Origin of the sequence: Chitinophaga skermanii, from assembly GCF_003259335.1 — a bacterium.
Classification (GTDB): domain Bacteria; phylum Bacteroidota; class Bacteroidia; order Chitinophagales; family Chitinophagaceae; genus Chitinophaga; species Chitinophaga skermanii.
In genome coordinates this window covers 534732-626297 of record NZ_QLLL01000004.1, presented here as the reverse complement: position 1 = coordinate 626297, position 91566 = coordinate 534732, and the positions used below count along the sequence as shown (strand labels likewise).

The 91566-nt window shown below is 41.4% G+C and carries 73 protein-coding genes, 1 tRNA gene, 1 pseudogene and 1 riboswitch (1 of these 76 cut by a window edge); of the genes and pseudogenes, 34 read left to right on the top strand and 41 right to left on the bottom strand.

Annotation, left to right across the window (positions count from 1 at the left end; all coding sequences use genetic code 11):
* On the bottom strand, positions 1-242 hold a 242-nt coding region (locus tag LX64_RS13275; RefSeq protein WP_158538614.1), incomplete at its 3' end, for a transposase.
* A gap of 165 nt (positions 243-407) precedes the next feature.
* Here LX64_RS13275 and LX64_RS13270 point away from each other — a divergent pair.
* The gene (locus tag LX64_RS13270; protein WP_111598126.1) at positions 408-539 is read left to right on the top strand and encodes an alanyl-tRNA synthetase; all 132 of its coding nucleotides are present in this window, start codon (positions 408-410) and stop codon (positions 537-539) included.
* A gap of 9 nt (positions 540-548) precedes the next feature.
* Here the strand turns inward: LX64_RS13270 and LX64_RS13265 are convergent, their stop codons facing one another.
* The 8 genes from LX64_RS13265 to LX64_RS13230 form a co-directional block, all read right to left on the bottom strand.
* On the bottom strand, positions 549-1457 hold the full coding sequence (locus LX64_RS13265) for a YheT family hydrolase (protein ID WP_211324807.1): 909 nt from the start codon (positions 1455-1457) through the stop codon (positions 549-551).
* A gap of 234 nt (positions 1458-1691) precedes the next feature.
* Positions 1692-3626 carry a heparinase II/III domain-containing protein gene (locus tag LX64_RS13260; protein ID WP_111598124.1) on the bottom strand — a complete coding sequence of 645 codons (1935 nt, stop codon included), beginning with the start codon at positions 3624-3626 and terminating at the stop codon, positions 1692-1694.
* Positions 3627-3858: 232 nt separating this feature from the next.
* Positions 3859-4257 carry a winged helix-turn-helix transcriptional regulator gene (locus LX64_RS13255; protein ID WP_111598123.1) on the bottom strand — a complete coding sequence of 133 codons (399 nt, stop codon included), beginning with the start codon at positions 4255-4257 and terminating at the stop codon, positions 3859-3861.
* Positions 4258-4602: 345 nt separating this feature from the next.
* The gene (locus LX64_RS13250) at positions 4603-5091 is read right to left on the bottom strand and encodes a nuclear transport factor 2 family protein (RefSeq protein WP_111598166.1); all 489 of its coding nucleotides are present in this window, start codon (positions 5089-5091) and stop codon (positions 4603-4605) included.
* 31 nt (positions 5092-5122) lie between these two features.
* On the bottom strand, positions 5123-5596 hold the full coding sequence (locus tag LX64_RS13245) for a cupin domain-containing protein (protein ID WP_245952647.1): 474 nt from the start codon (positions 5594-5596) through the stop codon (positions 5123-5125).
* A 16-nt stretch (positions 5597-5612) separates the two neighbouring features.
* Positions 5613-6677 carry an alpha/beta hydrolase gene (locus LX64_RS13240; RefSeq protein WP_111598121.1) on the bottom strand — a complete coding sequence of 355 codons (1065 nt, stop codon included), beginning with the start codon at positions 6675-6677 and terminating at the stop codon, positions 5613-5615.
* A gap of 20 nt (positions 6678-6697) precedes the next feature.
* Positions 6698-7774 (bottom strand): alpha/beta hydrolase, encoded by a 1077-nt coding sequence (locus LX64_RS13235; protein WP_111598120.1) that lies wholly within the window; start codon positions 7772-7774, stop codon positions 6698-6700.
* Between the two features lie 9 nt (positions 7775-7783).
* Positions 7784-8518, bottom strand: a complete 735-nt coding sequence (locus tag LX64_RS13230) for a carboxymuconolactone decarboxylase family protein (protein WP_211324806.1) — start codon at positions 8516-8518, stop codon at positions 7784-7786.
* Positions 8519-8687: 169 nt separating this feature from the next.
* Here LX64_RS13230 and LX64_RS13225 point away from each other — a divergent pair, with 169 nt between their 5' ends.
* Positions 8688-9584 (top strand): helix-turn-helix domain-containing protein, encoded by an 897-nt coding sequence (locus LX64_RS13225; RefSeq protein WP_111598164.1) that lies wholly within the window; start codon positions 8688-8690, stop codon positions 9582-9584.
* Positions 9585-9655: 71 nt separating this feature from the next.
* Here the strand turns inward: LX64_RS13225 and LX64_RS13220 are convergent, their stop codons facing one another.
* Both LX64_RS13220 and LX64_RS13215 read right to left on the bottom strand, forming a co-directional pair.
* Positions 9656-10984, bottom strand: coding sequence for a DEAD/DEAH box helicase (locus LX64_RS13220; RefSeq protein ID WP_111598119.1), 1329 nt, complete (start codon positions 10982-10984; stop codon positions 9656-9658).
* Positions 10985-11098: 114 nt separating this feature from the next.
* Positions 11099-12334, bottom strand: a complete 1236-nt coding sequence (locus tag LX64_RS13215; RefSeq protein ID WP_111598118.1) for a DEAD/DEAH box helicase — start codon at positions 12332-12334, stop codon at positions 11099-11101.
* Positions 12335-12663: 329 nt separating this feature from the next.
* Here LX64_RS13215 and LX64_RS13210 point away from each other — a divergent pair, with 329 nt between their 5' ends.
* From LX64_RS13210 to LX64_RS13200, 3 genes are all read left to right on the top strand, one after another.
* Complete coding sequence (locus tag LX64_RS13210; protein WP_111598117.1) at positions 12664-13371, top strand: RNA ligase family protein; 708 nt, start codon at positions 12664-12666, stop codon at positions 13369-13371.
* Positions 13359-14459 (top strand): AAA family ATPase, encoded by a 1101-nt coding sequence (locus tag LX64_RS13205; protein ID WP_111598116.1) that lies wholly within the window; start codon positions 13359-13361, stop codon positions 14457-14459. The genes LX64_RS13210 and LX64_RS13205 overlap by 13 nt, the downstream gene beginning before the upstream one ends.
* Before the next feature lie 93 nt (positions 14460-14552).
* Positions 14553-16982 (top strand): AsmA family protein, encoded by a 2430-nt coding sequence (locus LX64_RS13200; protein WP_158538613.1) that lies wholly within the window; start codon positions 14553-14555, stop codon positions 16980-16982.
* A gap of 91 nt (positions 16983-17073) precedes the next feature.
* Here the strand turns inward: LX64_RS13200 and LX64_RS13195 are convergent, their stop codons facing one another.
* Positions 17074-17610, bottom strand: coding sequence for a hypothetical protein (locus LX64_RS13195; RefSeq protein WP_111598114.1), 537 nt, complete (start codon positions 17608-17610; stop codon positions 17074-17076).
* Between the two features lie 87 nt (positions 17611-17697).
* On the bottom strand, positions 17698-18276 hold the full coding sequence (nudK, locus tag LX64_RS13190) for a GDP-mannose pyrophosphatase NudK (RefSeq protein WP_111598113.1): 579 nt from the start codon (positions 18274-18276) through the stop codon (positions 17698-17700).
* A 53-nt stretch (positions 18277-18329) separates the two neighbouring features.
* Between nudK and LX64_RS13185 the strand changes: the two genes are divergently transcribed.
* The 6 genes from LX64_RS13185 (at position 18330) to LX64_RS13160 (ending at position 23365) form a co-directional block, all read left to right on the top strand.
* Positions 18330-19088 carry a DeoR/GlpR family DNA-binding transcription regulator gene (locus LX64_RS13185; protein WP_111598112.1) on the top strand — a complete coding sequence of 253 codons (759 nt, stop codon included), beginning with the start codon at positions 18330-18332 and terminating at the stop codon, positions 19086-19088.
* 72 nt (positions 19089-19160) lie between these two features.
* A complete protein-coding gene (locus LX64_RS13180; protein ID WP_158538612.1) occupies positions 19161-19670 on the top strand; it encodes a DUF1877 family protein in 510 nt (169 codons plus the stop codon).
* A gap of 46 nt (positions 19671-19716) precedes the next feature.
* Positions 19717-20415, top strand: a complete 699-nt coding sequence (locus LX64_RS13175; RefSeq protein WP_111598163.1) for a DUF1826 domain-containing protein — start codon at positions 19717-19719, stop codon at positions 20413-20415.
* Between the two features lie 109 nt (positions 20416-20524).
* Positions 20525-21556 carry a S41 family peptidase gene (locus LX64_RS13170; protein WP_111598110.1) on the top strand — a complete coding sequence of 344 codons (1032 nt, stop codon included), beginning with the start codon at positions 20525-20527 and terminating at the stop codon, positions 21554-21556.
* On the top strand, positions 21553-22680 hold the full coding sequence (locus LX64_RS13165; protein ID WP_111598109.1) for a sensor histidine kinase: 1128 nt from the start codon (positions 21553-21555) through the stop codon (positions 22678-22680). The genes LX64_RS13170 and LX64_RS13165 overlap by 4 nt, the downstream gene beginning before the upstream one ends.
* On the top strand, positions 22670-23365 hold the full coding sequence (locus LX64_RS13160; protein ID WP_111598108.1) for a LytR/AlgR family response regulator transcription factor: 696 nt from the start codon (positions 22670-22672) through the stop codon (positions 23363-23365). The genes LX64_RS13165 and LX64_RS13160 overlap by 11 nt, the downstream gene beginning before the upstream one ends.
* Positions 23366-23528: 163 nt before the next feature.
* Here LX64_RS13160 and LX64_RS13155 read toward each other — a convergent pair whose 3' ends face one another.
* The 5 genes from LX64_RS13155 to LX64_RS13135 form a co-directional block, all read right to left on the bottom strand.
* Positions 23529-24422, bottom strand: a complete 894-nt coding sequence (locus LX64_RS13155; protein ID WP_111598107.1) for a hypothetical protein — start codon at positions 24420-24422, stop codon at positions 23529-23531.
* 494 nt (positions 24423-24916) lie between these two features.
* Entirely contained in the window at positions 24917-25897 is a 981-nt protein-coding gene (locus LX64_RS13150; RefSeq protein ID WP_158538611.1) for a lipase family protein, read from the bottom strand.
* A 294-nt stretch (positions 25898-26191) separates the two neighbouring features.
* Positions 26192-26950 carry a helix-turn-helix domain-containing protein gene (locus tag LX64_RS13145; protein ID WP_245952643.1) on the bottom strand — a complete coding sequence of 253 codons (759 nt, stop codon included), beginning with the start codon at positions 26948-26950 and terminating at the stop codon, positions 26192-26194.
* Between the two features lie 86 nt (positions 26951-27036).
* The gene (locus LX64_RS13140; protein WP_111598104.1) at positions 27037-28008 is read right to left on the bottom strand and encodes an aldo/keto reductase; all 972 of its coding nucleotides are present in this window, start codon (positions 28006-28008) and stop codon (positions 27037-27039) included.
* Positions 28009-28124: 116 nt separating this feature from the next.
* Positions 28125-28598, bottom strand: coding sequence for a GNAT family N-acetyltransferase (locus tag LX64_RS13135; RefSeq protein WP_111598103.1), 474 nt, complete (start codon positions 28596-28598; stop codon positions 28125-28127).
* 141 nt (positions 28599-28739) lie between these two features.
* On the opposite strand from LX64_RS13135, the gene LX64_RS13130 reads away from it, so the two are divergent.
* Complete coding sequence (locus tag LX64_RS13130; protein WP_111598102.1) at positions 28740-29135, top strand: ACT domain-containing protein; 396 nt, start codon at positions 28740-28742, stop codon at positions 29133-29135.
* Positions 29136-29212: 77 nt separating this feature from the next.
* Here the strand turns inward: LX64_RS13130 and LX64_RS13125 are convergent, their stop codons facing one another.
* The gene (locus LX64_RS13125) at positions 29213-30652 is read right to left on the bottom strand and encodes an SDR family oxidoreductase (protein ID WP_111598101.1); all 1440 of its coding nucleotides are present in this window, start codon (positions 30650-30652) and stop codon (positions 29213-29215) included.
* A 315-nt stretch (positions 30653-30967) separates the two neighbouring features.
* On the opposite strand from LX64_RS13125, the gene LX64_RS13120 reads away from it, so the two are divergent.
* On the top strand, positions 30968-32026 hold the full coding sequence (locus tag LX64_RS13120) for a ligand-binding sensor domain-containing protein (RefSeq protein WP_111598100.1): 1059 nt from the start codon (positions 30968-30970) through the stop codon (positions 32024-32026).
* Between the two features lie 493 nt (positions 32027-32519).
* Here LX64_RS13120 and LX64_RS13105 read toward each other — a convergent pair whose 3' ends face one another.
* The 9 genes from LX64_RS13105 to LX64_RS13060 form a co-directional block, all read right to left on the bottom strand.
* Complete coding sequence (locus LX64_RS13105; protein WP_111598097.1) at positions 32520-33011, bottom strand: hypothetical protein; 492 nt, start codon at positions 33009-33011, stop codon at positions 32520-32522.
* 643 nt (positions 33012-33654) lie between these two features.
* Positions 33655-34146 (bottom strand): hypothetical protein, encoded by a 492-nt coding sequence (locus LX64_RS13100; RefSeq protein ID WP_111598096.1) that lies wholly within the window; start codon positions 34144-34146, stop codon positions 33655-33657.
* Positions 34147-34400: 254 nt separating this feature from the next.
* Positions 34401-34694 (bottom strand): hypothetical protein, encoded by a 294-nt coding sequence (locus LX64_RS13095; protein WP_111598095.1) that lies wholly within the window; start codon positions 34692-34694, stop codon positions 34401-34403.
* 506 nt (positions 34695-35200) lie between these two features.
* Positions 35201-35512, bottom strand: a complete 312-nt coding sequence (locus LX64_RS13085) for a hypothetical protein (protein ID WP_111598093.1) — start codon at positions 35510-35512, stop codon at positions 35201-35203.
* Between the two features lie 212 nt (positions 35513-35724).
* On the bottom strand, positions 35725-36048 hold the full coding sequence (locus tag LX64_RS13080; protein ID WP_111598092.1) for a hypothetical protein: 324 nt from the start codon (positions 36046-36048) through the stop codon (positions 35725-35727).
* Between the two features lie 1189 nt (positions 36049-37237).
* Positions 37238-37654: a hypothetical protein gene (locus LX64_RS13075; protein ID WP_111598091.1), complete on the bottom strand. Its 417-nt coding sequence runs from the start codon at positions 37652-37654 to the stop codon at positions 37238-37240.
* A gap of 16 nt (positions 37655-37670) precedes the next feature.
* Positions 37671-38036, bottom strand: a complete 366-nt coding sequence (locus LX64_RS13070) for a hypothetical protein (RefSeq protein ID WP_111598090.1) — start codon at positions 38034-38036, stop codon at positions 37671-37673.
* Positions 38037-38041: 5 nt separating this feature from the next.
* A complete protein-coding gene (locus tag LX64_RS26040) occupies positions 38042-38215 on the bottom strand; it encodes a hypothetical protein (RefSeq protein ID WP_158538610.1) in 174 nt (57 codons plus the stop codon).
* Between the two features lie 424 nt (positions 38216-38639).
* Positions 38640-38713 (bottom strand) — tRNA-Pro (locus LX64_RS13060).
* An 808-nt stretch (positions 38714-39521) separates the two neighbouring features.
* Between LX64_RS13060 and LX64_RS13055 the strand changes: the two genes are divergently transcribed.
* The 3 genes from LX64_RS13055 to LX64_RS13045 all read left to right on the top strand — a co-directional run bounded on the left by LX64_RS13055 (position 39522) and on the right by LX64_RS13045 (position 41628).
* The gene (locus tag LX64_RS13055; RefSeq protein WP_111598088.1) at positions 39522-40640 is read left to right on the top strand and encodes a 5-(carboxyamino)imidazole ribonucleotide synthase; all 1119 of its coding nucleotides are present in this window, start codon (positions 39522-39524) and stop codon (positions 40638-40640) included.
* A 5-nt stretch (positions 40641-40645) separates the two neighbouring features.
* Positions 40646-41143: a 5-(carboxyamino)imidazole ribonucleotide mutase gene (purE, locus tag LX64_RS13050; RefSeq protein WP_111598087.1), complete on the top strand. Its 498-nt coding sequence runs from the start codon at positions 40646-40648 to the stop codon at positions 41141-41143.
* Positions 41144-41352: 209 nt separating this feature from the next.
* Positions 41353-41628, top strand: a complete 276-nt coding sequence (locus LX64_RS13045; RefSeq protein ID WP_262511793.1) for a hypothetical protein — start codon at positions 41353-41355, stop codon at positions 41626-41628.
* Positions 41629-41696: 68 nt separating this feature from the next.
* On the opposite strand, the gene LX64_RS13040 is transcribed toward LX64_RS13045, so the two are convergent.
* A complete protein-coding gene (locus LX64_RS13040; RefSeq protein ID WP_148707308.1) occupies positions 41697-42803 on the bottom strand; it encodes a cadherin repeat domain-containing protein in 1107 nt (368 codons plus the stop codon).
* Between the two features lie 248 nt (positions 42804-43051).
* Here LX64_RS13040 and LX64_RS13035 point away from each other — a divergent pair, with 248 nt between their 5' ends.
* Positions 43052-45466 carry a TonB-dependent receptor plug domain-containing protein gene (locus LX64_RS13035; RefSeq protein WP_111598084.1) on the top strand — a complete coding sequence of 805 codons (2415 nt, stop codon included), beginning with the start codon at positions 43052-43054 and terminating at the stop codon, positions 45464-45466.
* Between the two features lie 5 nt (positions 45467-45471).
* Here LX64_RS13035 and LX64_RS13030 read toward each other — a convergent pair whose 3' ends face one another.
* The gene (locus LX64_RS13030; protein ID WP_158538609.1) at positions 45472-46515 is read right to left on the bottom strand and encodes a DUF3626 domain-containing protein; all 1044 of its coding nucleotides are present in this window, start codon (positions 46513-46515) and stop codon (positions 45472-45474) included.
* A gap of 58 nt (positions 46516-46573) precedes the next feature.
* The gene (locus LX64_RS13025) at positions 46574-46906 is read right to left on the bottom strand and encodes a YegP family protein (RefSeq protein ID WP_111598082.1); all 333 of its coding nucleotides are present in this window, start codon (positions 46904-46906) and stop codon (positions 46574-46576) included.
* A gap of 313 nt (positions 46907-47219) precedes the next feature.
* Here LX64_RS13025 and LX64_RS13020 point away from each other — a divergent pair, with 313 nt between their 5' ends.
* Positions 47220-49634: an ABC transporter permease gene (locus LX64_RS13020; RefSeq protein WP_111598081.1), complete on the top strand. Its 2415-nt coding sequence runs from the start codon at positions 47220-47222 to the stop codon at positions 49632-49634.
* Positions 49635-49784: 150 nt separating this feature from the next.
* Here the strand turns inward: LX64_RS13020 and LX64_RS13015 are convergent, their stop codons facing one another.
* From LX64_RS13015 to LX64_RS13005, 3 genes are all read right to left on the bottom strand, one after another.
* Positions 49785-50696 (bottom strand): PorP/SprF family type IX secretion system membrane protein, encoded by a 912-nt coding sequence (locus tag LX64_RS13015; RefSeq protein ID WP_111598080.1) that lies wholly within the window; start codon positions 50694-50696, stop codon positions 49785-49787.
* Between the two features lie 5 nt (positions 50697-50701).
* Positions 50702-57427 carry a T9SS type B sorting domain-containing protein gene (locus tag LX64_RS13010; RefSeq protein WP_111598079.1) on the bottom strand — a complete coding sequence of 2242 codons (6726 nt, stop codon included), beginning with the start codon at positions 57425-57427 and terminating at the stop codon, positions 50702-50704.
* A gap of 824 nt (positions 57428-58251) precedes the next feature.
* The gene (locus tag LX64_RS13005; RefSeq protein WP_111598078.1) at positions 58252-59109 is read right to left on the bottom strand and encodes an AraC family transcriptional regulator; all 858 of its coding nucleotides are present in this window, start codon (positions 59107-59109) and stop codon (positions 58252-58254) included.
* A 100-nt stretch (positions 59110-59209) separates the two neighbouring features.
* Between LX64_RS13005 and LX64_RS13000 the strand changes: the two genes are divergently transcribed.
* The 4 genes from LX64_RS13000 (at position 59210) to metE (ending at position 63935) form a co-directional block, all read left to right on the top strand.
* Positions 59210-59935 carry a metallophosphoesterase family protein gene (locus tag LX64_RS13000; protein ID WP_111598162.1) on the top strand — a complete coding sequence of 242 codons (726 nt, stop codon included), beginning with the start codon at positions 59210-59212 and terminating at the stop codon, positions 59933-59935.
* A gap of 83 nt (positions 59936-60018) precedes the next feature.
* A complete protein-coding gene (locus LX64_RS12995) occupies positions 60019-60582 on the top strand; it encodes a Crp/Fnr family transcriptional regulator (protein ID WP_111598077.1) in 564 nt (187 codons plus the stop codon).
* 69 nt (positions 60583-60651) lie between these two features.
* Positions 60652-60978 (top strand): DMT family transporter, encoded by a 327-nt coding sequence (locus LX64_RS12990; protein ID WP_111598076.1) that lies wholly within the window; start codon positions 60652-60654, stop codon positions 60976-60978.
* A gap of 251 nt (positions 60979-61229) precedes the next feature.
* A riboswitch (cobalamin riboswitch) is annotated at positions 61230-61423 on the top strand.
* A 187-nt stretch (positions 61424-61610) separates the two neighbouring features.
* Entirely contained in the window at positions 61611-63935 is a 2325-nt protein-coding gene (metE, locus tag LX64_RS12985) for a 5-methyltetrahydropteroyltriglutamate--homocysteine S-methyltransferase (RefSeq protein ID WP_111598075.1), read from the top strand.
* 64 nt (positions 63936-63999) lie between these two features.
* Here metE and LX64_RS12980 read toward each other — a convergent pair whose 3' ends face one another.
* On the bottom strand, positions 64000-65079 hold the full coding sequence (locus LX64_RS12980) for an alkene reductase (protein WP_111598074.1): 1080 nt from the start codon (positions 65077-65079) through the stop codon (positions 64000-64002).
* Between the two features lie 120 nt (positions 65080-65199).
* On the opposite strand from LX64_RS12980, the gene LX64_RS12975 reads away from it, so the two are divergent.
* Together LX64_RS12975 and LX64_RS12970 are read left to right on the top strand one after the other, a co-directional pair.
* Complete coding sequence (locus LX64_RS12975) at positions 65200-65571, top strand: winged helix-turn-helix transcriptional regulator (protein WP_111598161.1); 372 nt, start codon at positions 65200-65202, stop codon at positions 65569-65571.
* Between the two features lie 210 nt (positions 65572-65781).
* Positions 65782-66237 (top strand): DsrE family protein, encoded by a 456-nt coding sequence (locus LX64_RS12970; protein WP_111598073.1) that lies wholly within the window; start codon positions 65782-65784, stop codon positions 66235-66237.
* A 53-nt stretch (positions 66238-66290) separates the two neighbouring features.
* On the opposite strand, the gene LX64_RS12965 is transcribed toward LX64_RS12970, so the two are convergent.
* On the bottom strand, positions 66291-67031 hold the full coding sequence (locus LX64_RS12965; protein WP_111598072.1) for a hypothetical protein: 741 nt from the start codon (positions 67029-67031) through the stop codon (positions 66291-66293).
* Between the two features lie 250 nt (positions 67032-67281).
* Between LX64_RS12965 and LX64_RS12960 the strand changes: the two genes are divergently transcribed.
* The 6 genes from LX64_RS12960 to LX64_RS12930 all read left to right on the top strand — a co-directional run bounded on the left by LX64_RS12960 (position 67282) and on the right by LX64_RS12930 (position 74378).
* Complete coding sequence (locus LX64_RS12960) at positions 67282-68961, top strand: CocE/NonD family hydrolase (protein ID WP_111598071.1); 1680 nt, start codon at positions 67282-67284, stop codon at positions 68959-68961.
* A gap of 197 nt (positions 68962-69158) precedes the next feature.
* A complete protein-coding gene (locus LX64_RS12955; RefSeq protein ID WP_111598070.1) occupies positions 69159-70892 on the top strand; it encodes a tetratricopeptide repeat protein in 1734 nt (577 codons plus the stop codon).
* Between the two features lie 255 nt (positions 70893-71147).
* Positions 71148-71894, top strand: a complete 747-nt coding sequence (locus tag LX64_RS12945) for a DUF6345 domain-containing protein (RefSeq protein ID WP_111598068.1) — start codon at positions 71148-71150, stop codon at positions 71892-71894.
* Between the two features lie 27 nt (positions 71895-71921).
* On the top strand, positions 71922-72911 hold the full coding sequence (locus LX64_RS12940; RefSeq protein WP_111598067.1) for a hypothetical protein: 990 nt from the start codon (positions 71922-71924) through the stop codon (positions 72909-72911).
* A gap of 147 nt (positions 72912-73058) precedes the next feature.
* Positions 73059-73997: a hypothetical protein gene (locus tag LX64_RS12935; RefSeq protein WP_148707307.1), complete on the top strand. Its 939-nt coding sequence runs from the start codon at positions 73059-73061 to the stop codon at positions 73995-73997.
* Positions 73998-74096: 99 nt separating this feature from the next.
* Positions 74097-74378, top strand: coding sequence for a hypothetical protein (locus LX64_RS12930; RefSeq protein WP_148707306.1), 282 nt, complete (start codon positions 74097-74099; stop codon positions 74376-74378).
* A 278-nt stretch (positions 74379-74656) separates the two neighbouring features.
* Here the strand turns inward: LX64_RS12930 and LX64_RS12925 are convergent, their stop codons facing one another.
* The 5 genes from LX64_RS12925 to LX64_RS12905 form a co-directional block, all read right to left on the bottom strand.
* Entirely contained in the window at positions 74657-75052 is a 396-nt protein-coding gene (locus LX64_RS12925; protein WP_111598064.1) for a putative quinol monooxygenase, read from the bottom strand.
* Positions 75053-75132: 80 nt separating this feature from the next.
* On the bottom strand, positions 75133-75999 hold the full coding sequence (locus LX64_RS12920; protein ID WP_111598063.1) for an SDR family oxidoreductase: 867 nt from the start codon (positions 75997-75999) through the stop codon (positions 75133-75135).
* A gap of 122 nt (positions 76000-76121) precedes the next feature.
* On the bottom strand, positions 76122-83765 hold the full coding sequence (locus LX64_RS12915) for a hypothetical protein (protein ID WP_111598062.1): 7644 nt from the start codon (positions 83763-83765) through the stop codon (positions 76122-76124).
* Positions 83766-83809: 44 nt separating this feature from the next.
* Positions 83810-85108 carry a hypothetical protein gene (locus LX64_RS12910; protein WP_111598061.1) on the bottom strand — a complete coding sequence of 433 codons (1299 nt, stop codon included), beginning with the start codon at positions 85106-85108 and terminating at the stop codon, positions 83810-83812.
* A 2-nt stretch (positions 85109-85110) separates the two neighbouring features.
* Positions 85111-86550 (bottom strand): ComEC/Rec2 family competence protein, encoded by a 1440-nt coding sequence (locus tag LX64_RS12905; protein WP_111598060.1) that lies wholly within the window; start codon positions 86548-86550, stop codon positions 85111-85113.
* 225 nt (positions 86551-86775) lie between these two features.
* On the opposite strand from LX64_RS12905, the pseudogene LX64_RS12900 reads away from it, so the two are divergent.
* The 4 genes and pseudogenes from LX64_RS12900 to LX64_RS12885 form a co-directional block, all read left to right on the top strand.
* Positions 86776-86943 (top strand): annotated as a pseudogene (locus LX64_RS12900) (helix-turn-helix domain-containing protein); the annotation flags it as partial.
* Positions 86944-87015: 72 nt separating this feature from the next.
* Positions 87016-87597, top strand: coding sequence for a DUF502 domain-containing protein (locus LX64_RS12895; protein ID WP_111598059.1), 582 nt, complete (start codon positions 87016-87018; stop codon positions 87595-87597).
* A 374-nt stretch (positions 87598-87971) separates the two neighbouring features.
* Entirely contained in the window at positions 87972-90140 is a 2169-nt protein-coding gene (locus LX64_RS12890; protein ID WP_111598058.1) for a hypothetical protein, read from the top strand.
* 37 nt (positions 90141-90177) lie between these two features.
* Positions 90178-91566 carry the 5' portion of a hypothetical protein gene (locus LX64_RS12885; protein ID WP_111598057.1) on the top strand. 147 nt of this gene lie beyond the right edge of the window, so only the first 1389 of its 1536 coding nucleotides appear in the window; the start codon lies at positions 90178-90180; the stop codon falls past the right edge of the window.

Genomic DNA, 91566 nt, shown 5'->3' with positions numbered 1-91566 from the left:
TCCTTTTGCTCTTCTGGTGTCATGGCTATTTCATTTATTGTGGTAATTACCGCAATATCGCCCCTAAACCGCTTTTTCCAATTTTTTACATCATGATTCTTTATGCCGTATTTAACGGCTAGCTGCGATACACTTAAATTACCAGTTTCGTAGTCACGCACCACCATGCGCCTAAATGAATCATCATAACTCGATTGACCACCCCCAAGACCTTTTAGTCCAAATAATTTGCTTCTTTTCATCATTTTTCATTTGTGGGTGTAAACTTTTTGTAGGACTAGACACTAGCATATGGCCAATCAAATTTGGAAGATAGGAACAGGTAGGCTGTTCTCTATTGGCCCTTAGTTTTTTTCTATATAGGTGGATGTATTTAATCGCTAATTTTGCTATTCAACAATTTTCGTATGGAAACAACAACACCTGCTACACCTAGCAAATTCAAAGTGTGGATGAAGCGTATCGGCTTTTGGGGATTTATCTTCTTCTTGCTGAAAGGCTTGGCTTGGTTAGCGGTGGGTTACTGGTTTGTTAAATAATTACCTGTTTTACAGTCCTTTATCAATAAAATCGAAAGCCCGTTTCTCCGTCCAGTAATAAGGATCACTGAATGTTACGAACCCAACATGGCCACCATTCCCCGGTGTTTCTAAGAAGAAGTGGGGATTCTCTTCGGCGGCATCAAATGGGAAGCATCCTTCCCCTAAAAAAGGGTCGTTTAAGGCATTTACCAGCAAGGTAGGAATACTTACCTGGTGCAAGAATTGTTTCGAACTGCTTTTCTCCCAATACTCCAACGCGTTATTAAAGCCATGAATAGGCGCCGTATACCGATCGTCGAACTGTCGGAAGGTTTTGATCTCCTTAAACCCCGTTAAGCTGATTTTACCGGGAAATAAGGCCGATTTTAAACGGAGCTTCTCTTCCAAATTGCGGATGAAGCGCGTCATGTATATCACATTATGCGGCTTCTCCAACTCTACCGAGCTATCCATTAAGTCACAAGGTACTGATATGGCAACGGCACTGCGAATGCGCGGGTCGATGTTTTTACCTTGTTCACCCACGTATTTAAGGGTTACGTTGCCACCAAGGGAGAACCCTACGATGTGGAGTTGTTCGTATTGTTGGAGTGAGAAGATGTAGTCGATCACCGTGGCAATGTCGCCGGTATCGCCGCTATGGTAGAAACGCATTGCGCGGTTGGGTTCGCCACTGCAACCACGGAAGTTCATTGAGATGGTATCGTAGCCACCTTTGTTGAACATATGTACCATGCCCATCACGTATTTACGGGTGGAATTACCTTCTAGGCCGTGCAAGATGAGTACGGCTTTTTTGTTGTTGCGGGAAGATAGATCCAAATCGAGGAAATCGCCATCCGGGGTATCTATCCTACGGCGCACGTAAGGGGCCGCATCGATACGACGGAACAAGGTGGGGTATATGGTTTGCAAATGCCGGTTGGTTAGAAAAATCGGCGGTTTATATGTTGATGTCGACAATACTGGCATACGCACTACAGCTTAAAATCTGCCTAAAATTAGGGGTAATTCCCCGGTTCACAAACTAAACTTCCAGGCGGGGCGCGGGTTTATATGGTTTTTTCGAATGATAATACACGAATTTATAATGCAAAAGCGCCGTTCCTATTTACTGGGAACGGCGCTTGTAAAAGGGATATAGCAAGGTTATTGATAAAAGGCGAAGCTATGTGCAGCTTTCAAGTTGTTGTTTTTCTTCGTCATGTTCACCCGGTACACTTGTTTGCCCCAGCTTTGTATAAAGCGTGGGTCTTCCAATGGGAACGGTTGCACGGAGGCTTCCAACTGTGTAGGGTCGTACTCCATGGTGAGCATGTTGCCATTGTCGCCCGTGAAAACGAGTTTGTTTTTTTGGATCGTTACCGGCACGGCGGAAATGAAGTGAATGGTAGTAGGTTGTTCGGTAGCTTGGAGTTCGTAGGCTTCTTTCAGCACGATGCGCTTCTTAGTACGATCGAATTGGAAGCTACGCACCCAGCTTTTTACAGCAGCATTGGTAGGATACGCGGCGGCGATATCTATTTGCAAATTGGTTTGCTTAGGTGTGGTCGTATACCCTAGCACTTTCGCAGCGTATTGGCGACCGGCTTTTTGTTGTTCGCCGTTCACGGTAGGACAATTATGCCATTGCGATTGCATGTTCCAAATATCGTAGCGTTTGCTGCTGAAAGTTTCTTTTGTATAGGTGCCTACGCCAATGTCGATAATCACGGGTTTACCGTCGGCATAGATAATGAAATTACCTACGTCGTTGTGGTTATGACTTTCATCGTTATGCCCACCTTTTACAGCGAGGAATAAACCTTTTGTGCTGCCGGCTTGTGAGCGGGTGGTAAGCACTTGTAAATTAGGCATCCACGATACTAATGGCAATACGGGTCTAGGTTCGTATGATTTCAGTACGGGTGCTACATCTACGTTTACGAGGAAATTCGTAAAGTTATCGTCGAGGATATTTTGTTTTTGTAGGCTGAAGATATAAGCGGCAAACTCTTTCATACCTTGGTCGTTGAACACTTCGCCGAATTGTAGTACGCTTTCTGCGTGCGGGTAATTCTTGGGAGAAGCATCGGCGAAATCGACCATGTAGTTTTGCGCGATGTGCATCTTGTATACGTAAGTACCCATGTTATGTAAAAGCGGGTATTGTTGGAACTTCAATGAATGTTGCGATACATCATCCAACAAATACATAAATCGAATCATTTTACCGGCGGCTTCGTTCCAATAGTTGGGTCCTTCATCACAACCGCCATCATCGCCATAAGCATTGATCCAGAAATCGGTGCTTTGCATGATTTTCGGCAAGAAGGTTTGGAAAGAAGCGGCATTATCCCAAGTTAGCAAAGCTACTTGCAATGTATTCGTATTAATCCAAGGATTCCAATTATTCACGATCTTACCGTTGAAACCCATCCACCACATATCTGTTCTTTCCATGTAAGGCGTTAAGGCGCGGCGTTTTAATTCATACAGCAAGCGTTTGGTTACCATTGGAGCATATTTTTCCAATTGTGGCGCTAGCATGTTGTAAATATCGGCTACCATGGCGGAAGAACGAGCGCTGTATAAATCGATGTACCCTTCTGTAACATCGGGTAAACCGCCACCTGCTTTCTGAGCACCGATATGCGCTGGGGCAACCCAGCTCGACTCTTCAAACATGGCCCATAAGCCATTCACGAGTTGCGGGATATAGGTGCCTTTATTGGTGAGTAGCTCCCCTACTGCTAGGCGGGTAATATTTGCGCGGCGTTCATTGTGTTTATCTTGCCAATTAGTTCTATTGCCATTCACTTGGTATTGGTTGTACAAAGTAGCCGTTAATGTAGGCCAAGTATACTTATTCGCTTCCTCGGCTTGTGCAATGGCTTTTGCCTTCACCTCTTCCGGCAAACTGTTGATCGCTGCTACCAGGTGTTGTTTCCTTTCAGCCCGCCAAGTGGGTAGGTAGTCGTATATTTCCTTTGCTGTATTGGGTTGTAAGCTGCGAGATAAGTAATTCCTAGCTTCTTGGGCTTGTACGGAACAACTTATCATTGTTGCCATAACGAGCATGCTACCCATTTTCAATAATTTCATTCGTGCTTGTAGTTTTTTTTACTTGCGTGGAAAAGTAATTCAAACGTTTGCATAAATATGCGCACTAAAGGTAAAACCTGGGGATAAGTATTGCAACTGTGAAAGAGATAAAAATGGGGGAATATTCCGAAATGCTAGATAAGCGGTTAACTACGATTATCAACGTTTCCCGGCGGAATGGGCGTTTTACATACACGCATAACCTTCTCTATACAACAGCATACAATAACGTTTATGCAAACGATCGGCAAATTGATGCTTCTTCAAATACTAATCCCTCCTTTACTTGTTGTTGATATTGTGCGCCCCAAGCATTGATCACCCGTAACATAGGGATCATCGATTGCCCAATTTCGGTGAGTTCATATTCCACCCGTGGTGGCACCTCGGGGTAAACGGTTCTTTCGATAATTTTCGCCTTTTCCAGTTCTTTCAACTGCAAGGCGAGCATGCGTTCCGATACTAAAGGCATTTTCTTTTTGATTTCGGAGAAACGGGATTTGCCTTCCAACAAGATCCAAAGGATATTCAATTTCCATCTGCCACCTATAAGAGCGAGGGTTACTGCTGTACCGCAAGTGGCGTTGATGATGGTTTCGTTGAGGGTATATGTGGAGTTCGATTTTCTCATTATTTATGTATTTCTACTTTAAAATTACGGGAAATGCAGGGTGTAAGTACGTTCTTGTGAAAGTATGCTAGTTGTATGACATTCGCGCTGTTTTCTTGCTATTGTAAATCCCAATGTGTTACTTTCTTTGCTTCTCCAAAGAAAGTAACCAAAGAAAGGAGGAAAAACGGCGAAAGACTGCGTCGCCGTTTTATCGGGATGTCGATGGGGCTTTGGTGCTACTGTGGTGAAGGGCATTGGGATTTCTTTTTGGGGGAGTTTGTTGGGAGTGGTGGGATGAGATGGTTAGATCGTTTACCCCTTTAGTGCACTACCTAAAAGGGGGGTAAGAGTCAATTATTGTAATTATTGTCCGAGGGTGCGGGTAAATGATAAGGAGCCTAGTTGCCAGGCGTTTTTATTGTTGATGTATACTTCGGTTACGATGAAGGGGTTGGTTACCTCATTGCCGCCGACTACTGCTAGTAGGCGAATTTGGGTGAGTACGATGGCGGTGTTGTCTATAATTTGCACACTTGTTTGTTGTATGTCGGCGTGTTTGTAATGGATACTACCGGTGCGGATTACTTCCAGTTCACGGTCTTTGCCCCAGCTGCCTCCCATGTGTACGAATACTGATTTAGTGTTGAATAGCATGTTGAGGGTGTCGACTTGCTTATCGGCCATCCAACGCCATTTTTCTTTTGATAGAGCGATGATACCATTTTCTGTATCAGCACTGGTGATGGTGTATCCTGCTGATGAGATTTTTTGTGCGTTTGTTGTTGTAGACAATAGCAATAATAGGGATACTGTGAGTATGGGTAATACTGCTAATAGTTTTTTGTTTTGCATACTTGTTGGAATTATTGGGTGATTGGGGTTTTTAGTGATTGTATTCATCGTCTGAAACTGGTTCCAACCACACTGTTTCACCTTTTTCTCGTCCAGTGATAGCGACTTGTACAAATGGGCTATCGGCACTTGCGCCATGCCAGTGGGCTATATTGGGAGGGCATTTAATGGCCTCACCTTTTTTGATGATTTTCTTTGGGCTGCCTTTTTCTTGGTAATAACCTACCCCATCGATCGCTAAGATGATTTGCCCCGCGGGGTGCGAATGCCAGTTCGTTCTTGCTCCCGGTGAAAAGGTAACACTTCCTACAGCATTGGGGTTACTGCTATCGGCTACTACTAAATTCTTCAACCACACATCCCCTTTAAAGTTATTATTAGTGATTTTATCACCTTTATCAAATACGTTTGCTGCGTTGTTAGAAGCAGGTTGCTTGGGTTCACCACAAGAAAGCAGTGCTATTCCTATTATTCCTACAAAAGCTAGCAGTGTAATTCTATTCATGACCATACCATTCATTTTAAAGATTTTCGAAAAAGAAGCTTTGTAATTTATCAACGGCTTTCGACACGTATACAGGCTTCCAATATGTTTCAATATGCGTGGCTCCTTCCAATAAGAATAGTTCTTTCTTCTTGGATTGAGTGGCTTTGCTGAAGGCTTCGTCGCTCATGTATTTTGTATCTGCTTCACTGCCAACAATCATCAATAGCGGTTGATCCAGCAATTCAATACTAGCGGTAGCATCCCAAGTCATTAAATCGAGCAAGCTACTTTTCGTGTATAGGAAGGTGGAGTTGGGATGTGCATGCGTTCTGTAATAGTATACGAAGCCTTCTTTATAGAGTCCTGCCGGTGTAGCAGCTATTTGTTCATCAGTAACACTCGATACACCCATGTATTCTATTTTACCGCCGGCTGCAGCTTGGGCACGGGCGGCCGACGCTTGCTGTAAACGTTCTTGAATGGTGGCTAGCTGTGTGTTTTTAAATCCATTCCGGCGTACTTCACCAGAATTGAACATACTTAAGGTGGCTATGGCTTTGAAGCGTTTATCCGATTGTGCCGCTTTCAAAGCGTAACCGCCTCCACCACATATACCTAAAACGCCCAAACGGTTGGCATCAACACCGGCATACTGGGCAATGTAATCCGCCATGCCATGAATATCTTCCGTGCGAGATGCAGGACGATCGGTATGGCGAGGTTCTCCTCCACTGGCGCCTTGGTAGGCGGCATCTGCAGCAATGGTGATATAGCCCAATTCGGCCAACTTTTGTGCGTATAAACCAGCTGTTTGTTCTTTTACACCACCGTTAGGGTGTGCCACTACTACTGCCGGGTATTTCTTACTAGCATAATACGATGCTGGTGTATATACGTTGGCGGCGATGGTTATGCCATTTAGCTGGTATGTTACGGGATGGATATTTACCTTTCCTTTTACATTTCCTGTTATAGCACCTTCGTATACGAGTGTGTATGGATTCTTTTTACCGTCTTTCTGTTGGCCTGTTTGTGCGGTCACTGTTTCTGTGACTGCCATCGACATGGAAAGCGCTATGATGGATGTTAATTTTTTCATGTTCTATGCGTTTAAATCGCTTATTTGTCGAGGCCTTTTGATTTGAGCCATTTCGATAATAAGTCGGCTATTTCAATATTGTTAAGATCTGAAAATGGGAAGTGAGTATTGCCTTTCACCCCTATTTCCGGTAAATGCACAACTGTTACATCGCCACCGTGCTTGTTAACTACATCTGCCCACAGTTTTGCCATGGCTAACCTAGCCCTCCAACCGTCGGCACCGGGATTGTTAGGATCGAGTTGTGTAGGTATGTTATCGCCGTAGTAAATGATAATGGGAATTTTGGTCAGCTTTAGGAATTCTTCTTTCGCTACTACTGTAGGTTCCAATGGACCGGCAGAACTAGCAATGGGTGCGGGTGCTTCGCCTGCTGGGAAAGGGAATCCTGATCCTGGTTCGTACGATGCAATGGCACGGATATGCGTATTTTTCATGGCTGTTATCCAACCAAAACCACCGGAGTGGGAATGGGTTACCAGTACGAGATCGCCGATTTTACCTGCTAATGCAGCTGTTGCGTCGGTTACCACCGTTGGATCGATAGCACCAAGGCTGGGCGTCATAGAGCGGAAATATTGATTGAGGGTGGCGGAGTCTTTGGAGAACTGTACACCCGGGAAGTAGTTCGGCCAAATGCCAACACGGAAGGTACCGAACCATGATTGCTCATCGGGTACCGGTTTAATTGTAGCCTCTACAGTGCTACGGCCTGCGTTTCCTCGGCGTGGTTGATCCATTAAGTATACACTAAATTGGCGTCGTAGGAAAATATTTTGAAACCCTTCGCGGCCATCAGGTGTTGTTTCCCAAGTTTTGGAGAACTGGCCGATACCATGCCAGAATACCAATGGCAGCTTTCTTGCTTTTACGGGTATTTGGTAAAATACGTAAGCGTGATCGCCATGGAAGGTTTGTCCATCTACACCGCGTTTTACAGGATCGTATACACCTGGTGCTGTTATTACAGACCCACCAACAGCAAAACTGCCTTGTTCTTCAATCATCAATGGCGCTTGCTTCTTTGTTTGTGCCGGTAGTGTTATTGTTGTGGTCACCAAACAAGTGGTTACTAAAAGAATGCCTAATATTTTCATTTGCCTGGGTTATTTTGTTTGTGGTGTGTTCGTCAATGCTGTTAATACTTCTTCTGTTGCCTTCGCGTCTTCTTCTCCAATCGTTCCTGCTATTACCTTCACGAAATCTTGTAACTGCATTGGCGTTAATCCAATATGCAGGCAAATGCCGAGGTGACTTTTTAACATCGGCTCTACGCCGCCAATACTACTTAGTACCGAGATCGTTACCAGTTCTCTTTCTGTATAATTTAGCACGTCGCGTTCGAATAAGTCGGCGAACAAATGTTCCTTTAGGAAGACTTCTATTTCTGGTGAAAATACAGCATAAGCGGCCTTGGGAGAGCTTGCAGAAGTGCCGGAGAGTTTTGCTAAGATATCTCTTCCCCTGTCGTATTTAGAGCGATTATCTGTAATAGGTGAAGCTGGGTTCCCCCATTTATCTGTTATTCCTTTTGCCTTTCTATCTTCCAACACCGTCATTAAAGTTTGTAACCCACGTATACTTCTTGGGAAACCGCAATAAGCGTATAAATGCACAATAGCCTCTTTCAGTTGGTTTACGGTAAGGCCTGCATCCAGTGCTTTGTTTAGTTGTACTGCAAGTTTCGGTAAATCACCTTTCGCTGTAGTGGCAGCTACAGATACGAGGTTTCTTTGCTGAGGCGTTAGTGTTGTGCTATCTGCTTGGGCCGTGGCACCTTGTACAAGTCCTGTTATCAGCATAAGCGTTAGTATTATTCTTTTCATATTATCTAATATCATGGGCCAGCCTGTTTTAGTAGTGCTTCCGTTAACAATGTAAAGTTCGGCCTTATTGGGGGCCTAGAAGTATACATTTCACTTCTTGTTCTACCAAAATAACAGTTTAACATTCCTAAAAGAAGGATCGTCATGGCTATTTGGTATCTTTAGTATCGAAAAATTTAGCACCATGGGTATAGTGAGATTCGATACAATTAGTCAATATAGCACCTTCAACAACCATGAAACATTGCATCCGTTGGTGAACGTAATAGACTTATCTAAAGCGGCACCACGGCAATTTTCGCGGATGAGTTATGGTTTTTATACTATTTTCCTCAAGCAAATAGTGTGTGGCGATCTTCGTTATGGTAAACAATACTACGATTACCAAGAAGGTACTTTGATTTTCCTGGCACCGGGGCAGCTCATTGGTGTAGAGAACAATGGCGAATATTACCAACCACAAGGGCATGCCTTGGTTTTTCATGCCGATCTGCTGCTAGGTACATCACTTGGTACGCATATCCAAGAATATTCATTCTTCAGTTATGCCGTAAACGAGGCTTTACATTTATCGGAGAAGGAACAACAGATCGTGTTCGATTGTTTCAATAAGATCAAGTATGAATTGGAGCACGCGGTAGATAATCATAGTAAGCAGCTCATTGTTGCGAATATCGAGTTGTTTTTAAAGTATTGCAAGCGTTTCTATGATCGCCAGTTTATTACCCGCGATGCTGTTAACCGGGGTGTTTTAGAGAAATTCGAGCAGTTATTGAACAACTATTTCCAATCGGAATTACCGCAAAAAATTGGGCTTCCAACGGTTGCCTATATGGCAGCAGCGCTGCATCTATCGAGTAATTATTTCGGTGATTTGATTAAAAAAGAATCGGGGCAATCGGCGCAAGAATACATCCAAGCGAAGATTATAGAAGCTGCCAAGCAAAGGCTTTATGATCCGTCTAAAACGGTGAATGAAATAGCGTACGAGTTAGGCTTTAAATACCCGCAACATTTCAGCCGTTTGTTCAAACAGCGGGTAGGTGCTACACCGCTTGAATTTAGGAATGCTGAGCATTAGGCGTATAAAATATTCACTATAAACAACAAAAGGGAACCAGTGGTTCCCTTTTGCCATATGTGTAATCGCTATTACTTCGCGATTTCGATTTTCACCTTTTTATTCTTGATTTTGTGGCCTTTGATAGCATGCAGCACGTGGCTGGCTTTGCTTTTACGGATGGCTACGAAAGAAGCGAAGTCTTTTACTTCGATGAGGCCGATATCTTCTTTGCGGAGGTCCCCTCTTTGGGAAAGGAACCCAACGATGTCGATTTTATTGACTTTATCTTTTTTACCGGCGGCGATGTAGAAGGTGGTCCATTTCGGCTTTTCTGGGATTTCCAGGTTAGCAGGGAGTTGGATTTCTTCGTCTACTTGGGTAATATAGGCAGGCAATTTCTCTTCTGGACCTAAGATTAAAACCGCTGTACCACTTGCTTCCATGCGGGCAGTACGACCATTACGGTGTGTGTACACATCTTCTGTTGTAGGAAGGTGGTAGTGGATGATGTAGCGGATGAACGGGATATCGAGGCCGCGTGCTGCAAGGTCGGTTGTTACTAAGAAATTCACCGTACCGTTACGGAATTTACACAGGGCGCTATCGCGTTCGTGTTGTTCCATAGCACCGTGGTAGTATTCGTTTACAATCCCTTGTTCCGCTAAGTATTCGCTGGTGCGTTCCACGCTTTCGCGGTGGTTACAGAAGATAATGCTTGGGCGGGCACCGAAGTAGCAGAGTAATTCGAAAAGGGTTTCGAGTTTGTCTTTATCGCCAGATTGTACGGTTTTAACTTCTAAGCGGATGGTTGGTGTGCCATCTGCGGGTAAGAAGTTCAATTCTGCAGGGTCTTTAAGGCCAAGGAATTCCGGGATTTCTACCGCTTCTGTAGCAGATGTGAGCATACGGTGTTGGATGTTTCTTAAGGCATCTACAATGAAAGATACTTCTTCTTGGAAGCCTAATTCCAACGATTTATCGAACTCGTCTAACACGAGGGTGTTGATGGTTTCGAGCGTAATATTTCCACGGCGGATATGATCTTTGATACGACCAGGCGTACCGATGATTAATGCCGGTGCTTGTACTAAGTTATTTTCTTCGATTTCGCGTTTATGGCCTCCATAGCAAAGGGTTACTTTAAAACCGGTTTGCATCGAGCGGAATACTTTATCGATTTGGATGGCTAATTCGCGGGAAGGTACGATGATCATAGCCTGGGTCGTTTTCACGGCAGGGTCTAATCTAAACAACAAAGGCAATAAGAATGCTAAGGTTTTACCGGAACCTGTGGCCGATAATAACACAACATTATCATGTTGCTCGTTGGCTTCGATGGAAGCCTTTTGCATCTCGTTTAATTCATCAATACCGATCGCCTCTAAAATGCGGGCGATTGTTTCATTTTTCTGTTGCATCGGGGCAAAGTTGAGATTTTTCGTGCGCACAGCCTAACTTCCGGGGGAAATTTTAAGTGGCGCTTTAACAAAACACCCGGCATGTTAGGCATACCGGGCGTTTCGTGAATATTTTTATTTCTTTTTTCTCCTGGCTTTCTGTAATTCCTTCTCGTGTTGATCGATTAGTAATTGCCAGTTGTCGTTTGGTGTTTCTTCAGAGAAAGCAATCGTTTCACGGTAGTCGTTCTTATCAATTTTCATTTCATTGATAGGCTTACCGATGAATTTCTCGATTTCTGCCAGCATTTTCTTTTCTTCCGTGCTTACGAAAGAAATGGCTTGTCCTTTTTGTACGCCCCTACCCGTTCTACCTACGCGGTGTACATAGTTTTCGGCTACGTCGGGTAAATCGTAGTTTACCACGTAATCTACGTTCGGGATATCGATACCGCGGGCGTTTACATCCGTGGTGATCAATATTTTCACATCGCCTTTACGGAATTCATCCATCACCGCTAGGCGGTTGTCTTGTTCTTTACCACCGTGCATGGTAAGGCTCGGAACACCTACGCGGTCCATCGCGGCAGCTACCCTTTCCGCGCGTACTTTCGTACGTACGAATACGAGTATTTTCTTTTCCGGGAACTCTTTCACCAATCTTTCCAAGAAGAAACGTTTATCGTCCATTTCGATATAAGCCAAGGCATGGCTTACATTCTTCGACACGGGATCATCTGGAGAGATTTGGATACGGATCGCGTTGCGTACAACGGAATACGCGAGTTCTTTAATGTCTTTATCGAGCGTTGCAGAGAAGAACAAGGTTTGATGATGACGTGGGATGTGTTTGAGTACATCGCGGATATCGCGGATGAAACCCAAATCGAGCATATGATCCGCTTCATCGAGGATCAAAATATCGACATAGCTAAGGTCGATATGGTTTTGATTGATCAAATCGAACATTCTACCCGGTGTAGCAATCAATACATCTACCCCGCGGTTTAATGATTTAATTTGGCTATCCATTTCAACACCGCCTACAAGGCCCAAGATGTTTAAACGGGTATATTTGGCCAAGGACTCGAATACGCCGGCAATTTGGATGGCTAATTCGCGGGTAGGCACCATCACTAGGCAGCGTACCTCTCCTTTGGATTTCTTAATGGGTTTTTGTTGTAACATATGCAGTACCGGGATGGCGAAAGCAGCTGTTTTACCTGTACCCGTTTGCGCAATAGCCATCACATCTTCCCCTTTTAAGATAGAAGGAATGGCTTTGAATTGAATGTCGGTCGGACGTTTAAAGCCCAACTCTTCTAAACTGCGCTTGATTTCGTGCGATATGTTGTACTGTTCGAATTTCATGTGTTAATACCATGGACGAATGGCGTCCAAGTATGCAAAGGTAGTTAAATGCGGCGAGAACGCCGCGAAAGGGAGGCTAGGCAGGTGAATTATTTAGTGAATAGCTTGTTAATTCCAAAAAATAGCAAGACCTTTGCAGCGCAATTTTAAACAAAACCTCGACAAACATTGGGTCATGTAATATCACTGGCATAAGATTTCTCACCATCCTGCTTCACACTTCGAAGCGGCCAGGGATTCTATTTTTTCACTTTCCGTACAATATTGGTTCGTAACTTGTATAACAGGTTAGCTAGGCTATTTGATTGTGCGCCTTTAATTACCCAAACATGACAAGCCAAGGAAAATACGGTAGAACGTACCATTACCCATTTTCGCCCGGCACTACCAGCGACGACCGTATTAACCACGGTTACTGGCAGGATGTGCAGCACATCCCCACCCTCGTACACACCGAGAAATTGGATGGCGAAAACAATTGCTTAAATAAATACGGCGTATTTGCGCGGTCGCATGCTGCGCCCACCACTTCGCCGTGGACAAGCACCTTGCGTACCTACTGGCAATTAATAAAACGAGAACTCGGCGACTTAGAGATTTTCCTCGAAAACCTGTATGCCGTGCATTCTTTACACTATACAAAACTGGACCATCATTTCTACGTATTTGCTGTACGCGAAAACGGGTTATGGCTGAGTTGGGAAGAAACGAAGTTTTACGCCGCCATGCTAGACTTACCTACCGTGCCGGAAATTAGCATCTTCCCCACCCCGTTACAGCAAACACACTTTGAAAGCGAAGTATTACAAATCGTGCAAGGCCCTGGTGCATTTGCCCCGGTGGATACTATTTCGCTGCAACCCAGCACGATGGAAGGTATTGTAACAAGAAATGCAGCTGCTTATAGTGTAGATGCTTTCGCCCAAAACGTATTCAAATACGTGCGCAAAGGGCATGTAAAAACTGATGAACATTGGACGCGCAATTGGAAACGTGCGCCCTTACAAAATGAAGGAGGTGCCATATGTGGCAATTAACAAATACACGATCGATGGATCAATTAGCGACCGAATTCGATTGGGTGGCCGATATGAAAGGGGTACCCCAAGATGCTATTCACCATGCCGAAGGCGATGTTTTCGTGCATACAGGCATGGTATGCGCTGAAATGGAGCAACTGATCCTTCAACACAATATCAACGAACAAGATGCGCATATACTTCGTGCTGCTGCGTTATTACACGATGTAGAAAAACGTTCTACCACCATCATAGAACCGGGTGGACGCATTACATCGGCCACGCATGCACGAAAAGGCGCCGCTACTGCTCGTCAACTTTTATACCGTAACATAGCCACCCCGTTCGCTATTCGCGAACAAATATGCGGGCTTGTGCGCTACCATAGCTTACCCTTATGGGCTATTGAAAAGCACGATCCGCAACGCAGTGTTGTAGAAGCGAGCTTTCATGTAAACACATGGCATTTATCCTTATTGGCACAGGCCGATGTATTGGGTAGAATAAGTGCAGATCGAGCCGAGTTGCTGTTAAAAATCCAATTATTCGAACAACTTTGCTTAGAAAATGAATGCCTAGGTCGGCAACGAGCCTTTACCCATGAAAACGCGCGCTTCCACTATTTCGATAAAGGGGGTGATATCAACTATGTGCCATTCGACGACTTTGGTTCGCAGGTAGTATTAACATCTGGCTTACCCGGCGCCGGTAAAGACACGCATGTGCGCAAACATTATGCTGATTGGCCCGTGATTAACTTGGACGATATTCGGAAAGCCCATAAGATTTCGCCGACTGATAAAAGCGGGAATGGCACCGTCATTCAACTAGCGAAAGAACAAGCCAAGCAATATTTGCGTAAGCAACAAAACTTCGTATGGAATGCCACGAATATTACCCAACAAATGCGCGCGCAACTAGTGAGCCTTTTTGTTACCTACAAAGCACATGTAACCATTGATTACATAGAGGTACCGTATAAAACGTTGCTAAAACAAAATAACAACCGCCCAACCGCCATACCTACGGCTGCATTGGAGCGATTGGTGAACAAATTAGAAGTACCTACCGTGTTTGAAGCACATACCGTACGCTACTTTGTATAATAGTACGCCTTCCGTTGCCGGAAGGCGTTTTTCGCAATATGGAATTGAACCGTGGGCATGGAAAATTTGTAATATGTTTAAATGTATTATGCTATGCGGAAATGGATGAGAATACTTGCCATCGTTGGAGGATCGTTACTGGGACTAATTGTACTGTTATGGTTGGGCTTTGCTTTGATTATACAACAGCAAAAAGCTTCCTTGTTGGCGCAGATAAATACAAAGATCAACGAAGAGTTGAATGCCACTGTTGTGATTGAAGATATGGAACCATCTTTGGTAAGAAGTTTCCCGAATATTTCTGTATCGTTGGAGAAAGTGAGTGTGAAAGATAGCTTATGGAGTGTACATCATAGGGCCTTGTTAGAAGTAGATCGCATTTTTGTGAAGGTGAATACATTTGCTTTGTTGAAGAAGAAAATAGATATCCGGCAAATTACCTTGGAAGATGGCACCATTTACATTTACACAGATACCAGCGGGTATAGCAACACGGATATTATTCGTTCTCATGAGCATAAGAACAAGCAACAAACCGGGCATACCGATGTATCAAAGTTTGAGCTAAACAATATCCAATTTGTAGTAGAGAACAAGCCCAAGCACAAGTTTTTCCAATTCGACATTCAGCACCTAGAGGGCAATACCGAGGAACGGGATACTATGTTAGATATACGCTTGAAGCATGATATTCTTATAAAGGAGATGCAGTTCAATACAGAAAAAGGGAGCTTCTTAAAGGATAAATTATTGGCCGGTAAATTATTGTTGCACTTCAACAAAAAACAACGGGCGCTTGTCATTCCCCACCAAGACATTCGTTTAAACAAACAAATTTACAGTATCGATGGGCAGTTCTCGATGGCGAAAGAAAATCGCCAGTGGGGCCTTAATATTGTTGCCAATGAATTGCGTTTTGAAGAAGCGATGAGTATTGTTTCTCCTAGTATTTCTAAGAAACTGGATAGTCTTTCATTTAAGAAACCTTTAGATATTAAGGCACAACTGGTGGGCATTATGCATTACCCCGATACACCGTTAATCAATATTCAATACCAAACCCAAAACAACGAAATTGAAGTAAAAGGTAATACGCTCACCAATTGCAGTTTTACAGGCACCTTCAATAATGACCTGCAACATGGTAAAGGTCATAACGATGAAAATACGCAACTACAAATACACGGTTTCAAAGCCGATTACGCTACCATTCCATTAGTGGCAGATACTTTGATTGTAACGAATTTGAAGCACCCTGTTTTGCAAGGCTGGTTTCGTTCCTTCTTCCCATTATCTAATTTGAATGAATTATTAGAAGGCACGTTTGCCTTTACGAGTGGCGAGGCGAAAGCTCAATTGTATTACAAAGGCGGTATTAAACGCGGCGATACCATTGTGCCCCATTTATCGGGAACGGTAGCGATACAAAAAGGTGCCTTGACGTACTTACCACGCAATGTACAATTCCACGATTGTTTTGCTACGCTTGATTTTACGGGTACCGACTTATACTTTAAAGAAGTGAAAGTAGCGAGCCAGAAAAGCCAGTTGCAATTGGATGGCTCGGTGGCGAATATCACCAATTTGTATTTCCATGATCCTGCTAAAATATTGCTGAATTGGAATATCCGTAGTCCTAAGTTAGACTTGAATGAATTCCGTTCATTTATTGGTATTCGTAGTGGTAGTAAGAAGCCGGTATCGACCAAACAGAAGCGCAAGAACATGTCGAAATTTGCGCACCAAATGGATATCATGTTGGCGGATTGTAGTGTTGCGATGAACGTGGCGGTTGATCAACTATTGTATGAAAGATTTACAGCGCAGCAGGTTCGTTCGGCCTTAACGCTCACCCAAACAGGCTTACATGTGCAACAATTGCAAGTACAGCATGCCGGCGGTTCGTTACAGGCAACGGCAGATATGGATTTCGCAGGGCAAGCCAATGCATTTAAAGTGAACGCGAACATTAACAATGTACATATCGACCAGCTATTCTATGCATTCAACAACTTCGGCTTAGATGGTTTATCATCTAAGAACCTACGGGGTATTTTACAAGCAAAGGCAAATGTGAGTGGTCGTGTTTTGGATGATGGAAAGATTGTACCGCGTTCGTTGTATGGCACCGTGGCATTTAACTTACGGAAAGGAGCCTTGGTAAACTTCCCTCCTTTGCAAGGCATTGCCGACTTAATGTTTGCGAAGCGGAATTTAGACAATATCCAGTTTGAGAACTTGCAGAATACGTTGCAGATTAAAGGCAACAAAATTGATATTCCGCCGATGAAGATTTCTTCTACGGCTATCAATATAGATTTACAAGGCACTTACGGGATGCCGGCGGGTACAGACATTTACATGGATGTACCCTTACGTAATCCGCAGAAAGATGCCGACATTACTGATAAAGCGGAGAAAGCGAAAAGGCGTCAAAAAGGGATCGTGTTGCATTTGCATGCAACCGATAATGGGAAAAGTGGGCCTGTGAAGATTAAATTGGGGAAGAAGAGGGATGGGTAAATAATCTTCAAAGGTGAATTACAATTGTAAAGACAAGAGGTTGTATCATGCTGTTGATACAACCTCTTAGTTATTTAGTACAGGAACTATATTAACGTCCCCATTTCACATTAATATCATGCTTTTCTGCATAGGCTTTCCCTTTCTCATAGAGTGAACCCATCAGTGCATCTACTTTAGGTAAATCATCTTTCTCCACTTTTGCCAGCAAAGCTTCTTTCCCCGGTGAAGTTGACTTCGCATCGCAAAGTTTAGCGTATTGCATGTATTCGTTTTTGTACACGGGCAATGCTGTTTCGAACAGCGCAATAGCATTTTCTTTGATGGCTTTTTGATCATCGTCGCCGGCATTGAGATCTTTAATTTTCTTCAAAGCGGCTTCTATTGATAGAATTTTGTTGTTTACGACTTGTTGCGCTTCGTCGCCTTTCGGGTTATTCTCTGGATGGTTGGGATATACAACCGTGTATTGTTCCAAAGATTTACCGAAATGGCGCGGTTCGAAATCGTGGATAAGGTTCGAGTTCAATACGGCTTGGTCGAAAAATTCTCCCGGGCTTGCGGACTGGCAGGAAACGGTTAACAAGAGTACGAATGCTACTACGAGTTGTTGCAATGGCTTCATCATAAATCGTCTTACAAATATGGTTATCAATTAAAAGAAGCTGCAAATATAATGGAATCATTTTATTAAACAGGACTCCTATCCTATTACCTATACTAAGTTGTGCAGTTTTACATATTGTAATAGCATAATGGTTTTCCCATCTTTAATTTCGCCTGATTCGATCATTTGTAAAGCTGTAGCGATGGGTATTTCTAATACTTCAATTTCTTCTTGTTCGTGTTCTAAACCGCCACCTGTGCTAGTTTGCATATTGGGGGTGTATTCGGCAACAAAGAAGTGCAGGATTTCTGTAACAGAGCCGGGCGACATATAGGCATCGAATACCTTTCTCACATCACGCACGCGGAACCCTGTTTCTTCTTCCGCTTCACGGCGGATGCATTCTTCGGGGCTGTTCTCATCGAGTAACCCGGCACAGGCTTCGATGAGCATACCTGTACTATTGCCATTAATGAATGTGGGCATACGGAATTGGCGGGTAAGAATAACATTCCCATTGGCAGGATTGTATAATAGGATCACCGCACCATTACCTCGATCGTATGCTTCGCGGGATTGTAGTTGCCATGTACCATCTTTCTTTTTGTATTCGTAGGTAAGTTTGTACAGCGTGTACCAGTTGTTAGACAACACTTCTTTAGAGAGAATATTTATACTAGGTTGCATATAAATGATTACTTTTGATCAAATTTGATAATAATAATCAAAGATACTTCAATATGGGATACCAGGAAAGAAAAAAGAGCATCTTAAAGATTTTAGATAAACGGGAGAACATGGAAGTGCAAGAAATTGCAGATGCACTGGATATATCGGCGGTTACCATTCGCAGGGATTTGCAATTGATGGCCGAGGAAGAGTTGTTAATTAGAACACATGGCGGCGCCATGAAAGCGCCTCCCAAGCATCCCTTTACAGCTTTTACCGATAAAGCAAACGTGGCAGCTACAAGGAAGAAACATATCGGCCAGTTGGCGGCTACCTTGGTAAAACCGGGTGATACTATTTTCTTGGATTGCGGTAGCACCGTGTTTGCCATGTGTAGCTATTTGAAGGATATTCAGCCATTACGCGTGGTAACGAACTCCCTTCCCGTGGCGGCGGCCTTTATGGACATTCCCGGCATTCAAGTAAATATAGCCGGTGGGGAAATGGACGGCAGTCGTAAAGCTGTTCACGGCACGAAAGCCATAGAACATATCAAAAGCTACCATGCCGATAAAGCGTTTATCGGTACAGATGGCCTTTCTGTTCAACATGGTTTAAGTGCACATAGCGAGAAAGAAGCGGGTATTAGCATGGCAATGGCCGGCAGTGCCAATAAATTGTATGTATTGTGCGATTCTTCAAAGATTGGGAAAGATAGTTATATGAAATACGCGCCCCTCTCTATTATGACGGCCTTGGTAACGGATAAGGAATTATCGGCTGAGCAGTTGGAAGGGTTACAGGGAAAGAAAGTGAAGGTAATGAAGTAGTCACATGAAAATGGGAGATTTACATGTATAATTCGACGTACTTTAGAACAACCTAAAGTTACACCTATGAGTATGTCTATGCAATTCCGCACGGTACACGACCAAGATATTGCCGCTGTGGAATTAGATCCTATGAAACTGGAGATTTTACATTATGGAGAAATACTTGATCCATCCCTATTGGACGACCTCGATGCAGATGAAAAAGAAGCGCTTATTACATGGGCGCCTGCTGGTAGATACACTATTTTCTATGTAGAAGCAGCCTTCCAATCTTTGCATTATTTGCTAACGGGGGAAATGGAAAACGGTAAAGGCCACTTTCCGTTGAACTTCATTTATGGCGATAGTCGCCCAACCGGGGAAATTGGCTGGGGAAAGGCGCACTTCTATACCGCTTCCGAAGTACAGCAAATAGCCGGTGCATTACACGGGCTTGATATAAAACAGCTTCGAGCGAGGGCAATAAATGGTTTATCGGAACAGGTTGTAGATTATTTGCTAGAAGTAGTAGAAGAATTGAAAGATTTTGTACAAGCAACGGCCGATAAGCAGCTTGGACTGTACCGGGTAATTGTGTAGTTGGCTATTAGAAAGGCAAATGGATTTTATACTTACATTTGCCTTTATGATTGATCTCACGCATGCCGAGCAACAAATTCAATGTGTAAACAGTTTCCAAGAACTGGTGTCGACCCCTTTCCAAGGAAGGGTGAATGCCATGTGCTGGGAAAGAACACTCGTGGGCGATTTTGCGGAGATTGTTCATAAGATAACGTTAACTGAAAATGTAACGGTTGTTGACTTAGACGAGCTATGTGCGCTTGACTTGACAAAGGAGGGACAGCTTGCCCGGGCAATACTTTTACAAGATTTCCAATTACTGAAAGATCACGGGGCATCGCCGGTGTTGAATGTAATTAGTTATTACGACCGCGATGATATTGTTCCTTTTTTCCCTACAGATGTATACTCGTACCATGTAGATCGCTCCCCTATTCCTACCGACACCATCTTATGTACTTACCATGGCGACGCCAGTGATATCTTACCCAATTCGCAAGTTCAACAGAAAATAACCATTCCCTCCATACGGGCAGCATTGATGGAGCTTTACGAAGGAGCTGCAGAAGACTTTGCATCGTTCCTAAGCGACAACTTCTTCGATTTACATTACCAAGCCAATCCCGGTGCTATTCCCATTAACCTAGGGCAAGGTAATTTATGGCGACTGGCAGTTGATCATCCCGGCAGTAAAGTACCCCCTTGTGTGCACCGTGCGCCCCATGAAAGTTCTGGAGAAAAGCGGTTATTAATGATTTGCTAGTCCTTCATGGCACTCGCCCCTATTTTCGTACCGGGTATCCTTCACTTGGTGTAAAAAAGTTTATGCACTTCACGGCGGCCCCTAGTTTCGCTGCATAAACTATTCATACATGAAGAAATTACTTTTAAGCTTAGCATTTATTACAACAGCTACCGGGTTACAGGCGCAACACAAACTATTCGACTCTGTATTCACCCTCATTCAAACGAAATCCGTTTATGCCAACACCGTCAACTGGGATTCGATTAAACCGGTTGTTTACAAGCAAATTGATGATACGAAAGCTGATAGCATAGAAGCGTTTATCCCAGCCGTAAATAAACTACTACAATCGCTTGGCGACATGCATAGTAGTATTGCCTATAAAGGTCAATACTCCGGCAACCCCGATGCCTATGCTTATGTGCGCAAAAAGATCGATTCCGTTACGTTAAAAGCTGCTTACAAGGGATTAGGCAGTTTACATACAGTGCTACTGAAAGGGAATTATGGGTATATAAATATCCCTGTAGCAGGGGTTGAGCCTACCGAAGATATGAACGCTGCTATTCAGCAAATTAATGGTATTGCGCAATCTATTGCCGATTCGTTGAGTACTTTATTAAAGCAACCATTGAAAGGATTAATAGTTGATCTGCGTTTGAATGGAGGTGGTAGTTCCCCCGCACTTGTGGGAGGACTGGCAGCCTTATTACCGGCGGGTACTTGTTTCGCCTTCTCAAATTACAATGCCTCTAAAGATGCCATGGTTTTAAAGAATGGCAGCTTGTTTTACGACACTTTGCAAATGACGCGCCTAACGAATGTACCTACAGTACCTAAAAAGTTACCCGTAGCAGTACTTATAAATGGTTATACCACAAGTGCAGGAGAACACGTGGCGATTGCACTGAAAACCGTTCCTCGTTATAAATTCTTTGGCACACCAACAAGGGGACAAATTACAGGGAACGAAAGTATCTTTTTACGTAAAGACCTTGTACTTAGCTTGTCGACCGCATGGGCCGAGGATGGTTTAGGAAGGAAATACCCTGTGGATGTACAACCAGATGTATTCATCACAAAAGGCTTTAACTTTGAAGATAAAACCAAGGACAGCTGTATATTAGCTGCTATAGAATGGTTCAAGACTAGCAAATGATGACTTTTATAACCACGCTGAAAAGCAGTTTCAACAAACCGAGGATCAGTTACTGGAAGGTATGTGCCGGGCTGGGCGTTCTTCTATTGGTTATTAATGCGAAAACCTTTTACGAAATAAACTCCTTACCCGATAAAGCACAACGGGCCTTTTATCTTAAATGGCAGTTTAGTTGGCTATATCTTGTGCAGCAGGTACTGTCGCTGGTGCTCGTTTCGTTGTTAGCTTTTCTTGTATTCAACGTGGTGTACCAATTAACGGTACAAAAAGCGAAACTATTCACCTTTGTGAAGGTTTTGTTTCCTTGGTTGGTGATCATGGTGTTGTTGGATAGTTTGATAAATTATTTCTTCTACCGCGAGACCTTCCAATTCATGTGGCAGCATTTTATTGCCTATTCGCCGGAGTTATTAATGGGGGGTGCGGTACTGGCTGTTGCCAGTGTTATTATCGTGAAAGTGGCGATTACGAATGATATATCGTCGAGGAACCGCGAATTGGAGTTGCAGAATACGAAGTTAGCCTTAGAAAAGGGGAAAGCGGAAATGGACTTATTGAAGGCGCAGGTGAACCCGCACTTCTTGTACAACTCTTTAAACTACTTGTATGCGAAGTCGCTGCCACATTCGAAAGATTTATCGGAGGGTATTATGGTGTTATCTGAAATTATGAAATATGCATTTCATAACCCGGATATGGAAGAGAATGGGATGGTGTTGTTGAAAGATGAATTGAGTTATATCGAGAAATATTTGCGCATGAGCAGCCTCCGGTTTGGCGCTACCTTTCATGTGAAGTTTGAACAAACGGGCCATACTGGGCAGTTAAGAATTATTCCGTTTGCCTTGTTTACCATTGTAGAGAATGCGATTAAACATGCAGATGCATCCGACCCGGCACAGCCCATTCAAATTAAGTTACAGGTAACGGGCGAACAGTTGCTGTTCAGTTGCGAGAATAAAAAGAAACCCAGTCATGCGTTGAAAGAAAGTACCCAAGTGGGGATCATCAACCTACGCGGCAGGCTAACGGCTGCATATGGCCATGGTTACGACTTACAAATCAACAACGGCACTGATCATTATTATATTAAACTTTTGATTACCTTACAAGATGGCCATTAAAGTACTCGTAGTAGATGATGAAGCGGCAGCGATCGACGTGCTGAAGTATTATATTGATATGACACCTACCCTATCGTTATTGGCAACTTTTACCGATAGTAGGCAGGCCATACAATATTGTATGCTGCACGATGTAGACTTGTTGCTTTGTGATATAGAAATGCCATTGATGAACGGCCTCGAGGTAGCGGAGAAACAACTGGGTAAAACCGCTGTAATCTTCACTACAGCACATACCAATTACGCGGTGAAAGCATTTGAATTAAACATCGTGGATTACCTCGTGAAGCCTATTAGTTATGAACGGTTCTTACAAGCCATCAGCAAGTATAAAGAGCAATTTCCAACAAGCGTAGATGATCATTTCTTTGTTAAAACAGGTACCAAAGGTCATTTAGAAAGAATCAACATCGCCGACATTATTCATGTAGAAGGCGCGCGCAATTACGTAACGATTTATCATGGTACTACACAAACGATTACCTTGCTGAACTTAAAGGATTTGGAGCAGCGATTACCGGCGAGAGATTTCCTTCGCATACAGAAGTCGAGCATTGTAGCCATTAAGCATATTAGTGGTACGAAAGGAGGCTCAGTATTGTTAACGAATGGTAACCTCGTGGTTATTGGGCCTACTTACAAGGAGCAGGTGGCCAAGGTGATTAATAGTAAGTTGATTAATTAATTCGATCATATAGATGAATAATTCCCCGTTTCTACTTGTAGAGTCGGGGTTTTTATTTGATATACACTTCTTTTCTTGCCTGCAAGGCAATTGTTTGCCGGTATGTGTAGTTCATGTACACACATGTAAGATGTTTCAGCAGTATTCGTGTTAATTATGTTGGCTATTCCAATGGATGATAGGCTTGTTGAAGATACCTTGCACGCTTTATCATGCGCGGGGTACGTATTTTTCTTTGTGCAGGTTGCGCGATTGGATGCTTGGTAATTTGCGGCTTTTCTTTTGCTATTGTCGTAACAATTGCTGTTGCAACAGGCTTGGGGAATACAGCTACAACGGCCATGGCATTGAATTTACCTGCCATAATTTTGTATTCGCGGTTGTTGATCATTTCTATAAACACGATGCCTACGGAAACGAACAAGTGGCGTGGGTCGTTCGGTGTAAAATTGAAGTTGAAGGTAATATCTTCAAATTGGTGTTTGTTCAATGGTAAAGCATCGGTGGATAGCGGTATACTATCTACGTCGTTGCTATCGAAATTAATAGCATGGAGTGTTGCAACTAATTTACAATGCGTGGCAGACTTGGGAGCATGCAGTTTTTGAGTAGGTTTGAAAGCAGGGATTGTTACTTTTCCTTCCCCCGAAACCCTATCTATCATTACATCGTAACGAGCCCTACAAGCGCGGTTAAAAGCAGTAGATTGATTGAATTCAAACCCCTTCATCATCAGTACATCACCCTCCTCTACGGTACGTTCACCCCGGATATTAGTAATATCACTTTTAAGTACTTGTAATAAGCGAGAAGAGAGCCTACGATACATAGAAGGGCTGGGTATGTGGGCCATGATATCTGCAAATGCTACACGAATATCGGCGGCCACTTGTGCAGCTTTACCAAATTCTTTACGATGCGCACGGATGGCATCGTACTGCTCGCCTGCCCATTTGTTGACTTTCTTATTGGGTGTAGTGGCTATGAAGCCATTGGTGGTTTTGTAGAAAGACACTTGTTCTAAGTGCTTACTGTACAAGGGTATAACTTTTCCCATTTGGATGAAAATTAAGTGGATGAAATAATAAAATTATCATAATAATACCCCCAAATTTGGGGCCTAAAATGTACATCCTGACAAAATTGCTAACCGCTGTACACCAATACTATAGCCATATAGAGAAGTAATATGTACACGTACTAGCACACCAAGTAAATGATAGTGATTAATATATTGAAACAAAGGGAATTATAAGTGAATTACATGGCGATTACATGGGAATTACATGGCGGCAATAGGGAGATTACATGGGCGTTACATGAGGTGTATTGCGTGGTATTTTTGGCCCTGTTATGATAAATGATTGGTCATCAATACATGCTTACTTCTGCCAATGGCGTATTGATGGAAAACCTATATGATGGCAAAACTGCACCTGCTTTGTATGCAATTTACATACATGGGCTTATGTTTCATAGCGTTCGTTCTATAAATTTTCTATGAGATAAATAAGACTGGAGGTGAGTACTTCCAGTCTTATTTCTTTGGTATTATTTAGGCATCACTCTACATCTTGCATCATCCCCGGCGCTAATGATATTAGCATCTTCATTACCCTCTATTTTTTCTAGTAGGTATTTATAAACAGGGAGTTGGTGTGCGCAGGCGAATCCTGTTTTGGGATTATGATTTACATGCTCATCGTTTGTAGAATCAATGGCCATGCCACCGGCAACGTGTTGGTAGATATTTTCGCCATTTTCTTTGTGTACTGGGTAATTAGGCACATCGTCTTCTACATTAAAGATACGAGCGCTGCCTGTGATATTTTTGTTAAAGGTGGAAACAAAATTCGCGTCGCCGGGCATGGGCGATGCAAGCGTGCAAAGGTAAAGGCTTAACTTATTTGCTAGCGTGCGATTGGCTGTTGCGGTGGCAGCAAAATAGGTTGCTACGGCAGCACCTAGGCTATGTCCCATGACTGTTATTTGCGCGGTGGATACATTGATGTGTTTATCAATATTAGCTGCAAATTCGCTGAGAGGGATATGTATTTCGTTGTTGGTACCGTCGGGCAAGGTGATCACCCGGGCATTTTCAAAAATTTTATAGAAGCCTTTGGGTACGCGTGCTGTTATGTTCGTATACTCTTTGAATGTTACGGGGGCACTTTCTTCATCTTTATGGGTTTCAAATTTGTCTTGCGTACCTCTAATGGCTATGACTACATATTTCGACATTTTATGCTGGGCAATAAATCCAAAATAAGAAAAGATGGGCGTTAAGTTGTCCATTTCTTTTACCTGTATGTTGTACAGTATTTTGAACTTGCTAAGGAATCCGCGGTCTACCAATAGTGCATAATCATCGTCGTCGCATATATTTTGATATGCTTCTTTGGAAGGATTAGGATTGGGTGCATTATTTTCCGTTGCCCGTTTGTTAATGCCTACTGCTATTGCAACTAGTTCAGCCGCAGTAATGGCATCGGAGTAAGTAATGGCTGCAGATTGTACTGGAGGTTGTTCCATAAGTGTATTAATTTTTGAGAAGTGAAAAATGAAATGATTACGAGGTTTGAACATCGATGTTGAAGTACTACATAAAGCGTTATGACACATACATGAGATGTGTGCTACAAGTAATGGTAATTTTCTTTTTGAGATATTGGGTAACGAACCTGGGGGTATTAACAACAACTTTTACCAGATTGTTTAAACTACTTATTTATCGAGCGGGAAGTATGGTTGTATAGGAAAGATACACATCAAGGACGCATTTGCACCCTTGATGTGTATAGATGAATGAAACTGTATACTGTATGTTCAACTTTGTGGTAGCCATTCTGTGGGGGCACTGCCATACTTTTTCTTAAAAGCATGAGAGAAATGCGAGAGGCTTTCGAAACCCAATTCGAGGTAAATCGAAGAAGGTTTCAGGTTTTTACCGATGAGATGTTTTGCTTCGATGAGCCTGCGTTCGAGTAGCCACTGCCTGGGTGGCATACCGAATATTTTTTGGAAATCGCGTTTAAACCCGGCTAGGCTTCTCCCGGTGAGGCGGGCGAATTGTTCTACGGGGATGTTGTAATGATAATTGGTTACCATGAACTTCTCTAAATCAATTTTATGTGGTTCGGAGAAGTCGAACAAGAAAGTTTTCAATTCCGGCAACATATCCAACAGTAGATAAACCGCTTCTTTCACCTTTAGCATCCCGATAGAAGTCGTGATTTTCTTTTCCGGGTTACGAACATAGGGCAATAGCGATTGAAAGAAAGCATGCATAAAATCGTTGCCTTTGATAAGCATGGCGCCTTCGCCGGTATACTTTTCTTTTATATCGAGCTGTTCTTCCAATGCAATTTGCCGGAGTAGGTCTTCTTTTAGGCGGATCACAATGGTTTGGTACCCGATTCCATCTGTAGGTACCTTGGTGAGTTCGCCTAATTGATTTTTACGGATTAAGATGAGGTTACCCGCTTCCGTTTCTATTTGTTGATGCGCTGTTTTTAAAGTAAAATGCCCGAGTGCTTGGTATACGAGTGTATTATCTTCCATAAAGGCTACCTTTTCCTTTCTCATTGTTGAGTAATAAGAAAAGAAAATAACACCGGGCAGTATTGTAGTGGGTTGCAACATATGCTAAAGTTACAAAACTGGAAGCATGATTAACGTTGAAGATACGTGCCGCCAACGATAGCGCCGGGTGCGAAAGTAGTGTTTAGCGTTTCCAGCTCTTGGGCGGTGAAGGTAATGGCCATAGCATCCATATTTTCGGGCAGCCTATTGCGTGAGCTCATACTTACTAAAGGCATGATATCGTTACCTTGGACGTTTACCCAAGCAATGGCCAATTGTGTAGGTGTATACCCTTTATCGTGGGCCATTTGCTTTAACACTTCTACCTTTTCGAGGTTCTTTACGAGGTTTTCGCCGAGGAAGCGGGAGAAATGGTTTTGGTAGGCATTCGCAGGTAAAGGAGCCTTTAAATCGCCTGTTAGCAAACCTTCGGCTGTATTAGCAAAAGCTACTACACCAATGCCTAGTTCTTTGGCGGTTGGGAGTAAATCGTGTTCAATTTGTCGATCAGCCAGCGAGTAACCAATTTCTAAGGCAGATACGGGATAGATGTTATGAACTTGGCGTAATTGGGCCGGGGTAATTTCAGATACACCTAAGTAGCGCACTTTTCCTTCTTTGATGAGGTCGGCGACTGTACCGATGATTTCTTCTGTAGGTACGCTATTATCGAGCCTGCAGGGTTGGTAAAGATCAATTACATCGGTTTGCAAGCGAACTAATGAGTAATTGATAAAGTTGCGGATAGATTTGGGGCGTAACTCTAAGCCGATTGGCTTACCGCCATCGAAAATAGCGCCAAACTTCACACTGATAAAAGCTTGGTCTCTTCTACCCTTTAAAGCCTTTCCTATGAGCATTTCATTATGCCCATTTCCGTAGAAATCGCCGGTATTAAGGAAATTAATGCCATTGTCGAGTGCCTCGTGAATGGTGGCAATACTTTCTTGTTCATCGCGTGCTGGGGCGCCATACAGTGGCGACATGCGCATACAACCTAAACCTAGTTTTGAAACCAGTGGACCGTTTGTACCTAAAGCGAACTTACTAATTGTTGTCATTGCTTTTTGATTTAATGTGGATACAAAGGTGGGATAAATGCGGATGTGGGTACTTGCCTGTATGGTTCAAATTGTTTGCTTGGGTGGCTCAGTGTTTACATAGTGCGTAAGTCCATTTAATGTTTATCCAACAGCAGTTTTAACCCAATATGACTATCAACGAAGCCTAAAGATTCGTAAAACTTCAGAGCGCCGGGGCGTTTTTTATTGGTTGTTAATTGCAACATATGGCAACCTTTTTCTTTGGCGCGGGCTATTGCATAATGAAACATCGCTGTGCCAATGCCCTTTCCCCTATAAGGTGTCGCCACCCGTACTGCTTCAATTTGTGCTCGTAGGCCACCCTCGTATGTGAGGAATTGTAGAAAATTGAGATGGAAGGTGCCGATAATTTCACCTGCTAATTCAACAACAGTTAATTCTGCAAATGGGTTTTGCTGAATACGTTCGAATGCCTGGATATATTTTTCGCCTACGATAGGCGTAACCTTTTCCCTAGTAGCCCCTAAAGGGTCGTCGGCCAGCATCTCTATAATTTTCTCTATATCTTCTTTTCTCGCTAAGCGTTCAATAAGTTTCGATCCTGTCATGTGCATTCATTTGCTTGTTATTCAAAGATAACCATTCGGTATTAGTTGTTGCCAGGGCTTGATTTTTATCAAATGATAAAAAATTGCAAAACGGTTTCTTAGCCCCTAGTTAATAGCTATTTTTGGTGAAAGGCATAAACTATGAATGGAGAAACGCAACTATCGACATTATTAAAAACCATGCAGCCGGTATTGCATGAAGGCGCTTATGTATTCTGTACAGTGGATCTACCTACCCTGCCGGTTGATTTTAACGAGATACTTTTCAGTTTTAAGGAGCAAGAAGGTACTACGTTGGTGCTGCAGCAAGCAGTGGCCGATCGATTGGAATTGCCTTATGGGTATGTAGCGGCATGGATTACACTAACGGTACATTCCTCTTTAGCAGCGGTTGGGTTAACGGCGGCTTTTTCCAGTGCATTAGCGAAACATGGGATTAGTTGTAATGTAGTGGCGGGGTATTACCATGATCATATTTTTGTAGCGCAGGAGGATGCAGTGAGAGCGATGGAGGTGTTAGAGGAATTGGGGAGGTGAAATGGAAGATACAAGGGATTACATGGAACAGCCTGTACCATATAGTGGCAGCTTCATTGATTTTAATGTAAGAGGTATTAATTACTTGTTGTAGATGTATGATTACCCAACAATGCATCGATCATTCCATTAAAGATAAAATAGTGGAATGGTAGCACGCTATACCAGTATAATCGTCCTAGTAAGCCTTTGGGTCGGAACGTGGCTGTTTGAATTAGTTCTCCTTCGTTTATCTTGAACTCTAACCAGGCTTCGCCGGGCAATTTCATTTCTGCAAATAGTAATAGTCGTTTATTGGTTTTATCGGCTACAATTACGCGCCAGAAATCGAGCGCATCACCGCTGGAGATACTGGACTTATGGGTTCTGCCTCTTCTCAGGCCTACTCCACCAAAAGCCTTGTCCATGAACCCGCGTATTTTCCAGAGCCTATTGCCATAATACCAACCCGTTTCGCCGCCAATACTCCAGATTCTTTGTAATACTTCCTCTTCGTTATGCTGAATAACACGACGTTTAATGTCTTTAAAACAGCCAAATACGGGCACTTCAATATTGCCTATCATTTGCGGATTGGCGTTGGATGCACTGAAGGCATCTTTCCAGCTACTAATTACTTCCTGTTGTTCTATTTTTTGGAAGGCAAGTTCTACAGATTCTTTATAGGTAAGCAAAGAAATGTTTAGTTGGCTGGCCAGGTTATTAGGGCGGCAAACAACATCTACTTTCATGCTATTGACTAGGTTTACAGCTAATTCGTAGGAAGTGGAGGTAACGAAATACAACCAATAGCTGGATAAGCGGGGTGTCATGACCGGCACAGTTATAATATATCTTTTCAGGCCACGTACCTCTGCAAATTGCAATAGCATTTCCTTGTAGGTAAGCACTTCCGGGCCCCCGATATCATAGTCTTGGTGATATGTTTCCGGCTTCAGCATGATGCCTGTAAGAAAAGCTATTACATTTCGAATACCAATGGGTTGGCATTTTGTATTGACCCATTTAGGGGTGATCATAACGGGGAGTTTTTCTACCAAGTCGCGGATGATTTCGAAGGAGGAGCTGCCTGATCCGACGACGATGCCGGCGCGTAATACGGTAGTGGGTATTTTGCCTGCCCGTAGTGCTTTTTCTACTGCCAGCCGAGAGGATAAATGTTTTGAAAGGTGCGCGGCATTGACGATGCCGCTGAGGTAAATGATTTGTTGGCAGTTGGTAGTTTCTACCAGTTGCAGGAAATTATTTGCGGCTTGTAGTTCTAACGCTTCAAAAGAGGTTCCTTCTCTCATGGAGTGAATCAAAAAGAAAGCTACATCTATATCTTTTGGAAAACTAGCCCCGGTATTGTTAGCGGAGAAATCGACTTCTATCACTTGAACATTGCCGGGCAAATGATCGGTATGGAAGCGTTTTTTGCTTCGTACGCAGCAGGTAATTCGGTGCCCTTGTTCTGCTAATACAGGTGCTAGTCGCTGCCCTATGTAACCGTTTGCGCCTGTGATGAGTATATGCATATACTGTTAAGAATTAGATCTTCTTCGTTAATATATACGTAAAATGCAGGTAATTGTTTTTCCAGCAATATTCCTAAGCGATGAAAACTATGCATTGGACTATTTTATATAGCAGGCTATGTCTCATAAAAGAAAGTGACAGCAATTTTTACATCACAAATACTTTAGCATGCTTAAATCGCTTTTGGAAACCTAAAGGGTAAATAATCGCGCCGATGCTACTACATATGCAGGATAAATACTATTTTGTTACACGCAATACATGCGTTACCGGCTACTCCATAAAAGACAGCACTCACCCATAAACGAACAAAGATGAAATTAGCAATACTCTTAATTTTTAGTATTATACCCATTTTGATTTCGTGCAATGGGCAGTCTACCAATTTGAAGAACCATGCTGACCTTGTAAAAGAAACACCTGTACTGGGAGACACTGTAAACGAACTTGGCAGCAGTATTAGGGTGGTTTACCAAGACAAGAATAATACTTATTGGTTTGGCAGTTGGAAAACAGGTGTGTACAAATATGATGGTAAAACTTTGATACATTACACAACAAAGCATGGTTTGTATAACGATAGAGTTGATGATATACAAGAAGATAAAATGGGTAACCTATATTTTACCGGTATGAACCCTCATTCTACAATAACAAAGTTTGACGGCAAATCATTTACCCATATTATAGCCACCCCAAGTAAAGATTGGAAACTTGAAGCGAATGATGTGTGGCTAATCAACCCTACGCAAAACAAGCAAAAAGTTTACCGCTTTGATGGAAATACTCTTTATGAATTGACGCTTCCTAAGCCTCCTACACTTAGTCATCCATTTGATGTTTATAGCATTTATAAAGATAGAAAAGGTAACATTTGGTTTGGCACAAATCCAGTTGGAGTTTGTCGTTACGATGGAAAATCATTCGAATGGATCATAGAAGAAGATGTGACAGAATTTCGCCATGGAGGCGCGAATGGCGTGCGTTCAATTACGGAAGACAAAAATGGCGACTTTTGGTTCAATACCGAAAAACGCTATAGTGTTTACGATAGCGCCACTTTAAAAAGCGACAAGTTTTATACAAGACACGAAAGCATAGGCAATTTAGATGGGAAAAATACCAGCGGTTTAAATGAATACCTATCAACGGTACGCGATAACGATGACAATCTATGGTTTGTAACTTATCGTGATGGGGTTTGGAAATATGATGGGAAGAAAATAACACACTATAGGGTTCAAGATAACGCAAAAGACATTCCACTGTTCAGTATTTACAAAGACAACAAAGGTGAACTTTGGCTTGGGACGCCTGAAAATGGTGTATATAGATTTAATGGAAAGACATTTGAAAAGTTTAAACCGGCGTGATGAAAGAAGTGTAGTCCATTGGGATTAGATTTTATATTTCGTTAGCAATAAACTATTTCATTACCATTTTTCAACGCCTGGGATATCTTTTATGCTTTCATAGATAGGTACACCCGCCTCAATAAGTTTCATTATATAAAATGAGGCTAATTCGACATCCTCAATTTTTAAAAAAGAATGATTTTTGACATTAATAATATTAAAACTGTTGGTAAACCCTTTGATTAATACGTAATTGTCTATTATATGCTGAAACCTTTCATTAAATAGGTGTAGATAATATTCATTTGTCATAAAGATAAATTAGGGTTCGTTACGATTTTTTGTAAGGGAATAAAATCTGTGTAAAGATTAAACCTAACAGGCTCTTTACTGCTTGGCAAAAAGCATGAAGGAGTTTTTAGGTTACCCGGGTTTTCACCACTGGCGCTCTCTTTGAAATTGATTACTCTGCACCATTTAATTAAACCACCAGGTAATTTTATGCAAAAAATCATACCTGTTTTCCCATCACTTCATCAAGAAAATACCTTTGCTCTTCAATTGACGCTGGATACGGTAGTGAAAATAGATAATTCAAATCTATTTCGTTCCATAATTCATCGATAAACGTTGGTTTAACTTTTTTATACGTTGATGTTATAAACACTTTTACAACTTTATATATTAGTTCAATTGTTTGCAGATAGGGTTTTTCTGCATCCTTTATTAAATTATAATGAATTACGGCGCTATACATTTTAATGGACTCTGAAGCAATTGTACGTGCTCCATTCGCAAATGCCATATCTTCAAAAGTAGCCATAGGTCCTTTTTCCTGAAAATGTATAGCTAAGCTTACTTTCCATTTTCCTCCAACAATTATTCCTTTTTCAGCTAGTACTTTTTCCAAGAAAAAATTCTCAAAGTACTCCTTCACTAAGTGAGATATTGGCGGTCTCTCATTCAGTTCTCCTAGTAGTAAGATTTCAAAATATTTCTCCATTGCTATACTTTAATAAATTTACTAAGTGCTATAATAGTTATCTCGCTAATTATGAAATGTATGCATATCTACATTTTTTTGCAAAAGATCAAACAGACTGAATCAGAATAGAGACTCTAATTGTTGCCGATTGGTCAAAAATGTCTAGCCTAAAGTTTCAATGATTGCAAATTGTAAAAATAGCCTGAGGAATTCTACAGGCTATTTAAAATACCGACTTATTGTAATATTTCTAGGAAGTTTGTCCAATTGTTGAATACCAAGAAGGGAATTCTAAACATGCGCAATTTTCAATCGAAAGTATATTGTGTTCTTCAGGCGTATGAGATATGAATAATGCTATACTGGGGCACCAGGGTGTATATGACCTGGCATTATAAAACTGTGTCGATTTCTGTATCGTTATTGCCGCGGCGGCGGGGACACGATACCAAGTAATGCTGGATGGTGGCTGATAGAACGCGGCAGAAACACTGGCCGGTTGGGGGAAGACATGAGAGATCTGCCAGGTGTTACATTAAAAGCTGGTAAAGCTACGGCGAACACAGGAGAATGCAATATGCTGGTACCGCAATAGAAAAAAAGCCCGCCTCACAGCGGTTTTTTTTAGAGTCACCTTATTAAATTATTTCCTTCAAAATGCCTATTGTTGGTTATTCATTATTTCATCGACAAAATATTTCTGCTCATCAATCGGAGCTGGGTATGGTAATGATAATAAATAATTCAAATCGATCTCATTCCACAATTCATCTATAACTTCTGGTTTTACTTTTTTGTAAGTAGATGTTACAAATAATTTGATTGCCCTAAACATTAACTTAATTGTTTCCAATTTAGGATCATCTGCATCTCTAATGAAATCAAAAGGAATAATGCACTCGTATATTTTCAATGAGTCTGAAGAAACTGTTCTTGCACCTTTGGCCAATACAATATCTTCAAACAAAGTCCCTGGCCCCTTTGGCAAAAAATGTATACAAAATTCAACCATCCACTTTCCTCCAACGATTATTTTCTTTGCTTCAAACACTTTCTTTATGAAAAAATTTTCCAAATACTCTCTTACCTTATAAGATATTTCAGGTCGAAGATTTAACCTACCTAGCTGTATAATACTAAAGTATTTTTCCATTATTATAGCTTTATAAATTTTCTAAGGGCAACTATTGCCTTTTCGCTAAGGTCACCTAGTTGCCGAGAAGATACTATAGTCTACTAAAGAGAGCTTAAAAAGTGACAAAATCAACAGCAGACATAACGTTATTAAATAAGTTGGTATCACAGTAGAATAGCGCCTACTCATAAACGGGTAAGCGCTATTTTATGAAAATGCAGAATCAACTTTGTTTCAGTTTAGATTTCTTTATCATTAAACAAGCATACATGCTAGGGCTCGTTCTCTTCAAATTTAAAAAGTGGATTATCTTTATACTCGGGATTAGCCATTAAAAACCCCTCTCTTTCCAACTTAAACCATCTATCTAACTTAAAGGTATTTACATCTGCTACTAAATTCTCTAGGCTAATTTTCGATTTTTCATCATCTAATAAATCATATGGAACATTATGTAGTAAATGAGACAACCAGAATAAAGGCTTATCATCAATTTCTATTCCTTTCTCCCTGAACCTCACCAATGTAGAATGCAGGATAAATGCTAAGAGTTTACGTTCAAACATAATAACTTTGTTTTGATTTACATATCGTAGAACATACCATTACCAGGAGTATACCTTTTGTATGGAACATTTATACCTATCCTCTTCTTTGTAATTCATACAACCTTGTATTTCCGTTTACTGCTCTACCATTATGTGTGCTAATCATTATATATTCATCATCAGAAGGTTTCATTACGTTTTGTATTAATTGTTCATCGGACATATTTCTGATTGCCTTGTAATTAGACTTGTTAATTATTGTATTTTCCGGGTGCGCTAATTTAAAACTATCTTTCTTTTTTTCAAAAGACGAGGCAGTCAAAGTAGAAACGACACTTCATAAAGGTGATTATTTTTATTCTGCACATACCCTTTTAGTGCTTATCAAAGCAGCACTTGCGAAGAAAATAGAAATAGATTCTTTTGTTGTATCAATCGACAAAAAGCCCACCAATTAAATGGCGGGCTTTAAATTAAACTCATTAAAATACTTAATAAAAATACTAATATTGATTTTTCACTGATTAATCATAATACTTCTGTTCTTCAATTGGAGCTGGATATGGTAATGAAAGTAAATAATTTAAATCGACCTCTCTCCATAATGCATCAATAAATTCAGGCTTTACTTTTTTGTATGTTGATGTTACAAATAATTTAATTGCTCTATACATTAATTCAATTGTCTCCAATTGGGGTTCTTCTGAATCTCTAATAAAATCGAAAGGAATAATACACTCATAAATCTTTACAGACTCTGAAGCAACCGTTGTTGATCCATTCGCAAGTGCAATATCTTCAAAAAGTGTCCCGGGGCCCTTTTCTGCAAAGTGCATAAAATAATGCACCTTCCACTTTCCACCAACAATAATTTTTTTCTCTTTAAAAACCTTGTCTAAAAAAAAAATCTTCTAAGTATTCTCTAACCAAATAAGAAACTGGAGGTCTTTCATTCAATTCCCCTAGTTGTCTAATGATAAAGGATTTTTCCATTATTAAAATTTAATAAATTAGTAACTATTATTCTTTGTTTTTTGTATTAAGTAGACTATATTTTTTGCCACCCTGGATTTTCTTCAAAAAAACTAATTGCTGTTTCGACTAAAATTTGTTTCAGCTCTTCATCAGTCTTATTGGGATTAAAATAGACAATTTGGTTACCCCACAATACATTTGACTTCTGAGCAGTTTTTCTTTGATACCACTCAGTTACTTTAAGAGTCAATTTAGGTATATCATATGCAAGACCCAATCCATCCACATAACCTTCGATATAGCTTTTTAAGGCACAAAAACTATTATCAGAAATTATCATAAGAGGTCTACGCTTTAAAATACTTAACCATTCAATAATACTTGCTGTCTTATCCATAAACTTTATTCAAGAGTAATTTTTGGCACAATATCAAACAATAAATCATCAGTATATTCGAATATCTTCTTGTACTCATCTAATGGCATTCCTTTTAAACTATACCATCCTTCGCTACGGCAACATGATGATACTAAGACAAGGACCTGCTCCTTTAGAATAAATTACCGGTCCTTGCATAAAACCAAACTTAGGTGTAAGTTGTAAAAATAATCCTCCAATTACTTTTTGAACCTTTGCCGCAATTGCCTCATAGCCATTCAAAATTTTCTGAGTTTCCGTTGGTTTTGAAGGTAACGGAATTTTAGACGCGCCTCCAGTTTGTAGTGCTCCACTTATTGCTTTCTCTGTATATTTATAAACTGGGTCTATGTTCCATCTCCTACCTAAACGTGGATCGTATTCCCAATACTCAGCCGAAAAACTATTCCCCTCACCTTTTATTCATCACTTTTTTATTGCCCATTACAGCCATACCTATATTTATTAGCTGCGAAATTCCGACCATACATCATCATTTCGTATGTATTATTGGTTCGAATTAATCAACTATAGAATTACCATTTTGGAGAATTGCTTTTTTTCGATCTGATATGACACTAAGCACGTTTCCAAAATGATTGCTTAATCCATATATTTTCTCACCTTTTGAAAAGCTTATAGTTATACCATAATCCAAATTAGGAAAATTAATTATATTATTAGCTCTAGGGTACTCTACCTTAATAATTTCACTACTATTTCCTAATGGGCTGCTGCCATAGAGAGGTGTTTCAGCGTTAGACCAGGAGAGGCAACCATTGGCAACGATCAACTAAAGAAGTACGACCTTAGACTACCTATTTCTCTTAGTCCACAACAACTAAACAATGTAATTAATGCTATACTGGGGTACCAGGGTGTATATGACCTGGAATTATACAACTGTGTCGATATTGCCGCGGCTGCAGATGTAACAATCCCAAGTAATGCTGGCTGGTGGCTCATTGGTAGAGGAAGAAACCCGGGGCGACTTGGTGAAGACATGCGCACCTTACCTGGAACAATTTTGCAGGGAGGCAAGGCAACGAGGAACACGGGAGATTGCAATTTATTAAGCCCACAGTAATAAAAACCCCGCTCAAAGTGATCGGTCTATCTTTCTGATATTAAGTCAGTATAACACTTAATATAATAAATCCTTACTGCATTAGTCTTTTAAATCATCGTCTTTTAGTAATTCGGGATGATAAATACTATAATAATATCGTATCGCCTCTACCTTATTTCCATCATCCAAGGTAGGGATAACAAAATTATTTTGTCCTATTGACTTAATAAATTCTTCACTAAGAAGTGAATAATAACCTTTTTTCAGAAAAAAAGTCAAATAACTCACCCATATCCACCGACCGTCGGTATAATAAATAAGAGGCACTTGAGGGCCTCCTTCTTCATCACTTACGTATCTTGAAAATGGCATTATTATGACCCCATTTTCAAGATAATTGATAATCTTCACTAATGATTTTGGCTCCTCGCTTGATTGCCTTAATTCGGCAATCGATCGCCCTATTTTTATACTGCTTGTATATTCATACTCCTTTATTATTCCTACAAATTTCATATTTAATAACTTTTAATTACTCACCCAATTGTACAAATTTACCAACTGGATAGGTTTCCATACGACCAATATGAAATTGCCCATCAATTACTGGCATAAGCCCATTATAGTTTTTAGGAAAGATAGTTAGATCCCCTGTTGGAGCTATCACTTTTGCATTTGTCAATTTTGACAACTGAGCCGCCGCTCCATTTGAGAAAGCTCCTGATCTACATGACATCAATCTTATTTGGGCTCCATTTATATATCCATCTTTTAGCATCATTGAATACAATGTTTCTGCTGAAATTTTATGTTTACCAATTGTAAAATGCATCCCATTATCAGAACCAGGTATAATCTCATCATACCATCCTACTTTAGGCTCAAGGTTAGCAGACATGCCGGTTATAGCATCATCCGTCCATAAGACCCTAAAGTTTTCATCCTGCCTATGGATGCACGCCAACCTGCATAGCTGCCTAAACCACTTTGAACCATTGTAGGCAATACCCCTTCCATTAACTGCAAACTCCCTGCTTTATTCATCCATTCCGCAGCCTTCGAATTTCTTTTCATCATATATGATCCAAAGGACTTATCTACACTCATCAATTGGCCAATTGCCTCCCAATCATGACTGTTCTTAGAAGTGGTAATTAGTCCGTCAAAGTATAGATTTTTACCTTCAGTCATCCCAACCGCACTTTCACTCTTTTGATAGTTTTTAATACTGTTTGTTTCATTCGCACTTTGGTCCTACCAGCAGAGTGGTATTTCTTCGACTAAACGGTATCTAAAGCTACCAACACAAAACGGTACTACTAGCTTGCATTCAATCATTTACATTAATTTCCGTGAGACAATTTCGTGAAAAAAAAGTCTCACGGAATGTCTCACGGATATTTTGGTATTAATTGGTTTAAATTGGTATGGTGTAAAAACAAAAAAAGCCCGCAAAACATACGTTCTGCGGGCTTTTTATAACCGTTAAAGGTTGACTTAGTCGGGACGACTAGATTCGAACTAGCGACCCCTTGCACCCCATGCAAGTGCGCTACCGGGCTGCGCTACGTCCCGAACTGAAAAACTGTTTGGTTAAACAGGGGATGCAAATGTAGAAAAATAATTGAATCAAAAAAATATTTATGCACCTTTTTTTGAATTTGAAGCCACTAGGGAAATCTCTGAAAAAGCAACCAATAAATGCCAAAATGGAATACCGGATATCAGTTGGCTATGTTTTGCAATTTGGTCATCATAAACAATGCCGCCAATACATGTATAAGTGGCATTGTTTACGAGAAGTTAGTATTTTGTTTATGTCTTATTACATCAAAACTCTACATTTTTCCATTTTTAAACTGTAAATAACCATGTTTCATAAAGGCAGGTTCTTTTCCCATCCATTTGGAGCGATTTCAATACTATCCAATGAAGTTACGTAACACAGGAAATCCATATCGCTAACATCGGGATGATACACATTGTTTTTCACAAGAAAATATCCATTGGGAACTTTTGGAGAAATGTTACAATTAATAGAGTTTCCCATTTACTTCATATCTATAAACTACAACTGTTTGCTTAGAAGCGTAATTGGATTTAACAGTGGTGCCGATGGTACAAAAATAACATGTGGAATCATATCTTGAAAACAAGCAGTAATTCTTTCTCCAATCATTTTAACGGAAACCACACCATTAACATTACATAAATATCACATGCAACAATTCGCCCATAAAACGCTAAATCCTCGGTAAATGGATTTGAAAGCCCATAAATACGGCACTTAACCACCCCCTATCTCCCAATAAATCAACACCTTAGAGAATAGTATTACGATCATTTGCAATAGTTTTATACCTTTGCATCCCAATTATAGTTTATGCTCGAAAATTTGAAAGTAGGAATATTAGGAGGTGGTCAATTAGGTGGTATGCTTATTAGGCATGCTGTAGATTTTGGCCTCAGTATTTCAGTATTGGACAAAGACGCGAATGCGCCTTGTGCACGTTATACAAATTCATTTTTCCTTGGTGATCCAAAATCATACGATGATGTGTTGGCATTTGGTAAAGGACTGGATGTGATTACGATTGAAATGGAAGCGGTAAACATCGATGCTTTACTCGAGCTCGAACAACAAGGTGTGAAGGTGTGTCCTTCTCCTAGCATCATTAAAACAATCCAAGATAAGTATACGCAGAAACAATTCTTATTGTCGCATAACATACCTGTAGTACCGGGGATCGCTGTTGATGGTAAGGAAGATTTGCTGCAACTTGAAAATAAATTACCGGGCTGTCTTAAAAAGCGTCGCGATGGTTACGATGGTTACGGTGTAATGGTTTTGAAATCGGCTGCTGATATTGAAAAGGCTTTTGATGCACCATCGGTGTTGGAAGAGTTGGTAGATATTAAGCATGAAATTGCGGTGATTGTTGGTAGGAATGAACATGGCGAGATTAAGTGCTATGATGCTGTAAAGATGATTTTCTCTGGAGAGAAGTTTGTACTTGAATTCCAAGAGGCACCGGCGCAATTGGAAACGAACATCCTACAAGAAGCGACAAAGTTAGCGGAGAAAATCGCGGATGCTTTACAGTTGGTAGGTATTTTGGCAGTTGAAATGTTCGTTACTAAAGACAACCAAGTAATTGTGAATGAACTGGCACCACGACCACATAATAGCGGTCACCACACCATTGAAGCCAGTACTACTTCCCAGTACGAACAATTATTACGCGCTATTTTGGGCTTACCGTTGGGCGATACGACCCTTCACTTGCCATCATTAATGATGAACATACTTGAAACGGAAGGCTTGAGTACGAACAGGCAAGAGAAATTTAAACAGGTATTGTCCATCCCGGGTGCTCATATACATTGGTACGGTAAGAAAGGTAACAGGTTAGGTAGAAAAGTGGGACATATTACCATTACAGATACCACCATGGATAGCATTGTGGCAAAAGCTGAAACGATTCGGAAAATTTTAAACTAATAAATATGAAACAGGTAGAAGTAGGCATTATTATGGGCAGTAGTTCAGATGCGCCTATTATGCGTCAGGCGATCGAGGTGTTGAAGAAATTCGACATTGCTTACGAATTCAACGTGGTATCAGCACACCGCACGCCGCAAAAAATGTTTGATTACGCAGCTACCGCTGAAGAGCGTGGTTTGAAAGTTATCATCGCAGGTGCCGGTGGTGCCGCTCACTTACCGGGTATGGTGGCAGCTATTACTACTTTACCGGTAGTAGGTGTTCCAATCAAATCATCTAACTCCTTAGATGGTTGGGATTCACTTTTATCTATCGTTCAAATGCCGGCTGATATTCCAGTGGCTACAGTAGGTGTAAATGGTGCACGCAATGCCGGTTTATTGGCAGTACAAATTTTGGGTACTAGCAACCCAGAGTTGAGAAAGAAATTAGCTGCATTGAAACAAGAAAACAATGAGAAGGTGGCTAAGCAAAACGAAACTTTAGATCAATTCGAATAATCTATCATTATAGATAGAAAAAGCCCCTTTCTACAAGTAGAGAGGGGCTTTTTTGTTGCATTAATAATGAATTCAAATGAAGATTTAGTCGTTGTGCTAAGTAGTATATTTTCTTACATTTATAATAAACTCTTATGAAACAATTTCCCCTAGTTCTACTACTTTGCTTTGCCGGCATTATAGCAAAAGCATAAACCTCGAATGAACTTATTGGTAAATGGAAATTGATAAAAGAAACAAAAAACGACATCACTAAAACACCTGGATCAACCTACCAAGTTTTTATGAAAAATGGGATATTCCAAGGTATCAGCGGCAACAAATCTAGGAAAGGTAAATGGAAACTGTCAAACGACAACCAAGAATTAACGATTAAAATCTGTATTATTTCCATTAAATTTTCTGTTGATTATTTTGATGCGAAGCGACGTATAACAAGTAGCAGCGAAACGGGGACTTTAGAATATGAAAAAGTTGAAGAATAGGTTATTGGTATCTATAAATACATAAAAAGGGCATTTTCTTGAAAGAAGATGCCCTTTTTATGTATTCTTTATTCTTCAAGTTTAGACATATTTAACGTCATTGTTGCCGAAAACTCCAAGCCAACTGTAGTAACAGCTTTAATGGTGAGTTTGTAGCTTCCTTCAGAAAGTGTTGTATTCTTCAAAACAGTAATGGCGCCTGTATTTGTATTGAGTGTGAAAATGCCCTCTTTATTATCGAAGGCTTTACCATCCTTTTCAATTGCTGTAATGCTGAAAGATGATGTATAATTCTCGGGGTATAAGGTAGGTGCTGCAGAAACGTAGGCATTCGACAATGCGATGTACACTTGGTTTGTTAGGATAGTTAAATCGTATTGTGGGTAATAAGTTCCATAGAAGAACTTGATTTGCGGGATGAAGATTACGCGCAATTTTCTTGTTGCTATTTCAAAACCATCTTTTGTAAACGATGAAACTAAGTCGTAGGCTTGTTCCGCTTTCTTCTTTGGATCACCGGCGTTTGCTTTGAATTGAATTTTATTACCGGTAAGGATAATGGCAGAATCTGCGCCTTTTTTGTCGAGTGACCAAGCGGTATTGGTAGTTGGTAAGCCTGTAGCATCTAGTTCAAAAGTAGCCCCGGCATCGGAGTATAAAACGTAGGCAAAAGGGATATCGGCGCTATTATCGAGTCCTTTGATATTGAACTTAGTGGGTGCAATGGTAACGTCGACTGTTTGTTTACCTGTTAGTGATTGATCGGTCGTATTTACCATGAGGGTGACTTTATAGCTGCTTGGTAATTGCTGACCATTGATAGTAGATTTTGCGGCGTTGGGATATAGCAGGTTACTGTTGACATGTATTTTACCACGTACTCTATCTACAGTAATTGCTTGGGCCAATTTATCGTGCAGTTTTGTGTTTTGATCGATTTGTACATTGTCGTTTCCTGTAAATGCTAGTGAGAAGTTTACGTTTGATTGGTTTGTTAGCGCTGTTGGGATATCAATATCCTTTTCCTCCCCGTAAGTAAGCGAAAGTGTTGCAGGTAAATTGATCGTGACTTCTTTAGCTTGTTGCTGTTCATCCTTCTTACAAGACGCAAAAATTGACAACAAAATAGCACCAGGCACTATCCATCTTAAAGTGTGTTTGTGTATGAAATCCATCTGGAAATATTTTCCGCGAATGTATATGAATATTTCATAAATGCAACATTGTTTCATTTTAAAAATAGGCATTACAAGTTTTTTTGAAAATAATTGAAGTCATTTTGATATATGATTATCAATCATTTGCAAGCACAAATATTTATAATTATCTAGTTAAAATTTGCAACAATGTTTCATTTGTTAAATTGAAGCCTATATTTGCTTCGCCAAAATTCCAGGCATGCGACGACTAAATTTCAACAAAAATGTTCCTGCAACACTACCCTTACTACTTACTCACTGTTACTTTATTCACCATTGCTGGAAATGCATTTTCGCAGCAACAAACAATAAAAGATTCCTTACAAACCAGGGATCTTCGCGGCGTTACCATACACGGTAAAACGAATACGGGTGAATTACATGCTACAAAAATTACAAGGAAAGAATTGGAAGTAATACAATCGGCTACTTTAGGTGAAACACTCAACCGAATTCCAGGTATTCAGAATTCCTACTTTGGCCCAAATGCTGGCGCACCTGTTATCCGGAGCCTCAGTGGTAACCGTGTGCAAACACTTTCAAACGGGATTTCCATGAACGATCTTTCTGGTATTAGTCCTAATTTAAACGTGCAAACCGATATGGATAACCTGCTGGGCATCGACGTGTATAAAACCGGGGCTAGTATCTTATACGGGGGAAAAGCAATTGGTGGCGCTATTAATCTCCACGATAATACCATCCCCAACAAGCGATTTCCACAAAAAATTACAGGCTTCGCCACAGGGGAAGCATCCACTAACAATGGTTACAAACAGGCATTCGATCTCAATGGCAACATAGGCAAACACTGGGCTTGGCACTTCGGTGGTATGAATCACTGGAATAAAAAAGTTAGGATTCCTGGTAATACAAAAGCCCCCATCGCATTCGATCCTACTATCGACAACCTCACTCAAACAATGGCACAAGTAACGGTCGATAAGGAAATTATTCGAAACCTAAGTGTATATCCCTACCTCAGTCAATTCGTGCTCGATAATATGAACAATCCTGCATGGGGCCTCAGCGAGGCCGATTTATATACGTTCCAAGAAACGTCTATGGTGGATGGCAAAGCTGTTCAAAACCCGAAAAACGACAAATACATTCCCGGGCAAGATCCCAATACGCCATTAACTACTACCGTTATAAAAGGTATTTATGATTATTCGCCTGTTACTAAAGGCATTATGCCTAATAGTCATTCAGAAGCAAGGTCAGTGAACGTGGGTACTAGCTATATTCGTGATCATTTTTACGCTGGTATTGGTTACCGTGGTGCTTATAGTTATTACGGCATTCCTGGGTTTGCTTTACGCAAACTACCAGGGCACAGTCATTCGCATAACGACGGCTCTTCGCATGTTACGCCCGGCTCTATGGTATATCGACCGATCAACGTGGAATCGCAGCAAAACAATTTCTTGTTTGAATCGGGCTGGAGCGAGCCAGTGAAAGGTATTTCATCTGTAAAAATTAATTACATGCTACAATTGGCAGATGATCGTGAACTAACTGGTCGTGCTACAAATAATCGATTTCAAACAATACGACATACAACGAGATTGGAGATTGAACAACAACCCTTGTCCTTCTTGAAAGGTATGAGTGGTATCGATTTTGCACATGCCAATATCAAAGGTGCCGGTGAACAGCGTTACCTGCCGGATAATGAAAGCCGTGATTACGCAGCTTTTACTTTACAGCGTGTGGAATTTCGCGCGTTGCATGCCGATGTTGGGTACCGTTACGAAGTAGCAACACGCCGAGCCACAACGGGCAATGGTTATACCCCTAGTCGCGGCTTAGCCGGGGGAAAGCTATTACCGCGAGATTTTCATTTACAACATTTCCATGGTGGTTTACAATGGGATGTATATAAAATCGGCTACCTGAAAGCATCTTATATTCATGCAGAACGTGCGCCGGGTGTGAATGAATTATATGCAGGTAATAACCATTATGCTATTATGCTAGAGGAAAATGGAGATGACCGCTTGAAAAAAGAAATCTCCAACACGCAAGAATATACAGCCGGTATCGATTATAAAGGCATGCGTATCAGTATTAGCCGGTATCAAACGATCTTCAACAACTACCTATATTTAGCCCATACAGGCATTTCCCGTTCAGGCGGATTCTTAGTGAAAGAATGGCGACAATCGGATACGAAAATAAATGGTTGGGAAGCTGAGGCGGTTTATGCAACAACTATCACTCCAAACATGACAGGAGAAATTGCCTCCTACTTCGATTTAGTAAAAAACAAGAATAATTCAGACAATACCATGCGGCAATGGGCCGAAGGCGATTATATGCCTAATATGCCAACTAGTAGGTTCGGTGCTTCTACAAAATTAAATTGGCGTACATGGACGTTGAATATCATGTTTGATCGCTACTTGGAGCAACGTTACCTAGGTAAAAACATCAACCCCGAGCCTCCCATGCCTGCCTATTCGCTGCTAGCTGCCAGGGTTTCTTACAAAAGCAATATCAAAAAAATGGGTATAGTGTATTACTTGAGTGGAAATAACTTATTGAACACAGAAGCACGGCCGCAAAATTCCTTCTTAAAATACCTAGCACCATTACCCGGAAGAAACGTGGCGTTTGGTATAAAAGCAAGCATTTAACCTAATCAAGTGCAGGCATGCACAGGAGTTCCAAACTTTACTAAACAATGCCACGTATATTTTGCCAATTGAAGCAATTCTAATGATTCATAGTCTGCAACAATTTGCGCATTGGTAAGTGCTTGCCCAATTACGTAGGCATTGATGATACCATTATGCGCAATCTTCCTGGCAAAAGTTTGCGTAGCAATACCGCGAAAATTACCGGGTACATCCGCTGCTTTTAACGCGTAGCCGGGATGCCAGCTAAATGCGAGGTTGTATTGCTCCGCAATGGCGTGGAAGGTTGCTTCATATGGTGTTGACTTAAACGAAGCATCTGCCACAAGTGCTGTTACATCTTCTTTCAAATCGACAGGGCCATGTATTTGCGTTTCGATGTAAAAATCAAGATTGTGCGTACGGGGTTCGGCTATCATGTTGGATGACAATGCAGCAGTTGTACGTTGCATAAAATCTTGTATACTTTCATACGTCAAACCCAGTGCAGTATTCCTAGTAAAAATATCTTCATACAGCTTGGCATAGATCATCGCCAGGTTGTTAGCCGTTCCTAGTTCCTTTGGCAATAAATACGAATCACCATAGGTGAACGTACAACGCTCTTTTAAGCCCGGTTTTGTTACAAAATAACAAGCGCCAAATCTTGGAGAAGCGCCATCGGCAGAACCAGTAAGATGCAGCGAACCATACTTAGGACGGTCGTTCAGGTTGGTACCATATATATCTTGGAATAGTTGATTTTCCCATGTATACCTATCACCTCCTACTTTAGCGGTTAAACTGCCAGCAGATGTATTGGTGGCATATTGGTTTTTATACTCACCGGAGGTAAGCAGGTTGTTGATAATAGAGGTTTGCTGTGTTGTTAGCCGGTCGGGGTGAAAATGAATATTGATAGCGGCTTTATCTCGCACCAGTTCATGAAATATTACATGTTCCTGTTCGGAAATGTTAGAGAAGTGAAGGATGGATTTAAGGTTTGCGTTGGCGGCGGCTGAATGGTGGGCAATGTAAGTGTCGGTTTGTTGTAACAGTTTTTCTATCATGCAGTAAGGGTGGTTGGGGAAATGTAAGGTCGACATAATACGCCGACCTTACATACTTTTAATTCGTTTGGTCGTCAATTGTAGCAGATGGAGCGTTGTTTTTAACGGATTCAATTCCGCCATCTCTGCCATGTGTATTTTCGTACATTTCACTAGTGCCAATTATTTGGCCGTTTGTAGCTTTTAGGTTGAAGTAGAATTGGCCATTTTTAGCTTCTTTCTTTTCATACCTTTCATCGCTCGAAGCATTGTTTTTAACTGAGGTGATGCCATTTTCGCAACCAGCTTTAGCATTATAGCCTTCGCTAACAAGAATGGTTTCCCCGTTTCCTGCTTTTAATTTGAAACGGTATTCGCCGTTTGCGCTTTTGGTGATAACAAATTTTCCCATATTGGAAGATATTTTTTTGTTATAGGAAGTTAATGAAAAAATTGTTTCAATAACAGCCTGTACAAATTCAATTCACTACCATCTGCACTCATACACAAGAAAAGTTGATTTATGGCCAGCGCTCGTTACTAGGCAACTTTGCTTACATTTGGGGCATTCACTTGTTCGCATTTGAACACAAAAGTGTTCGTATTTGAACACTTTTAGGGCCGGCAAAATGTCCAAATCCTTTACTGTAGCGGAGTAGTCGTACTGGCATCTAATTTGAGCGGACAGGCACAGTGTTCAAATACCTAACAAAATAGCTCAACCCATGCTTACAACTTATTTCAAAACGGCGACCCGTAGTATTTCAAAGAATAAAATGTATTCTTTTATCAATATTACAGGACTAACTATAGGTATTGCTTGCTGTATGCTGATCACCTTATTTGTGAAAGATGAGCTGTCTTACGATCAATATAATTCGCATTACAACGAAACATACCGCGTATTGCATGCTTACCGTACAGGAGATGTTACTAAGCAAACTGCTCCGCCTACACCGGAAGAATACCAAGTATGGGGAAATGCCCCTGTGGGTCCCTTACTTAAAAGTACTATTCCAGGAATCGTGCATGTTACCCAGTTTACCAGCGCCAAAACGGTACTCATGCAGCAAGGTAGTAACCGCTTCCAACAAGAGGGTTTGCTCTTTGCCGATGAACATATTTTTGATGTATTTTCTTGGAAGTTTATAGCGGGCGATCCTGCCACTGCCTTAGTTGCACCTAATGCCATTGTATTAACCAAATCAATCGCAGAAAAATACTTCGGCAGTACTAACATTGTAGGTAAAAGCATTACTGCCGATGATATTACGTTGAATGTAACAGCTGTTATGGAAGATGTGCCATCCAATTCACATTTTACCTTTACCGGGCTTATTTCAATGGAAACCTTTAAACGGATAAGAGCTGATATCTTTTCAGAATGGGGATATGTAGATTTCTATACGTATTTCACTACTACACCTAATACAAATTTAGCGGCGCTTAACGCCAAAATCCCCACTATACTCAAACAGCATCGTACCAATGTTCGTGATGAAAACTATTCCTTCACTTTCGAACCTTTGAAAGATGCATATCTACACTCTAAAGCGGCTCGTCAACCTGGCACTACAGGTAGCATGTCGAACATTGTTATTTTCTCCTTGGTGGCAGCTTTTATGCTGGTTATTGCCGGTATAAACTTCGTTAACCTTTCTACTGCCCGCTCTATGGAACGTGCGAAAGAAATTGGCGTTAGAAAGGCGGTGGGTGCGCAAGAAAGTGCGCTTATTCTACAATACCTTACCGAGGCTGTTTTATTGACGACAATCGCCACTATTTTGGCAGTGGGCATCTGTTACCTCTGCTTGCCATTATTACGACAAGTAGCGGACAAATCGCTGCCTGTAGGCTTAATGTGGTCGAAAGAATTGGTAGCATTTTATTTGTTCACACCATTATTAGTAGGCATCCCTGCAGGCATATACCCCGCTTTTGTACTGGCGAAGTTCAAACCGGTGAAAGTACTCAAAGGCCGGTTCACTTCCAGCGCGAAAGGTTTACAATTAAGAAGAGGGTTGGTCGTATTCCAGTTCAGCTTATCTATCGCGTTAATTGCTTGTACGGCCATTGTGTATTCACAGTTATCACACTTACAACACCATAGCTTAGGTTTCGACAATGAGCAATTATTAGTGATCGATTATGGTGGTGATGAATTGGTGAATAAACACCAAGACGCCATCAAACTAAAACTAGCTGAAAATCCTGCTGTTAAAGCTATCTCTATTTCTAGGGCCGTACCGGGTGATATGTTCCCTGATGGCGGTACCGGGATTATTGCTGCTAGCGGCGAAAGAATTTGGCACAATCCATCGATATATGAAATCGACGAAGATTTCATGTCAACGTTGAATATACCGATGGCTGCCGGTAGAACATATTCTAAGAGTTTCCCTGCCGACACGGCCCATTCTTTAGTGGTGAATGAAGCTACCGCGAAACTTTACGGTTATAGCAATCCTGCCGATATTATAGGTAAATCGTTCGATCAATGGGGTCGTACCGGGGTGGTAATTGGCGTAGTAAAAGATTTCAACTATGAATCATTACACCAAAAAGTGAAGCCATTGGCTTTGCGTAGAGGCGATCCAGATTCATTTGGTAAAATCACGTTACGCTTGCAAACGAATGATATTAAGCAAACCATCCAGCAAATAGAAACCACTTGGAATACCGTGGCACCCCACCGCCCGTTCTTGTATTCATTCCTCGATCAAGCGTTTAATCGTCAATACCAAAAAGATGAACGCTTCGGCCAACTATTCAGCGTATTCGGGATATTAACGATCTTGATCGCTTGTTTAGGTTTGTTTGGCTTGGTAACTTACTCCATCGAAAAAAGGATTAAAGAAATTGGTATACGCAGAACATTGGGTGCTTCTATTCCAAATGTGATTGGGTTATTATCGAAAGATTTCGTGGTATTAATTCTCATCGCGATTCTCATTGCTACGCCAATTGGTTGGTATGCTATGCGTAATTGGTTAAATACCTTTGCTTATAGTGTAGAGATTCAATGGTGGATTTTCTTGATAGCGGGTTCAGCAGCTTTAACGTTGACCTTGCTAACGATTGGGATTTTGGCCTTCAGGGCGGCACGTATCAATCCAATCAAAGCATTGCGTACAGAATAATTATTCTTCCTTACCAAATAGTATAAAAGCATAAGACAATAGGTCTTATGCTTTTTTTATGTAGAAATATTCGCTAGTATTTTACATCATAGCAAAAGGACGTTCCCTTCAACAGGAACGTCCTTTTTAACAATATTGCTGACCGGGTATTTACTTCCCGTGTAACAAGTCTACTTTCAACCCAATGGTAAAGTTGCCCGATAAGTAATTACTTAAACCTGCCGTTTGAGTAGTATAAGCACACACAACACCCACCGTATGCGCTACATTAAAGCCAGCCCCTACCGTAAAGTTCTTTGATGTGTGGTACATCCCAAATACATTGGCCACGTTATCTAAGAATACCAAGTTCGCACCCATATCCACGATATTATCGAAACCACGCACCCCGCGGAAAACTACCTTCGGCTCGATGGACGTTAATTCTGCACCTACTGGAATCTTGTAGCTTACCGCTGTATTAAACGTAGAACTGTTCACCATATTCTCGTTCCCCGATTTAAAGTAGCCTACTAATTGCGGGAAAGCAGCTTGTACATTTAAACCATTACTCGTGTACGCAACACCAAAGTCGGCATCGAAGTAGTTGTCACGGCTGTTAAAACGACCAATAGAAGGATCACTTCCATCTCCATTCAAACCTTTCCGGTCAAGAAACTCGGTACGGAAACCTACCGACAAACCAAAGTGTAATTGGTGTGTGCCGCTATACGATAATGGCAAATGGTAAGCATAAGTAGCAGCTACACGGGTATTAGATAACAAGCCCGCTTTATCATTATACACGTACAAACCCACACCTACCCTTTTACCGGCAGCATAATCTGCCGTAAAAGCCATGGTTGTAGGCACACCGGGATCGTTTTTTGCTTGCCTTTTTACGGCAGCGTTAATATGAAGCCCGGTGTCAATCCCCGCGAAAGCGGGGTTGCCCAGGTATTGATTTGAAAAATATTGCGTGCCAAGCGGGTCAATTTGAGCTGTTGTGGCATTGCCCCATTGTTGTGCTTTTACACTTTGCGATCCTGCTAATAGCAGGAGTATATAAAATACCTTTTTCATCTTGATTAGAATTTATCCCTGATGATGGTAATAAAACCTTTTACTTTCGGTAAACCCGGACCAAAGTCGAGGATATAATAATATGTTCCTTCATCGAGTGGTTGGCCACTTAATGTACCGTTCCATTCGTTCGCGTAACTACGCTTATTGTAGATCAAACGACCGGCTCGATCAAAGATCTTCAACTCGTTATTCGGGTAGCTGTCGATATTCTTAATGACGAAACGATCATTCACGCCATCGCCATTCGGCGTCATCACGTTTGTAGCATCAACTTTATAATCGCTTACTACATCTAACGTAATTGATTGTTGTGCAGTACAGCCTTCTTTATTTGATGCTGTAACAGTGAACACCGTTTTCTCTTGCGGGCGAACTGTTGCGATCGCGCTTCTTGAGCCATTAATAATACTTGATGGAATATCTGCCGTCCAGCTATACGATGTACCACCTGTAGCAGTTAATTGTACGAGGTCGCCTTTCGATACTTGCAAACCTTTATCGCTCGTAATCGTAGGTTGACCAATACTTGATACCGATATATTGAATGATTGTTGTACTTGATCGATTCCACCATTCGCAGTACCACCATTATCTTTCACGGTAACCGTAATTTTACTAGTGCCGGTAGCACCAGGTACAAACCTGAAGCGGAGGCTATTGCCAACGATATCGAAAGAAGAGAACAACGTATTATTTGAAATATTCGCAGCAATGCTCACCGTTTGCGTTTTTTCTGGACCTGGTGTAACATTGGTCAAGTTAATAGCCTCTTCATTTGAGGAAGCGCAATACTTCACATCTTTAATTGCACCCAAAGTTGGTGCTTCGTTTACATCCGTGATATTGATAACGAAAGCGTTTTCGATGTATAAGCCATTTTGAGCGGTTGAACGAACACGAACGGTATAGCTGGATTTGTTTTCGTAGTTAAACACTTGGTTCGCGAGGATTTGGTTACCTACAATTTTGAAACTACTGTTATTCTCGCTACCAATACCATTTACCAAAGAGAATATGAACGTTGTACCTGGTTCTTGCGAAGTAGATCCTATTGTACCGACTACTGCGTTTACCGTGTTATTTTCCAACAAAGTAGTAGCCGTAAAGAAGATGCTGTTAGGTGCTTCTGGTACATCGGTGATATTGATTACGATCGCTTTCTCTAAGTATTCACCGTTTTGCGTAGTTGAACGTACACGTACGGTGTAGCTTGATTTGGATTCGTAATTGAATACGGCGTTCGCGAGGATTTGGTTACCACTAATCGTGAAACTCGCATTATTATCACTGCCTGTACCACTTACTAAAGAATAAGTAAATGTTGCACTAGCATCTTCCGCTGTAGAAGAAAGTGTACCTGCTATGGCACCAATGGCATTATTCTCATTCAATACGCTTGCATTGAAAGTAATAGCGGTTGGTGGTTCTGGTACATCGGTGATATTAATTACGATGGCTTTTTCGAGGAACTCCCCGTGTTGCGTAGTTGAACGTACACGTACGGTGTAGCTTGATTTGGATTCGTAATTGAATACGGTGTTGGCGAGAATTTGGTTACCGGCAATCGTGAAGTTAGCGTTGTTATCGCTACCTGTTCCGGTAACTAAAGTATAAGTAAATGTAGCACTTGCATCTTCTGAAGTAGACGAAAGCGTTCCTGCTACAGCGCCGATTGTATTATTCTCGTTTAATACGCTTGGTGTAAAGTTGATCGCTGTGGGTGGTTCTGCAACATCCGTGACAATGATAGGGAATGATCTTTCGAACCACAACCCATTTTGCGCCGTTGTACGAACGCGTACGGTGTAAACCTGCTTCGTTTCATAATCGAATACTTGGTTAGCACGTAACTCGTTACCTACAATCGTGAAACTACTATTATCATCACTACCAGTTCCACTTACTAATGAATAAGTGAATGTGCTCACTTCTGGTGATGTTGTAGAGAATGATCCAATAGTTGTACCTATTGCTTTGTTTTCTGCAATTAGGTTGCCCGCAAGGTTAATATTTACTGGACCTTCAGGTACATCTAGGATATTAATGGTAACGTTGGCATTTGCACTTGTATTAGCACCATCACTTACGTTAACGATTAATGTGAAGCTTGTTTGCTGTTCGTAATCTAAATCTGCAACATCATTCACCGTTATTACACCGGTTGTTGCATTGATGGCAAAGGCCGGTGTACCATTGTTATTAGGATCTACATTGGTTACAATAGTCCATTGTTCTAATGTATTGGTTGAACCCGGATCAGTACCCACCACTGTGCCTACCACTGTTCCAACTGCACTATTTTCATTTATAAACAGTACCTGGCCAGCAGTTACTATAGGTGGAACTGCATCTACTAAAACGTTTATTAAAGATGGAATGGTACCCAATGCAGTACTTGCGTTGTTACCTGCTTGCGATGTTATAGTGCCTGTACCCAATGATATGTTAGTAGCAATGGCAATACCATCTCTATCTAAATCGCCACTCTGCACATGATATTCAAATATAAGGGTATTAGTACCCGAACCACGGGTATACCCAAAGAATTTCGTGGCAGCACCAATTACCCCGTTAATACCAACCGTACCACTGAGGTTCACGTCTTTTGAGAAATGAACGCGTATAGATAGGTAATCCCCCGCTCTATACAAACCACCTATAGGTACATCTATGCTAGTAACAACCGGTATCACTGCATCCACAAATACACCAGATGTATTACTTACGTTATTATTCGTAAGGTCTAAATCGTTACCCGCTTCATCTTTTAAAGTACCTCCATTCAAGTCAATACTATTAATAGCTATGCCATTATCGTCAAAATCACCAGGACTCACTTGGTACTCGAACTTCAATTGGTTCGTACCTGGGCCGCCGATGTATTGCGCTTGTACGATTGTACCACCGATGGTTATTGGTAAGGTAGGGGCTCCTACTACATTCACATTCTCGGAAAGATTTACTTCAAAATATAAAGGATCACCTGCTTTATATGTGTCATTGGGTGGTACAGCTATGGAAGTAATTGTAGGAGCAATACCATCTACATACACGGTACTGGTTGATCCCACACTATTTAGTGTTAAGTTCGTGCCATTTGATGCTAAATCGTAAATAGCACCTCCATTTAACGAAAGATTGGACGACAATACAATACCATCTGTATCCAAATCAGTCGAAACAACGGTGTATTTAAACGTAATAACCTTCGTACCACTACCATCGAAATAAGGTACTTGACGAATGGTACTACCTATAGTTACAGGCAAATTCGGTGAACCAGCAACATATACATTCTCAGAGAATGACACTGCAAAGCTTAATGTTTCCCCAAGTTTATATGTTTTGCTGGTTGGTACGGCCACACTGGTAACAACTGGGTCAATTGCATCTACCTTAACACTCGCTGTACTACCAATAGCATTCAATGTAAGATCCAAATCATTACCTGAAGCGTCCTTCAAGGTGCCACCATTTAATACCAAGTTACTCACTGCTACACCATCATCATCGAAATCGTTTGCTTGAACGGTATACCTAAAGGTTAATTTATCAGTATCATCGCCATCGAAATACGTGGCAGTTACAACGGCAGTTCCTACTACCAAATATAATACCGGGGTACCGGTCACCTTAATTGGCTCATCGGCATGTACAACAAAGTTTAGCGGGTTACCAGTAATGTAAAACCCATTTGGCGGTACATCTACTGATACGATTTTAGGCGGTGCTGCATCTACTTTTACGCCACTTGTGTTGATGGTAATACCGCTTAAAGATGCATCTAAAGTGTTGCCTGCAATATCGAAGATAGCTCCTCCATTCATAGCAAGTTCTACTACTTCAATGCCATCAGTATCTTTATCACCGGCTACTATATTATAGGTAAATGTAAGTTGGCTGCTACCTGTACCAGATAAGAAATTTGCATTAACAATAGTGCCACCCATGTTCAATTTAATAACAGGTGTGCCCGCTACTGTTATTGGTTCTGATAAATTCAATCTAAATAACAGTTGTTCACCCGCCACGTAAGTTTTAGCTGCGGGTACTGCTAAGGAGGTAACTGTTGGTACTACAGCATCAATCAATAATATTTTATTGGCACCTAAAGAACCGGCTGCGCCTGGGGCTGGTAAAGTAAGTTGAGCATCAATAGAACTAGCTTTTATGCTACCTCCATTTAGGCTAAGTGCCGTGGTGCTTACATAATCTAAATCAGTAGAGTAATCGCCTGGCTGTACAATATATTGGAAAGTCAAGGTATTTGTACCTGTTCCTCCTATATAAACAGCATCGCGATCGGTGGCGCCTGTTTCCAATGTAAGCAATGGTGTACCTGTTACAACCACTGGCATGTTAAACGTAACAGTTACATCTATGATATTACCAGCTTTGAACATACCATTCAAGGTTGGCGACGTTACACTTGTAATCGTTGGAATACCAGGATTTATGTTGATATTTATTACGCTTGTACTTGTTTGCTGGCCACCTGTACCTGTATTGCCAAGATCATCGGCTGTTACCGTGATGGAGGCTGCACCGTAATAATTTGTATTAGATCTATACGTAACAGTAGATAACGCGGCGTTTACGTTAGCCGGCGTGCCTTGGATTTCCAAGCTCGCTACGTTCGTACCTGGGCCGCCGGAAATAAAGGTAATACCCCCTAAAGGTGTTAATGTCATTACCCCGTTTGTTGCAACAAGTTTCACACGCATTGGCGCACTTGTATTATCAACATCATTCGTGCTAATGGAGTTGGCTACGCTGAATACAAAAGTGGTATTCATGTTCATACTTACACTGGCTGGTGCAGTAATAACCGGGACATCATTCACGGCCGTTACTACTATATTAAACGTACTGGTACTAATCATATTCCCCCCAGTACCTGTATTCCCATTATCATTATAAACAACAGTAACAGTTGATGCACTCGTGCTATTGGGTGCTGTTGTATAAGAAACATTTCCAGCTGCACAATAAGAATTAATATCTGTTATTGTACCATTTAATGTAAGGGTACCTGTACCGGCACCCGACACTGTTACGCCTCCACCAACTATTCCACTAAAGGTACCTGTTGCAGCACTAATTGTTACCGTTACATTACCACTTCCTGCATCCACATCAGTAAATGCTAAAGGCGTGATAGTCGTTGGTACATCCTCTATAACTGGGAATGGAGAAACTGGCACAATAGGAGCTGCACCTGCATTGTTCACCTCGTTAATTCGTAACGTAGTAGCAGCACTTGCCGATAAATTACCTCCACTGCCCGTATTACCTAAATCATAAATAGAGCTAACTAATAACACATCTCCATTCAAATTAGCTTTAGCTATGTATTTTATATTTAATCCTGCGATATAAGAATTGATATCGGCTATTTTACCGGTTAAAGTCACTACGTTCGGGGTCACATTTACATTGATTGTTCCGGAAACAGTTGCTTGTAATTCGCCTACATCGAAGGGAATCATAAACGAAACTTGCACGTTATTAGTACCGGCATCTATATCATCAACAGTTACGCCTGTTATATGTACCGATCCATTCTCCACTAAATCAATCCATACCGGTGCATTTATGGTTGGGGCATCATTTACTGCTACGAATCGTAAAATGGAAGTCATCTGGGTACTTTCACTATTGGGGTCGCCTATACCAGGATCGATCCCTGTATTACCCATATCGTTGATGTTAATGGTTAAAGGTACATCCGCCGTATTATTGGCTACCGGCATATATTTTATGTTATTGGCAGCTATAAAAGCATTGATGTTGGGTATGCTTCCTTCAATTCTAATCGAGCTTGTTCCACTATTATACACGGTAATACCAGGGCCATTCGAAGATGTTAAAGTACCACTAGGCACAGAGAGCGTTACAACTACGGTAGCTTCTCCAGCATCCATATCGCCAAAAATAATAGAGTGTAACATTAATTCCTGGTCTTCCGTTCCTACCATACTTGCTACTGCTGTGATAGTCGGGCCGTTATTAACTGCAACAACCAATACTTGCGTATTAACAGTTGTACTTTCCCCGCCTCCATCAGTAACAGTTATTGATAATTGCCTAATAGCTGTTGATGGCGCATACGATGTATTGCTAAAACTAATAGACCGCATGATTTGAGTTACAATGGCAGATGTGGCAGTGCTTGCATTAAAGGTGACGATTAAAGGTGTGTTATTAGTACCTCCCGTAAAGGTGGCTACGGCGCTTCCACCGTAACTAATCGTATTACCTGAAACAATCATCGACCCTATATTAGTAGGTGCAAGAATATCATCAATCGTTCCTCCAGTTGCAATACTTACCGTGATATTTCCACCAATAAAGCTTGGAGAATCAGCATCCGAAACGGCGGCATTCGAACCAACATCTATTTTAACAGGACTGCTGTTTTCCCTGTAGGTAACCACATCACCATTCAAATTTAATATTGAGGGTGCCACGTAAGCGAACGAAGATACCCTCGTAGCCATTTTCCCTGGCTTATTGGTTACTACAGGATTTTCAAAATGACCAGCCAAGATATGAGCGGGGGCCGCTATCGTAAATGGCAAAATCGGCAAGTTTGTCAACGTGGTCCTTTGCCCATTAAGCGATACGGAAATACTTGTTACCCAAAACAGTAACAAGCAATACTTTATAACTGTCCATACGTTTCGTGTACGGCAGCCGTATTGGGGATGCGTGTAAAATTCTTCCATACAAATGATGCGTGGTTTTCTAACTTATAATAAACTTCTAACTGAATACAGATTCAACTTACCGAGTACTTACAACGACGTCTTTCAAGCATACTTAGTACCGGTTTGTAGCCTACCATTTATCATCTTCATGGATAAGCCACTAGGAATTTCTTCTTTGATATGGGTAAAATTTATGCAAGGTGGAAGAAAGTTTTACATAATAGTTCTAATGGGAAGTTCATTGGCAAGGTGCTAAGCATCACCGGCTGCGCCAGTAGCTCTTAGTTAAAACAACCATAAAACTAGGTATGGGCTTCGTTGCTATATCAAAAACGCTATACCCAAGTACTATTGGATAAAAATTCTCCATTACACGTTCGATCGCAATCGTTCATGTTGCATGAAGGGATTTATAAATAAATGATCTTGTTGTAAAGTAGCTCGTACTACTTTCACTTGCTTTCTATTACTAGTTTCTATGGATCAAATTCTTCTACCGCTGGTGCAAGTTTAAGAATGATTGGTTATAACTGGTTGCATATGATAGCAATAGCAGTCACAAGTCGGTTCTCGCCTATTGGTAGAAAAGGATGGTGGTAACACCCGGTAATATGAATTAATTACTTGGTATAGGTAAAACAAAAGGGCAAACATATACCTGCACTATACTGATTACTAGTTAATTGGTCCTAAGTTACATACGTTGTATTAATTCGAGCACTAAGATATATACTATTTTCAATAATGTTACCAGCAAAAGTAATACTCTTGCAAACTTCGTATAGCCGTGTGAGTATGAGTCTTTTAAGCTATGCCCAAAAACATACAATATCAGCCTTCCATTACTGGTTGAACGCTGTTTGGGTTAATTGTTTTCGGAGGGAAGAAGGACTTACGCCTGTTCGTTTTTTGATGAAGGTGGTGAAATGACTGGGATCTACAAACCCAAACTCGCCCCCAATCTCCGTTAGCGTAGCATCACTATGACGCATTTTCTCCTTGATCATTTCCAAGCGCAAAGCAGCTACGTAATCGCTTAGTGCCATGCCCATTTGCAGGGTAAAAAACCGCTTCAAACTAGAAGCCGACATGCCAAACTCGCTGCTTACATTCTTTACTGTTAGCCGTTCGGGATAGCGAATGTTAGCATGAATGAAGTTCTGCATGGCCGTGATCTTGTTGGCACCATACAACTGGGAAGGCTGCTCGTCAACATCCTGCATGCCTTCATCCAACAGTAGCAATAAGCTCCGTAACAGGTGGGTATGCACCTCTGTTACCCGTTGTTGTTCATCCAACCAAGCACCCACCATGATGTCAATAATACCTTTTGCGCGTAACAATTGGGCTGGTTTACAACTTCTATCAGTACGCGCGGTCCATTTCCTCGCCAGGTTTTTAATTAAGTGATCCCAGTAATCGTTGGAAGAGGCATTTACACCGCCATTCAATACGCCCGGCAAAAACTTAATCACGCTAAACTGTGTTTCCTCCTCGATGAAAAAATCGTGCGTGTCTTCCGGGGCTAAGAAGTAAACCGTTTCGCCTGCATAGCGGCTTTTTTGGCCGTTTAGTTCATGTACACCTGTTCCATGCCGCAAAAACATTAATTCGTAATGGTTGTGATTATGCGATGGGAATGGCCACATGCTAGTACTAAAATGCCGCATAAATAAAGGCTCAAATTGCACCAGTTTCATACAAAATCCTTTGGCCAAAAATACAAATTATTTACCTCATTCTACAAATACAGGATGTAACAACGGCGTAGGTTTGCATGGTTATTCAATCATTTATTTCATGATACAAATTGCCATCATCAGCGATATACACGCCAACTTACCCGCATTGCAAGCTGTTCTAAACGATATCGACCAGCGCAATATCTCTCAAACCTATTGCTTGGGCGACTTGGTCGATTTTGCTCCTTGGGGGAATGAAGTGATAAGCCTACTCCAATCCCGCCAAATACCCACTCTCCTCGGTAACCACGATGAGCGCGTCGCCTTCGATCAACCCATTATTCCTTTACCCCACCACGATGCTGTAGAAACCACGTACCGCGAAATCGCCATTCAATACAGCAAACAAACCATTACCGAAGTCAACAAACGCTGGCTGGCAGAACGACTGTACAACCTGTTGCTTACCTACCAAACGGGCACCCGGTTTGCCAATATCCTACTCGTACATGGCAGCCCCCGCAGTAATCACGAATACATTTACGAAGCACATCCCAACAACGATATAGTAGCTATGCTTGGCCATCAACTTGTTGATGCTGTAATAATGGGCCATACCCATTGCTCCTATATAAAACAAGCAGGCAAACTTACCATCGCCAATGTTGGCTCGGTAGGTAGAAGTAAAGAAGCAGATCGGAAGGCTACTTATGCCATTGTACATATCAGCGAAACAGGGGTAAGTGTAGAGATCGTGAAGGTGGCATATGATGTAGCTGCTGTGGCAAATGCCATTTACAACAGCGAGCTTCCCAATTTCTATGGAGATTTCCTATTGCAATAAGCCCGCGATGTAGCATTCTCCAGTATATTTGCTGAACAGCGTTGTTCAAAATAAACAAGGCTTCCACCGAATATCCTATTGTCATGATCATCGACAACATCATTAACAAGATTTATACACTCCCCGCGGCTTCTCTCGAGCTGCTGAAAGCACAGTTGCATTTGGTACATTACCCCAAAGGCACTTTGCTGTTGAAAGCCAATATCATTGAAGAAAGCATGTATTTCCTCAGTAAAGGTATTGCGCGGGCATTTGCTACGGTGGGCGATGACGAGGTAACGTTTTATTTCGGGCAAGAGGGCGATTTTATCTTCTCTATTAACACCTACATTGCCGGTCAAAAAAGCTATGAAAGCTTTGAATTATTAGAACCCTGCGAGCTCTACGAAATTAATGTTGCCCATTTGAAAGAACTCTATGAAATAGATGTACACTTGGCAAATTGGGGTCGTAAGTTTGCAGAGCAAGAATTGCTGCGAACAGAGCAACGTTTGATAGCTATGCAATGTAAAACCGCCCAAGAACGCTACCACGACTTACTCGAAAACGAACCCGAATTGCTGCAACGCGTGCAGCTGGGCCATATTGCTTCTTACTTAGGTATTTCTCAAGTAAGCCTAAGTCGTATCCGGGCCGACCGTCGATAAGCCTGTATTATTTAACATTTGTAAAATTCTTCCCGCCACTAGCATAGTACCTTTGCAAAAAATAATACTATGAGCTGGATCTTATTAATTATCGGCGGGCTTTTCGAAGTAGGGTTTACCACTTGTTTAGGAAAAGCGAAAGAAACAACCGGTGCCGAAATGTACTGGTGGTTAGCAGGTTTTGCCGTTTCCTTGGTGTTAAGTATGGGTTTATTGATGAAAGCCACCCAACAACTGCCACTAGGTACAGCCTACGCAGTATGGACAGGCATTGGTGCCGTAGGTACTGTGCTAATAGGTATTTTCTTGTTTAAAGAACCGGCTACTTTCTGGCGCCTATTCTTTATTATTACTTTGATTGGTAGCATTATTGGGTTGAAAGCTGTAGCCCATTAATCCCTTATAAAACATTTAATGGATAAGCTCGTTCCGCAACGAGCTTTTTTTATGTACTTACAGCATTACAATAAAGCAGTTGTACTTAACAATAAGTATGCAGTAACATTTGTTGCCTGTTTGTAATGAATAATCGTATTGTGTACATCACCTGTTGGTAAATAACGTACCGCTTCGCTTTGTAACTTTCTGAGATTTAATTGTAAAGTCTGCAAATTTGTATAATTTGCACCCTCAAGTTCTTTATCTATATCTACTCAAACAGTATAGGTTTCCGTTTTACCACGGAATTAATAGGGAATTGTGTGAAAATCACAAGCTGTCCCGCAACTGTAAGTAACAACAAAGTTTTTACCCTCGTTGTCCACTGTCTCTACCGCGTAGTGATGGGAAGGACGGTAAAAATGTTACAAGCCAGGAGACCTGCCTCTATTGTATTTGACAATGCTTTCGTGGAAAGAAGCAGTTGTTGAGCTGACTAGCATATAGCCAATGCCGACCATGATGAATGGTAACGGCTGCTTTGGCGTATGCCTATCATCTACCTACTTCACACTATTTCTTCCATCAATACATTGACGGTTTAGCAAAGAGCTTTTAACTGATTTCTTTATCAAATTAAAAGCATCAACATGCAAACACACAACCTCGGCTACCCGCGGATAGGCAGCCAAAGGGAATTGAAAAAAGCTTCCGAGCAATTTTGGACCGGTAAAATCTCCGAACAACAATTACACGAAGCTGCCAGCCACATTCGAAAAGGTAACTGGTTATTACAACAAACAACCGGTATCGACCTCATTCCTTGCAACGATTTCTCCTATTACGACCAAGTACTCGACACCAGCTTAATGGTAGGCGCCATTCCTGCTAGGTACCAAGCGTTGATCCACGAAAAGCAATTACCGCATATCGACCTCCTATTTGCCATGGCCCGTGGTTATCAAAAAGATGGGTATGATGTAACGGCGATGGAAATGACGAAGTGGTTTGATACGAACTACCACTACATTGTGCCTGAATTTACAGCGAACCAAACGTTCTATCTTCACCACAATAAAGCACTGGCAGAATTCAACGAAGCCAAAGCATTAGGCATCGCGGCGAAGCCGGTATTAGTAGGCCCTATTAGCTACTTATTGCTCGGTAAAGAGAAAGAAAGCGGCTTCCAACGCGTCGATTTAATCCAACAATTGTTGCCTGTTTACATTGAAGTGTTACAACAACTACAAGCAGCAGGCGCCACATTTGTACAACTCGACGAGCCTTGCCTCGCTTTAAACCTAGGCGATAAAGAACGTAAGATCTACACGGAAGTGTATAACAGCATTCAACAACAAGTACCCGGCTTACACATCATCTTAGCCAGCTACTTCGAGTGCTATGGCGAGAACCTGGATACAGCACTTAGTTTACCGGTACATACACTCCATTTGGACCTAGTACGTTGCCCTGCTCAACTCAGCGATATATTATCGACCAACATTGCTAACAGCCCCTTGCACCTATCGTTAGGTGTAGTAGACGGTAGGAACATCTGGAAGAACAACTTCGAAACATCATTACAATTCATCCAACAAGCAGTAGCTACCGTAGGTACTGATAGAATTTGGATTGCACCTTCTTGCTCATTATTACACGTACCGTGCGACTTAGATGCGGAAAAGAATGAGCAAGTGTTAACACCTGGCATCAAACAATGGTTAGCGTTTGCTAAGCAAAAGATTCAAGAGGTTGTTACGTTGAAACAATTAGCTAGCGGTGAAAATAAAGAGGCCGCAGCTATTGCTTTACAAAACAACATCCAAGCACATAAAAACCGTCAAACCTCTTCGCTTATTCACAACCCGGCAGTGAAACAAAGAGTAGCGGCTATTACGGAAAAAGATGCTAGTCGTAACAATGTTTTTGCTACCCGTAAGATACAACAACATGCTGCATTGCAATTGCCGTTATTCCCTACTACCACTATTGGTTCTTTCCCGCAAACACCGGAAGTACGTAGCTGGAGAGCGAAATTGAAAAAAGGTGAATTAACGCAAGCGCAATACGACCAGTTAATTGCCGATGAAACAACGGCCTCTATTCGTTGGCAAGAAGAAGTGGGAATTGATGTATTAGTACATGGCGAGTTCGAAAGAAACGACATGGTAGAATATTTCGGTGAACAACTAAACGGGTTCGTATTCTCACAAAATGGTTGGGTACAAAGTTATGGTTCACGTTGTGTGAAACCGCCAATTATTTACGGGGATGTAAGTCGCCCAGCAGCCATGACGGTTCGTTGGACTTCCTTCGCACAATCGCTTACTTCGCAATTGGTAAAAGGCATGTTAACCGGCCCGGTTACCATTTTGCAATGGAGCTTCGTACGCAACGATCAACCGCGCAGCGAAACCTGTACACAAATTGCCTTAGCCATCCGCGATGAAGTAGTTGACTTAGAGGATGCAGGTATTAAAGTAATTCAAATTGATGAACCGGCAATACGTGAAGGATTGCCATTGCGTAAAGAAAACTGGGCAACGTATTTGCAATGGGCTGTACGTGCCTTTAGAATATCGGCGAGCGGGGTGGCTGATGCCACGCAAATTCATACACACATGTGTTACTCCGAATTCAACGACATTATTGAACACATTGCGCACATGGATGCCGACGTGATAACGATTGAATGTAGTCGCTCTCAAATGGAATTATTAGACGCCTTCGCGGAATTCAAATACCCGAACGAGATTGGTCCTGGCGTGTACGACATTCATTCGCCACGCGTACCTTCTCAACAAGAAATGGTAGCCCTTATGCATAAAGCCCAAGCAGTAATTCCTGCGGAACAATTATGGGTGAACCCTGATTGTGGTTTGAAAACACGTGGCTGGCCTGAAACGAAAGCGGCCTTAGAAGAAATGGTTAACGCCGCAAAAGAACTGAGACTTGCAGTACCAGTAGGCGCTTAATTATAGTAGAACGATCGAGCGGGCTGTTGGCTAACAGCCCGCTTTTTTTTATGTATGTTATTCGTTAGGCTAAAGCCGGGTAATCGATATACCCTTTTTCACCGCCTGCAAACATCGTATTGAAATCTACGGCATTCAGTTCCGAGCCTACACTAAATCTTTTCGGTAAGTCGGGGTTTGCGATAAACAATGCACCGAATGACACCAATTGCGCCAACCCCTTTTGCAATACAGCTTCTGCTGAATCTTTATCGTACCCGCAGTTAGCTATTACTGTATGCGTGGTAAGTGGTGCAAAAATTTCAACTTCGTCGCCTGTTGGGTAATCTGGGTTCAATGGGAACATCGGGCTTCGTTTCATTAACTCGATGAATGCGAAATCCATCTTGTTTAACTGCTCGATTAAGTAGGTGAACGATGCAATAGGATCGTTTAATACAATACCACCATACGATTGGAAGGGCGATAATTTAATACCTACTCTTTCACCACCAATAGCTTCGATTAATGTTTCCATTACTTCTAAAATGAAGCGGCTTTTATTTTCTATGCTGCCTCCGTATTCATCGGTACGCAAGTTAGTGTTATCGGCTAAGAATTGGTTGGGTAAGTAACCATTCGCCGCGTGCAATTCTACCCCATCGAAACCGGCTTCGATCGCGTGCAAAGCAGCTTGCTTGTAGTCGAGTATGGTCAGCTTGATTTCTTCCAAGGTAAGGGCGCGTGGTACTTCAAAATCCAATGGACCTTGAGAGGTAAAGTGTTGCTGGCCGGTAATACCAACGGCCGATGGTGCAACGGGTAAAATGCCTTTACGATCCACTGAGTGACCGATACGACCGGTATGCCATAATTGGGCGAAGATTTTGCCGCCTTTGGCATGTACAGCGTCCGTTACTTTCCGCCAGGCTTGGGTTTGTTCAGCGGTAAATAAACCCGGTGTAAATGGGCTTCCCAAGGCATCGGCAGAAATATTAATCGCTTCGGTTAAAATGAGGCCTGCACCGGCACGTTGGGTATAGTATTCAACTGTGAGGTCGCCTACAACACCATCTGTATTGGCGCGAGCGCGTGTCATGGCGGCCATTACTACGCGGTTTTTTAGTGCTATGTTTCCTAGTGTATATGCTTCTAATAACATCATCGTTTAACAATTTAATGTTGGGATATTCTTGATTTACAGAACGATGGAACAAAATTATTAGCATTTGGTTTACTTTTGTTATCAATTACATAAATGTAACCAGTTACAAAAATGTTACCAATGGACGTAAAACATACATGTATAACAGGCAGCTCCGTAGAATGCAAACGCGCCCGCTTAAGCATACAAGATACTTTGGATGTGGTGGGTGGTAAATGGAAACTCGTGCTCATTTCCTTGCTACGAGATGGTAAATTACGGTTCCGCGAGTTGGCACGAGAAGCGAATATCTCTACCCGTATACTCTCCAAAGAACTCCAAGAACTCGAAATGAACGGCCTCGTTAAGCGAACTGTATGCAATACTAAGCCCGTAACAGTAGAATACTCCCTCACCCCTTATAGCGAAACCCTGTCGGAAGTAATTCTTGCCATGCACAAGTGGGGTTTACAGCACCGAAATCGCCAAATCCATTCAGTTTCAAACGATTAGAAGCACCTAGGTTAGCAATATTTTAGGTATCACATTGATAATCAATGAGTGAGATAGGCCGGGGATAGGGTCGAGCTAGGCAAAAGATAGGGTAAGGATAGGTAGCTGCTTGCTAATAAATGTTAAGTATACGCTCCTTTTCATTTGTTGTGAGGATACATACTCTATCCTTCTACCTACCCAATTACACAAAACAATCAATCACACGCTATGAAAAGAACCATGCAAGTGCTGCTACTTCTATTATGCAGTATTACAATGAAAGTACAAGCCCAACAAGCCAACACGAAGACTTTTGTACCGGCAGTAGCCACGCTACAACATTACAATGCTTTGTACATCCTCAACGAATCGGACGATAAAAAAATTCGGGCACTATTACGCAATATTGGGAATGCGCTCAATGATCCGCGGTTGAAAGGTAAGTTACATGTGGAGGTAGTCGTGTTTGGTGATGGTGTGGAGATGAATAAAAAGTCGAACCCATATGCTGCTTTGATGTTACCATTAAAGGAGAAGGGCGTCGTTTTTGTGCAATGTGAAAATACTTTGGCAGAAAGAAAGATCGACAAAAGCGAGGTACACGATTTCCTCGGGTTTGTACCCAGTGGGAATGGTGAAATTATTCTTCGACAATATGAAGGTTGGGCGGTGATAAAACCGTAAACTATACAAAAAGCCTTGCTACATGGTAGTAAGGCTTTTTTAATGCTTTCTATTTACCGTGGCCACATTACCGGTATTTTCTTCGCTTCTATGATCGCTTGGAAATTAATGTATCCATTTTCGTCGAATAAATCTTCCATGGAAGAGTATGACAAAGTCATTTGACCATCTTTCTCGTACAAGTTCATTCTAAAACTCAATGGTGCGGCGTATTGTACTTGTTGAGCATCGGCAACGAAAATCATGTCTGTAATAATTTCACAACCGGATGTATCATCTTTAAAATCATTGAAATGATAGTAGAAAAACAATTCCAAGTTTTTAAACTCTTCGTAGTAACTCGTCATCATCAAGAAGCGGCGGCGCGGGGCGGAAATGAGGAGCTTATCTGTTTTCAATAATTTGCAGGCTTCTGCTAGGAAAGCGGGCGATAATATTTTCTCGGCGGCATGGTCCTCTTCGGGCGTAACGAATATACGTCGACGAAGGGGTTCGGGCCAATCTATAGCGAAAGGATATGCATCAATATTTTGTTGCCATTGGGAAAAGTTAACTTTGATGGCTTCGTTTTGAAGATCTTGCTGCGTGATGTATTCGAATTTATCCCCGGCATCTTGTGGGAATACGATGGCTAATTCCAAGGTGTCGCCAGTTTGTACAAATGGTATAAACGCAGCATGCGCTAAACCCGGCCATCGAGCATCTTTAATCATCGGGTAAACGGGTACTTTATCTTTCTCTACAGCAATAGCGGGTGCCCCGGGTTTTCCGAATAACTTGTTTAGGAATCCCATAAAAATACGGTTTGGTTAAAATCATGGTCATGCTAACAGCATGCCAATAACAATGCTATCCGAATGTACGAAAATTTACCCGGAAGGGGATTCGTTATAACACCTGTGTTCACCATGATAAGTTAAACAGGAAGGGATTATTTGAAGAAAATGCGGGTTATTTGTAACTTTTAACAACGCGGATCGTCTTCTTCGAGGTTTTTCCTCGGAAAAACCTATTTGTTACCATCACTAAACCGGTCTACCTAATATGCGGCATTTAATATCTACCATCCTGCTTATGATAACGGTTGGTGTTGCTTTCGCTCAGCAAGCGGCACCTAATGATAGTAGCTATCTTATACAAGATAGTGTTGCTATTCCTACAAGAAGCGGGGTACCTATTTCGGCTATTATAGTTCGTAAGAAAACCAATACTGCGCCCTCCCCTGCTATCCTATTTTACACGACTTATTACCAACATGCAAACGATGCCATTTTCGGCAAGAAATCGGCCGACCGGGATTACGTTGGCATTGTGGCCTATGCGCGTGGTATTCGAAGCGATTTGAGGCATTATATGCCTTTTGAGCATGAAGGAACAGATGTGTATGATATCATCGATTGGATTAGTCAACAAAGTTGGTGTGATGGCAAAGTGGGTATGTACGGTGGTAGTTATACAGGCTATGCACAATGGGCGGCCACCAAAAAGCTTCACCCGGCGTTAAAAACCATTGTTCCCCAAGTTGCTGTAATGCCCGGGTTCGATTTCCCGATGGAAAATAACGTGCCGCTGAGTAGTATACTCAATTGGAGCAATGATAACATTTACAAGCGCCCCTTCTTACCCAGGCATTTACCCTTCGAATACTTCAATAGCGGGGTAGCTTATAACAAGTTGGATAGCTTAGCCGGTACACCGAATCCCATTTTTCAACATTGGCTTAGTCATCCTGCCTACGATTCCTACTGGCAATCCATGGTGCCTACTCCTAGCGAATATGCCCATATTAATATTCCCGTGCTAACAACAACCGGGTATTACGATGGCTCACAAATTAGTGCCTTACAATACTTCAAATTGCATTACCAATATAACCCGCAAGCGAATCACTACTTAGTAATTGGGCCATACGACCATTGGGGTGCACAGCGTAGGCCGGCTGCTAACTTAATGGGGTACGAAATCGACCCCGTAGCGAATGTAAACATGATGGAACTAGCGTATGATTGGTTAGATTATATCTTGAAAGGCAAACCTACACCGGCTATCCTGCAAGATAAAGTCAACTACCAAGTAATGGGCACTAATGAATGGAAACACGCGCCTAACCTAGCTAGTATCAACACCGATACCCTCACCTTCTATCTTCACAACAACACCCTCCTGCCAAAGCAACCAACTACCACCGCCTTTCAACGCCAAACAATCGATTTCAAAGATCGCGTACAACAAAACAATTATTTCACCCCGAACATTATCTTCGATTCGCTGGATGCAAGTAATGGCTTAGTATATACAACGGCTGCATTTGAAAAAGACATGGATGTAAATGGATCTTTCACAGGGAACCTATTTGCATCGATCAATAAAAAAGATATGGATGTTTCGTTGGCCTTATACGAGCTGCTACCCAATGGGCAATACTTCTTTCTAACCCGCTATGTTGGAAGGGCTAGCTATGCGAAAAACAAAGCAAAACGACAATTACTACAGCCCAATAAAAAGGAAAGTATCCCTTTTAACATTACACGCTTTGTAAGCAAACGTATACGTAAAGGCAGTAAGCTAGTGGTATTATTGAACATCAATAAACATCCATTTGAAATCATCAACTATGGCTCGGGCAAACAGGTTTCAGCAGAAACAATCAAAGATGCCGGGGCTCCTTTGCGTATTCATTGGTACAACGATAGTTATATCAAAATACCCGTTTCAAATCACTAATTATACCGCGCAACATGTAGATGAAGTATGAATTACCGCCATGTTTCATCTACATTCCTCCAATTAGCAGGTGGCGTATACACCACGTATACATTCTTCGTACCTTTTTCTTGCAGTGACAGGCTCTTCTTCCGACATTCTATTTGTGACAACCAGGTTTTTATTACCCCGACTATATATTGTCAAATCATTTTTCCATGATGAAAACAATCTGCTTTGCCATTGTTGCAATGTGCAGTGTGATGGCATGTAACAACGTTCAACCGACCAAGAACACTACACCTACTAAAGTAGCGGCTAGCATTGGTTGTGCCGTACCGGCCACCACCGATAAAGCTTGGTACGCTTCCGGTAAAAAGGCACCTTTGTTCAAAGGCTTAGAAGGTATTCACTTCAACATTTCCACTACTACCCCCGAAGCACAAACGTACTTCAACCAAGGGATGATGTGGGCATATGGTTTTAACCATGCTGAAGCCGCCCGTTCCTTCTTCGAAGCTACACGGCTCGATTCCACTTGCGCCATGGCTTATTGGGGTTTTGCCTATGTACTGGGTCCTAACTACAATGCTGGCATGGAACCGGATAACTTCCAAAGAGCATACGAAGCGGTACAAAAAGCGCAAGCTTTAGCAACGAATGCTACGCCGAAAGAACAGGCTATGATTAAAGCATTAGCTGCACGTTATGCCAAAGAACCACCGGAAAACAGGGGCCCTTTAGATATAGCGTATGCCGATGCCATGAAGAAGGTGTATAATCAATTCCCCGGTGATCCGGATGTAGGCGCATTGTATGCAGAAGCATTGATGATACTACATCCTTGGGATTTGTATGATAAGAAATCTAAAGCGCCGAAACCTTGGACAGGACCTATTTTAAAGGTACTTACGCATTTAATGCAATTACACCCCAACCACCCTGGCGCACATCACTTTTTTATACACGCGGTAGAGTCTTCTGCACAACCAGAACAAGCATTAACAAGTGCGCATGTATTAGATACATTAGTACCCGGGGCAGGACACTTACTACACATGCCTTCGCATATTTACATTAATACAGGTGATTACCATTTGGGTACCATTTCTAATATCCGGGCGGTGAATACTGATAGCGCATATACAACTGCTTGTCATGCCCAAGGTGCTTACCCCTTGGGATATTACCCGCATAACGATCACTTCTTAGTGGCAACAGCTACATTAGAAGGCAATAGCCATTGGGCATGGCAATCGGCGATGAAATTACATGCACACACTTCGCAAGAAATTATGCGTATGCCGGGTTGGGGCACTTTGCAGCATTATTACACCATTCCATACTACGTAGCTGTTAAACTATCGATGTGGGATACCATACTAGCGATGCCGGAACCAGGCAAGGATTTAATTTATCCACGGGCTGTATGGCATTATGCACGAGGCATGGCTTACTTGGGTAAACATTATTTAATGCATGCGCAGAAGTCGTTAGATAGTTTGAAACTATTAGCAGCCGATAGTTCTTTACAACAAGTAACCATTTGGAATATTAATACAACCGCCGATTTAGCGAAGATTGCCGAGAAAGTATTAGCCGCGGGAATTGCCGTACAACAACAGCAATACGACACGGCAATAGTATTGCTGAAAGAAGGGATTGCGTTGGAAGATAATTTAAACTACAACGAGCCTCCCGACTGGTTCTTCTCTGTTAGGCATCATTTAGGTGCCGTACTACTACAAGCAGGCAAAGCCAAGGAAGCAGAGAAAGTATACCGCGACGATTTGAAAACATGGCGTAAAAATGGTTGGGCACTAATTGGCTTGAAAGAAGCCTTGATAGCGCAGAAACGAGATGTAGAAGCCAAAGAAGTAAAAGCTGCCTTTGATAAAGCGTGGCAATATGCCGATATAAAAATACAATCCTCCTCTAGCATAACAGATTAGCGTTTTTCTTTCATATAGCGAGCAGCGGTATACAAGTACTTGTATGCCGCTTTTTTATGCTTCCATACTAGCAACTGCAAAATACCTTCCGTTGCGAAAGTATAAACACGCAATTTTTGCGTATTGCTACGCAGAAGGGCATTGCATACATTCCTGAGCTGTATCTTTGTGTTGTAATTGTAATTTACCCCAGTTAACACTTATATATACAGGCTTCCATGAGCCTACAGTTTATTAGCTCCAAAACCCCAAAAAATGAAAACAGTATTGAACACTACGCGCAAAGCGTTTTGCATGTTGCTACTTTGTTGTTTAGGTAGTACCACGCTTTCCCACGCTGCAGATCATGAAATCGGTGGATATGTTGATCGTGCAGAAGATCGTTTCGTACGCAATGTATGGAACTTCATTAAAAACTTCGACGGTTGGAAAACCATTGGTGGCAACCGTTACCGCTACGTGCAGTATTACTATGCACAACCTTTTATGTTCACTTCTTCGAACAATTATTATGCGGATAGAATGGACTTATCATTTGTATCGGCGCATGGTAATTATTACCTCTTCGAAACGAATCAATCTACCGGCACAATTGTAGATTTAACAACGTGCCCTGGTTACGGCGACCAAGCCAATGGTGGCGACATGGAATTTTTGATTATTGAATCTTGCTCTACCGTGGCATCGGCACCTGAGAGAAGTGATTGGTGGACACCGTACATGTCGATCTTTAAAGGTTTGCACCAATTAGTAGGTTTCCGTACGTTGAGTTATTCCGACAATGGCATTCCCAATAATTTCGCCAACAAATTAAAAGGCAATGGCGGCATTTGGCAAAGTTGGTTCAACGCGGTGAACGATGAAAGATCCTGGTGGAGAGGATCGAGCTATCCAGGTTATGCAAGTGCTATCGTATACACCACTACAGAAAACGACCGCTTAAGCACCAATACTGCTGATCCATATGGTGCTAATAATATGAAAACTTGGTGGCAGCATTAATTTCTTCATCCTTCAACCCCAACGAACATGAACTTCTCATATATTTCACGCATAGCATTGTTCACGTACATGGTAACGCTGATGGCTTGCCAACAAGGAACAAAACCAACAACAAATACACTTTCATCTGCTGAACAACCCGTGTATGTATATAGCTTCGATGAAACAGGCAAGCTAAGTACCGATAATACCAAGGCATTAGCTGCAAAATTCTTGGCTACAAAAGATGAAAAAGGTTTCACCTTCAACCAAGACAATAATACAATGTACTACGTAGACGGCAGCGATGCCAACATTACGTTGGAACAGGATTTAACAAACGGCAATTTCTCTTTCTCTAAGATCGACAGGCGTTACATGGGCGACTATGTGCCGGCATTACCTTCTTCTGAAGAAGCCATTAAAATTGGTGCCGCCTTCTTACGCGAGCATGGTTTACAAGCGAACAATGAAAACGAATTACAACTAGAACACGTAGGCGGCTTGCGAGCACAATCGCAAAAGGGTAAAATTATCGACAAGGTGATTACACTTACTTATGGTCGTAAGTTAGATAGCTTACCTGTAATAGGTCCTGGTTCGAAGATAGTGATTAATATTGGCGACAAAGGCGAAGTAGTAGGCTTAACAAGGCGCTGGCGCGAAGTGAGTACTTCCAAACGTACGATGATAAAAACGACGGAATTGATGAGCGCGGAAGAAGCCGAAGCCGTAGCTAAAAAACAAATCACCGCTGAATTTGGGGAGAAGGCCACCTTCGAATTGAAATCGGCAGAGAAAGCATATTACGACAATAACGGTAAGATACTACAGCCTGTGTATGTATTTGAAACGGTGGTAGACTTACACGATAAATCGATACAACCTACCCCCTATTTATGCATCATCCCGATGTTGCGTAATTCCCCGGAACCATTAAACTTAACAGCAGTTGATCCGAAAGCCTTGGAAACACTGAAAGCCAATGACCCGGCTAAAGTAGACACAACGGCTACACCCAGCAGAGATGTAGAATAACCACTATTTTTATTGTACAAGAGATCCCGGTTGTATATACGGCCGGGATTCATTTTTGTAGGATGCTTTTACTTGCTTATTTTTAAGATAGTGCAGATCGTGAACCACCTGTGTTGAATGTTACATCCTGGCTTATTTCCATATCGCATGCCTACACGCTTATTGTTATGCCTTATTGCCGGTATTTATTTTACTTTTCCTTCATACGGGCAAGCACGTACCGATTATGGCACGAATGCTATTGGTCGGCAATTTGGATTATCGTGCAGGGCGGTATTGGAATTTCCTTCATCTAAGCAGCACCCCATCCCTATTTTACGATTTTCTGCGAATGCGGGTGTAGGTGGCGAATTTCTGCATGATTGGATTTACCCGTCGGTGAATATTGAAGTGCAATTGTACAATGGCGGGCTGGGTAGTAAAAGCACGCAGCGTAACCCGTTTCAAAATTTCGATTTAGATATCATCATAGCAGGTACGGCTACGTTTGGTGGGCAGAATTACATGCGGGCAAATAAGCAGCCAGTGTTAGCGCACCGGGATATTCCTTTGTACTACTTCTCCAACTTTGTATACCCTGCCTTACAGAACCCATATCGCTATTCTTTTTCCCTGGGTACGAACTTTATAATTACATTTTTGAATACTGCTAAGGGCAACCAGCGTGTTGGGTTTGTAAATGCGCATGTAGACAGGGTACAGGCGTCGTATTACAATGATCGCGGTTTGGGGTTTGCACAAGCGGATTTGGGGGATAAGAAGAACCGGAATTATACAGGCGGCGCTATCATCAGCTATCATGGTGCACCTTATACGGCATTGAGCTTGGTGGAGGTATCGTATCACCAATTCTCGGGAGATGTAGCACGGCAAGGTGGGGAGCAAACTTTGCTGAACAAGCGCGTTTGGGGTGTAACGCTTGCCAACCCGTGGAAAGGCTATGGTGCTTCGTTTCAATCTTACAACAGCATTCAACTACCCAAATCACATACTGTTACAGATACTTCGTTCAAAGTTCCTTATCCAAGGTCATTCTCCATCAGTGGGCAGTACTACTATCGCTACCATTTGATCCAGTTTCAATAGGAAATAGGCGGGAAAACAAACTATCAAAGAGCTAACCGTTACGGTGTACTTGTAATTACACTTCGAAGGTACAGCGTGCCTGCCGTGTAAAAAAATGCCGTGCCGGAAAGTGCCGCTTTTAACCGGTTTATGCCACTTTATGCCGGTTTATGCCGCTTTATGCCGGAAAGTGCCGGTTTCTGCCGGAATGTGCCGGAAAATGCCGGTTTTTGCCGGGTCACACTCCTGCCGTTAATGACTTTTTGCAAGGTTTTTATCGACAATGTGCTGGCTAACCCCTGGTTTTACAAGGTGCATGTCGGAGAAATGTCGACAAAAGGCTTACTAAAGCCTTATAAACACTGGGGGGTTGTCGGTGAAATGTCGGTGAAGAGTCGGTGAAGTGTCGGTGAAGGGTCGGTGAAGGGTGAAGAAATGTTCGAAATGTTGGGTGAACAATTTGCAAAAAAAGGCGAACCATCCCAGGTTCGCCTTTTTTTGTTTTGTTTAAATTTTTTATGCCCAGCTATATAGTTTGTATTAATAGTCGAACTTAATGATGGAAGTTACATCGCTGATAACTTGGAAGTATACACCTTGTTTACCGGCGGCTGTAGCTACATTGATTACGTAGAGTTATAATTCACAGCCAGCCATCACCGAAGCGTTAGGCGAATAATTTATTTCTTTATTAACCCAGGTACCAGCGGATCTACTTCTACCAACTCGAGGTGTTGCACCATGTTTTGTGTGCCGTTCTTGTACTTGAGGAAATGAGGCGTTTTCACATGCGCTTGGTAGTCGGCCTCCGTGGCGTAGATTTCCAAGATGGTTAGATGCGTGGGTTGTTCTTTCTCGAATACTGCATATAAAGTAATTACACCGGGTTCTTTGTTGATCGAGGCTTCAATTTCTTCTTGCAGGAACGATTTATAGGCATCGAGTTGGGTACTATCGACAATGATTTTTGCCAAGCGTACTTTCTGTGGAGGCGGAGCATCCTTTGTAGGCTTTGCAGTGCAAGCGGCCAAACAGAGTGGCAATATGGCGAATAGCGATGGTATTCTTTTCATCATGGTGTTACTTTTGGAGAACACAATGATAAGAAGAAAACGTGGTGAATGGTGAATACGAATTACTGGGAATTATACCTTTTTTACAGTTTGTAGATTTCTTTGATGGCATTTGCTAAGGCAAGCGGTGGCCTGCCGAGTAGTTGCTCGAGGTCGTTTGATGGGATGTCGTATAAATTGTTTTTAATGTCTTCAGCGAAGCCGCCTAGGATTTTTATAAACATAGCGGGTACATTGTATTGTTGCAACGTTTCTGCGTATTGGGATGCAGATGGGTTGCTATAGATAGTTGGCGTGCCGGTTATAGCGGTGAACATGGCGGCTATGTCGTGGAAAGAATAGGAAGGGCCGCCTGTTAGCTTATATATTTTGTTTTCGTGGCCTGCCGAGGTAAGGATATGAGCGGTTGCTTCTGCCAAATCTTTCTTCCATACATACGGCACTTTGCCATCACCTGCGGGGAAATGAATACCTGTAGTGGGAGCTTTTTCTCCTGTGAAACCGGGTAAACCATCGGCGTACAATGAATTTCGTAAGAAGGTGTACGAGATGCCTTTCGCTAAGATATAGGCTTCTGTGTTGGTATGGTCGTCCATCATTTTGCGGATAGCGGAGGCGGCTGTGTCGGTCATGGCTACTCCTGTATACAATACATGTTGAACACCTGCTTGTACAGCAGCATCAATTACTTGTTGATGTTGTTGAAGGCGATTGGGTTCTAGGCCGGATATTAATAGCAGGATGTCGATGCCTTGCATGGCTTGGGAAACGCTGCCGGGATCGTTGTAATTGCCGATGCAGAGCGTTACGCCTTTAGAAGCTAGGTGATTGGCTTTTTGTGCGTCTCTTACGAAGGCGACGATATTTTGCGGGTTGGTTTTTTGTAGTAAGTATTCGATCGTAGCAGAGCCTAATTGGCCCGTAGCGCCGGTTACGAGGATCATCGCCATGATAGTTGGGTGTTTAGACTTTAAGGTAAGTAAAATATCCGGGGAGACATAAGATAGGTATAAAAGAAAACGCCTTGACAACTTTATGCTATCAAGGCGCTCTTTTCTTCAGTAAAGTATTATTACCTACCGGCAATTAACCATTGGATGATATCATCGATGATAGGTTCGTTTATAAATCCTTTTAAACCGCGCAATGCTGCTGCTGCATCTTTACCTGGGTAGCCGGCCGCCACCAGTGCCGTAATAATTACGATGGGAGATGTTACATTATTCATATACACCACTAACTTTTCTGCTGCAACATTTGCCGGCACATCCTTATCAAATGTTGAGCGGGCAACTATAATGGCCACTTCATCTTCATACACTTTATTCACTATATCCAAGTAGGCGGCAGCAGTTAACTGGTTGATGCTTTTATAGGTAGCAATTAATCCCCATAGGGCATTACCCATTGGATATTTAGCATGGTGCAAGGCTGTCATGATGTTCAAGAACGACTCGTATGGGAAAGTGGCTTTTAACCTTTTAAATGCCGCTTCTGGATGAATTTTATTTGTAGCAATGAACCTCGCCTCGTCGTCTAATAGGATTGGGTTGAGTTCAATTGTTACGGTATTAGACGATTCGCTACCAATATTATAGGTACTTGAAGTAATAACCACGTGTATATCATAAGTACCCGCTTTTAATGCCCCGATATATAATTCTCCTGGCGGATCAACGAAAAGATGTGTTGTATTCTCTGGCCCTGTAAGGAACATTTGGTAACTGTTACGTGGCGCATTCATCTCCAATTCAACATACAATGTGTTTAAATTCACTGCTGCCTTCATGATCGTTGGCGCTGCTTTTCTTCGAATAATTTCCGATTCATGTGGCACGCCATCAATCCAACCCGCTTTAACTGGGTAACACTTAAAGGTATAAGGCACCTCTATTAATGCAAGCAAGTCAGCCGGGAATTGAATGGGAGGCTTGTTTTCTATGATTCGTTTGTCTATAATTTTCGGCTGCGGGGTGCTATGCTCAATTAATTCGATCCTATAGGTAGTAGTATCGTTTATGGGGCTCATGGCTAAGTTGATATGCTTACCATCTACAGCCACCATGCCATTAAAGAAAGGCATATTCGCTAAACGCATTACACTTTGCTCGTGGATGATGAACACGCTGCTATTGATATTTCCTGTGCCTTTACTGCGCAACCTCACTTGGTATGATGGTACATAAGGCAATGCATCAACATTCAAATGATATCCAAATGATCCACCATCCATATCTATTGCATGCACAATAAACATTTTTTCATTTATGGTCACAATTTGTAGTTCATATTCAACGGCCCCCGGTACAGGCTCCCAGGTGGTTACTAGGGAATGCGTATTGCTATCAAAATCAAAGCGTGTAACTTTGGGTGGTGGCAGGTAAGCGACCATGTTTGAATGGGCCGTCCATGCACTTGGCTCCCCTATTCTTTGTCCTACATTTCGAACGGTAGCTGTAAATGAGCCTCCTGTTTTTATTGGATAAACATATTGTTTATTGTAGGTTGATGCTTGGTGGATTGACTTTTCGCCATCCCAAATTTGAATTTCATATTCGTCGCTATCGTTTACGTTTTTCCAAGTAAATTCAATGGAATCTACCATCCCCTTTGCTTGCAATTCAGTTGGCTTGGATAGTTTGCTGATAACGTAGGATGTTTTTACTGTTGAACTTTCTATCATTCCTGCTGCATTTGCTACAGCCGATACATTATAATCACCACTCTCCATATCTTTTATAGCAATAACCAGCGGGCTTTTTTGCAACTTCAAATCCTTTACTAAGGAAGTTCCTTTGTAAAGTTGAATATCCGCGGTTTGACCAACATTATCATGACTCCATGTAATAATACATTCACCCGATGCTTCTACATGCACTAGCTTTAACGCTTTAACAGGTGGCAACTTTTGAATCGTGAATTCATTCGGCTTGCTAATTACATCGCCATACTTAGAGGCTACGCTGAAGGTAAGGGTGCCCGCAGGCAGAGTTTCCCTGTTTACTTGGTATTCTATATTGCGTTTATTAAAAGGCAAGATTTCATGTAGCAAGCTGTTGTTGTCACCTAACTTTAAATTGACTGGGTATTGATTCGCATAACTAGCAGGATGCCAGGTAACGATCAATTTGCCGTTTTCATATGTATGATAATCGAATACAGGTGGCTCTATGCGAACACCGGGATTTAATTTCGGTAGGTGGCCTGGTGTTAATATTACCGGCAAAATAACAATTACGCCATCACTAATGGTAAAGAAGGTGGGCAGTATCAAGCTTCCTAAACCCATACAGAGTAACCTTGCAATAATCTCTCCACCTATTATAGGACCAAAAACGCTCATGACAAATATCCCCAGCTTTACTGGCTCTTTAAACAGTTCTGCTACAAAATGGGCTGCACTATCTACAATTACTTTCACGCAAGCATCGTACACACTGTCGAAATGTGTATCGCTTGGAAGTTGAACAATAAATTCAGCGGGGAAGTCTAATGTTGTAATTTCAGCACCACCTATTGTGCAAATTATATACTTCCCAGCCAATACTAATTCCAATCCATGCTCTCCCACTCTTACAGATGGGGATACATCGAACTTTGTATTTACTAATGTGCTAGTTGCTGTGTTGACCGCAAATTCACAAAAGCCCGTCAACGCCATAATATCTTGTATAACTTTAATAAAGTTGAATACATCATTGGCACCAGTAAACTTCCAATTCGGCCATTTATCGATGGCCAAACCTTGTTGTTTGCTGTAACTAAATCCCAGCGTGAAGTTACCCCAGTGTTCGACCGGCTTTGTTTGCAATTGGGCGTGCAATTTTTGTTGACCATGTCCATCTTTTTGCACTTCCACCGTAGCTACCCCAAGTGGATAATTAAACAAATTAATACCAGCTTCCAAGCCAATGGTAGGCTTATCTTGTTGGGTATTGATGAATAAGGATGGACCATCTTTATAAGGGTCACGACCATTGTCTTTTGCCCCTGCAATTTGTAAAATGCCGAAATCTATTTTCTCCGGTAAGCTAGCCCTACCTAACAAGCCTTTATCGTTGATATGGGCGGTGATATTGAGGAGATATTCTTTTTTAATGAATAGGATGAGTTGCGTTTGCAGGTTCAAGCCATCCTCTAATCCACTTTCCCCGATGTTATTATTGGTATCATTTGCTTTCTTATAGTATGTAAGCGCACCATCTTTTAAACCAATATCGAATACAGTTGTTGGCCATTGCGGTGTTTGGATGAAATAATTGAATAATTGTCCTACCGTGAATTGGCCTTTTAAACTAATTTTCAGCAGTACGGGGTTTACCTGTCGGCATTTCAGCATTACATCGAACGTAGCATTTTCTCCAACTTTAATAGCCGCAGATAGCGAGATATTTATATCTGCCTCCTTCTTTTCAACTGTTGCGAATGAATAATCCACTTGTAAAGCAGCGGAAGCGAGTTTAACTTTCGTTAACCCAAACGGCGCATCAATTGGCTTGGTGCTCGGCATACTTGTTTTGAATGTAGCTGTTTTGGTGTTAATAGTAAGTGCTCCATCGAATTGATAATTTTCCTGGAATAGTTTTATACCTAATGGACCTGCTATTGAATAGGAACCCCCATCTGCGGCTTTGTATTCAAATTGCAGCATTTCACCGGTGGTTTTATTTCCGAATGTGATGGTATCCCAGAATGAGAAAGGCGCAAATTGCGCACGGAATATGCGCTTTGCGGGGTCTTTGGTGATATCGCCATACGCCTGTACAAGAGGTGCATCTTTGAGCTTGCTGAGTTGCAAATAGGTTTTGAGCAAATCGGTTGAGAAATCTAAAGCACCGTACACATGCCAACCGGCGGCGATGCCGGCTGTTTGGAATTTATCGGTAGGGATATTGTGTTGTAGCGCTGCGGGGATGGTGGTGAATTTCTTTTTTAATGCATTTACATCAGCAATATCATGCGAATTGAACCAAGTATACACCGATTTTAGTTGAATGAACTGATCTATCACTTTAGCATCGGGCCATAGCTTCTCGAAGGTAAAATGTTCTCCTAGCTGGCCGGCAAAAATGAATTGATTCGTTACTTTCTCTTCTACTGTTTTCCCAGGTACCTCTTCAGCATAGAAGAGTGTTTCCAAATCGCCGGGTTGATCACCAAAAGAGAACTTACCATGGAGGTAAAATACTTTATCGCTAGGGTTTAGGTAAACGCTGGCTGTATTAAGCTGAAAACCGGTCATACCGGCCGGTGTTTGTACCTCCCAAGCAGTAGGTACAAATTCATTACTTAAAGCTGGCAATGTAACTGCCTTTGCTTCTTCGGCAGTTAAGTGGCCGGTAAAAATAATGGGCGTATCGCCATTACCTAAGCTAACCCCCATCAGCGCTTGAAGCGATTGAATTTTTAAACGCCCAGTAACAGTGGCTGCATAGGAGAATTCTTCTTCTTGTGAACGTTTAACTGTAATTTCACCACCTACACTTAACATTTGCAACGACATGCTTCCTAGCTGTATTTTCCAAGGTGTGTTTATGTCACCTTTCATATGGAAAAAACCTTCTTCGGGAATGATTGTCGTTTCCCAATCCGTTAAAGCAATGTTGGGTAAACTATCTAGCTTGGGCAATTGGGTATGTTCGAAATGTTGTAATGCACCTAGTATTTTCTCTAAAGCAAGTGCTTCCTGTTTGATCAATTTTCCCTTTAAAATCCAAGGAGCTGTTACCTTTGCTTTATCGGCCGTAAATAAGAATTGCGTACCTGCTATATCCCATAAGGCTTTGATATGCGCTTCGTGGATGCCGAACACGTCCTTTTCTTTTGCAATATCCATACTTACATCTACAGCTTGTAAGCTGAGGTAGCCAGACAATATATCCCAGCTATCTAAATTGCGAACACCAAATGAAATTGACTGCAACAAACCCTTATCACTGCTTAACACCATCCCCAATTTATTCAATTCAATACCTTTCTTGAATGGCATAAAAGAGGGTACTACATATTGTAAGCTTTGGTCGGGAAACATCCATTTGGCAAGGCTTTCAAGGCCCGGCAATTCAATTGCTTCAGAAAGCCAAAAGGAGGTATACCAAGGCTGTTCTCCGTGCTTCTGGACGATCATATTCACTGTTGCCTCTCCAAAATTAATCTCTCCTTTGATTGTACCGTAAAAATGGCAAACATCATTTATACGCTTCATTTCTATGGAAGCGTTGTTTACTTTTACATCTAATAAATCTTCAATAAAAACCCAATTTGTTTTACTTTGGAATGCTAGTAGAAATTCATTAACACTGGGTTTAGTGGGATCAACTTTTACATATAGTTTAGTGATGTCAAAGGCACCGAACGCATGAAATTTTTGTGGGAGCTGCAAATCTTGTCCATGTAACAACTGTAAAAAATGACCCATGCCAGGGAACGAGATCTGCTGTCCTTCTATCAACTGCATCGTCCACCCATCTTGTTGGGCAGGAATTGGCATATGAATCTGCAGGGGACCTTGATTAGCAATAACCACCTGGCCCTCGATCTTACCAGAAACGGCGTTCCCATTTTTCACATCCACCTTTATAATAGCTTTCCAGCCATCTAGCTTCAACGCATCTGTTCCTAGCGGTTTCCATGGTGCGGTTTGCGAAATTTCGACTGATCCATACGACAAATACGGTCCGCCTTGTTGTAGTGTAGGATTAAATCCAACTTTTACCGCTGCCAACTTAATCCCGGGCGCAGTAGCCTTTGTATCAATTAAATTACTTGGTAAGGATTTCATTATTTCATCTTGCTTTGCGGTGGTTGAATTCCACAATAGCATGGCCAAGTCGGTCAATGTAGGCTGCTTACTAGGATCTGTTAATACAAATTCCCAATCACCTTCAAAAGGCATATCTAAGCTTACATCAAGATCATGCGTATTACCGATAGCCATTTTGCCCGAAAAAGTAGCGCCCATTACATATTCTAATGGCGCACCCGCTTCCAACAAATTAAACCCTCTTTTATACGTCCAATTAAAACCATTCAGTTTTATAGGTGATGAAGGATAAGGGCTCCACTCGAACGTACCTGCCTCCTTGCTTGGAACTAATAAGGCTGTTGTATGAGTATTTGAACGCAATTCTTTTGTGAAATCGACTTGAAATTCCTTCATGGTTAATGCCGCGGCATTCAATAAACTAGCAGGCACGAAATCATTTGCAGCATCTTTCGATAATTGGAGAAAGGAGGAGACGATGTTTTTTTGCGCTATTTCGTGTTTACTTTTGAGTGTGTATACTTCAAGGTTTGTACCTGCTAATGGAAGTTGGAGTTGCCCCGTAAAACTTGGTAATGGTTGCATATCTACATTGCCTTCTATATATGCGCGTATGCTTGCGTTGTCAATACCAAGTTGTAAAGTTAAGGGCGCCTTCATTGTAAACGGTACAATCCCGGTTAGTGAAGCGGTAAGGTCTTTACTAAATGTACGTGTAAACTCCAACTCGAATCGCCCTATGTTAGCCGGTTTCATACGGCCTATCATATTAAAAGCTGTGAATTGCTCATTTAACACTTGTAGTTCGTTCAAGCCTTCATCTTTATTGATTTGTACATGTACCGACCAGCCCTTTTCAACCCTATAGGGCTCGCCGACCTGGATGGAATTTTCTACGGTATTATATAACAATTGTTTCCATAACAATTCTTCAAAGAAAGTAAATTTCGTTAGGGGGAACAACGTTGTTGCATCCCATTTATTAGGCAATTCTATGGCAAGCGCATACTCCAATTTGTTATCACTCGATAAGGAGAATGTCCAAGTATGCTTACTAGGCAAACTAAGTTCGAATAACCCGGCTGTACCTGTTAATACCAGCGTGGCACCTTTTCGTTCAACCACGCCATTCGTAAGATGCAACTCCCTTACACCTAATGACTCGTAAACAGTACGTGGTGCTAAGTCTTCGTCTTTTACATAAGCATCTTTCAGCGCGATACGTTCTTGCAGGCGTAATGCTAATTCATCTAAAGGATCGTTAAATGGGGGAATATCTATATGAACAGGCAATTGCAGTGGCCCATTTTGCAATTGACTTGTTACAATACCTGGGGTACCCGTGCCAATTTTCAATTGCCAATTGGGTAATACGATAGTAGTAGCCGTATTCACACCTGTAAAAAACTGGATATCGAATAGCTTATCTACCGGTTTTATAAGACTTTGTAAGGATATTGACGTGTGATTATTATATAACAGTTGTAAATTTTTCAGCGCATAAGTAAGATTTGCTTCGCCTAATACATTAATCCCTTTTAACCAGTTACCGGCAGGTTGTTGTCGACTTTGTACTGTATTCGTAAAAAGTAAGCAATGCGGTGTATATTGTATTTGCAGTTTCTTTTTATCCTCCTCGCTGATAGGAAATGCATCGTACAGGTGCCACAGCGGCGGAAGATTTGCTGCATAGCAGGTGAAACAGGCTTGTTCATTTATTTCTAAGATGAAGGGGTGGTGATATAACCCCCACAGCGTTACTTGTCCTTTTACGACTAATAACTTTTGTTCTATTAATTCGATACTTGCCAACGAGAAGTCGATCGCTACTAAATTGGTGATGGACAAGAATTCCTTGGCGGCACTTTCTCCTAGATCAGCCGCTAAGAACTGTAGTTGATCTTCAGCAGTTTTTCTTTTTTTGAGTGTGTCTTCTAAAGCAACGAGGAACATATAAACAGGGTTTAGCAATGAGAACGATGTGAAGGTGTAGTTGGTTAATGACAAAAAAAGGATTGCTGGGGGTTATTTTTTGGGTAATATCCTTTTAGGAATAACGCTAACTTATCTTTGCCGACGTGTTTAAACGGTTGTGCCAAGGTCGGTTCATCCCATACCGTCAAATCACGTAATGATTTAAGCACTTTCCATTCTATTCCATTAAAAGGGTAAAAATGAATTTCATTAGATATCCTCTTCATGCCACATGCAAAAGCTTTGTACGTAAACTCGAATTGCAAATGTGACTTTAATGCTCCTTCACTTGGCGTGGCTTTTGTTGTATTCTTGATTATTTGGCTTAGCTCAATAATCGAGATCCTTCCGGGATTTTTGCTTTCTCTAAAATAGTTGATTTGCTCCATCGTGTAACTGTAAATCTTACCGGCCAAGTCTACTACCAAATATCCAAGACTAGTTCGCCTATTTTGGATTTGGAGTGCTTCTTCTTCGTTACGCGTTTCCTTGTGGGGTCGAAGTCCTAATACTACACTATATTCAAACACAAATAAACTTCCTACAGTAGCATTATCCACAACATCGTCGGCTATGTAAATTGCCGCATGTAAGTACCCGTTTTTTACTAACAAATTAAACACCTGTTCTCTTGTAGGCTGCGTAGGAAGGGTCAGTTTACCGATGGCTGGTTGTAACTTTACATTCTCTTGTTTAAAAAAATCTTTGAAGGTTACAGTAACTAGTGGCAATGTACCATCATTTAATTCTGCATTGTGAAAAGCGGTTGCATACAATAGTTCTTCTTCCAGTTTAGGCGTTGCCGTTCGGTATAAACCACCAAATTCATTCTCGAACAGGTACCATGCATCACGATTCAGCACTTCCCTGCTAGCCCTATTACTTGGATACCAAGGAATTTCAGTAGGCTTATTGGTATCTTGAGGTTCTGCATCACTATTCGCTATGTATCTCTCGACATCAAAAACAGCATCACCAGAATCCTCAATTACAAGGGGATAATTCTTTAGCTCGTTCCATATGGCGTATGGAAATGCATTGTCATTGATGCTAACTTTATTTAGCACAAAAATACCTATATCAGTCACCTTTTCACTTTGTAAAACTGCTTTCTCTTTAGACGTTTCAGCGGGATCAAACGCTAAAAAAGTTGACATTTCTTCGCTTGCCAACGTATAGCTGATATGGTAGTTCTTTATTTTTTCATAATTTTCATACAACGTTACTATTGTATCCTCTTCTGTATCATCTACCTTAGGTTTGTATAAGCCCTTTGCTTGATACACCATATCATCTTGGTTTTTTTCTATTCTTAAACTCATGATTATTTAGTGTATTTATAGTGTTTAACTTGTGTTGCGGTATGGCACTGATACCTAATTAAGCCTGCTTTCTTTGGATTTTGAGCGTCGGGTTGTTTCGCTTTTTTTCCTTGTAATGATTTTATTTGTTCAGACGATATTAAAACATCATCTCCTTTCTCGCCATTCCAAAAAACAATGTAATTGCTTTCCGTATCTATGTTTTTATCTTCTACCACCAATACAATATCACCACCTACGATTCCATTACTTTTCTTTTCATTGGACGTATTTTGAATAAATTGGATTTGCTTGTCGGTATACTTCCCCGAGGTTTCATACAAGTCAGCGTTCATCATGGAAGTATAAAATACATTTTTGATGGTGTTCGTATATTGGAATTTAGATCTATCCTTCTTCATTTCAGGATCTTTCCATTCTTGGATATTCCATTTATACTTCGTGGCGGCATCCAGTACCTCCACCACTTCAATACGAGGATGCAGAAACTTCTTTTGAATACCCGATGAAACAATAGCAGTACTAGGCTTAATAACAGTTAAGAAGTAGTCATTCGTACTTTCAGCACTCCCATGGTGACTCACTTTAAAACTACATACATGCCCTCCTTCTAAGGCATTTCCATCTGCTACGGATACAAATTTTGATTTATCATGGTTACGAAGTGCATCGGCCAAGGTAGTTTCAAGGTGGAATTCGCTGGGTAAACCACGTAGATCTCCATTCGTATAAAATCTAAAGGCGCCATATTGTAAAATCCAACCAAGACTATAATCGTTTTCATCTGAGCTGGTAAAATCTATTAGGGCATCGTCTTCATCTTTTATTTTCATTATTCCATCGAATGTTTCACCATCCGCAACGATGCATTGCATATTGATTTTATCGCCTAATGCAATATTCGTTTCTAGCGTAGCTGTTTTATGCTTTTTCTTCATCGTATTCTCGAAACGATTGTATACCGTATGTTCCGCGGTTTTTGAAATGGTAGGTCCTTCGCCATTGAGCCCCCTATCGTAGGCCGCTATTTCAGGGAAATTATTTGCTTGTGTAAATAAATATTGCAAGCCACCGTAATGATCGCCATGGAAGTGTGACAGTATGCTATGCGTAACACGCTTCACGCCAACTTTGGCCATATACTTTTTGATTTTATCCGCTTGTGCTTTTCCCGCACCTGCATCAATTAGAACAGCAAACTTAATGGTGTTCTTTACATCAAGGTTATTTGACATAGCGTATCTTATATACTCAGCAGGATTGTCGGGGATCTTTGTTTTTTTAGCATATTTTTCGATTATTGCTTTCAGCTTTACCACATCACGCACAATAATCAATGCGCCATCGCCTTGACCCACATTCATTTGGTGAATCTCTAAACTTTGCGCAACGAGGGTTATACTGTATATACAACAGGCTACTAGGGTTACAATATATTTCATAATAGGGATTGGGATTGAAGAAAATCCCAATTAAGTTAGTACTCCTTCCCCACCCAAACAACCCAACCGGTTGAATTTCTTTAAGATTCCGTAGTTCTACGCATATGCTGCATATGTAATACATTGAAAGTATTACGATTGTCGATGGCTATCATCAAAAGAAAACGCTTGCCATCCAAATGATCCTTACTTTTATACCTCAGTTTTACCAGGCCGTATGAAAAAAGAGATTGCACTCGATGTGAACGAGTTAAAGAGAAACTATCCACTACACCTATACCAGTGAGCGAGATAGCATACGAATTGGGATTTGAACATCCACAATCCTTTAGCAAACTATTCAAATCGAAGGCGGAACTATCGCCCTTGGAATTTAGGATGAAGTTTAATTAAACTACTCGCCCGCCAACTTTATACGATTCTGCCTGTTGTAGACTATAGTACTGACCTTTATTTGTTTTTGTTATGCATTTCAAGAAAATATTGGGCAATGGGCTTTTATTAGCTATCCCACTTGGCGTAATTATTTACGTATTCATTAAGATCACGCATTTATTGATACTGGTAATTAGCCCGGTTGCGGTTGATTTAGGTATCGACAAAATATTGGGTGAGTTAACCTTAACGATCATTGCCTTAATGATCCTATTCTTATTGGTTTGCGTGTTGGGATTGCTGATGCAAATAAGAACAATTGAAGGATTTGGCAGGAAACTGGAAACGATTGCCTTGAAGCTTTTTCCCCCATTAAACCAATTGAAATCGTTAGCAGCCGAGAATTTAGCATTCACCAACCAAAGTGCTACTTGGAAGGCGGTGATCGTGTATTATGAAGAGAAATACAACCCGGCCTATTTAGTAGAGGAGAACGACACCTTGGCAACGTTTTTTATCATGAAAGGAACGGCCATGCAGGATGGGGAGATTCTAATAGTAGAAAAATCTTTGATCAAAATGTTTGAGATTTCTTCCATGCAATTGCATCAAAACTGTCGGCAATTTGGTAAGGGATTTTTATCTCTCATTCCGAAGGATGGTTTAGAATAGTAACACATCTATCGGTATACTGAAAGTTGCTTGGACAAACTGGATTGTTTCTTCCATGGTTTATAAGTCCACTGGTACTTTTTATTATTTGACAAAGCAGATCATTTGTTACAACTCCTAACTATTTTCACTACTCTCTATAAATCAATAATAATAATTATCAAAATTTTTTTAATCCCCTAAAGTTTTATATTTGATGCTACTGTACAATTTAACAGCGTTTGTTCACCAACCCATCTCGATGCCCTAATACCTATCGAGAGGATTCAATTTAGATAAGTACTCGCCCAAAGATCTTTGTCTCCCGTTGGAGACGGGGAAGCTAATGGTTATTTGTTTCCCTTGAACCCTCAATATCTTAATTAACACCTATCATGAGTTTGTTTGACTATCCACGAATTAACTTCCAGGGCACTGCCTTTATTAATGTTGGTACTGGGAATAATGATGATTATTCAGGTTCTCAACTAATTGATTTTCCATCAACCCCTCTCCTTCGTTTATCTGACACTAATACAGTAGAGGTAGATGAAAGTATTTCACCGGTTAAAAACACCTATGATGCATTTTACAACTGGGCAATTACCCCCCAGCCTGTACAAGATGCACCGTCACAACAAAGCATGGCAGGAAAGTCAAGCGATTATAACAATGTTCCTAACTTCAAAGCAGCAGCCAATACCGATACGCCAGTAAGATTAGCAGTACCGGGCGAATGGAATTATTGGGGAAATATGACGATGACATTCAGCGATGTGAAGGTAACGGGTGTAGTAACTGGCTTCAATAAATCGACGGGTAAAGTAACGTATGACACACAAAGTGAATTGCTCAACAAAATAGTAACTTTTACCAAAGGTAAACCTGGTGCTGTTTCAAGCGCTTTATTATGTGATTCTGATCCAGAAGGAGTGCCTGCTACGCAAATTTTCTCGGATTACTTTGCTTTATATGACATGGGAGATGATGATTACGCAGCTAAAGTTTATATAGAAGGCGCTCCAACGAAAGCTTCAACACGTAATATTAATTTCGGACGCAATCTTGAGCTTATCAATTTAAAGCAGCAATCGGCAGTGGCTTCTGCTATTTTCCAACATTCGGTAAATGTTGGTGATTGGAATGCACCCTCTAACCAAAATATCCTAAGAGCATTGAGAGTAGATGCAAAGTATATGACCGACAACAATGTGCAAGGATTTACGATACGATATTCAATGTACAGGTGCATTCCTACACAAGTAGATAGCCTCGATTACCAGGGTAATGATTTTGCGGCTAAGTTAAACGACATGTACATGAATCCCGATAAGTATGTAAATGGTAATCAAAACTGGGGTGTTGCTATTATTACGGGTACTATTGGCTTATGGAAAAAAGGTGAGTTAGCTTCGCAAACGATGGGGCGTTTTATGTCAGTGGATTTTGATGCAAATGGCAAACCATATAAACTGAATACATCCAATTCAGCTGTTAAAATGAATCCTAAGAATCAGCCCCCATTAGGTCCTATTACTTTCCAGTTAGACAAAGTAAAGAAAGTGATGTCGATGGATGTCAGTAATATGATCCCACAAAACTTTATCGCTTCCAAAAAGAAATCGGATGTACTGGGTTCGGTTACGAATCTAAATGATCTAAAACTTCAAATCAGCTACCAAAATCCTAATGGTAGATTTATATTTCTCCAATACTTGGATGACTCTATCGTAAGTGATGCATTATTCCGTATAAATGGTGGTATAATCGACTTTGATTACTCTAACATACCATATGCTGTAGTGTCTGAAGTTGAAGCAGGAAATGTGATGGTCGTTCAATCGCCCGGTAACAACGGAGATATAACGAGTATTTTATTACGAGAACGTCCTTACATGATAGGTTCCGACCAATCCATTGCTTATGCCGAACAAAACCAAACGAACAAAACATATAGGAGTAACCAGGCAAACCCGGAACAATGTATTGTGCGCGTTTATAAAAATGGCGCCCCGCTCCCACAAGGACAGAAACTAAAGGGAATATTATACGCACAATTCCCCAGCACCCCTAATCAGAATTACGACATACACAATCAAATTTCGAAGGGCACATTTGACTTAGGTGATGGTGATCCTGTTACCTATAACGTAGCCAATGCAGGTTCTCAAATCTTTATCATTGATCCAAGTATCACAGACCCAACAAAAGGGCCTCAATGTTATAGCGACATCGATGTTACGAACGCATTCTTACTAAATCTCCGCGTTTTACCACAAGACACCGAGATGTTAAGTGTACTAAATTCTCCTAATCCTATCACTTGGGATTATCTATACAAGAATGTATTACAGAATTACCATTTCTTATACCCAGCCATGGCCGTGCATTTGCCATTTACAGAAGAAGCGTGGAGTGTACCGGCAGCAGCCAGCTATGTAAGAGACCGTGTAAGTGATGCCTATTGGCCCACTTCCACTTACATGCCACGTACAAGAGATTTATCCGTTGTACGACGTGGTTTGATTACGAAATGGTGTAATCAAATTATTGGTAATAAGTAAGATACATTCACACATTTACATTAAATCTAGCACTAAAATGAAACATATCATATGTTTAGGTTTTTGTTTGTTGCTATTAGCGACGAACAAGATCGTAGCACAAAAGAAAAATAATGTGCCTTTATACGGTGTGGTATTACAGCCACTCAGCAATGCACCGGCATTCCGTTTACAATCCTTTTGTATGGGAAAATATGTAGATGCCGCCGGCTCTAATTACTTGTTTGTAGGGGGAAGAACAACAGGATTCCATGGAACCGATCCTACCAGTCCAGGGTTTCAATTTCCAAGAAAATATAACAACACAAACCTCATCGTGCTAACATTCAATAACGGCACTGTTACAAGAACCTCGGCCGCCCTTCCTGCTTCACTTAGCAAGGATATGATTGATCAATTGAGCAGCACAAATATGCAGTTTATCCAAAATGGCGACAACCTTTATATCGTTGGCGGTTATGGGAAAAATTCCGATAGTAATTTTGTGACTTATAACAAAATGATCAAAATACAAGTAAGTAGTGTAGTTAAGGCTGTTAAAAGCGGCAGTACTATATCACCTAATTATTTTACAGATGTAAGCACTACAGTAGATGCCAAATCCCAGGTTGCTTTGCAATTAACAGGTGGCGATCTCATCCAAACAGGCCAGTACTATAATTTTGTTGGAGGCCAAAATTTCACAGGCGATTATACAATGAACTCACAAGGCGTTTATGCCAATGCTGCCTACAAAGTTAAATTCAATGGTACTAACTGGACATTTAACTCGATTGCATCTGATGGAGGCATTGGGAATGATTTCGGGCAATTTCATCGACGAGATTTAACGGTGGCACCTTATGCCTATAATGCTAACATATTTGCAGTTATGCTTGGCGGTGTGTTTACGCCCGATGACAATACAGCTTATCCTAATCCCATTATTCTTTCCCCGCTATCATCGGCCCCATATGTTATTGTAAATAACTTCAAACAAAAAACAAACTTATACGATTGTGCCCGCTTTACTGTATATAACAAAGCGGTAAACGGCAATGCTATTACCTTGTTAGGAGGCATTGGGTACTTTGCATATAAAAATTACATAGCTGGCGATTCATTAAGTCCTGATATTGGTTTGCCATTTGTAAGAAACATTACCAATATTATGGTAAACGACTACAATACCGGCGGCACTAGTTTTAATTTTTACACACAATACTTCTACGAGTATGTGACCAAACCAGAATTTTCACTCCCAACATTTTTAGGTTCCGAAGCGAAGTTTATTCCAATCGATAAATACCTTTATCAAACTAGTACACAGCAAAATGACGAGGTGTTAGATTATGATTTAATTTTTGCCAATGGAGCTACTTCAGTTACCGTTGGTTATATGGTAGGAGGTATACAATCTGACAAAGCGCATTCCGACATTATGAAC

Bases quoted from the DNA above. Each gene is read 5' to 3' on its own strand.
- LX64_RS26040 (WP_158538610.1), bottom strand. From the start codon at position 38,215: ATGATGAAAAGAAATTCGAAGGCTGCGGAATGGATGAATAAAGCAGGG.
- LX64_RS12955 (WP_111598070.1), top strand. From the start codon at position 69,159: ATGATGAAAACAATCTGCTTTGCCATTGTTGCAATGTGCAGTGTGATG.
- LX64_RS12965 (WP_111598072.1), bottom strand. From the start codon at position 67,031: ATGGGATTCCTAAACAAGTTATTCGGAAAACCCGGGGCACCCGCTATT.
- LX64_RS13105 (WP_111598097.1), bottom strand. From the start codon at position 33,011: ATGGAGAAATATTTTGAAATCTTACTACTAGGAGAACTGAATGAGAGA.
- LX64_RS13040 (WP_148707308.1), bottom strand. From the start codon at position 42,803: ATGGATTTCATACACAAACACACTTTAAGATGGATAGTGCCTGGTGCT.
- LX64_RS13215 (WP_111598118.1), bottom strand. From the start codon at position 12,334: ATGAAATTCGAACAGTACAACATATCGCACGAAATCAAGCGCAGTTTA.
- LX64_RS13135 (WP_111598103.1), bottom strand. From the start codon at position 28,598: ATGACAGGATCGAAACTTATTGAACGCTTAGCGAGAAAAGAAGATATA.
- LX64_RS13080 (WP_111598092.1), bottom strand. From the start codon at position 36,048: ATGGATAAGACAGCAAGTATTATTGAATGGTTAAGTATTTTAAAGCGT.
- LX64_RS13095 (WP_111598095.1), bottom strand. From the start codon at position 34,694: ATGTTTGAACGTAAACTCTTAGCATTTATCCTGCATTCTACATTGGTG.
- metE (WP_111598075.1), top strand. From the start codon at position 61,611: ATGCAAACACACAACCTCGGCTACCCGCGGATAGGCAGCCAAAGGGAA.
- LX64_RS13185 (WP_111598112.1), top strand. From the start codon at position 18,330: ATGGGATACCAGGAAAGAAAAAAGAGCATCTTAAAGATTTTAGATAAA.
- purE (WP_111598087.1), top strand. From the start codon at position 40,646: ATGAAACAGGTAGAAGTAGGCATTATTATGGGCAGTAGTTCAGATGCG.
- LX64_RS13270 (WP_111598126.1), top strand. From the start codon at position 408: ATGGAAACAACAACACCTGCTACACCTAGCAAATTCAAAGTGTGGATG.
- LX64_RS13180 (WP_158538612.1), top strand. From the start codon at position 19,161: ATGTCTATGCAATTCCGCACGGTACACGACCAAGATATTGCCGCTGTG.
- LX64_RS13210 (WP_111598117.1), top strand. From the start codon at position 12,664: ATGACAAGCCAAGGAAAATACGGTAGAACGTACCATTACCCATTTTCG.
- LX64_RS13150 (WP_158538611.1), bottom strand. From the start codon at position 25,897: ATGGAACAACCTCCAGTACAATCTGCAGCCATTACTTACTCCGATGCC.
- LX64_RS12990 (WP_111598076.1), top strand. From the start codon at position 60,652: ATGAGCTGGATCTTATTAATTATCGGCGGGCTTTTCGAAGTAGGGTTT.
- LX64_RS13100 (WP_111598096.1), bottom strand. From the start codon at position 34,146: ATGGAAAAATACTTTAGTATTATACAGCTAGGTAGGTTAAATCTTCGA.
- LX64_RS13070 (WP_111598090.1), bottom strand. From the start codon at position 38,036: ATGTCTGCTAACCTTGAGCCTAAAGTAGGATGGTATGATGAGATTATA.
- LX64_RS13085 (WP_111598093.1), bottom strand. From the start codon at position 35,512: ATGCACTTTGCAGAAAAGGGCCCCGGGACACTTTTTGAAGATATTGCA.
- LX64_RS13055 (WP_111598088.1), top strand. From the start codon at position 39,522: ATGCTCGAAAATTTGAAAGTAGGAATATTAGGAGGTGGTCAATTAGGT.
- LX64_RS13260 (WP_111598124.1), bottom strand. From the start codon at position 3,626: ATGAAATTATTGAAAATGGGTAGCATGCTCGTTATGGCAACAATGATA.
- LX64_RS12915 (WP_111598062.1), bottom strand. From the start codon at position 83,765: ATGTTCCTCGTTGCTTTAGAAGACACACTCAAAAAAAGAAAAACTGCT.
- LX64_RS13240 (WP_111598121.1), bottom strand. From the start codon at position 6,677: ATGAAAAAATTAACATCCATCATAGCGCTTTCCATGTCGATGGCAGTC.
- LX64_RS13175 (WP_111598163.1), top strand. From the start codon at position 19,717: ATGATTGATCTCACGCATGCCGAGCAACAAATTCAATGTGTAAACAGT.
- LX64_RS13235 (WP_111598120.1), bottom strand. From the start codon at position 7,774: ATGAAAATATTAGGCATTCTTTTAGTAACCACTTGTTTGGTGACCACA.
- LX64_RS13250 (WP_111598166.1), bottom strand. From the start codon at position 5,091: ATGCAAAACAAAAAACTATTAGCAGTATTACCCATACTCACAGTATCC.
- LX64_RS12975 (WP_111598161.1), top strand. From the start codon at position 65,200: ATGGACGTAAAACATACATGTATAACAGGCAGCTCCGTAGAATGCAAA.
- LX64_RS13000 (WP_111598162.1), top strand. From the start codon at position 59,210: ATGATACAAATTGCCATCATCAGCGATATACACGCCAACTTACCCGCA.
- LX64_RS13120 (WP_111598100.1), top strand. From the start codon at position 30,968: ATGAAATTAGCAATACTCTTAATTTTTAGTATTATACCCATTTTGATT.
- LX64_RS13025 (WP_111598082.1), bottom strand. From the start codon at position 46,906: ATGGGAAAATTTGTTATCACCAAAAGCGCAAACGGCGAATACCGTTTC.
- LX64_RS13145 (WP_245952643.1), bottom strand. From the start codon at position 26,950: ATGAGAAAGGAAAAGGTAGCCTTTATGGAAGATAATACACTCGTATAC.
- LX64_RS13005 (WP_111598078.1), bottom strand. From the start codon at position 59,109: ATGAAACTGGTGCAATTTGAGCCTTTATTTATGCGGCATTTTAGTACT.
- LX64_RS12995 (WP_111598077.1), top strand. From the start codon at position 60,019: ATGATCATCGACAACATCATTAACAAGATTTATACACTCCCCGCGGCT.
- nudK (WP_111598113.1), bottom strand. From the start codon at position 18,276: ATGCAACCTAGTATAAATATTCTCTCTAAAGAAGTGTTGTCTAACAAC.
- LX64_RS13035 (WP_111598084.1), top strand. From the start codon at position 43,052: ATGTTCCTGCAACACTACCCTTACTACTTACTCACTGTTACTTTATTC.
- LX64_RS13160 (WP_111598108.1), top strand. From the start codon at position 22,670: ATGGCCATTAAAGTACTCGTAGTAGATGATGAAGCGGCAGCGATCGAC.
- LX64_RS13170 (WP_111598110.1), top strand. From the start codon at position 20,525: ATGAAGAAATTACTTTTAAGCTTAGCATTTATTACAACAGCTACCGGG.
- LX64_RS12980 (WP_111598074.1), bottom strand. From the start codon at position 65,079: ATGATGTTATTAGAAGCATATACACTAGGAAACATAGCACTAAAAAAC.
- LX64_RS13230 (WP_211324806.1), bottom strand. From the start codon at position 8,518: ATGATATTAGATAATATGAAAAGAATAATACTAACGCTTATGCTGATA.
- LX64_RS13255 (WP_111598123.1), bottom strand. From the start codon at position 4,257: ATGAGAAAATCGAACTCCACATATACCCTCAACGAAACCATCATCAAC.
- LX64_RS13140 (WP_111598104.1), bottom strand. From the start codon at position 28,008: ATGACAACAATTAGTAAGTTCGCTTTAGGTACAAACGGTCCACTGGTT.
- LX64_RS13075 (WP_111598091.1), bottom strand. From the start codon at position 37,654: ATGAAATTTGTAGGAATAATAAAGGAGTATGAATATACAAGCAGTATA.
- LX64_RS13205 (WP_111598116.1), top strand. From the start codon at position 13,359: ATGTGGCAATTAACAAATACACGATCGATGGATCAATTAGCGACCGAA.
- LX64_RS12940 (WP_111598067.1), top strand. From the start codon at position 71,922: ATGAACTTCTCATATATTTCACGCATAGCATTGTTCACGTACATGGTA.
- LX64_RS13220 (WP_111598119.1), bottom strand. From the start codon at position 10,984: ATGCAACAGAAAAATGAAACAATCGCCCGCATTTTAGAGGCGATCGGT.
- LX64_RS13195 (WP_111598114.1), bottom strand. From the start codon at position 17,610: ATGATGAAGCCATTGCAACAACTCGTAGTAGCATTCGTACTCTTGTTA.
- LX64_RS13015 (WP_111598080.1), bottom strand. From the start codon at position 50,696: ATGAAAAAGGTATTTTATATACTCCTGCTATTAGCAGGATCGCAAAGT.
- LX64_RS13030 (WP_158538609.1), bottom strand. From the start codon at position 46,515: ATGATAGAAAAACTGTTACAACAAACCGACACTTACATTGCCCACCAT.
- LX64_RS13130 (WP_111598102.1), top strand. From the start codon at position 28,740: ATGAATGGAGAAACGCAACTATCGACATTATTAAAAACCATGCAGCCG.
- LX64_RS13165 (WP_111598109.1), top strand. From the start codon at position 21,553: ATGATGACTTTTATAACCACGCTGAAAAGCAGTTTCAACAAACCGAGG.
- LX64_RS12920 (WP_111598063.1), bottom strand. From the start codon at position 75,999: ATGGCGATGATCCTCGTAACCGGCGCTACGGGCCAATTAGGCTCTGCT.
- LX64_RS13225 (WP_111598164.1), top strand. From the start codon at position 8,688: ATGGGTATAGTGAGATTCGATACAATTAGTCAATATAGCACCTTCAAC.
- LX64_RS12895 (WP_111598059.1), top strand. From the start codon at position 87,016: ATGCATTTCAAGAAAATATTGGGCAATGGGCTTTTATTAGCTATCCCA.
- LX64_RS13010 (WP_111598079.1), bottom strand. From the start codon at position 57,427: ATGGAAGAATTTTACACGCATCCCCAATACGGCTGCCGTACACGAAAC.
- LX64_RS12970 (WP_111598073.1), top strand. From the start codon at position 65,782: ATGAAAAGAACCATGCAAGTGCTGCTACTTCTATTATGCAGTATTACA.
- LX64_RS13020 (WP_111598081.1), top strand. From the start codon at position 47,220: ATGCTTACAACTTATTTCAAAACGGCGACCCGTAGTATTTCAAAGAAT.
- LX64_RS13155 (WP_111598107.1), bottom strand. From the start codon at position 24,422: ATGGGAAAAGTTATACCCTTGTACAGTAAGCACTTAGAACAAGTGTCT.
- LX64_RS12905 (WP_111598060.1), bottom strand. From the start codon at position 86,550: ATGAAATATATTGTAACCCTAGTAGCCTGTTGTATATACAGTATAACC.
- LX64_RS12960 (WP_111598071.1), top strand. From the start codon at position 67,282: ATGCGGCATTTAATATCTACCATCCTGCTTATGATAACGGTTGGTGTT.
- LX64_RS12945 (WP_111598068.1), top strand. From the start codon at position 71,148: ATGAAAACAGTATTGAACACTACGCGCAAAGCGTTTTGCATGTTGCTA.
- LX64_RS12890 (WP_111598058.1), top strand. From the start codon at position 87,972: ATGAGTTTGTTTGACTATCCACGAATTAACTTCCAGGGCACTGCCTTT.
- LX64_RS12910 (WP_111598061.1), bottom strand. From the start codon at position 85,108: ATGAGTTTAAGAATAGAAAAAAACCAAGATGATATGGTGTATCAAGCA.
- LX64_RS13245 (WP_245952647.1), bottom strand. From the start codon at position 5,596: ATGAATAGAATTACACTGCTAGCTTTTGTAGGAATAATAGGAATAGCA.
- LX64_RS12925 (WP_111598064.1), bottom strand. From the start codon at position 75,052: ATGATGAAAAGAATACCATCGCTATTCGCCATATTGCCACTCTGTTTG.
- LX64_RS13200 (WP_158538613.1), top strand. From the start codon at position 14,553: ATGCGGAAATGGATGAGAATACTTGCCATCGTTGGAGGATCGTTACTG.
- LX64_RS12935 (WP_148707307.1), top strand. From the start codon at position 73,059: ATGCCTACACGCTTATTGTTATGCCTTATTGCCGGTATTTATTTTACT.
- LX64_RS13125 (WP_111598101.1), bottom strand. From the start codon at position 30,652: ATGCATATACTCATCACAGGCGCAAACGGTTACATAGGGCAGCGACTA.